We start from the raw sequence: 110521 nt of genomic DNA on the forward strand, positions 1-110521 counted from the left end.
GCCGCCGTGATCCACGCCGTGGGGCACTGCATCACCGAACTGGTGGTGGCCTACGAACCCGTGTGGGCCATCGGCACCGGCAAGACCGCCACGCCCGAAATGGCGCAGGCCGTGCACGCCGTGCTGCGCGCGCAACTGGCTGCTGCCACCACGAACTCCAAGCGGGTGCACATCCTTTACGGCGGCAGCATGAACGCCGCCAATGCCGCCAGCCTGCTGGCGCAGCCCGACATTGATGGTGGCCTGATCGGGGGGGCGTCCCTCAAGGCCGCCGACTTCCTGCAGATCGTTGCCGCCGCTGGCTGATCTCGCGCTTTCTCGAATTTTCGGAGCAGACATGAACGTTTTGATGACCATCCTCCAGGCTGTCCAGATCCTTGCCGCCATTGGCATGATCGGCCTGATCCTGATGCAGCACGGCAAGGGAGCCGATGCGGGTGCGGCCTTCGGTGGTGGTGCCGGTTCCGCCAGCCTGTTCGGCGCCACCGGTGGTGCCAACTTCCTGTCGCGGATGACGTCGATCCTGGCGGGCGTGTTCCTCGCCTGCACCCTGGGGCTGGCGTACTTCGGTCACAGCGTGCCGACGGCCGCCAAGTCGGGCAGCGTGCTGGAGTCTGCGGTGCCCGCAGCTCCGGCCGGCACGGCTCCTGCGGCAGCCGGTACCGTTCCCGCTGCGCCGGCCGGGACCCCTGCGGCCCCTGCCACGGGCGCCGCGCAGATCCCTGGTAAGTAAGTCGGCTGACAGCCGGCTTTCGCGGCGTGATGGCTGTGGTGCCATCACCGCTGCGCCTCTGAAAAAGCCTCCGGTGACTCCAAAACCCGAGGGGTTTCAGGGTAAACTCTATGGGTTGTCGAGAACGCTCACACCAGCCCTCGTGAGCCAGACAACGCAGACCCAGCCGACGTGGTGAAATTGGTAGACACGCTATCTTGAGGGGGTAGTGGCGAAAGCTGTGCGAGTTCGAGTCTCGCCGTCGGCACCAAATACAGGCAGGCACGGCGCCAAAGCCGTGCGCATGGAACCGACCCACGATGAGTCTCGAACAATATCTCCCCGTGCTCTTGTTCATTCTGGTCGGTCTGGCCGTTGGCGTGATCCCCCAGGCCCTCGGCTACATCCTTGGCCCCAACCGCCCGGATGCCGCGAAGAACTCCCCCTACGAATGCGGCTTCGAAGCTTTCGAAGACGCGCGCATGAAGTTCGATGTCCGCTACTACCTGGTGGCCATCCTCTTCATTCTTTTCGACCTTGAAATCGCGTTTCTGGTTCCTTGGGCCGTTGCGCTGACCGACATTGGTTCGTCCGGTTTTTGGACGGGCGTCGTGTTCCTGATCGATCTGCTGGTCGGGTTCATCTACGCATGGAAGATTGGCGCCCTGGACTGGGAATGATGCGCCGACAGGCGCTCTGGAGCACACATGATTGAAGGCGTCCTCAAGGAAGGTTTCATCACCACGAGCTACGACTCGGTGGTGAACTGGGCCAAGACCGGTTCGCTCTGGCCCATGACCTTCGGTCTGGCCTGTTGCGCCGTGGAAATGATGCATGCCGCCACGGCGCGCTACGACATCTCCCGTTTCGGTGCCGAGGTGTTTCGCGCCAGTCCGCGCCAGTCCGATCTGATGATCGTGGCCGGCACGCTGTGCAACAAGATGGCGCCGGCCCTGCGCAAGGTGTACGACCAGATGGCCGAGCCGCGCTGGGTGCTGTCGATGGGCTCATGCGCCAATGGCGGTGGCTACTACCACTACAGCTATTCCGTGGTGCGCGGTTGCGATCGCATCGTGCCAGTGGACGTGTATGTGCCGGGCTGCCCGCCGACGGCCGAGGCGTTGCTGTACGGGATCATCCAGCTGCAGCAGAAGATCCGCCGCACCAACACGATCGCACGCGCCTGACGCCAGGCCACAGTCCGAGAAAGCCGATCCCATGAGCGATACCGCCCAAGCTTTTGCCCTGCGCCCCGAGGAGATCAAGGAGGCGCTGTCTGCGCTTCTTGGTGATCGCGTGAAGTCGATCCAGGTGGTGCGCGACGAAGTCACGGTCACGGTCGATGCCGCGCAGTATGCCGGCGTGATGCAGACGTTGCGCGACGCCCCCGAGGCGCGTTTCGAGCAGTTGATCGACCTCTGCGGTCTCGACTATTCCACCTACGGCGATGGTCGCTGGGAAGGTGCCCGCTTCGGCGTGGTGGTCCACCTGCTGTCGGTCAGCCTGAACCAGCGGGTGCGCGTGCGCGTGTTCGCGCCGCAGGACGACTTCCCTGTGGTCGCTTCGGTTTCGGAGCTGTGGTCGTCGGCCAACTGGTATGAGCGCGAGGCCTTCGACCTGTACGGCATCGTGTTCGAAGGTCACAACGACCTGCGCCGCATCCTGACCGACTACGGCTTCATCGGTCACCCTTTCCGCAAGGACTTCCCGCTGTCCGGGCACGTCGAGATGCGCTACGACGCCGAGCGTCAGCGCGTGGTTTACGAGCCGGTGACGATCGAGCCGCGCGAAATCACGCCGCGCGTGATCCGTGAAGACAACTACGGCGGACTGCACTGATCATGGCTGAAATCAAGAACTACACCCTGAACTTCGGTCCGCAGCACCCGGCCGCGCACGGTGTGCTGCGCTTGGTGCTGGAGCTCGACGGCGAAGTCGTGCAACGCGCCGACCCGCACATCGGCCTGCTGCACCGTGCCACCGAAAAGCTGGCCGAGCACAAGACCTTCATCCAGTCGCTGCCCTACATGGACCGACTGGACTACGTCTCGATGATGTGCAACGAGCACGCCTATTGCCTGGCCATTGAAAAGCTGCTTGGCATTGATGTGCCGATCCGCGCCCAGTACATCCGCGTGATGTTCAGCGAGATCACCCGCATGCTCAACCACCTGATGTGGCTGGGCTCGCACGGCAACGACTGCGGCAGTTCCACCATCCTGATCTACGCGTTCCGCGAGCGCGAAGACCTGTTCGACATGTACGAGGCGGTGTCGGGCGCGCGCATGCACGCGGCCTACTTCCGTCCGGGTGGCGTCTACCGCGACCTGCCGGACACCATGCCGCAGTACAAGCACAGCAAGATCCGCAACGCCAAGGCGATGGCGGAGATGAACACGAACCGCCAGGGTTCGCTGCTGGACTTCATTGACGACTTCACCCAGCGCTTCCCGACCTATCTGGCCGAGTACCACACACTGCTGACCGACAACCGCATCTGGAAGCAGCGCACCGTTGGCATTGGCGTGGTCACGCCCGAGCGTGCGCTCAACCTGGGCATGACCGGCCCGATGCTGCGTGGCTCCGGCATTGCCTGGGACCTGCGCAAGAAGCAGCCCTATGACGTGTATGACCGCGTCGATTTCGATGTCCCGGTCGGCAAGACGGGCGACACCTACGACCGTTATCTCGTCCGCATGGAAGAGCTCAAGCAGTCCAACCGCATCATCAAGCAGTGCGTGGACTGGCTGCGCGCCAACCCCGGCCCGGTCATCACCGACAACCACAAGGTGGCGCCGCCGTCGCGCGAAGCGATGAAGTCGAGCATGGAAGAGCTGATTCACCATTTCAAGCTCTTCACCGAAGGTTTCCACGTGCCCGAAGGCGAGGCCTATGCCGCCGTCGAGCACCCCAAGGGTGAGTTCGGCATCTACCTGGTGAGCGATGGCGCCAACAAGCCGTACCGCCTGAAGATCCGCGCACCCGGTTTCACGCACCTGTCCACGCTGGATGAAATGGCCAAGGGTCACATGCTGGCCGACGCGGTCGCCATCATCGGCACGATGGACATCGTTTTTGGAGAGATTGACCGATGATCTCGACCCCCGCACACAGCGGTCCCGTGACCGCCATGGAGCTGTCCGAGTCCACCAAGGCCCGCTTCGCCCGTGAAGTCGCCAAGTACCCCGCCGAGCAGGCGCAGTCGGCCGTGATGGCCTGCCTGTCGATCGTGCAGCAGGAAAACGGGTACGTCAGCGTCGAAGCCGAACAGGCGATCGCCAACTACCTGGGCATGCCGGTGATGGCTGTTCACGAAGTGACGACCTTCTACAACATGTACAACCAGCGGCCGGTGGGCAAGTTCAAGCTCAACGTCTGCACCAACCTGCCGTGCCAGCTGCGCGACGGCTACACGGCGCTGCACCACCTGGAGAAGAAGCTGGGCATCGCCATGGGCGAGACCACGGCCGACGGCCTGTTCACGCTGCAGCAGAGCGAGTGCCTGGGCGCCTGCGCCGACTCGCCGGTGATGCTGGTCAACGACCGCCACATGTGCAGCTTCATGAGCAACGAGAAGCTGGACCAGCTGATCGACGGCCTGAAGGCCTCGGAGGGCAAACAATGAACGCCCAGCAAGTGTTGTCGCAGTTTGCCGCCACCGGCGTGCAGACCTGCTTCCACGGTCGCCACATCGAACCCCAGATCTACAAGGATCTGAACGGCAGCAACTGGTCGCTCAAGGACTACGAAGCCCGTGGTGGTTACCAGGCCCTGCGCAAGGTGCTGGGCATGGACGGCTCGGCTCCCAATCCCGAGACGGGGTTCGTGGGCATGACCCAGGACCAGGTGATTGCCACCGTCAAGGACTCCGCGCTGCGCGGCCGCGGCGGTGCCGGCTTCCCGTCCGGTCTGAAGTGGAGCTTCATGCCCCGTCAGTTCCCGGGCCAGAAGTACCTCGTCTGCAACTCCGACGAAGGCGAGCCGGGTACCTGCAAGGACCGCGACATCCTGATGTTCAACCCGCACATCGTCATCGAAGGCATGGCGATCGCGGCGTACGCCATGGGCATCAACGTCGGCTACAACTACATCCACGGCGAGATCTTCGAGGTGTACGAACGCTTCGAAGCGGCCCTGGAAGAAGCCCGCGCCGCTGGGTACCTCGGCAACAACATCATGGGCTCGAACTATTCGTTCCAGCTCCATGGTCACCACGGTTTCGGCGCCTACATCTGTGGCGAAGAAACCGCGCTGCTCGAGTCGCTGGAAGGCAAGAAGGGCCAGCCGCGCTTCAAGCCGCCGTTCCCGGCCAGCTTCGGTCTGTATGGCAAGCCGACCACGATCAACAACACCGAGACCTTCGCGGCGGTCCCCTGGATCATCCGCAACGGCGGAGCGGCCTATCTTGAGTGCGGCAAGCCCAACAACGGTGGCACCAAGATCTTCTCGGTCAGCGGTGACGTCAACCTGCCGGGCAACTACGAAGTGCCGATGGGCACGCCGTTTGCCAAGCTGCTGGAGCTCGCTGGCGGTGTCCGCACGGGACGCACGCTCAAGGCCGTGATTCCTGGCGGATCGTCTTCGCCCGTGCTGCCGGCGTCGGTCATCATGGACTGCACCATGGACTACGACTCGATCAGCAAGGCCGGCTCCATGCTCGGTTCTGGTGCCGTGATCGTGATGGACGATTCCCGCTGCATGGTCGAGTCGCTCAAGCGCCTGTCCTACTTCTACATGCACGAATCCTGCGGTCAGTGCACACCCTGCCGCGAAGGCACGGGCTGGCTCTGGCGTCTGGTCGACAAGATCGAGCGCGGCGAAGCCAAGCCGGCCGACATGGACCTGCTGGACAACGTGGCCGAGAACATCATGGGCCGCACCATCTGCGCCCTGGGCGATGCCGCCGCGATGCCGGTGCGCGCCATGCTCAAGCATTTCCGGCCCGAGTTCGCGGCCATGATCAAGGCCGACGCCGCCGCCTGAACACGAGACGAGAAACCATGGTTGAAATCGAACTCGACGGCCAGAAGGTCGAAGTGCCACCGGGCAGCATGGTCATGCATGCGGCCGAGAAGGCGGGCACCTACATCCCGCACTTCTGCTATCACAAGAAGCTCTCCATTGCCGCCAGCTGCCGCATGTGCCTGGTGGAAGTGGAGAAGGCCCCCAAACCCATGCCCGCCTGCGCGACGCCGGTGACCATGGGCATGATCGTGCGCACCAAGTCCGACAAGGCCATCAAGGCCCAGAAGTCGGTGATGGAATTCCTGCTGATCAACCACCCGCTGGACTGCCCGATCTGCGACCAGGGTGGCGAGTGCCAGCTGCAGGATCTGGCCGTGGGTTACGGCGGTGGTGCCTCGCGCTACCAGGAAGAAAAGCGCGTGGTGTTCCACAAGAATGTGGGCCCGCTGATCTCCATGGAGGAGATGAGCCGCTGTATCCACTGCACCCGCTGCGTGCGCTTCGGCCAGGAAATTGCCGGTGTGATGGAGCTGGGCATGTCGCACCGCGGTGAACATGCCGAGATCGAAACCTTTGTCGGCCAGTCGGTGGACTCCGAACTGTCGGGCAACATGATCGACGTCTGCCCGGTGGGCGCGCTGACCAGCAAGCCGTTCCGTTACCACGCCCGCACCTGGGAACTCTCGCGCCGCAAGAGCGTGAGCCCGCACGATTCGACCGGCGCCAACCTGATTGTTCAGGTCAAGAACCACCAGGTCATGCGCGTCGTGCCGCTGGAGAACGATGCCGTCAACGAATGCTGGATCGCCGACCGCGACCGTTTCTCGTACGAAGCGCTCAACGGCGAAGACCGCCTGACCCAGCCCATGCTCAAGCAGGGCGGCGAATGGAAGACGGTCGACTGGCAGACCGCGCTGGAATACGTGGCCAACGGCCTGCAACAGGTCAAGGCTGCCCATGGCGCCGGCGCGATCGGCCTGCTGGCCAGCCCGCACAGCACGGTCGAGGAACTGGCACTGGCCGGGGCTTTGGTCCGTGGCCTGGGCAGCGAGAACATCGACAGCCGCCTGCGTTACGCCGATTTCGGCAACGCGACCTGGGCCAACCAGGCGCGCTGGCTGGGCCGTCCCATCGCCGAACTGTCGCAACTTCAGCGCGTGCTGGTGGTGGGGTCGAACCTGCGCAAGGACCACCCGCTGCTGGCGCAACGCATCCGCCAGGCCGCCCGCAAGGGTGCCCAGGTCAATGTCCTGAACGCGCAGGAGCAGGACTGGGCCATGTCCCTGAAGAATGTCGTGCTGGCCGACAGCAGTGTCTGGGTCAGCGCGCTGGCAGGCATCGCTGCCGCTGTGGCTGCCGAAACCGGTGTCCAGTCGCCCGTTGCCGGCAATGCGACCGACGAGGCCCGCGCCGTGGCCAAGTCTCTGCTGGGTGGCGAACAGAAGGCCATCCTGCTGGGCAATGCTGCCGCACATCATTCCAAGGCGTCCAGCCTGCTGGCCCTGGCCAACTGGATTGGCCAGCAGACCGGTGCCACGGTCGGTTACCTGACCGAAGCCGCCAACACCGTGGGTGCCCAGCTGGTGCGGGCCCTGCCGGGCCAGGGTGGCCTTGATGCCGGACAGATGCTGGGCGGCCAGATCAAGGCGGCCGTGCTGCTCAATACCGAGCCGGCGTTCGACAGCGCCTTTGGCGCCGACGGTCTGAAGAACGCCGACATGGTGGTCACGCTCAGTCCGTTCAAGGCCAACCTGGACATCAGCGACGTGCTGCTGCCCATCGCTCCGTTCACCGAGACCTCCGGTTCGTTCGTCAACGCCGAAGGCCGCCTGCAGAGCTTCCACGCCGTGGTCCGTCCGCTGGGCGATACCCGCCCGGCCTGGAAGGTGCTGCGTGTATTGGGCAACCTGCTGGGTCTGCCAGGCTTTGATGCCGACACCTCGCAGGCCGTGCTGGCTGCAGCCCTGCCGGGCGTGGCATCGGGTGCGGTTGTGGATGCGGCTCGCCTGAACAATGCCGATGCCAGTGTCGGACCGGCCGCCGCCGACCAGTCGCCGGCACAGTCTTCCCCCTGTGTGGCAGCGATTTACCAGCTGGACGGCCTGGTGCGCCGTGCCACCTCGCTGCAACTCACGAGCGATGCCCGAGGAGCCCGCGCATGATCGACGCGATGTACAACGGGGGCCTTGGCCTCATCAACGCGGCCTGGTGGACCACCGCCGCGTGGCCTGTCATCTGGGGCCTGATCAAGATCGTGGCCGTGCTGGCACCGCTGATGGGCGCCGTGGCCTACATGACGCTGTGGGAGCGCAAGCTGCTGGGCTTCATGCAGGTGCGCGTGGGTCCCAACCGCGTGGGTCCCAAGGGGCTGCTGCAGCCGATCGCCGACGCGGTCAAGCTGCTGACCAAGGAGCTGATCAGCCCGACCGCGGCCAGCAACGGCCTGTTTCGCCTGGGGCCGGTGATGGCCATCATGCCGGCGCTTGCGGCCTGGGTGGTCGTGCCGTTTGGCCCTGAAGCCGTGATCGCCAACATCAATGCCGGCCTGCTGGTGATCCTGGCGATCACCTCGATCGAGGTCTATGGCGTGATCATCGCCGGCTGGGCATCGAACTCGAAGTACGCCTTCCTGGGCGCGCTGCGCGCTTCGGCACAGATGGTGAGCTACGAAATTGCCATCGGCTTCTGTTTCCTGATCGTGGTGATGGCTGCCGGCAGCCTGAACCTCGGTGACATCGTGATCGCGCAGTCGACCGGTCGCTGGGCCGAGTTCTGGAAGGGCATCGGCCTGGACTTCATGGGCTGGAACTGGATCCTGATGGCGCCGGTGTTCCTGGTCTACCTGATCTCCGGGGTCGCTGAAACCAACCGCCACCCCTTCGACGTGGTCGAAGGTGAAGCCGAAATCGTGGCCGGTCACATGGTCGAGTACTCGGGAATGGGCTTCGCCATCTTCTTCCTGGCCGAGTACGCCAGCATGTGGCTCGTGTCGATCCTGGCCGTGCTGCTGTTCATGGGTGGCTGGAGTTCGCCGATCGGGTTCCTGTCGTTCATCCCTGGCTGGATCTGGCTGGGCGCGAAGACCTTCTTCGTGATCTCCTGCTTCATCTGGATCCGCGCCACCTTCCCGCGCTACCGCTACGACCAGATCATGCGTCTGGGCTGGAAGATTTTCATTCCCGTGACTCTGGTCTGGCTGCTCGTGGTGGCCGCCCTGATTCAGTCACCCTGGAATCCCTGGAAATAACAGCGGGCGAAAGAAAGATATGTCCACTACCGCCGTCGCTCCCTTCTCGCTGCGCGACTTCTTCAAGAGTTTCATGCTGGTGGAACTCTTCAAGGGTATGGCCCTGACCGGCCGCTACGCCCTGCGTCGCAAGGTCACGGTCCAGTTCCCGGAAGAAAAGACCCCGCTGTCGCCGCGTTTCCGTGGTCTGCACGCGCAGCGCCGTTATGAAAATGGCGAAGAGCGCTGCATTGCTTGCAAGCTGTGTGAGGCCGTGTGTCCCGCGATGGCGATCACCATCGAGGCCGGCGAGCGCGAAGACGGCACACGCCGCACCACGCGCTATGACATCGACCTGACCAAGTGCATCTTCTGCGGTTTCTGCGAAGAGGCCTGCCCGGTGGATGCCATCGTCGAAACGCACATCCTGGAGTACCACGGCGAAAAACGCGGTGACCTGTACTTCACCAAGGAAATGCTGCTGGCCGTCGGTGACCGCTACGAGCCCGAGATCGCCGCCGCCAAGGCCGCGGACGCGAAGTACCGCTGAACAAGCCCGGCGAAAGACAAGACCATGGACTACCAGACCGGCTTCTTCTACCTGTTTTCGGCGGTGATGCTGTTTGCCGCCTACCGCGTCATCACGTCGCGCAATCCCGTGCACGCCGTGCTTTACCTGATGCTGGCGTTTTCCCAGGCTTCCGGCCTGTGGCTGCTGCTCAAGGCCGAATTCCTCGGCCTGACCCTGGTGCTGGTGTACTTGGGCGCCGTGATGGTGCTGTTCCTGTTCGTCGTGATGATGCTGGACATCAAGCTTGACGGTGACCGCTGGGGCTTCTGGCAGAACTTCCCGCTGGCCGCCTCGCTGGGCGCGCTGGTGGCTGCCGAGCTGATCGCCGTGCTGTGGATCGGTTTTCCGAAGCTGGTGGCGCCGGTGGCCGAGCAGGCCCAGGCCGCGAACGTGTCGAACACCAAGCTGCTGGGCCAGCTGATGTACACCAAGTATCTGTACCCGGTCGAAATCGCTGCCGTGATCCTGCTGGTGGCCATGTTTGCCGCGATCGCGCTGACGCTGCGCCAGCGCAAGGACAGCAAGGCCATTGATCCGGGCCTGCAGGTGCGCGTGCGTGCCGCCGACCGCCTGGTGGTCGTGAAGATGGCCGCCACCAAACCATCCGCGCCTGCACAGGCAGTCGCTGCCGAGGAGGGCAAGGCATGAGCCTCACACTGGGACATTTCCTGTCGGTTGGCGCGATCATGTTCGCGTTGTCCGTGATCGGCATCTTCCTGAACCGCAAGAACATCATCGTGCTGCTGATGGCCATCGAACTGATGCTGCTGGCGGTCAACATGAACTTCGTGGCCTTCTCGCACTACCTGAACGACCTCAACGGTCAGGTGTTCGTGTTCTTCATCCTCACCGTGGCCGCCGCCGAGTCGGCCATTGGCCTGGCCATCCTGGTGCTGCTGTTCCGCAGCAAGTCCACCATCAGCGCCGAAGAACTCAACACCCTCAAGGGTTGACGCCCGGGACACGACAGGCAAGCACACCATGAGCACCTCCCTTTCCGCAACGACCTTGCTGGCCGTGCCCCTGGCACCGCTGGTGGGTTCGGCCCTCGCCGGCATTCTGGGCACCACGTTCGGCGGCAACCTGATCGGTCGCCGGGCCTCGCATTCCCTGACGATCCTGGGTGTGCTGGTGGCCTTCGTCATTTCCGCCCTGACGCTCAAGAGCGTCGCGGTCGACGGCGCCCGCTTCAACCAGACCATCTACGAATGGATGACGGTTGGTGGTCTGAAGATGGAAATCGGCTTCCTGATCGACGGCCTGACCGCCATGATGATGTGCGTGGTCACCTTCGTCTCGCTGATGGTCCACCTCTACACCATTGGCTACATGGAAGAGGACGCCGGCTACAACCGCTTCTTCGCCTACATCTCGCTGTTCACCTTCTCCATGCTGATGCTGGTGATGAGCAACAACCTGCTGCAACTGTTCTTCGGCTGGGAAGCCGTGGGCCTGGTCTCCTACCTGCTGATCGGTTTCTGGTTCAACAAGCCAACGGCCATCTTCGCCAACATGAAGGCTTTCCTGGTGAACCGGGTTGGTGACTTCGGTTTCATCCTGGGCATCGGCCTGATCGTGGCCTACGGCGGTTCGCTGAACTATGCCGAGGTCTTCGCTAAGGCCCCCGAGCTGGCCAAGATGGGCTTCCCCGGCACCGACTGGCTGCTGGTGACCGTGATCTGCATCTGCCTGTTCATCGGCGCGATGGGCAAGTCGGCCCAGTTCCCGCTGCACGTCTGGCTGCCGGACTCGATGGAAGGCCCCACCCCGATCTCCGCGCTGATCCACGCCGCCACCATGGTGACGGCCGGCATCTTCATGGTCACGCGCATGAGCCCGCTGTTCGAACTGTCGACCACTGCGCTGAACTTCGTGATGGTGATCGGTGCGATCACGGCGCTGTTCATGGGCTTCCTGGGCATCATCCAGAACGACATCAAGCGTGTGGTGGCCTATTCGACGCTGTCGCAGCTGGGTTACATGACCGTGGCGCTCGGGGCTTCGGCCTATTCGGTCGCGGTGTTCCACCTGATGACGCACGCCTTCTTCAAGGCGCTGCTGTTCCTCGCGGCCGGCTCCGTGATCATGGGCATGCACCACAACCAGGACATCCGCTGGATGGGCGGCGTGCGCAAGTACATGCCGATCACCTGGATCACCTCGCTGCTGGGCACGCTGGCCCTGATCGGCACGCCGCTGTTCTCGGGCTTCTACTCGAAGGATTCGATCATCGAGGCGGCCCACTTCTCGAACCTGCCTGGCGCCCACTTCGCGTACTTCGCGGTGCTGGCCGGCGTGTTCGTGACCTCGTTCTATTCGTTCCGTCTGTACTTCCTCGTGTTCCACGGCAAGGAGCGCTACGACCAGAACCCGGACGCCCACCACGGTCACGACGATCACCACGACGACCATGGTCATCACGGCGACGGCAAGCCCCACGAGTCCCCCTGGGTGGTGACCGTGCCGCTGCTGCTGCTGGCGATCCCCTCCGTGGTGATCGGCTTCATGACCATCCAGCCGATGCTGCTGGGTGACTTCCTGCGCGACGCCATCACCATCAACACCGAACTGCATCCGGCAATGGAGAAGTTCGCCGAGGAATTCCACGGCCCGCTGGCCATGGCGATGCACGCATTCACGACCGCGCCGTTCTGGCTGGCCCTGTCGGGTGCGGTGGTGGCCTGGTACATGTACCTGATCAATCCGGCCGTGCCGGCCGCCATCGGCCGTGCTCTCAAGCCGATCGTCACGGTCCTGGAGAACAAGTACTACCTTGACTGGTTCAACGAGAACGTGTTGGCCCGTGGCGCGCGCGCGCTGGGGACCGGTCTGTGGAAGGGTGGCGACCAGGGCGTGATCGAGACCGGTGTGGTCAACGCCAGCTGGCGTTTCGTGGGCGGCTTCTCGTCGGTGGTGCGTGGTTTCCAGAGTGGTTATCTCTACCACTACGCACTGCTCATGATCGTGGGCGTGTTCCTGTTCATGACGTATTTCGTGTGGCTCGCCAAATAAGGAGAACAAGAAGATGGGTTTGCTGAGCCTTGCGATCTGGACGCCGGTACTCTTCGGTGTCGTGTTGCTGGCCCTGGGTCGCGATGACCAGGCCAGTGTGGTGCGATGGATTGCCCTGGTGGGATCGCTGATCTCGCTGGCGGTGACGGTTCCTCTGTACACCGGCTTCAAGCTGGGAACGGCTGCGATGCAGTTCGTGGAAAAGTCGGTCTGGATCGACCGCTTCCATGTGAATTACCACCTGGGTGTGGATGGCATCTCCCTGTGGCTGATCCTGCTGACCGCCTTCATCACGGTGATCGTGGTGCTGGCCGGCTGGGAAGTGATCACCGAGCGCGTGAACCAGTACATGGGCGCCTTCCTGATCCTGTCGGGTCTGATGATCGGCGTGTTCTCCGCGCAGGACGGTATGCTGTTCTACGTCTTCTTCGAAGCCACCCTGATCCCGATGTACCTGATCATCGGCATCTGGGGCGGTCCGAACAAGATCTATGCGGCGTTCAAGTTCTTCCTCTACACGCTGATGGGCTCGCTGCTGATGCTGGTGGCCCTGATCTATCTGTACAACCAGTCCGGTGGCAGTTTCGATCTGGCGACCTGGTACAAGCTGCCGCTGGGCGGCCAGGCCCAGACCCTGCTGTTCTTCGCCTTCTTCGCTGCGTTTGCGGTGAAGGTGCCGATGTGGCCGGTGCACACCTGGCTGCCCGATGTGCACGTGGAAGCCCCCACCGGCGGTTCCGCCGTGCTGGCGGCCATCATGCTCAAGCTCGGTGCCTACGGTTTCCTGCGCTTCTCGCTGCCCATCCTGCCCGACGCTTCGCACCAGTGGGCCTGGCTGATCATCGGCCTGTCCCTGGTCGCGGTGGTCTACGTCGGCCTGGTGGCGATGGTGCAGAAGGACATGAAGAAGCTGGTGGCCTACTCGTCGGTGGCGCACATGGGCTTCGTGACCCTCGGTTTCTTCGTGTTCAGCGACCTCGGCGTCTCCGGTGCCATCGTGCAGATGATTGCCCACGGTTTCGTGTCGGCGGCGATGTTCCTCTCGATCGGCGTGCTGTACGACCGCGTGCATTCGCGTGAGATCGCCAGCTATGGCGGCGTGGTCAACACCATGCCCAATTTCGCCGCGTTCGCGCTGCTGTTCACCATGGCCAACTGCGGCCTGCCGGGAACGGCCGGTTTCGTCGGCGAATGGATGGTCATCCTGGCAGCGGTGAAGGCCAACTTCTGGGTCGGCATGGCAGCGGCCTCGGCCCTGATCTTTGGCGCCGCCTACTCGCTGTGGATGTACAAGCGTGTGTACCTGGGCGCGGTCGCCAACGACCACGTCAAGGAACTCACCGACATCGGCAGCCGTGAATTCCTCGTGATGGCGCTGCTGGCGATCGCCGTGCTGGTCATGGGCGTCTATCCCAAGCCGTTCACCGACGTGATGGACGCGTCGGTGGCCGAGCTGCTGCGCCACGTCGCCGTGTCCAAGCTGCACTGATCCCTAGCCGAGCCAACGAATAAGCGAGTCTTCTCATGATTGACCAACTCAGCTGGGTGGCGGCCTACCCGGAACTTCTTTTGCTGACCATGGCCTGCGTGATTGCGCTGGTCGACCTCACGGTCAAGTCCCCCAAGCGCAACGCGACCTACGTGCTGACCCTGCTGACCCTGGCCGTGGTGGCCTACCTGCAAGGCAGTGCGGCCGCCACCGGACAGACGATCCTGGGTTTTGGCGGCCTGATCGTGAGCGACCCGATGGGTCAGTGGCTCAAGTGCTTCGCCGCGCTGGCGATGATGGTCACGCTGGTCTACGGTCGTGACTACGCCAGCTCGCGGGACATGCTGCGTGCCGGCGACCTGTTCACACTGTCACTGTTTGCTTTGCTGGGCATGTTCGTGATGATCGCCGGGCACAACTTCCTGGTGATCTACCTGGGCCTGGAGCTGCTCACCCTGTCGAGCTACGCCCTGGTGGCGCTGCGCCGCGACGACGGCAAGGCGATCGAGGCCGCCATGAAGTACTTCGTGCTGGGCGCGCTGGCCAGCGGCTTCCTGCTGTACGGCCTGTCGCTGGTCTATGGTGCCACCGGTTCGCTGGACGTGGCCGGTGTGATGAAGGCCATTGCGGGTGGACCTGCCACGCTCAAGGGTTCCTCGCAGGTGCTGATGCTGGGTCTGGTGTTCGTGGTGTCCGGTCTGGCATTCAAGCTCGGTGTGGTTCCTTTCCACATGTGGGTGCCCGACGTGTACCACGGTGCCCCGACGGCCATCACGCTGATGGTCGGTGGCGCGCCCAAGCTGGCAGCCTTTGCCATCGTGATCCGTCTGCTGGTCGAAGGCATGGCGCCGCTGGCGGTGGACTGGCAGCAGATGCTGACGGTGCTGTCGGTGGCTTCGCTGCTGATCGGTAACCTGGCCGCCATTGCGCAGACCAACCTCAAGCGCATGCTGGCGTTCTCCACCATCTCCCAGATGGGCTTCATGCTGCTGGGCCTGCTGGCCGGCGTCGTGACGACGGCCAAGGGTCTGGACACCGGCAACATGGCCAACGCCTACGGCGCCGCGATGTTCTATGTCGTGACCTATGTGCTGACCACCCTGGCCACGTTCGGCGTGATCCTGCTGCTGTCGCGCGATGGCTTCGAGTCCGAAGAAATCAGCGACCTGGCCGGCCTGAACCAGCGCAGCCCGTTCTACGCCGGTGTGATGGCGGTGTGCATGTTCTCCCTGGCCGGTGTGCCTCCTCTGGTGGGCTTCTACGCCAAACTGTCGGTGCTGCAGGCCCTGCTGGCTTCCTCGCAGCCGCTGTACATCGGTCTGGCGGTGTTTGCCGTCGTGATGTCCCTGATCGGCGCCTTCTACTACCTGCGCCTGGTCAAGGTCATGTATTTCGATGCGCCGACGCAGACGGCCAGCATTTCTGCCGGCATGGACGTCCGCTCCGTGCTGTCGGTCAACGGTGCGCTGGTGCTGATCCTGGGCATCGTGCCTGGTGGCCTGATGGCACTGTGCGCGAAGGCGGTTGCTTCGCTGTTCGCGTGAACGCCTCCGTTTCGGTCTGGCTGGTGCTGGTGGCGGCCATCGTTGGCGCCAACCTGCCATTCCTGAACCAGCGCTGGCTGGGGGTGATCCCCCGGTCGGCGCCCAAATCCCTCGGGCTGCACGTGCTGGAGCTGGTGGTCTGTTATTTCCTGGTGGGTGCTCTCGGGCTGGCACTGGAAAAGGCCGACGGCCAGATCTACCCGCAAGGCTGGGAGTTCTACGCCACCACCGCCGCGCTGTTCCTCACGCTGGCGTTTCCCGGCTTCGTCTACCGCTACCTCTTCAAGCGGCACGCCTGATTCCGTTGCCGCATGAGCCCAGACGCCCATCTGCGTGAAGAGCCGGTGTCCCGTGCCGAGTTGCTGCGTGGACATTTCCTGCATGTGGTCCGTGACACCGTGCGCCTGCCGTCCGGTCGTGAGGCGACGCGCGAATACGTGCTGCACCCCGGCGCCGTGATGGTGATCGGGTTGCTCGACGACGGCAGGCTCATCATGGAGCGCCAGTACCGCCATCCGATGCGCAGCGTCATCGTCGAATTTCCGGCGGGCAAGCTCGATGCGGGCGAGGGCAGTCTGGCCTGCGCCCAGCGCGAGCTTCGGGAAGAGACCGGGTACCGCGCCCGTGAGTGGGCGTTCGCCGGTCGCCTCGCGCCGACGATCGCCTATTCCGACGAAATCATCGACATCTGGTTCGCACGTGGTCTGGTGCAGGGCGAACGCCATCTGGACGAAGGCGAGTTCCTCGACGTCTTCGCCGCCACACCCGATGAAGTGCAGGCCTGGTGCCGCGACGGCAGCATCATCGACTGCAAGACCCTGGTGGGCGCCCTTTGGTTGCAGAACGTGATGTCGGGCGCATGGTCACTGGACTGGTCGGGTGCCATGCCACCCGGGGTCGCACGATAATTTCGTCCATGAAGGTCCTGAACCTGCAGTGTGCGCACCAGCACGACTTCGAGGGCTGGTTTGCCTCCGAAGAAGACTTCCACCAGCAGCTCGAACGGGGGTTGCTGAGTTGCCCCCTGTGCGGCGATGCGCAGGTGCGCAAGATGCTGTCGGCACCCCGCCTGAACCTCGGGCGGACGCGCGAAGAGGCGGCTGCACGTCCTGCCTCGGCCGACGGTCAGGTTGAACTCGGGCGCACGGCCCCGGGGTCGGAGCTGCAGGGCCGGCTGCTGCGTGCCATGCGCGAAGTGATGCAGCACACCGAAGATGTGGGCGAGCGATTCGCCGACGAGGCGCGCGCCATGCACCACGGCGAGATGGAGCAGCGCAACATCCGTGGCCGCACCACGCCCGAGGTCGCGATGGAGCTGATCGAGGAGGGCATCGAGGTGATGCCCTTGCCGGGCTTGCCAGCGCTCAAGGAGACACTTCAATAAAAAGCCCCGCGTCGCGGGGCTTTTTATCTGAGGCTCTCAGGGATACAGACCGCGCAGGTCGCGCGCATGCAGGATGCGCTTGCAGGCCACGATGAAGGTCGCGGTGCGCAGGCTGACCTTGTTGTCCTGCGCCACTTGCCAGACGGCAGCGAAGGCGCCCTTCATGATGCGCACCAGGCGCTCGTTGATCTCGTCCTCGCTCCAGAAGAAGCTGGAGAAATCCTGCACCCACTCGAAGTAGCTCACGGTCACGCCGCCGGCGTTGGCGATCACGTCGGGAAGGACCAGGATGCCGCGGTCGTGCAGGATGTCGTCGGCCTGCGGCGTGGTCGGGCCGTTGGCGCCTTCGATGACCATCTTGGCCTGGATGCGGCCGGCGTTGGTTTCGGTGATCTGCTGTTCCAGCGCGGCGGGAATCAGGATGTCGCAGGGCACGCCCCAGAAGGCGTCGTTATCCATCACCTCGGCGCCGGTGAACCCGGCGACGGAGCCGACACGGGCCACGTGGGCCAGCAGGGCCGGCACGTCCAGGCCCGACTCGCGGTAGATGGTGCCGCCGTGATCCTGCACCGCCACGACCTTGGCACCCGCTTCGGCGAACAGCTTGCCGGCGACGCCGCCGACGTTGCCGAAGCCCTGCACCGCGACGCGGGCCTTGCTGATGTCCATGCCGATGTGCTTGGCGGCTTCGGTGCCGACGGTGAACACGCCGCGGCCGGTGGCTTCGCGGCGGCCGAGCGAGCCGCCCAGGTCCACCGGTTTGCCGGTGACGACGCCGGTGGCGGTCGAGCCCTCGTTCATGGAGTACGTGTCCATCATCCAGGCCATCACCTGTTCGTTGGTGTTCACGTCGGGCGCGGGGATGTCCTTGGTCGGGCCGATGATGATGCCGATCTCGCTGGTGTAGCGGCGCGTGATGCGCTCGAGTTCACCCACCGAGAGCTGGCGCGGGTCGACGCGGATGCCGCCCTTGGCGCCGCCGTAGGGCACGTTGACGGCCGCGTTCTTGATCGACATCCAGGCCGACAGCGCCATCACTTCGGACAGTGTCACGTTCTGGTGGAAACGCACGCCACCCTTGCCAGGGCCGCGGCTGGTGTTGTGCTGCACGCGGTAGCCTTCGAAGTGGGCCACGGTGCCGTCGTCCAGGTGGATCGGCACGTCGACGATCAGGGTGCGCTTGGGGCGCTTGAGGGTGTCGACCCAGCGCGCCAGGTTGCCCAGGTAGGGCGTGACGCGGTCGACCTGCTGCAGGTAGATGCCCCAGGGGCCGAGGTTGGCGGGATCAAGGTAGGAGGGGAGGGCGTTGGTGAAGGCGGCGGGGCTGTTGGCCGCGGCGCCTGCCGGATGCGGTGCTTGTGACATGTGCGAGGGTTCCTTGTGGGTTGTCTCATCGCTTCCAGGTGGAACCGATGGGCGCGACTGTACGGACCTCGCTCATGACCTGTCCAAGGCCGAGTTGCCATCTGGTTATGCGATCAATGCATAACCACGGTCCCGGCCGCTGGCTCAGTCTCCCCAGACCGCGCGCGCGACCCGGGCCATGTTCCCGCCCAGCGCCCCCGCGATCTCCGCACTGTTCATGCCCACGGCACGCAGCGCCTCGGGCATCTGCGTCCAGGCCTCCACCGGGGCGTAGCGCATCTGCCGGATGCCGTTGCCATAACCCTCCGACGCGGGCCACCAGTAGCCCGGGTCGAATGGCGGTGGCGGATCGTCGTCGAGCCCCGGCTGGCCGAAGCCGATGTCAAGCCCGAGGCCGACATGCTCAGCGCCCACCAGCTGCGCCACGTAGGCCATGTGCCGCGCCATGTCGGCCGCGCAGGGCTCCTCCACGCCGAGAAAGCGCGACACCCCGGAGATGCAGACCACCCCCCCGGTCGCGGCGCAGGCACGGATCTGCTCGTCGGTGATGTTGCGGCCGTGTTCGACCAGGGCCAGCGGGTTGGCATGGCTGAACACCACCGGCTGCGCCGAGTGCGCCAGCATGTCCAGCGTGGTCCGGCGCTCGGTGTGCGAGCAGTCGAGGATCACGCCGGCGGCGTTGGCGGCTTCCACCATGCGCCGGCCTAGCGCGGTCAGGCCTTGCGGCACGTCGTGGCAGCCACCCGCGACGCTGTTGTTGCGGTTATAGGCGAAGTGCACCTGTCGCACGCCGAGGTCGCGGTACAGCGCCACCATCTCGGGGCGTTCCAGCAAGGGCAGTGCGCCTTCGAGGTCGAACCCGACCGCGAGTTTTCCCTCGTGACGCGCGCGTTCGATGTCCGCTACCGTGTCGGGCAGCAGATAGCGCCCGGGTTGCGCGGCGATCTGCGCACGAAAGGAGGCGATCACCGGCAGGATCTGCGAGAGCGGGTTCATGTCCATGCCCACATTGATGCTCACGTAGTGCACGCCAGCGGTGCGGTAGCGCTCCAGTGGTGCAAGCAAGGCATCGGGGTGCAGGGGCAGGCAGGTGTGGGCTTCCCAGAGGATCATGTGTGTGCTCGTCGGCGCGTGCTGCGCAGTGGCACCGATTTTGCAACCCTTGACGAGGGTCAAGTGGACCCTTTGTTCTGCGCCAGTGGCACCACCGCTCGTGACAGGGCTGTGTCTGTTTGTATCGATAATGTTTTTCGCACGACGGCCCGGGAATCCGCCCGGGTCGACCAACCTGAGGATGACCTATGTTTGAACTGAAGAAACTGGCCGTGGCACTGGGCCTGACGGCGGTCGCGATGGCCTCGCATGCAGCCGGCACGCTGATCTACTGCTCCGAGGCCAGCCCCGAAGGCTTCGACAATGCGCAGTACAGCGGCGGCAACACCTTCGACGCCTCCGGTCACGCGCTGTTCAACCGCCTGGTCGAGTTCAAGAAGGGCACGACCGAAGTCGAGCCCGGCCTGGCCGAGTCCTGGACCACGTCGGCCGACGGCACCGTCTACACCTTCAAGCTGCGCAAGGGCGTGAAGTTCCACACCACCGACTACTTCAAGCCCACGCGCGAGTTCAACGCCGACGATGTGATCTTCACCTTCGGCCGCATGACCGAGAAGGAGCATCCCTTCAACAAGGCCTACCCGGCCCAGTACCCGTTTGCCTCCGACACCGGTCTGGACGGCAACGTCGAGTCGATCACCAAGACCGACCCGCTGACGGTGATCTTCAAGCTCAAGAAGCCCGACGCCGACATGCTGGCCAAGATCGCTCTGCCGTACGCTTCCGTGCTGTCGGCCGAGTTCGCCAACAAGCTGGTGGCCGAAGGCAAGGCCTCGCAGATCAACCAGCAACCCGTGGGCACCGGCCCGTTCGTGCTGCGCCGCTACGAGAAGGACGCCCAGATCCGCTACGTGAAGAACAAGGAATACTGGAACGCCTCCAACGTGATGGTGGACAACCTGATTTTCGCGATCACCACCGACGCCTCGGTGCGCTTCCAGAAGCTCAAGGCCGGCGAGTGCCACATCATGTCGCAGCCCAAGCCGCAGGACATCGCCGCGATGAAGGCCGACCCCAACCTCAAGGTCGACACGGCGCCGGGCTTCAACATCGGCTACCTGTCCTACAACACCTCCAAGCCGCTGCTGGCCAAGCTGGAAGTGCGTGAGGCGCTGGACATGGCGATCAACCGCAAGGCCATCCTCGACGCCGTCTACCAGGGACAGGGCCAGGAAGCCTCGAACCCGTTCCCGTCGTCGCTGTGGTCCTACAACCCCAAGCTCAAGAATGCGGCCTACAACCCCGAGAAGGCCAAGGAACTGCTGAAGAAGGCCGGCGTGGCCGAAGGCACCGAGATCACCCTCTGGGCCATGCCGGTGCAGCGCCCCTACAACCCCAACGCCAAGCTGATGGCCGAGATGATCCAGGCCGACTGGGCCAAGGTCGGCATCAAGGCCAAGATCACGCAGTACGAATGGGGCGACTACCTCAAGCGCCTGAAGCAGGGTGAACACGACACCGGCCTGATCGGCTGGACCGGCGACTACGCCTCGCCCGACAACTTCCTGGGCGTGCTGCTGACCTGCGAAGCCATCGGGGGTTCCAACTATGCGCGCTACTGCAGCAAGGAGTTCGATGCCCTGGTGCTCAAGGCCCGCAACAGCGTGAACCAGAAGGAGCGCACCGAGCTGTACATGAAGGCGCAGGAGGTCTTCAAGAAGGACCTGCCGTGGTCGACGATTGCCCACTCGATGGTCAACCAGCCGATGCGCAAGGAACTCAGCGGCTTCAAGATCAGCCCGTTCGGTGACTACAACTTCGAAGGCGTCAGTGTGAAGTGACCCCCCGCGCCGCCTGCGGCGTCACCCCCCAGGGGGCAACGCGAGCGGCCCGGCTCAGCCGGTTCCGCCGCGTTCTGGGTGGGACATTTCGCTTCGGAAAGATGGCGGGCGTCATTTTTGACGCCCGTTGTCGTATTCCTTCAAGAACAAGAGGCATCTGCGCATGCTGAGCTACATCTTCCGGCGTCTGCTGGTGCTGATACCCACGTTCCTGGGCGTCACGCTGCTGACCTTTTCCCTCATCCGCCTGATTCCCGGTGACCCGGTGGAGGTCATGGTGGGCGAGCGCACGCTCGACCCCGAGTTGCACGCCGCGGCCCTGAAGCGGCTGGGTCTGGACCAGCCGCTGCATGTGCAGTACGGCCGCTATCTGGGGCAGCTTCTGCAGGGTGACCTGGGCCATTCGCTCAAGACGCAGGCGAGCGTGTGGAGCGAGTTCAAGACCCTGTTCCCGGCCACGCTGGAGCTGGCGCTGTGCGCGCTGATGATCGCGCTGGTGTTCGGCCTGATCGCGGGCGTGATGGCGGCGGTCAAGCGTGGCAGCTGGATGGACCACACGGTGATGACGGCGGCGCTGACCGGCTACTCGATGCCGATCTTCTGGTGGGGCCTGCTGCTGATCCTGATCTTCTCGGTCGGGCTGGGCTGGACGCCGGTGTCCGGCCGGCTGGACCTGATGTTCGACGTGCAGCCGCAGACCGGTTTCATGCTGGTCGATGCCTGGCTGGCCGAACGGGCCGACCCCGAACTGAACCATGGCGCGCTGTGGGATGCAGCACGCCACCTGATCCTCCCGGCCATCGTGCTGGGCACGATCCCGCTGGCGGTGATCGCGCGCATGACACGTTCGTCGATGCTCGAAGTGCTGCGGGAAGACTATGTGCGCACCGCGCGCGCCAAGGGCCTGTCGCCGAGCCGGGTGATCTTCGTGCACACGCTGCGCAATGCGCTGATTCCGGTGCTGACCGTGGTCGGCCTGCAGGTCGGCACGCTGATGGGCGGCGCGGTGCTGACCGAAACGATCTTTTCCTGGCCAGGCATCGGCAAGTGGCTGATCGATGCGATCGGACGGCGCGACTACCCGGTGGTGCAGAACGGCATCCTGCTGGTCGCCACCCTGGTGATCCTGACCAATTTCACCGTGGACCTGCTCTACGGTGTGGCCAATCCTCGCATCCGGGTGCAGTCATGAACTTCGGCGAATTCTGGCGGGCGTTTTCGCTCAACAAGGGGGCGGTCGCGGGGCTGCTGTTCATGGGGGTCGTGGTGCTGCTGGCGCTGCTGGCGCCCTGGGTGGCGCCGTACAGCCCGGTCGAGCAGTACCGCGAACATTTCCTGCAGGCACCGTCGTGGGCCGGTGGCAGCAGCCAGTTCCTGCTGGGCACCGACGAACTCGGCCGTGACCTGCTCTCGCGCCTGATCCACGGGGCCCGGCTGTCGCTGCTGGTCGGTCTGGTGTCGGTGGTGATGGCGCTGATTCCGGGCGTGATCCTGGGCCTGGTGGCGGCGTTCGCCGGCAAGTGGGTCGACGCGGCCATCATGCGGATCATGGACATCGTGATGGCACTGCCTTCGCTGCTGATGGCGATCGCGATCATGGCCATCCTGGGGCCCGGTCTGGTCAACGCGATGATCTCGATCGCGCTGGTGTCGCTGCCGGCCTATGTGCGGCTGGTGCGCGCCTCGGCCCTGAGCGAGCTGCAGCGCGACTACGTGACCGCCGCGCGGCTGTCGGGTGCGCGCACGCTGCGCCTGATGTTCGTGACCGTGCTGCCCAACTGCACGGCGCCGCTGATCGTGCATGCGACCATGAGCTTCTCCGCCGCCATCCTCGAAATCGCGGCGCTGGGTTTCCTCGGTCTGGGCGTGCAACCGCCGCTGCCCGAGTGGGGCACGATGCTGGCCTCGGCGCGCGACTACATCGAACGCGCCTGGTGGGTGGTGACGCTACCCGGCCTGACCATCCTGCTGTCGGTGCTGGCGATCAACCTGGTCGGCGACGGTCTGCGCGATGCGCTGGACCCCAAACTCAAGTCGGCTTCATGAGCACGCAGGACACACACACCATGAGCCTGCTGGACATCCAACAACTGAGCGTCGAATTCGGCGCGAAATCCAAGACATCGGGTCACGCCTTTCGCGCCGTCGACGGGCTGGACCTGCAGCTCGACCAGGGCGAGGTGCTGGGCATCGTCGGCGAGTCCGGTTCGGGCAAGTCGGTCGCGATGATGGCGATGATGGGCCTGCTCGCGGGGCAGGGGCGGGTGGGCGCCACGCGGCTGAACTTCGACGGGCAGGACCTGCTGAAGATCTCGGACCGTCAGCGCCGCAAGATCCTGGGCAAGGACATGGCGATGATCTTCCAGGACCCCATGACCTCGCTCAACCCCTGCTTCACCGTGGGCTACCAGCTCGAAGAGGTGCTGCGTGAACACATGGGCCTGCGTGGCGCGGCGGCGCGCGCGCGCGCGCTGGAGCTGTTGCAGATGGTCGAGATTCCCGGCGCGGCGAGCCGGCTCGACAGCTATCCGCACCAGTTCTCGGGCGGCATGGCGCAGCGCGTGATGATCGCGATGGCGATCGCCTGCAACCCCAAGCTGCTGATCGCCGACGAACCGACGACGGCACTGGACGTGACCATCCAGGCGCAGATCATGGAGCTGCTGGTGCAGCTGCAGCAGGCGCACCACATGGCGCTGATCCTGATCACGCACGACCTGGCGGTGGTGGCCGAGGTGGCGCAGCGCGTGGCCGTGATGTACGCCGGGCAGGTGGTCGAGCAGGGGGCGGTCTCGCGCCTGTTTGCCGCGCCCTCGCACCCCTACACCGCGGCGCTGCTGCAGAGCGTGCCAGAGCACAGCCGTGGCGCACGCCGCCTGCACACGCTGCCGGGCATCGTGCCCGGCCAGCACGATCGGCCGGCCGGCTGCCTGCTGGCGCCGCGTTGCCCGTATGTGCAGGAACGCTGCCAGAACGAACGCCCCACCTTGCGTGCGCACGAAGGCGAACAGGTGCGCTGCTTCTTCCCGTTGATGGCCCAGGAGGCGTCATGAGTTCCGCCCCCGAAACCCTCACCGCCGGCGCGCCCGTGATGGTCGCCGAGTCGCTGACCCGTCACTACGGCGTCTCGCAAGGCGCGTTCAAGCCCAGGCTGACCGTCAAGGCGCTGGTCGACGTGTCGTTCCAACTGGCCGCGGGCCAGACCCTGGCCGTGGTGGGCGAATCCGGCTGTGGCAAGAGCACGCTGGCGCGCCAGCTCACCCTGATCGAACCGCCGACCGAGGGCCGGCTGCAGATCGGTGGCGAGTGGGTCGTGCCGGGCGACCGTGCGCAGTACAAGCGCCTGCGCAGCCAGGTGCAGATGGTGTTCCAGAACCCCTACGCCTCGCTCAATCCGCGCCAGAAGATCGGCACCCAGATCGCCGAGCCGCTGTTGCTCAACACCGCGCTGTCGTCCGACGAACGCCGGCAGAAGGTGCAGGAGATCCTGCAGCGCGTGGGTCTGCGGCCGGAACACGCCGACCGTTATGCCCACATGTTCTCGGGCGGCCAGCGCCAGCGCATCGCGATCGCGCGGGCGATGGTGCTGCAGCCCAAGATCCTGGTGGCCGACGAACCGACCTCGGCGCTGGACGTGTCGATCCAGGCGCAGGTGCTCAACCTGTTCATGGACTTGCAGGAGCAGCTGAACACGGCCTACGTCTTCATCTCGCACAACCTGGCCGTGGTCGAGCACATCGCGGACCATGTGATGGTGATGTACCTGGGACGGGTGGTGGAGTCGGCGCCGAAGAAGACGCTGTTCGCGAACGCGCTGCACCCGTACACGCAGGCGCTGCTGTCCGCCACGCCCTCGATCGATCCGGCGCAGCGGCAGAAGAAGATTCCGATCACGGGGGAATTGCCCAGTCCGCTGAACCCGCCTTCAGGCTGCGCGTTCCACAAGCGGTGTCCTCGGGCGGATGCGCGTTGTTCCGCCGAGTTGCCGCTGTTGCGGCAGGTCGAAGGGCGGCTGGTGGCCTGTCACCACGTGTGATTTCTCTGGTCGTTGGTTCTGCCTTCGGCGCTCGTCGCTTGTGGGTAGGGGCAGGTGGTGCGGGTGTGCGGTCTGCGTCCCACCTCTCGGGTGTCTGCCCGGGTGCTCCGTCATTGCTTCGTCAACGCCCCTGTGGCGCTCAAACGTGTGGGCAACCGCGAATGGGGACTCCGTCCGCACACCCGCACCACCTGCCCCCGAAGTGATGGTCGAGTGCGCCTGCAGGAGTGCTCAGGCGTGTTTCAGTGCGATGGGTGGCAGCCCCGGGGCGCAGGCGCCATTCAGCTCAAGCAAAAAAGTCAGACGTTGAACTGCAACGCCGCCAGCCGCGCATACACCCCGCCCAGCGCCACCAGTTCGGCATGCGTGCCTTGTTCGACCAGACGCCCGTGGTCCAGCACCACGATGCGGTCGGCCTGCTGAACCGTGGCCAACCGGTGCGCGATCACCAGCGTCGTGCGGTCCTTCATTGCCGACTCCAGCGCCGCCTGCACCATGCGTTCGCTCTGCGCGTCCAGCGCACTGGTCGCTTCGTCGAGCAGCAGCAGCGGCGGGTTCTTGAGCATCGCGCGCGCGATCGCGATGCGCTGGCGCTGACCGCCCGAGAGACGCACGCCGCGTTCGCCCAGGAAGGTGTCGTAGCCCTCGGGCAGCCGGGTGATGAATTCTTCGGCGAAGGCAGCCCGCGCGGCGGCCCGCGCCTCGTCGTCGCTCGCGCCGGGCTTGCCGTAGCGGATGTTCTCCAGTGCGCTGCCCGAGAAGATCACCGGGTCCTGCGGCACGATGCCGATGCGCTGGCGCAGGTCGTGCAGTCCCATCTGCTGGACCGGCACACCGTCGAGCGAGATCGTTCCCGACGAGGGGTCGTACCAGCGCAGCAGCAGGCCGAACACCGTGGTCTTGCCGGCGCCGCTGGGGCCCACCAACGCGACGGTCTGGCCGGGCAGCACATCCAGCGACAGGTCGGTCAGCGCGGGCTGCGTGGGGCGCGACGGATAGTGGAAGCCCAGGCGCTCGAAGCGCAGCGCGCTGCCACCCTGAGGCCAGGCCACGGCGACGGGCTGTTCGGGCGACTGCACCGGCGAGGTCATCGCCAGCAGTTCCATCAGGCGTTCGCTCGCACCGGCCGCGCGCAGCAGGTCGCCGTAGACCTCGCCAAGCACCGCGACCGCGCCCGCGAAGATGATGATGTAGACCACGGTCTGGCCGAGGTGGCCGGCGGTGATCTCGCCGGCGATCACCGCCTGCGTGCCCTGGTACAGGCCCCAGAGCAGCAGGGCGGCCGTGCTGATGATGATGAAGGCCACCAGAGCGGAGCGGGCGCGGCTGCGGCGCACGGCGGTGCCGAAGGCGTTTTCGGTGGCGGCCGAGAAGCGGTCGGCTTCACGGTCTTCGCCGTTGTAGCTCTGCACGACCGGGATGGCGTTGAGCACTTCGGCCGCGATGGCGCTGGAGTCGGCCACGCGGTCCTGGCTGGCGCGCGAAAGACGGCGCACGCGGCGGCCGAACCACATGCTCGGCAGCACCACCAGCAGGATGATCAGCGCCACCTGCAGCATCACGTAGGGATTGGTCCAGACCAGCATCACCAGCGCGCCGATGCCGGTGACGGCGTTGCGCAGACCCATCGACATCGACGAGCCGACCACGGTCTGCACCAGGGTCGTGTCGGTGGTCAGGCGCGAGAGCACCTCGCCGGTCTGCGTGGTCTCGAAGAACTGCGGGCTCTGGCGCAGCACGTGGCTGTAGACCGCGTTGCGCAGGTCGGCGGTGACGCGCTCGCCCAGCCAGCTGACAAAGTAGAAGCGCGCCGCCGACGCCAGCCCCAGCACCACCGCCACGCCGAACAGCAGCACGAACTGGCCGCGCAGCGCCATTGCCTGCTCGCCGCGCAGACCGGGCACCAGCCCGCCGTCGATCAGACCGCGCAGGGCCATCGGGAACATCAGGGTCGCGCCCGCGGCCAGCAGCAGGAAGAGCACGGCCGTGGCGACCTGCCAGCGGTAGGGCCGCAGGAACGGCCAGAGGCCACCGAGGGAGGTGGGGCGGGTGCTGCGGGGGCGGTCGCTGCCGGTGGGGACGCTCATGGGGTGGGGGCGGGATAATCGCGGGTTTCTTGCCGTCGTGACAGAGCCGATGAACCTTTTACCACTTCGATCCCGTCTTCTGGGCCAGGCGTTCGCGCTTGCCTGCGTTTTCCTGACGGCCTGCGGCGGCTCGGCGGGCAACGACCACAGCGGTCCGGCACAGGCGCTCAGCCGCCAGGGCGGCCAGGCGCCGGCCGGCTCCAGCGACGGGCAGGCGACCATGGACGCCTGGGCGCGCTTCAACGCATCGGGTGCACCGCTGCCCGAAGCGTCGGAAGAGGAGGTGCTGGAAACCCGGACGGGCCACGCGGCCCGCCTGAACCGCAGCGAGCTCGACACCAAGCGGGCACAGGCGGTGCGGACCGGTGGTAGCCAGTTTTCTGGCCTGACGCGCAAGGCCTACACGGACCAGATACCGGTCTACCGCTTCTACAACGGCAGCACCGGGGCGCATTTCTTCACCGCCTCCGGGGCCGAGCGCGACCAGGTGATCGCCACCCTCCCGCAGTTCCAGTACGAAGGACAGGCCTTCGTGGTCAGCCGCAGCGCCCAGCCGGGGCTGTCGCCGGTGCACCGCTTCTACAACACCGCCCGCGGCGTGCACTTCTTCACCATCAGCGAGAGCGAGAAGGCCTACATCCAGGCCAATCTGCCGGCGTACCAGTACGAGGGCATTGCCTACCACGCCAGCGCCACGCCGGGCGCCGGGCTCAAGCCCCTGTTCCGCTTCTACCGGCTGGGCGCGAAGTCCCACTTCTACAGCGGCGACCTGGGCGAGCGCAACACGGTCGTCGAGAACCACTGCGACTACCGCTACGAGGGCACGGCCTACTACGTGATCGACCCGTCTGCCAGTGGCGTCGAGCCGCCCGCGCCGCACACCAACCGCACCGTGCTGCTGATCGGCGATTCGCTGACCCAGGGTTACGGCTACGGCGTGACCAACGAGTGGTTCTCTTTTGTGTCGCCGGGGCAGGTCTGGTCGCAGACGCTGGCGGCGGCGATCCCGGCGCGCACCGGCCACGGCTGCGACCGGCTGGTCGACGTGAGCCTGGGCGGCATGCAGACGCACCATGGCGTCGAGCGCCTCGGGGGCTGGCTGGACCGCTACTGGCCATCGCACATCATCCTGGCGCAGGGCACGAACGACGCCTGGCAGTCGGTGGACATGGACGAGATCCGCGGCAACCTGAACTGGATGGCGCAGGCCGGGCGCAACGCCGGCGCGCGGCTCTATGTCATGGACTTCCTGTTCTATCCGCGGGGCGACGACTACCAGCGCGAGCTGACGTCGACCTACCAGTGGGTGGCGGCGGCGAACGGGGCGGTGTACTTCAGCGCGACCGGACACCTGCCGCGCAGCGACACCTATTACTTCCCCGACGACGTGCACCTGCGCGACGCGGCGCAGCCGTCGATCATGGAAACGGTGTGGAGTGTGCTGCAGCCGTCGTTCTGAACCGGCGGTTCAGAGCGGGGCCTGGGGGCTGACCACCCGCGAGTGGACTGCCTCCAGATCGTGGATCAGACCGTCGATCTGTTCCATGAACTGGTCGCGGCTGGCGTGGGGATTGCGGGTGATCAGGGCGGTCGAGCGGTCGGCCAGATCGGATTCACCCGCCTGGCGGGCCCAGCGGCGCACTTCGCAATAGGCGAGCAGGGCCAGACGCCCCATGTCGCCGGTGCGGCGGGCGTGGACCATCTCCCCGAGGATGTCCTCAAGGCCGAGCTGCAGTGGAGCGATCAATGTTCCCATGTTGCAATGCAGCATTATCCGGAAAAAGCAACCGATTGCAACGCCGGAAGCGGCGACTTTAGGGTGGTCTCTCTTTTGCAGCGTGACGCAGACCGCATCCGGTGCTCAAAGCACCAGCCGCCGCGCGTAGCCGGTCATCTCCAGATAACCGCGGCCGACCCGCTTGCCGTTGCTGTCGATCAGGTCCGACAGGCCTTCCCAGTAGACCGTTCCGGTGCTGGACTGGCCGTCGAGTTCCTGCGCGTCGATCACCGCCTTGACGGTGTAGAAGTCGCCGGGCGTGCGCACCATCCATTCGACCGGGTAGCGCGCCCGCGTGCGCGGGCTGGTCCAGAAGCGCTGCGGCCGCCAGTCGAGTTCGCCGGGGTGGAAGCGGTAGAGGTCGTTCGGATCCTGCGCCCCGGACGCGGCGCGGAATGAGCCGCCGGCCCAGAGCGCGCTGCCATCTTTGCGGCGCAGCTGGAAGGCGGTGAGGCTGTGGCCGCTGTCCAGGTTCATACCGATCCAGTCCCAGCCCACCGCGTCGGGGTGCATCAGCGATTCGCTCCATTCGTGGTCCAGCCAGGCCGTGCCCTGCACCTCGAAACGCTGCCCCTGCAGGCCCAGCGTGCCGCGCACCGCCAGCTGCGGATGGCTCACGTAGAAGCTGGCCTGCGAGGTTTCGGGTCCCTTGCGCGAGAAGCCCCTGTCGCCCTGCAGCAGCCAGGTCTGCGTGGGTGTCGCGCTCAGGTCGATGTTCAGCGTGTCGCTGTGCGCGGTCGCGCTGTAGGCGCCACCGGTCTCGCGGCGCAGGCGCCAGTCGCGGATCGCGACGTGGGTGTCTTCGGTGCTGGCGAACACGGCGTTGTCGGTCTTGGGTGGCGGCGCGCCGTTCCAGCGGCCGATGCGCTGCTCGTGCCAGAGCCGCTGGCCTTGCACGTCGGTGATGGCGGCGTGCGCGAACACCAGTTGCCGCGCGGCGAGCCGGCTCTGCAATGCCTCGGTGCCGTCGACGCGGCTGCGGAAGAAGGTCAGCTGGAACCCGAATTCGCGGCCTTTCGCATCTTTGGCGTGACCGGTGAGGTACCACCACTCGGTGCGGGTGTCGTTGTGCGAACCATGGTCGCGCGGGAACACGAGGGTGCGCGGCGAAAGGGCTGGCGCATCGGCGGCCAGCGATGGCGCCAGCGGCGCGGCCAGGCCGGCGGCGATCAGCGCGCGGCGGGTCAGTCCATCCATCACCAGTCCTCCTTGACCGCCTGCACCGCGTCGCGGCCGGCGGCGGCGCGCCCGGCCAGCCAGGCCGTCACCGTGCCGGCCGCCACCACGGCGGCGCACAGCGCGAGCAGGCGCCCCCAGGGCAGGGCCAGCTCCATCGTCCAGTGAAAGCTCTGCGGGTTCACCACATGCACCAGCACCACGCTCACCGCCAACCCCAGCGCCAGGCCGGCGATCGCGCCGAGCACCGTCCAGGCCAGGCCTTCGAGCGCGACCACGCCGAGGATCTGCTGCCGCGTCAGCCCCAGGTGCGCCAGCAGGCCGAACTCCTTGCGCCGCGCCAGCACCTGCGCGCTGAAGCTGGCCGCGACGCCGAACAGACCGATGCCGATCGCCACCGCCTGCAGCCAGTAGGTGACCGCGAAGCTGCGGTCGAAGATGCGCAGCGAGATCGCGCGGATCTCGCCGGCCGAGGCGAACTCGATCAGGTCCTGCGCGCCGGCCGCCTGCGCCAGCGCGCGGATCGACGCGCGCACCGGGTCTTCCTCCGCACCCGCCGCCAGATGCAGCGCCAGGTCGTTGACCCGCGTGTCGCCCGAGAGCCGCACATAGTCGGCCAGGTCGATCACCACGCTGCCGTGCTGGCGCGCGTAGTCGCGCCACACGCCGGCGACGAAAAACCGCGTGCCGTCCGGCAGGCGCGCGAAGGCACCGGCCAGCGGGTCGAGCCAAGTGCCGGGACGGGCGCCATACAGATCCACCATGGCTTCGCTCACGTACACCGGCACCGCCTTCGTGCCAGCGGGCGGCAGGACGGCCGGCTCGACCAGCGGCAGATGCTGCCCCGGCACGCCAGCGTCGTCGTGCGCCAGCGGCCGCGCCAGCAGGGTCACCGCAGGCCGGGCCGGGTCGATCAGCACCGTGGTCGCGCGCAGCGGGTCGGCGCGTGCGATGCCCGGCAGGCGGCGCACGGCCGCCACGAAATCGGGCGGCAGGGTCTGGCCATCGCCCAGGCCGTTGCCGCCGCTGCGCACATAGAGCTGCGCAGGCAGCACGCCGTTGAGCCACTGGGTGACCGAGTCGCGGAAGCTCGCGACCATCACCGTCAGCGCGACCGACAGCGCCAGGCTGGCAACCACGCCGCTGGTGGCGACCGCCGCGGTGTCGCGCAGCCGCCGAGAGCGCTCGACCGCCAGCAGGGGCAGGGCATGGCGAGCCACGCGCGGCGCGATGCGGTCCAGCAGCACGCCCACGCCCAGCGGCAGCGCTGCGATGCCACCGACCAGCAGCAGACCCACCGAGACATAGGCCGCCAGCGGAATGCCGGCCACCGGGGGCGCCCAGGCGAGCGCGACCGCCAGCAGCATCAGCCCCAGGGCGATGCGGTGGTTGCGCTGACCATGGGCGCCCACGGGCCCGAGGCCCTTGAGCGCCAGCGCCGGCGCCATCGCCGCCGCCGCGCGTGCCGGCCACCAGCCACCGGCCAGCGCCGCCACCACACCGAGCGCGCCGTACATCAGGGCCGCGGGTGTGCTCCAGTGCAGCGTCGGCGCCACGCCGGAGAAATAGCCGCCGCCCAGATCACCCCCCAGCATCCGCAACGCCAGCGCCGCCAGCCCCGTGCCCAGCGCGATGCCGAGCACGCTGCCCAGCAGGCCCAGCAGCGCCGATTCGGCCAGCACTAGGCGCATGCGCTCGGGAGCGGAGAGGCCGAGCACACCCAGCAGCGCGATCTGCTGCTGGCGCCGCGCGACCGACAGCGAGAGCACCGAGAACACCAGGAAACCGCCGGTGAACAGGGCCACCAGCGCGAGCACGGTGAGGTTGACGCGGTAGGCGCGCGAGAGGTTGTCCGCGCGCTCGCCGTCCTGTCCGGGGCGCTGCGCGACCACCTGGGACGGCAGCGCGAGCGAGGCCAGCAGCGTGGCGGGATCGGTGCCGGGCCGCAGCCGCAGGTCGATGCGGCTGACCGTGCCCACCCGCTCCATCAGCTGCTGCGCCGCGGCCACGTCCATCACCAGCATCGGCGCGCCGGGCGCATTCACCGATCCGGCCACCCGCAGGTCCGTGAAACCCAGGCCCCGCTGCACCCGCAAGGTGTCGGGCGCCGCGGCGCCGCCCGACAGCGCCTCCCGCGCGGTGGCGTTCAGGTACACGGCGTCGGGCGCGAACAGGTCGAAGCGGTTGCGGTCGGCTTCACCGGCCGGCGCGGGCACCGGCATCAGCGCCGGTGAGACGGGCGCGACCGAGAGCGCATCGACCCCGACCAGGCGCACCGCGATCCGTTTTGCGCTTGCCGCTCCGGTGCTGGCCGAGGTGTTCAGCTCCAGCACCGGACTGGCCGCCGCGACGCCCGGCGCCTGCGCCACGCGCTCGACCAGCGCATCGTCCAGCCCGCCCTGGCGCGCGCGCAGCGACAGGTCCGGCTGCCCGTTGACCGCGCTGACCGCACCGGAAAACTCGGCCAGCGCCGAGGCATTGATCAGCTGCACCGACAGCGCCAGCGCCACGCCGAGCATCACCGCCGCCACCGCCGCGGCCGTCCGCCAGGGGTGGTGCCGCAGTTCCTGCCAGGAGAAGGTGCGTAGCAGCGCAAACATGGCGCGAGCTTAGCCCTTCCGTCCGAAGCCCATGTCTTTGCCATGGTAATAAGTGCCAGGGCTTTATTTGCCTAGGCATGTATAATTCACCGACCTCACCGGAATCCAGCATGTCTCCACCCGTCGAACCCGCCCGTTTCTACAGCGCCAAGACCTTCACCGCGGAAGAGAGCGTCGGCTTTCTCATCAAGCGCGTGATGCTCTCGATGAGCCAGCAGATCGACCGTCGCCTGGCCTCGCACGACCTGACCACGGCCCAGTGGAGCCCGCTGATGCGCCTGAAGAAGGATGGGCCGTCGACCGTGGCCGAGCTGGCGCGCTGCCAGGCGATGGACGCCGGCGCCATGACCCGGCTGCTGGACCGGCTGGAGAAGAAGGGCCTGTGCAAACGCACCCGCTCGGTCGAAGACCGCCGCGTGGTGCAGGTCGACCTCACCCCCGAAGGCCACGCCGCGCTGCGCAACGTGCCCGCGATGTTGTCCGAGGTGCTCAACCTGCACCTGGCCGGCTTCAGCGAAGACGAATGGAACACGCTGCGCCACCTGCTGCGCCGCATGGCCGAGAACGGCGAGAAGCTGCGCGAACCCAACTGAATGACCGAACCCACCATGAAGCTCCCTGTCCTGTTCCAACGACCCGCCACCGTGCTGTTGCCGGTGGCCGCTGCGGCGCTGATGGCCGCCTGTGCCAGCAGCAGCGGCATCGACGCCAAGGCGACCCGCCTCGACCCAGCCACCCTCGGCCTGGCGCCCGGCGCCGCCGATGCCGCCCCGGCGGTGCGTGCCCAGTGGTGGACCGGCCTTGGCGACGCAGCACTCGATGCGCTGGTTGACCGCGCCCTGACCGGCAACCCGAACCTGGGCGTGGCGCAGGCGCGGCTGGACCGCGCGGGCGCCGCGATCGCGGGGCAGGAAGCCGACGGCGGCGTGAAGCTTGGCTTCTCGGCCGACACCACCCGCCAGCACTTCAGCGCCAACAGCATCTACCCCGCGCCGCTGGGCGGCTCGACCCGCACGCTGGCCAATGCGCAGTTCGCGGGATCGTGGGAGTTCGATTTCTTCGGCCGCCACCGAGCGTCCATCGACGCCGCCGTCGGCGGCGCCCGTGCCGCCGAGGCCGAGCTGGCCGCGGCACGGCAACTGCTGGCCACGCAGGTGGTGCAGGCCTATGTGCAGCTCGCGCTGCTGCGCGACCAGCGCGTGGTCGCCGAGCGCGCGCTGCAGCAGCGCCAGGAGCTGCTGGGTCTGGTGCGCCAGCGCGTTTCGGCCGGGCTGGACACCAGGATCGAGCTGCGCCAGGGCGAAGGTGCCTTGCCCGACACGCGCCAGCAGATCGAACAGATCGACGAGAAGATCATCGCCACGCGCCTGGCGCTGGCCGCGCTGACCGCGCAGCCGCCCGCCGCGGTGTCCGGCCTCGCGCCCTCGCTGGCCGCACTCAAGCCGATCGCCCTGCCGCAGGCCGTGCCGGCCGATCTGCTGGGTCGCCGCGCCGACATCGCCGCCGCCCGCTGGCGCATCGAGTCGGCCACCCAGGGCGTGCGGGCCGCGAAGGCGCAGTTCTATCCCAACGTCAACCTCAACATCTTTGCCGGCCTGGCCAGCATCGGGCTGGACGAGCTGGTGAAGTCCGGCAGCCGGCAGTACGGCATCGGCCCGGCGATCCACCTGCCGATCTTCGACTCGGGCGCGCTGCGCGCCAACCTGGGCGTGCGCACGGCCGATCTCGACACCGCGGTGCAGACCTACAACGTCGCCGTGGTCGACGCGGTGCGCGAAACCGCCGACCAGCTCAACACGCTGCAGTCGGTCGCGCGCCAGCAGGCCGAACAGGTGCAGGCGCAGTCCGCCGCGGAGTCGGCCTACGACATCGCCCGCCAGCGTTACCGCGCCGGTCTCACCAGCCAGCTGGTGCTGATCCAGGCCGAGACGGCCGTGCTGGCCCAGCGCCGCCAGGCCCTCGAGCTGCAGGCCCGCGCACTGGCCGCGCAGGCCGCGCTGGCCCGCGCCCTCGGCGGCGGCTACGCGCCGCAGGCCTGAGACGCTCCGACTTTTCACGCACACACCGATCACCGATTTCCCTGGAGTCCGACATGACATCCCCCGCACAGAACAACAACCCCGCACCCTCCAGCGCCAACCCGGCGCGCAAGAAGGCCCTGGCCGCCGTGGCCGGCATCGTCGTCCTGGGCGGTGCCGCCTACGGCGCCTACTGGGCCCTGGTGCTCAACCACTTCGAGACCACCGACAACGCCTACGTGCAGGCCAACGTGGTGCAGGTGACGCCGCAGATCGGCGGCACCGTGCTGGCGATCCAGGCCGACGACACCGACCACGTCAAGGCCGGTCAGCCGCTGGTGCGCCTGGACCCCGCCGACACCAAGGTCGCGCTGGAGCAGGCCGAGGCGCAGCTGGCGCAGACCGTGCGTGAAGTGCGCACGCTGTACGCCAACAACCGCGTCTCGCAGGCACAGGTCGCGCTGCGCAGCGCCGACCTGACGCGCGCCAAGGCCGATCTGTCGCGCCTGCAGGAAGACGTCGACCGCCGCCAGCCGCTGGTGGCCACCGGCGCCGTGGGCCGCGAAGAATTCCAGCACGTCGCGTCGCAGCTGGTCGCCGCGCGCAGCACCGTGGCCGCGGCCGAATCGGCGCTGCAGGCGGCGCGCGAGCAGCAGCTCTCGGGCCAGTCGCTGACCGAAGGCACGACGCCCGAAGAACACCCCAACGTGCTGCGCGCCGCCGCCCGCGTGCGCGAGACCGCGCTCGCGATGCAGCGCACCGACCTGGTCTCGCCGGTGGACGGCTATGTGGCCCGCCGCAACGTGCAGCTGGGTCAGCGCGTGCAGGCCGGCGCACCGCTGATGTCGGTGATCTCGCTGGACCAGGTCTGGGTCGAGGCGAACTTCAAGGAAAGCCAGCTCGCCCGCCTGCGCCTGGAGCAGCCGGTCGAGCTGACCGCCGACGTCTATGGCAAGAAGGTGGTCTACCACGGTGTGATCGAAGGCCTGGGCGCCGGCACCGGTGCGGCGTTCGCGCTGCTGCCGGCGCAGAACGCCACCGGCAACTGGATCAAGGTGGTGCAACGCGTGCCGGTGCGTGTCAGGCTGGACGCCAAGGAGCTGGCCGAACACCCGCTGCGCGTGGGCCTGTCGATGGAAGCCAAGGTCGATGTCAGCCGCACCGAAGGCCGTGTGCTGTCGGACGCCTCGCGCCCGGCCGCTGCCATGCAGACCGCCGTGTTCGACCAGGACGCCGCGGCGGCCGATGCGCGCGTGAGCGGCATCATCGCCCGCAACCTGGGCATCAGCCCGGCCAAGGCCGCCGCGGCCCTGGCCCATGCGACCCAGGCACCGCGCACGGTGAGCGCGGCGCAACCTGCCGCCGCCACCCTGGCGCTGGCCCACTGACCGCGCTGAAAGCTCTCTGAGATGAACACCGACGCGATCAACGCCGCCGGGCCGGCGCGGCACACGCCCGCCCCGGCGGCACCGCCACCGCCGCCACCCGGCCGGGCGCCTGCCTTTGCGCCGCTGCAGGGCGGCCAGCTGGTGCTGGGCACCGTGGCCCTGTCGCTGGCCACCTTCATGAACGTGCTCGACACCTCGATCGCCAACGTGTCGATCCCGGCGATCGCGGGCGACATGGGCGTGAGCCCGTCGCAGGGCACCTGGGTCATCACCTCGTTCGCGGTCGCCAACGCGATCTCGGTGCCGCTGACCGGCTGGCTGACGCAGCGCTTCGGGCAGGTGCGCCTGTTCGTGATGAGCGTGCTGCTGTTCGTGGTGGCGTCCTGGCTGTGTGGTCTGGCGCCCAACATCGAGCTGCTGATCGCCTTCCGGGTGCTGCAGGGCCTGGTCGCCGGGCCGATGATCCCGCTGTCGCAGACCCTGCTGCTGGCCAGCTATCCACCCGCCAAGGCCGGAATGGCGATGGCGATGTGGGGCATGACGGTGCTGGTGGCGCCGGTGGCCGGTCCGTTGCTGGGCGGCTGGATCACCGACAACATCTCCTGGCCCTGGATCTTCTACATCAACATCCCGGTCGGCATCTTCGCCGCCGCGCTGACCTGGTCGATCTACCACAAGCGCGACCCGGGGCCGCGCCGCGTGCCGCTGGACGTGACCGGGCTGGTGCTGCTGGTGCTGTTCGTCGGCACGATGCAGATCATGATCGACAAGGGCAAGGAGCTCGACTGGTTCGAGTCGGGCGAGATCATCGCGCTCACGGTCGTGTCTGCAGTGAGCTTCCTGTTCTTCCTGGCCTGGGAGCTGACCGACAAGCACCCGATCGTCGACCTGCGCCTGTTCGCGCGCCGCAACTTCGTGACCGGCACGCTGTCGCTGTCGGTGGCCTACGGTCTGTTCTTCGGCAACGTGGTGCTGCTGCCGCTGTGGCTGCAGCAGTTCATGGGCTACACGGCGACCTGGGCCGGGCTGGCGACCGCGCCGGTCGGCCTGCTGGCCATCGTGCTCTCGCCCTGGGTGGGCAAGAACGTCAGCCGCATCGACCCGCGCAAGCTGGGCACGGTGGCCTTCGTGGGGTTTGGTCTGGTGCTCTGGATGCGCTCGCACTTCAACACCCAGGCCGACTTCATGACCATCCTGATCCCGACCCTGCTGCAGGGCGCGGCCATGGCCTTCTTCTTCATTCCGCTGCAGGCCATCGTGTTCTCGGGCCTGCCGCCGGAGCAGATGCCGTCGGCCGCCGGCCTGTCGAACTTCGTGCGCATCACGGCCGGCGCGGTGGGCACCTCGCTGTTCACCACCCTGTGGGAGAGCCGTGCGGCGATGCACCACGCGCACCTGGTCGAGGCCATCCACCCGGGCAGCCCGACCGCCATGGCGACGATCAGCCAGCTCATGGCGGGCGGCATGACGCGCGAGCAGGCACTCGCCAACATCGACCGGCTGGTGAACCAGCAGGCCTTCACGCTGGCGGTGACCGACCTGTTCTACCTGTCGTCGGCCTTGTTCTTCGTGCTGGTGCTGGTGATCTGGACCTCGCGGCCGGTGCGCGGGGCCGGTGGCGGCGGGGGCGGAGCCCACTGAAACGTGGACCCCCACGCTCCGCCGCTGCGCGGGTCGCTGCCCCCCGAGGGGGCGCGATTCGGCTTGGGGCGGCCCGGCATCGAATCCTCGCGCTGTCACCCCGTGCGAGCGGCCGGTTCTTCCTGTGGTCCAATAGGGGGTTTTCAACCAATCTCCCCCTGGAACCGACATGGGCAACAAACTCGTCACCGAAGCCGATCGCCGTGCAACCCCCCGTCCCACCGCCGCCAATGGCGTCGTGCTGCCGACCCCCGGTCGTGGTCAGCGCGTGAGCCTGGAGCGTGGTGTCGCCACCCGCACCAAGAAGAACCCCGGCAAGCGTTCGAAGAAGGGCGGCTGATCGCCGCGGGCCGGCCCACCGCCGGTCCTGAAAGATCCCTGCAAAGGCCCCGTTCCGGGGCCTTTTGCTTTGGGGGGCTGGCTCAGTGGCGGCGCAGGTGCAGGAAGCGGCCCTTGAAGGCGTCACCGTTTTCCAGCAGCCGCTCGGCCGATGCCATCGTCAGCCCGAAACCCAGCAGCGCCATCTCGCGCCCGAAGGCGCTGCGGTTGCCGCGGTCCGGGTCGACGATCAGCACCTCGGCCCCCAGCGCGGCGTGCTGGTCGATGAAGCGCGCGAGCTGGGCCGGCTGCTGGCGTTCGTAGAGTACGTCGCTGCCGATGATCAGGTCGAAGCGCCCCAGGCCGCTGGCGCCGTCGGCGTCGTCGACCGACCAGTTGCCGGCGTGCACTGGCAGCGGGCTCAGGCCGTTGGCCTGCAGGTTCTGCTGCAGAAAGTCGGCGGTCAGCGGGTGCCAGTCGCTGACCGTGATGTCGCCGCCGCGCCGGTGGATCACCAGGCTCGCCAGCGCCAGCCCGGCGCCGATCTCCAGGATGCGCTTGCCGGCGATGTCGTGGCTGTCCATCGCCAGCGCGAGCACGCGCGCCGACGGCCAGACCTGGCCGAACAGCGGCCAGCCCGAGGCGCCCATGCCGGTGTCTTCGGCCTCACCCTGCGGGTCGGCGTATTGCTGGTTGTCCAGAAGGGATCGGATGGCGTAGTCCCGGCCACCAATGGTGACGGTCTGGTGCCTGACCTGGTAACCGGGCATGGGCGAGGGCTCTCATGGTGAGCGTGGTGCAAATGGTTCTGATCGAACGGGCACACATCGCCACCGGGCGGACCGGGCAGGGCACATGCAGGGTCGAGGAGTTCCTCGGAGTCACCCGTGGGGTGACCCGACGACCATAACACGCGCCCTGACAGGGCGCGCTCTACAATTCAGCCCTTCACCGGGGGTGCCGGTCCCGCAAGGGCCGGCTGAGAAATACCCCTCTCACCTGATCTGGGTTGTGCCAGCGTAGGGAGCGTGACAAGCCGGTCCGCCGTTTGCCGTGGCCCGTCCTTCTCAGCCCCGAAGCGGGCGTTCTGACAAGGCGGCTTCACATGCAACGGCGTTTTTTTCTTTCGGCGCTTTTCTCCTTCTCTTCCCTGTCGGTCGCGGGCCTGGCCCAGGCGCAGTCGCCCATGCCGCTGCGGGTGCTGACCCACGCCTCGTTCGACCTGCCCAAGGACCTGCTGGCGCAGTTCGAGAAAGAAGCGGCGGTCACGCTGCAGATCGTCAAGGCCGGCGACGCGGGCGAGATGGTCAACAAGCTGATCCTCACCAAGTCCGCCCCCATCGCCGATGTGGCCTTCGGCATCGACAACACCCTGTTGCCGCGCGCGCTGTCGGCCGGCCTGGTCGACCCCTACACCGGCCCGGCCGCGCAGCGCAAGGCCGAGGTCGCGATGTCGGGCGGCGTGGTGCCGGTGGACTTCGGCTACGTCAACCTCAACATCGACAAGGCCTGGTTCGCCAAGGCGGGCCTGGCCCTGCCGGCTTCGCTGGACGATCTCGCCAAGCCGGCCTACGCCAAGCTGCTGGTGGTCGAAAACCCCGCGACCTCCAGCCCCGGCCAGGCCTTCCTGTTCGCCACCATCGCCGGCCTGGGCGAAGAGGGTGCGTTCACCTGGTGGGCCAAGGCCCGCGCGGGCGGCGTCAAGGTGGTCAAGGGCTGGAGCGAGGCCTACTACACCGAGTTCACCCGCAACGGCGGCACCCGCCCCATCGTGGTGAGCTACGCCAGCAGCCCGGCGGCCGAGGTGTTCTACAGCAAGGAAAAGATCACCGAGTCGCCGACCGCCAACCTGTTCCTCAAGGGCGGCGTGTTCCGCCAGGTCGAGGGCGTGGCCCTGGTCAAGGGCGGAAACCCCGCGGCGCGCGAGGCCGCCGGCCGCTTCATCGAATTCCTGCGCTCGGCGCCGGTGCAGCAGGCGCTGCAGACCTCGATGTGGATGTTCCCGGTCGAGGCCGGCGCGACGCGCGTCGACGTGATGAAGGCCCACGCCACCGAGCCGGCGAAGTTCGACAACCCGACGGCCGGGCGCATGGACGCGAATGCCAAGGCTTGGCAGCAGCGCTGGACGCAGACGGTCCTGAAGTGACCCCTGAATTCGGATGACCCCCCTGCGCCGCTTTGCGGCTTCTCCCCTGAAGGGGGGGCGCACCTGGTGGCCCGGCGAAGCCGGTTCCACGGGTGCCCTGGCCAAGGCCCTTCCGGCTCTGCCGCTCCTGTTTCTGTTGGTGATGCTGGTGGCGCCGGTGCTGCGGCTGCTGGCCGAGGGGCTGACGTCCGACGCCGAGGTGCGCTGGCTGGCGGTGTGGACCGATCCCTATCTGCGCTGGCGGGTGCTGTGGTCGCTGGCGCAGGCGGCGATCACCTGCGTGCTGGCGCTGCTGCTGGGGGTGCCCTGCGCCTGGGTGCTGGCGCGGCGCGTGTTTCCGGGCCGGACGCTGGCGTTGCGCCTGCTGATGCTGCCCTTCGTGGTGCCGACGCTGGTCGCGGCCATGGGTGTGCTGGCGCTCTGGGGGCCGCGTGGCCTGTTCGGGGCGCCGCTGGCGGCGGCGGGCATCGACCTGAGCGAGACGCCCTGGCTGCTGCTCTACGGCAACCTGTTCTTCAACCTCTGCCTCGTGGTGCGCGCGGGTGTCGACGCGCTGGGGCAGGTGAGCGCGCAGCGGCTCGCGGCAGCGCGCACGCTGGGCGCCACGCCCTGGCGCGCCTTCTGGCGCATCGAATGGCCGGCGATCGCGCCCTGGCTGGCGTCGGCGCTGTGCCTCGTGTTTCTCTACTGCTTCGCGGGCTTCGGCCTGGCCCTGATCCTGGGTGGGCAGCGCTACGCGACCGCCGAGGTCGAGATCTACACGCTCGTTGCCCACGAACTGGAACTGGGTCAGGCGGGTGTGCTCGCGGTCTGGACCATGGCGCTGACCGGTGCGGTGGCGCTGGCCTACGCCGGGCTGGAGCAGCGGCTGGCCACGCCCGCGCGCGTGACGCCGGTGCTGCCTCGCCCGCCGCAAGGTGCCGCGCAGTGGCTGGGCGTGGCCGGAGCGATGGCCTTGCTGGCGCTGGTGTGCGCGGCGCCGCTGGTGGCCATCGTGTGGCGCGCGGCCGTGTCGCTGTTGACCGGGCAGGGCTGGTCGGTGCTGCTGGAGGCCGACACGTTGGCCGCGCTGGGCAATACGCTGCGTTTCTCTCTGATGGCGTTGTTGCTGGCGACGGCGCTGGGTCTGGCGCATGCGCTGTCGGTGTCGGCGCGTGGGCATCTGTCGCTGGCCTGGCGGGCGGCGGCGTTTCTGCCTTTCGTGGTGTCGCCAGTCAGCGTGGCCTTTGGTCTGCTGCTGCGCTACCCGGGCTGGAGCGCGAGCCTGGCCATGCTGCTGGGTGCCTACGCGCTGCTGGCCTGGCCCTTCGTGTCCAAGTCGCTCACTGCCGCGCTCGACAGCCTGCCCGCGCACTACGCGCAGGCCGCGGCCTCGCTGGGTGCGCGACCCTGGCGCGTGTTCTGGCGCGTCACGCTGCCGCTGGTGGCGCCCGCGCTGCGGCGCGGCATGGCCTTTGCCGCCGCCACCGCGCTGGGCGAATTCGCCGTCACCCTGTTCCTCTCGCGCCCCGAGTGGTCCACGCTCACCACCCTGATCCACCAGCACCTGGGCCGGCCCGGCGCCGCCAACCTTGACGCCGCCTTCGTGCTGGCCGCGCTGCTGATGGCGCTGGCGCTGCTGGCCTTTGCGCTGATCGAAGGCCCTGCCTCGAAGGACAATGCCCGCCATGCTTGAACTGCGCGACATCCACAAACACTGGGAAGCCTCGCCCGAGTGGTCGCTGCTGGCCGGCGTGAGCCTGCGCGTCGGCGCGGGAGAAACGGTCGCGCTGCTCGGCGCCTCCGGCAGCGGCAAGAGCACCCTGCTCAAGATCGTGGCCGGGCTCGAAGCGCCCGAACGCGGCAGCGTCTGGTTCGACGGCGCCGACATCACCGCTCTGCCGCCCGAGCGGCGCGGCTTCGCGCTGATGTTCCAGGACTTCGCGCTGTTCCCGCACCTCAACGTGCGCGACAACGTCGCCTTCGGACCGATCGAGCAGGGCGTGCGCAAGGCCGAGGCCCGCGAACGCGCGCAGGCCATGCTTTCGCGCTTCGGCCTTGGCAATCATGGCGACGCCCGCGTCTGGACGCTGTCGGGCGGTGAACAGCAGCGCGTGGCGCTGGCACGCGCCCTCATCACGCAGCCGCGCGCGCTGCTGCTGGACGAGCCGTTTTCCGCGCTCGACGCCGCCCTGCGCGAACAGTTGCGTGCCGAGTTCCGCGAACGCATCACCGAAGCCGGCATGACCGCGATCCTGGTCACGCACGACGAGCAGGAAGCGCGCGCCATGGCGCAACACGCCTGGGCCTTGCGCGACGGAACGCTGGCCGCGCTGTGGTGAACCGCCTTGGGTGAGAATGGCTGTTCGTCATTCACACCACGGGAGTTCTTCATGGGCTGGTTTTCCAAAAGCACCGACGGCTTTTTTCTCTCCACCACCACGCCGCCCGACATCGCGCGCAACCAGTACGTGGGCGTGGTCAACGGCGAAGCCATCATCGGCGCCAACATCTTCCGCGACATGTTTTCCTCGGTCCGTGATGTGGTCGGCGGCCGGGCCGGCGGCTATGAGCGTGCGCTGTCGGGCGCGCGCGATGCGGCGCTCGAAGGCCTGGTCGAAGCGGCGAAAGAACTGGGCGCCAACGGCGTCATCGGCATCGACTTCGATTACGAAGTCATGGGCGAGGCCAACGGAATGATGATGGTGGCCGTGAGTGGGACGGCGGTGAAGCTGGGCTGAGGCGCTGGGCGATGAACCCGAGCAAAGTCTCGCGCGACCGGCTGGTCCACCTGACCGATCTGCCCAATGTCGGCAAGGCCTGTGCGCGGGACCTTGAGCGCTTGGGTGTTCACAAACCGACCGATCTGGTCGGCCGTGACCCTCATGCAATGTACGAGCGCTTGTGCTTGCTCACGGGCACACGCCAAGATCCTTGTGTGCTGGACACGCTGGTCTCCGTGGTCCGCTTCATGCAGGGCGACGACGCACGACCGTGGTGGCACTACAGCGCGGAGCGGAAGAGGGCCTCAGCCCCCACGCAATGCCCTTAGCAGCTTCATTCCTCCCCGCCCATTGACCTCCTGCCCCAGCCGCGCCTGCTCGATGCGGATGGCGGCGCGGCTCTTGTCGCCGAGCATGCCGTCGACTTCACCGATCTCGTGACCGCGCAGCACCAGCAGGCCCTGCAGTTCGCGGCGTTCGACGCGAGAGAGACCGGGGTCGTCGGTGGGCCAGGGAGTGACGAACGGGCCGGCGCCGCGCAGGCGGTCGCTCAGGTGGGCGATCGCCAGGCCGTAGCTTTCGGCGGCGTTGTAGCTGTAGATCGCGTCGAAGTTCCTGAACACCAGGAAGGCCGGGCCTTGCGGGCCTGACGGCGTCATCAGGCCGGCGCTGCCGAGGCTGGCGGGCAGCGCCGAGCCGTCGGCCTTGCGCACACCGCGCGCGGTCCATTCGCTGATCGGGCGCTTGCTGCGCCGCCCTTCGTCGGCCGTGCTGAACCCGGCGGGAAGTTTCACTTCGAAGCCCCAGGGCTGGCCGCTTTGCCAGCCGGCCTTCGAGAGGAAGTTGGCGGTGGAGGCGAGCGCGTCGGCGGTGTTGTCCATCAGGTCGCGCCTGCCGTCGCCGTCGCCGTCGACCGCGAGGCGCTCGAAGGTGGTGGGCATGAACTGGGTGTGGCCGAAGGCGCCGGCCCAGGAGCCGACCAGGCGCTCGGGCGCGATGTGGCCGGCCTGCAGGATGCGCATGGCCGAGTACAGCTCGCCGCGGAAAAAGGCCTGGCGCCGGCCGATGCACGAGAGCGTGCCCAGTGCCTGCACCAGCGGGTACTTGCCCAGGCTCTGGCCGAAGTTGCTTTCCACGCCCCAGACGGCGACCACGGTCGCGGGCTCGACGCCGAAGCGCTGCTGCATGCGTTCGAGCACGGCCGCGTGCTGCTGCAGCATGGCCTGGCCCTGCTGCACGCGCTCGTCGTCGACCAGGCCGCTGAGGTAGTCCCAGATCGGCATCTGGAACTCGGGCTGGTAGTTGAGCTTGTCGATCACGCTCATGTCGGGCACCAGGCCGCGCGTGAGCGTGCGGAAGGTGGTTTCGGAGACGCCGGCCGCGCGGGCCTCGCCCTGCAGGCTGTCGATGCAGCGGCCGAAGTCGGGTGGGGCGGTTTGCGCAACCACGGGCAGTGAGATCGCCAGAGCGGCGGCACAGAGGATGGGTTTCAGGTGATGCATGGGGAAAAGGCTTGACCGTTCGGAGCGCGTGACCATTCAAGCAGCAGCCGCAGAACCGGCTTTGCCGGGCTGCTGGCTGCGCCCCCTCGGGGGGTGACGCGAAGCGGCGCGGGGGGAGTTCATTTCAGGCGGCCCATGTGCTGCCGTGCTCTGGCACAAGCGCACGCCAGCCCAGCTCGTGTTCGATGCGCTGACGCAGCGCGTCGGAGGCGGCCATGTCGCCGTGCGTGACGAACACGCGGTGCGGCGCCGAGGGTGAGGCGCGCAGCCAGTCCATCAGCTGGCTGGCGTCGGCGTGGGCCGAGGCGGAGGCCAGTTGCACGACCTCGGCGCGGATGGGGATGTCCTGGCCGTGGATGCGGACCGATGGGCTGCCGCTGGCCATGGTGGCGCCGCGGGTGCCGGGCGACTGGTAGCCGGTGAGCAGCACCATGTTGCGGTGGTTGCCCAGGTGCAGGGCGAGGTGGTGCAGCACGCGGCCGCCGGTGGCCATGCCGCTGGCCGACAGGATGATCTTGGGACCGTGCTGCTGGGCGATGGCCTTGGACTGTTCGACCGAGGTCACCATCTGCGCGGCGTGCTCCATGTCGCGGCATTGCGCGGCATTCAGCCGGTGCTCGCCGAGGTGGCGCGAGAACAGGCCGGTGGTGTGCACGGCCATCGGGCTGTCGAGGTAGATGGGCAGTGAGTGCGGCAGGTCGCCATGTGCCTTGAGCTGCGCAATCGCGTGCAGCAGGGCCTGCGCGCGGCCGACGGCGAACACGGGGACCACGGCGGTGCCACCGCGCGCCGCGACGCGCTGCAGCGCGGGCGCCAGCTCGGCCAGCACGTCTTCTTCCGGATGCTCGCGGTCGCCGTAGGTCGACTCGATCACCACCACGTCGGCGGCCGGGGGGCTTTCGGGCGGCTTCATCAGCAGGTCGTCGGGCCGGCCGAGGTCGCCCGAGAACAGGATGCGCTTGCCGCCCACTTCCAGCAGCAGGCTGGCCGCGCCGAGGATGTGGCCCGCGCCGGTGAAGCGCGCGGTCCAGCCGTGCAGAGGCTCGAAGGCCTTGCCCATCGGCACGGTGTGCATCAGCTTCAGGCAGCGCAGCGCGTCTTCTTCGGTGTAGAGCGGCAGCGCCGGCGCATGTTTGGAAAAACCCTTGCGGTTGGCGAAGTTGGCGTCTTCTTCCTGGATGTGGCCGCTGTCGGGCAACAGGATCTGCGCGAGGTCGCGCGTGGCCGCCGTGGACCAGACCTTGCCATGAAAGCCTTCCTTGGCCAGCAACGGCAGGTAGCCGCTGTGGTCGAGGTGGGCGTGCGTCAGCAGCACGGCGCCGATGTGGTTGGGCAGCACCGGCAGCGGGTCGCGGTTGCGCAGGCGCAGCTGCTTGAAGCCCTGGAACAGGCCGCAGTCGACCAGCAGGCTCTGGCCCTCGTGCTCGACCAGGTACTTGGAGCCGGTGACGGTGCCGGCGCCGCCGAGGAAGCGGATGTGGACGTTCATGCGGGTCATGTTACCCGCGCCCACCCGGAGAACCTCCGCCAAGGTCCATGGGGCATGGACCAGATTGCTAAGTTGATTTGGTAATAAACAAGTGAAAACGTATTCGTTCCGGTTTTGACGACCGGCTTTCATGATCCGCTCCGTTGTTCCCTTTCCCCGGAGAAATTCATGCAAACCCGCCGCCGCTTCCAACTCGCCCTGCTCGCCGCCAGCCTCGTGACCGCCGCCGGCGCTGCCCTGGCCCAGACCGCACCGGTCACCCTGCTTAACGTGTCCTACGACCCGACGCGCGAGCTCTACGTCGAATACAACGCCGCCTTCGCCAAGTACTGGAAGGCCAAGTCCGGCCAGGACGTGACCATCAAGCAGAGCCACGGCGGCTCGGGCAAGCAGGCCCGCTCCATCATCGACGGCCTGGACGCCGACGTCGCCACCCTGGCCCTGGCCGGTGACACCGACGCCCTGAACGCCAACGGCGGCTGGATTCCCAAGGACTGGCAGAAGCGCCTGCCGCACAACAGCACGCCCTACGCCTCGACCATCATCCTGGCCGTGCGCGAAGGCAACCCCAAGGGCATCAAGGACTGGGACGACCTGATCCGCCCCGACGTCAAGGTCATCACGCCCAACCCCAAGACCTCGGGCGGCGCCCGCTGGAACTACCTGGCCGCCTGGGAATTCGCCAAGCGCAAGTACGGTGGCGACGCCAAGGCCAAGGAATTCGTGGCCAAGCTGTTCGGCAACGTGCCCGTGCTCGACACCGGCGCCCGCGGCTCGACCATCACCTTCGCCCAGCGCAACCAGGGTGACGTGCTGGTCGCCTGGGAGAACGAGGCCTACCTGCTGGAGAAGGAGTTCAACGCCAAGTTCGACGTGGTCTACCCCTCGATCTCCATCCTGGCCGAGCCGGCTGTGACCGTGGTCGACAAGAACGTCGACAAGAAGGGCACGCGCGCCGTCGCCACCGCCTACCTCGAATACCTGTATTCCGAAGAAGGCCAGGACATCATCGGCAAGAACTTCTACCGCCCGGTCATCTCGGCCAAGGCCCAGGCCAAGTACGCCAAGCAGTTCCCCAAGCTGAACCTGTTCAAGATCGACGAAGCCTTCGGCGGCTGGGACAAGGCGGCCAAGGACCACTTCGCCGACGGCGCCTCGTTCGACCAGATCTACACCAAGAAATAAGCCGGCGCGGGTCCGGCCGGACCCGCCTGCGACCATTCATCTCAAGGAATTTTCATGTCCATCCAGGCCATCAATGTGCGCAACCAGTTCCGCGGCAAGGTTCGAGAAATCATCCGCGGAGACGTCGTCTCCGAGATCGATGTCGAGACGCCCTGGGGCATCGTGACCTCGGTCATCACCACCCGTTCGGTCGATTCGCTGGAGCTGAAGATCGGCTCCGATGTCGTCGCGCTGGTGAAGTCCACCGAGGTCTCGATCGCCAAGCTCTGAAGATGAACTTTCAACAATTGCGCTCGGTCCGGGAGGCAGAGCGCTGCGGATTCAACCTGACCGAGGTGGCAGCCACGCTGCACACCTCGCAGCCCGGCGTGAGCCGGCAGGTCAGGGAGCTGGAGGAAGAGCTCGGCGTCGAGCTGTTCGTGCGTTCGGGCAAGCGCCTGCTGGGCATGACCTCGGCCGGCCGCGCGCTGATGCCGATCATCCAGCGCGTGCTGCTGGACGCCGAGAGCCTGCGCCGCGCGGGGCAGGAACTGCAAGGCCGCGAAGAGGGCCGCCTGTCCATCGCCGCGACCCACTCGCAGGCGCGTTACGCGCTGCCCCATGTGGTGCGCGACTTCCGCCAGCGTTATCCGCGCGTCACGCTGCACCTGCACCAGGGCTCGCCCAAGCAGGTGGCCGAGATGCTGCTCGCGGGCGACGCCGACATCGGCGTGGCGACCGAGGCGCTGGCCGGCTACGACCAGCTGGTCACGCTGCCCTGCTACCGCTGGAGCCACAGCATCGTGGTGCCGCCGGGGCATCCGCTGCTGTCGCTGGGCCGCCCGGTGACGCTGCTGGACCTGGTGGCGCATCCGATCATCACCTATGAGGTCGGCTACACCGGCCGCTCGCACATCGACGACGCGTTTGCCGCGGCGGGACTGCATCCCGACGTGGTGCTCACCGCCATGGACGCGGACGTGATCAAGACCTATGTCGAGCTGGAGATGGGCGTGGGCATTGTGGCCTCGATCGCCGTCGACGAAGAGCGCGACACGCACCTGCACGCGATCGACGCCGGCCACCTGTTCCAGATCAACCTGACCCGCCTGGGCCTGCGCCGCAACCACTGGTTGCCGGGCTTCGCCTACGGTTTCATCGAGACCTTCGTGCCGACGCTGACGCGCGAAGCGGTGATGCAGGTGCAGGAAGCGCACTGAGGCGATGCGATGCGGCCTTGCGCCGAAACCTCACAAAGTTATGCGCATTGATTCGTTCCCCGAATGAAGGGCCTTGAATAACCTGAGGTCTGGCGCTGCGAAAAGCGCAGCGCCGACATCCAAAACCGTTCAAGTTCTCGGAGAAAAAACATGCGACTCTCTTCCATCGTCAAGGCCGCCACGGCCACCGTACTGGCCGTGGCCAGCCTGGCGGCCCAGGCCGACCAGCTCGCCGACATCAAGAAAAAAGGCGAGATCGTCATCGGGGTGCTCGGCATCGACGAGCCCAACAGCTTCATCGATCCCAAGACCCGCGAATTCATCGGCTACGAGATCGATCTGGCCAAGGCGATTGCCGCCAAGATCGGCGTCAAGCCGGTGTTCAAGCAGATCGCCGTCGCCGCCCGCATCCCCGAGCTGCAACAGGGCGGCGTCGACCTGCTGGCCGCCTCGCTGACCCACAACAAGGAACGCGAAGCCCAGGTGGACTTCTCGCTGACCACCGTGGTCACCGGCCAGAAGGCCCTGGTCAAGGTGGCCAGCGGCATCAAGAACGTGCCCGAGCTGGCCGGCAAGAAGGTGCTGACCGTCAAGGGCGGCACGCAGGAACCCAACACCAGGAAGGCCGTGCCGACCGCCGAGGTGGTGACCTTCGAGAGCACGCAGCAGGCCTTCCAGGCGCTGCAGCAGGGCAAGGGCGCAGCCTTCGTGAACGACGAGGCCAGCCTGATCGCCGAACACGCCAAGCTGGGCGACAAGTCCAAGGACTACGTCATCCTGCCGCAGAACCTGAGTGTGGAACCGCTGGCCTTCGGCATCAAGAAGGGCGAAGCCGGCATCAAGGCGGTGGTGGACGACACCCTGCGCGGCCTGGAAAAGAGCGGCGACGCCGAGAAGATCTTCCTGAAGTGGTACGGCCCGAACAGCTCGCTGAGGTTCCCGTCGCGCAGCTTCAAGATCGAGACCGACAAGATCTGACGCACCCGCGTTCGCGGTCAACCTGAGCCGGTGTCCTGCAGGGCGGGGCACCGGCTCCTTTTGTTGCCGAACGGGTTCTTTGCATGAGCGCTTTTGACGCCTCCCTCCTGATTTCCGGCCCCTACCACGACATGCTGGTCAAGGGGCTGTCGCTGTCATTCACCCTGCTGGGCATCACGCTGGTGCTGTCGCTGCCGCTGGGTCTGCTGATCGCCTTGCTGCGGTTGTCGCCGCTGGCGCCACTGCGCGCGCTGGCCTGGACCTATGTCGAGGCCATCCGCAATGTGCCGCTGCTGGCGCACATGCTGTTCTGGTATTTCGGCGCGCCCGAGCTGCTGCCCGAGTCCACACGCGAATGGCTGTACGGCCAGAACTTCGAGGCCATCGCCGCCGTGTTCGCGCTCACGCTCTACACCGCCGCCTACATGTCCGAAGACATGCGCAGCGGCATCCGCGCCGTGCCGCGCGTGCAGTTCGAGGCCGGCCGCGCCCTGGGCCTGGGCTTTCTGTCCGCCATGCGCCTGGTGGTGTTGCCGCAGGCGCTGCGCGTGACCGTGCCACCCCTGGTCTCGCAGACCCTGAACCTCTGGAAGAACACCAGCATCGCCACCGTGATCGGCACCGCCGAGCTGATGTACCAGGCCGCCAAGGTCGAGACCGCGACCTTCCGCAGCTTCGAGCCCTTCGTCTTTGCCACGGTCGCCTACCTCTCGCTGTCGCTGCTGATCACGGTGCTCGGGGTCTGGTACCAGCGTTCCTATCCGGCGAGGGCGATCTGATGAGCTTCCTTGAAATGGTGGACACCTACTGGGTGTTCTTCCTGATCGGGCGTTACCCGCACGGGCCGCTGGGCGGCCTGGCGCTGACGCTGCTGCTGGCCAGTGCGGCCCTGCTGCTCGCGTTGCCGCTGGGCCTGCTGCTGGGCATCGGGCGCGTGAGCCCCTGGCGCGTGGTGCGCTGGCCGGTGACGGCGCTGGTGTTCGTGGTGCGCGGCACGCCGCTGCTGATGGTGGTGTTCTGGGCCTACTTCTTCCTGCCCAGCCTCACCGGCGTCAAGACCGGGCAGTTCCCGACCATGCTGATGGCGCTGGTGGTGTTCGACGCTGCCTACCTGGCCGAGATCGTGCGCGCCGGCATCCAGTCGCTGCCCAAGGGACAGACCGAGGCCGCGCGTTCGCTGGGCCTGCCATACCTGAGCACGCTGCGCCTGGTGCTGTTGCCGCAGGCCCTGCGCCACATGCTGCCGTCGCTGGTGAACCAGTTCGTCTCCACCATCAAGGAGACCTCGCTGGGCTACATCATCGGCCTGACCGAGGTCTCGTTCATCGCGACCCAGATCAACACCCAGGTCTTCACCCTGCCGACGCAGGTTTACCTGGTCCTGGCCCTGACCTACTTCGTGCTGTGTTTCGGACTCTCGCGGCTGGCCTACCGGCTGGAGCGGCGCCTGTCCGAGCGCGCCACCCGGCCGGTGTGGAATGCCGTCCCGGTGCCACAGACCCTGACATCGCGAGCCCCTGCATGATCGAATTCCATCAAGTCAACAAGTGGTACGGCGCGTACCAGTCCCTGGTGAATGTGACCGAGCGCGTCGGGCAGGGCGAGATCGTCGTGATCTGCGGGCCTTCGGGTTCCGGCAAGTCCACGCTGATCCGCACCCTGAACCGCCTCGAACCCATCCAGTCGGGTCGCATCGTGCTCGACGGGCAGGACATCCACGCGCGCGGGCTGGACGTCAACAGCCTGCGTTCGCGCATCGGCTTCGTGTTCCAGCAGTTCAACCTGTTCCCGCACCTCACCGCGCTGCAGAACTGCACGCTGGCGCCGCTGCGCCTGCGCGGCCTGAGCCAGCCAGAGGCCGAGACCGAATCGCTGGCGCTGCTCGAACGCGTGGGTCTGGCGCACAAGGCGCACGCCTTCGCGTCCGAACTCTCGGGCGGGCAGCAGCAGCGCGTGGCGATCGCCCGCGCGCTGGCGATGAAGCCGCCGGTGCTGCTGTTCGATGAACCGACCTCGGCCCTCGATCCGGAAATGGTGGGCGAGGTGCTCGCGGTCATCAAGGACCTCGCGCGCGACGGCCTGACCATGCTGGTGGTGACGCACGAGATGGGCTTTGCCCGCGACGTCGCCGATCGCGTGCTGTTCATGGACCAGGGCCGCATCCTGGAACGCGCCACGCCGGACGACTTCTTCAACCGGCCCCAGCACCCGCGCGCGCAGCAGTTCCTCTCCGACATCCGCTCGCCGTTTGCCACCGCCTGACCACATGACCACCGCCGCTTCGCTGCCCATCCTGGACCTGTCCGACTTCACCGACGGTGCGCCGGTGCAACGCGAGGCCTTTGTGGCCCGCCTGCGCGAGACGGCCCACCACATCGGTTTCTTCTACCTCACCGGCCTGGGCGTTCCGCCCGGGCAGGTGCAGGAACTGGTGCAGACCGCGCGCGCCTTCTTCGCGCTGCCGGACGCCGACAAGCAGGCCATCCACATGGCGAACTCGCCGCACTTCCGCGGCTACACCCGCGCGGGCGACGAGATCACGCGCGGCGAACGCGACTGGCGCGAGCAGCTGGACATTGGCGCCGAACGCGGTTTGTGGGAAGCCGCATCGGCGACCGATCCCTGGCAGCGCCTGCAAGGCCCCAACCAGTGGCCGGCCAGCCTGCCGGCGTTGCGCACCGTGACCCTGGCCTGGCAGGACCGGCTGACCGGCGCGGCGCGCCAGCTGCTGCGCGCACTCGCCCTGGCCCTGGGCCAGCCCGAAGGCCACTTCGACGAGGCCTTCGCCGGCACGCCCATGCTGCACACCAAGGTGATCCACTACCCTGGCCGTGCGCCCGGCGAGTCGACCCAGGGCGTGGGCGCCCACAAGGACTCGGGCTGCCTGACCCTGCTGCTGCAGGACACCGAGGCCGGGCTGCAGGTGCTCGAACGCGAAGGCCCGGGTGAGCCGCGCTGGATCGACGTGCCACCGCTGCCAGGCACGGTCGTGATCAACCTCGGCGAGGTGCTGGAGATCCTGACGCAGGGCTACCTGCGCGCGACCACGCACCGCGTGGTCAGCCCGGCCTCGGGTGTGAGCCGCCTCTCGGTGGCCTACTTCATCAGCCCGCGGCTGGAGGTCTCGCTGGACCCGATCGCTTTGCCGCCGGCGCTGGCCGCGCGGGCGCGCGGGGTGGACGCCGACCCGCTCAACCCGATGGTGCCGCACACCGGCCGCAACCTGCTCAAGGGCCGGTTGCGTTCCCACCCCGAGGTCACCCGGCGCTTCTACGCCGACCTCGCCTGAGGCCGGCGCGGGGCTTCAGAGCCCGGCGCTCTGCAGCGCCTGCCGCACCGCCGGGCGCTGGCGCATGCGTTCGCGGTGCGCCAGCAGGCGGGGCAGGCGCTGCACGTCCACCCCGTCGATCTCCAGCCAGCTGCCGATGACGAACAGGTAGGCGTCGGCCACGCTGTAGCGCTCGCCCAGCACCCAGGGCCCGCTCGCCAGCCATTCGGTCTCGATGTGTTCGAAGGCCTCGGTCATGTTCTGCGTCACCTTGCGCTGCATCGCCGCAATCGCCTCGGGCTCGTCGGCCCAGCGGCTGCCGCGGCGCTTGTGCGCATGGGCCACGTGCACGGTCGAGGCCAGGTAGCTGTGGAACGACTGCAGGCGGGCGAGGGCGAAGGGATCGTCCAGCGGCGCCAGGCCCGCCTGCGGGAAGGACTGCGCGACGAACACCAGCAGCGCGGGCGTTTCGGTCAGCACGCCCTGCGGTGTGACCAGGGCCGGCACGCGGCCGCGCGGGTTGATGCGCAGGTAGTCCGGCTGGCTCTGTTCGGTCTTTTCGAAGTTGAGCCAGACCGTGTCGAAGGCCGCGCCGGCGTCGAGCAGGGCGATCTGCACCGCATGGGCGCAGGTGCCTTTGGCGTGATAGAGGGTCCAGGTGTTCGTGGTGGTCATGGGTGTGTTTTCCGCAAAGAGGGCCGCAGCATGAAGCGCCGCGCGGAAGCCGCCGACCCGCTAAGTTGGTTTCGTCATAACCAACTACGAAGCCCTTCGTTCCAGTTTGTTGGATGCGCCGACATGATCCGTTTCGACCTCAGACCGCTGTGTTGTCCGAGCCTGTTTCCTGAAGGGAGAAACCCCGTGTCTGTTTTGTTGATCGCCGGCAGTCCGACCGAGCACTCGCGTTCCGCCGCCCTGCTCGATGGGGTCGAGGAGCGTGTCCACGGTCTGGTCGAGGACCGTCGCCTGCATGTGGACCGGTTGCGCATCCGCGACCTGTCGCCGCAGGCGCTGCTGCTGGCCGACTGGGGGCATCCGAGCGTGGTGCGCGCCATCGAGCAGGTGGCCAATGCGCGGGCGCTGGTGATCGCGACGCCGGTCTACAAGGCCGCCTACAGCGGCGTGCTCAAGGTGTTCCTCGATCTGCTGCCGCAGTCCGCGCTCAAGGGCAAGGCCGTGCTGCCGATCGCCACCGGCGGCAGCCCGCACCACATGCTGGCGCTGGACTACGCGCTGCGGCCGGTGCTGCAGTCGCTGGGTGCGCGCCACATCCTGCCGGGGGTGTACGCGTCCGACAGCCAGATCCCGAAGGACGAGAACGGCGATTACCTGATCGAAGGCGAGATCGCCCAGCGCCTGGACGACGCGACCCACATCCTGCTGCACGAAGGCCTGCGCCTGTCGCTGGCGCCGGTGTTTCCGTCGGTGCCGTTTTCGCAAGTGCAGTGCAGCGTCTGAGCGCCATGTCGACCCAGGAAGAAATCCGGCCGCCAGACAACGGGACACCCGAGGCCGAGCCGCGCTGGCAACGCTGGCTGCAGTGGCTGGTGGCGGCGGTGATCGCCGCGCTGGGACTGGTGTCGCTGCTCCAGCCCGTGCCCCAGTTCCCCGGCAATTCCACCACCGGGACCACCCGATGAACTCCAACCATTTCAAGGACTCTGTCATGACCCGCATCCACCGTCGCCAGTTTGCGATCACCGCGTTCGCCGCCGCCACCGCGGCTGCATGGCCCGCGCTTTCCGCGCACGCCCAGTCGGGGCGTGTGCTGCGCATCGGCAACCAGAAGGGCCTGCTGTCGGTGCTCAAGGGCCGCGGCACGCTGGAGCAGCGCCTGGCGCCGCTGGGGGTGAAGGTCACCTGGACCGAATTCACCGCGGGCCCGGTGCAGCTTGAAGCGCTCAACGTTGGTTCGATCGACTTCGGCGACGTGGGCGAGGCGCCGCCGATCTTTGCCCAGGCCGCCGGAGCGCCGCTGGCCTATGTCGGCGCCACGGTGCCCCGTCCCGCCTCCGAGGCGGTGATCGTTCCCAAGGACTCCGCGATCCGTTCGGTCGCCGATCTCAAGGGAAAGAAGGTGGCCTACAACAAGGGCTCCAACGTGCAGTACTTCCTGGCGAAGCTGCTGGAGAAACACGGCCTGAAGTACGGCGACGTGCAGTCGGTGTTCCTGCCGCCGGCCGACGCCCGTGCGGCGTTCGAAAAGGGTTCGGTCGACGCCTGGGTGATCTGGGACCCGTTCCTGGCGTCCGCCGAGGTGTCGCTGGGCGCGCGGCTGCTGGCCGACGCCAAGGGCGTGGTGAACAACCGCGGCTACTTCTTCTCGTCGCTCGACTACGCCGCGAAGAACCCGGACGTGATCAAGCTGCTGATCGAAGAGATCGACAAGGTGGACCAGTGGTCCAACAACAACCGCGACGCACTCGCCGCCGAGCTGGCGCCGCTGTGGGGCATTCCCAAGCCGGTGGTGGACAAGGCCGTGGCCCGCACGGTCTACGGCACCACCCACATCAACCGCGCCATCCTGCAGGAGCAGCAGGTCATCGCCGACACCTTCTTCGAGCTCAAGCTGATCCCGAAGAAGATCAACGTGATCGAGGCCGCCGTCGGCCAGCCGGGTTGAGGCGCCGGCCATGAGCGTGAACATCTTCTGGTTCATTCCGACCCACGGCGACAGCCGTTACCTGGGCACGTCCGAGGGCGCGCGCCAGCTCGACCACCACTACCTCAAGCAGGTGGCGCAGGCGGCCGACAGCCTGGGCTATGAGGGCGTGCTGATTCCCACCGGCCGGTCCTGCGAAGACCCCTGGGTCGTGGCTGCCAGCCTGCTGCCGGTGACGCAGCGCCTGAAGTTCCTGGTCGCCGTGCGGCCCGGCCTGCACCAGCCGGCGCTGGCCGCGCGCATGGCCGCCACCTTCGACCGGCTCTCGGGTGGGCGGCTGCTGATCAACCTCGTGACCGGCGGCGACCAGGCCGAGCTCGAAGGCGATGGCGTGTTCCTGGACCACGCCGCGCGCTACGAACAGTCGGCCGAGTTCATCCACATCTGGCGCGAGATCCTCGCGCGGAGCCACAGCGGCGAGGCCTTTGACTTCGAGGGCCGGCACCTGCAGGTCAGGGGCGCGAAGCTGCTGTTCCCGCCGCTGCAGCAACCGCACCCGCCGGTGTACTTCGGCGGTTCGTCGGAGGCGGCGCACGAGCTGGCCGCCGAACAGGTGGAGACCTACCTGACCTGGGGCGAGCCGCCGGCCGAGGTGGCGCGCAAGGTGGCCGACGTGCGTGCGCGCGCCGCGCGCCACGGCCGCACGGTGCGCTTCGGCATCCGCCTGCACGTGATCGTGCGCGAGACCGACACCGAGGCCTGGGCCGCCGCCGAGTCGCTCATCAGCCGGGTCGACGACGACACCGTGGTGCGTGCGCAGGCCGCCTTCTCGCGCATGGATTCCGAAGGCCAGCGCCGCATGGCGGCCCTGCACGCTGGCGGCAGGAAACGCAGCCGCGCCGACCTCGAAATCAGCCCCAACCTGTGGGCCGGCGTCGGCCTGGTGCGGGGTGGTGCCGGCACCGCCCTGGTGGGCGACCCGCAGACCGTGGCGGCCCGCATCCGCGAATACGCCGACCTCGGGCTGGACACCTTCGTGCTCTCGGGCTACCCGCACCTCGAAGAGGCCTACCGCTTTGCCGAGCTGGTGTTTCCGCTGCTGCCGCGTGCGGTGCAGGAGAAGCTGCCTGGCGCCACGCCGCTGGGGCCGTTCGGCGAGGCCGTGGCGAATGTCTACGTTCCCCGCGCGTCGGCCAGCTGATGCCGCGCACACCACACAACCCATTGCCAACCGAGAAACAGGTGTGACATGACCGAATCCGTGCGAGAGCTTCCGGTGACCCCGGTGCCCGACATCATTGAAGCCCCCGAGCTGCGCTGGCCCGGACTGAGCTTTCTCAAAGGCCCGGTGGTGAGCCGGTTGCTGCAGGGGGCGTGGCAGCGCTTTCTTCCGTGGCTGGTGCCGCTGGTGCTGATCACCGGCTGGCAGCTGGCCTCGGTGCAGGGCTGGCTGTCCACGCGGGTGCTGCCCGCGCCGTCCGAGGTGCTGGTCGCGTTCTGGAACCTGGCCGCTTCGGGCGAGCTGTGGACGCATGTGAAGGTCAGCGCCGGCCGCGCGCTGGCGGGGCTGGCCATCGGCGGCGGGCTCGGGCTCGCGCTCGGGCTGCTGACCGGATCGATCCGCTTCTTCGAGACCCTGCTCGACTCGACGGTGCAGATGGTGCGCAACATCCCGGCGCTGGCACTGATTCCGCTGGTGATCCTGTGGTTCGGCATCGACGAAGCGGCCAAGCTGTTCCTGATCTCGGTCGCGGTGTTCTTCCCGATCTACCTCAACACCTTCCACGGCATCCGCAACGTCGACCCCGGCCTGATCGAGATGGGGCGCAGCTACGGCCTCAGCCGCTGGGGTCTGTACACCCAGATCATCCTGCCCGGCGCGCTGTCGTCCATCCTGGTCGGCCTGCGCTTCTCGCTCGGCCTGATGTGGGTGATCCTGATCGTGGCCGAGACGATCTCGGCGCAGGCCGGCATCGGCTACCTGACGATGAACGCCCGCGAGTTCCTGCAGACCGACATCGTGCTGGTCGGCATCCTGCTCTACGCGCTGCTGGGCAAGCTGGCCGACGTGTTCGCCCGCGGGCTGGAGCGCTACTGGCTGCGCTGGCACCCCGGCTACCAGAACCCGCAGTGACCTTTCTTCCCGTCTCCTTTTTCCCCGTCCCATCCCCATGAGCCGTCCTTACCACCCCGACCGCCGTGCCGCGCTCTGGTCGCTGACCGCGCTGGCCGCCACAGCCACCGGCCTGGCCCGTGCCCAGGCGGCCAAACCAGAGACCCTGCGCATCGGTCTGCAGAAGTCGTCGACCCTGACCACGGTGCTGCGCACCCGCGGCACCCTGGAGACCTTGCTCGCGCCGCTGAACGTGAAGGTGAGCTGGAACGAATTCAGCAGCGGCCTGCCGCTGCTCGAAGCGCTCAACCTCGGCAACATCGACGTCAGCGCCGACGTGGCCGACACCGTGCCGGTGTTCGCCCAGGCGGCCGGTGCCAACCTGACCTACGTTGCTCAGGAGGCGCCGTCGCCGTCGCCGCAGGCCATCGTGGTCAAGGCCGATTCACCGGTCCGTTCGGTGGCCGACCTCAAGGGCAAACGCGTCGGCTTCGCCAAGGCGGCCGGCGTGCACTTCCTGCTGATCGCGGCGCTGGAAAAAGCCGGCCTGGCGTTCAAGGACATCGAGCCCGCCTACCTGGCCCCGGCCGATGGCCGCGCGGCGTTCGAGCGCGGTGCGATCGACGCCTGGGTGGTGTGGGACCCGTTCCTGGCGGCGGTGCAGAAGCAGGCCGCCGTGCGCGTGATCGCCGACGGCAGGGACATCGCCTCCTACCAGCGCTACTACCTGGCCAGCACCAGCTACGCACAGGCCCGCCCCGACGTGCTGCGCGTGTACTTCAACGAGTTGCGCAAGGCAGGGCAGTGGGTCAAGCAGAACCCCAAAGAGGCGGCGCAGCTGCTGTCGCCGGTGTGGGGGCTGGACGCCGACATCGTCGAACAGGCCAACCTGCGCCGCAGCTACGAGGTGCGCCCGGTGCTGGCGGCCGCGCTGACCGAACAGCAGCGCATCGCCGACACCTTCCTGAACGAAAAGCTGTTGCCCAGGCGGGTGAACGCGCAGGACCTGCCCCTGTTCAAACCCGGAGCCTGACACCATGACCACCCCCCAAGAAGCGGCCCGCCAGGGCGTGCGCGTCGACCTGCAGGGCCTGACCAAGCGCTACGGCCAGCGCGAGGTGCTCCGGCAGAACAACCTCGTGATCGAGCCCGGCGAATTCGTCGCCATCGTTGGCCGCAGCGGCTGCGGCAAGAGCACGCTGCTGCGCCTGGTGGCCGGGCTGGAAGAGGCCTCGGGCGGCGCGCTCAAGCTCGACGGCCGGCCCGTCGACGGCCTCAACCCCGACACCCGGATCATGTTCCAGGACGCGCGCCTGCTGCCCTGGAAACGCGTGATCGACAACGTGGCGCTGGGCCTGCCGGCCGAGCGCAAGCGCGATGCCGAGGCGGTGCTGGGCCAGGTGGGCCTGGGCGACCGTCTCACCGACTGGCCGGCGCGTCTCTCCGGCGGCCAGCGCCAGCGCGTGTCATTGGCGCGCGCACTGGTGCACCAGCCGCACCTGCTGTTGCTGGACGAGCCGCTGGGCGCGCTGGACGCACTGACCCGCATCGAGATGCACGAGCTGATCGAAGGCCTGTGGAAACGCCACGGCTTCACTGCCTTGCTGGTGACCCACGACGTGCAGGAAGCGGTGGCACTGGCCGACCGCGTGATCCTGATCGAAAACGGCGAGATCGCACTGGACGAGCCCATCCCCCTGGCGCGTCCGCGTTCGCGCGGCGACGCCCGTTTCGCCGCGCTCGAAAAACGCATCCTCGACCGCGTGCTGCAGCAGCCCGATGCCGAACCCACCCCGCACGACCTGGGCTGGACCGGCGTGCCCGCGCACGGCCTGCGCTGGGCGGTCTGATCCTTTCAACCTTTGTTCCAGGAGAACATGCCATGACGATCCAAGCCATCAACGTCCGCAACCAGTTCCGCGGCAAGGTCCGGGAGATCATCCGGGGCGACGTGCTGTCCGAGGTCGACGTCGAGACGCCTTGGGGTGTCGTGACCTCGACCATCACCACCCGCTCGGTCAACGACCTGGGCCTGACCGTGGGCTCCGAGGTGGTGGCCCTGGTCAAGTCGACCGAAGTGTCGATTGCCCGGCTCTGATGCCATGACGCCGGAAACGCGAGACAGGTGGTGCCCATGATCGAGCTGAGTGGTGTGCACCAGACCTATCCCGGTCCGGCCGGGCCGGTGCATGCGCTGGACGGCGTCGACCTGCGCATCCGCCGGGGCGAGGTGTTCGGGGTCATCGGCCGCAGCGGCGCCGGCAAGAGCTCGCTGGTCCGGACCATCAACCTGCTCAACCGGCCCACGCAGGGCCGCGTGCTGGTCGACGGACAGGACCTGACCAGCCTTCCCGATGCCGCACTGCGCGAGGCGCGCCGTGGCATCGGCATGATCTTCCAGCACTTCAACCTGCTGTCGTCGCGCACGGTCTACCAGAACGTCGCCCTGCCGCTGGAGCTGGTGCAGGAGCGGCCCGCCCTGATCAAGGCGCGGGTCGACGAGCTGCTGGACCTGGTGGGGCTGTGGGACCTGCGCGACCGCTATCCCGCGCAGATCAGTGGCGGTCAGAAGCAGCGTGTGGGCATCGCCCGTGCGCTGGCCAGCCGGCCCCAGGTGCTGCTCTCCGACGAGGCCACCTCCGCGCTCGACCCGGAGACCAACCGGGCCATCCTGGCGCTGCTGCGCCAGATCAACCGCGATTTCGGCCTGACCATCGTGCTGATCACGCACCAGATGCAGGTGATCAAGCAGGTGGCCGACCGTGTCGCCGTCATCGACGCCGGCCGCATCGTCGAGCAGGGTCCGGTGCTCGACGTGTTCACCCGGCCCGAACACGCGACCACGCGCAGCCTGATCGAAGAGATCCTGCCGCAGGAGCTGCCCGAGAGCGTGGTCGCGCGCATCCGCCAGCTCATGCGCGGGGAGGGCGACCGGGGGCACCTGTGGCGGCTGGGGTTCGCGGGAGTGTCTTCCGACCGCCCGCTGCTGTCGGACGCGATCCGCCAGTTCGGACTGGACCTGAACATCGTGCACGGCCAGGTCGACGACATCCAGGGCCAGCCCTTCGGTTCGCTGGCCGTCCATGTGCGCGGTGCCAGCGGGGCGCTGCAGGCCGCGATCCAGCAGTTGCGCGGCGCCGGCGTGCTGGTGCAGGAGGTGCGCCATGTTTGACACCTTCACGCCGCAGCTGCTGGCGCTGTTCGCGACCTCGCTGTGGGAGACCGTGGCGATGGTCGGGCTGTCCGGCCTGGCCGGTGGGCTCATCGGCCTGCCGCTGGGGGTGTTCCTGCATCTGAGTGCGCCGGGCGGCACCGCCGAGAACGCCGTGCTCCACCGCGCGATCGGCACCGTGGTCAATGCGGTGCGGTCGACACCGTTCATCATCCTGCTGGTCGCCATCATCCCGTTCACCCGCCTGGTGACCGGTTCCTCCATCGGCACCGCGGCCGCGGTGGTTCCGCTGGTGGTGGCGGCCGCGCCCTTCGTGGCGCGCCTGGTCGAGACCGCCCTGCGCGAGGTCGACCGCGGCCTGGTCGAGGCCGCGCAGGCCATGGGCGCCAGCACGCGCCAGATCGTCTTCAAGGTGCTGCTGCCCGAGGCGCTGCCCGGCATCGTCGCGGCGCTGACCATCACCTTCGTCAGCCTGACCGGCTACTCCGCGATGGCCGGAGCCATCGGCGGTGGTGGCCTGGGCGACCTGGGCATCCGCTACGGCTACCAGCGCTTCCTGCCCGAGGTGATGCTGGCCGTGGTGCTGGTGCTCATCCTGTTCGTGCAGGCCGTGCAGAGCGCCGGCGACGCCCTGGTGCGGCGCCTGAGCCACCGCTGACCGACGGCCACCCTCTCCCGCATCTTTCACCACACCAAGGAATTCCAATGATCAGGAAACGGCAACTGCTTCAAACCTCCGCGGCCCTGCTGGTCGCTGCACTGATGACCGGCGGCTCCGCCCTGGCCCAGGACAAGCCGCTGAAGATCGGCGTCACCGCCGGTCCGCACGCGCAGATCTTCGAGCAGGTCAGGAAGGTCGCCGAGAAGGACGGCCTGAAGATCCAGGTCATCGAGTTCAGCGACTACGTGCAGCCCAACGCCGCGCTGTCCGCCGGCGATCTGGACGCCAACAGCTACCAGCACAAGCCCTATCTGGACAACCAGATCAAGGACCGCGGCTACAAGTTCGTGTCGGTGGGCTACACGGTCAACTTCCCGATCGGCATCTACTCGAAGAAGGTCAGGAAGCTGGCGGATCTGCCCGAGGGCGCGAAGTTCGGCATTCCCAACGACCCCACCAACGGCGGTCGCGTGCTGCTGGTGCTGCAGGACCAGGGCCTGATCAAGCTCAAGCCCGAGGCCGGCCTGAAGGCCACGCCGCTGGACGTGGTCGGCAACCCCAAGAAGCTGAAGTTCGTGGAGCTGGACGCGGCCCAGCTGCCGCGCTCGCTGGACGACCTCGATGCGTCCGCGATCAACACCAACTACGCGCTGACGGCCGGCCTGCATCCGGGCAAGGACGCGATCGCGCAGGAAAGCGCCAAGAGCCCCTACGTCAACCTGATCGCGGTGCGCGAGCAGGACAAGGACAAGCCCTGGGTGGCCAAGCTGGTCAAGGCCTACCAGTCGGCCGAGGTCCGGCAGTTCATCCTGACCGAGTTCAAGGGCGCCGTGGTGCCCGGGTTCTGAGACCGTATTCACCCATCTCACCGGAGCACACCATGTCCACCCCAGCCCGCCAACTGCACCTCGGCGCTTTCTTCTTCGGGGTGGGTCACCACCTCGCGGCCTGGCGCCACCCCGACGTGGACGCTGCGTCGGCCACCTCCATCGAGTCCCTGCGCGCATGGGCGCGCATCGCCGAAGCGGCGAAGTTCGATGCCATCTTCTTTGCCGACAACGTGGGCCTGAGCGGCAGCCCGGCCGGGCTGCTGACCAAGAACGCACTGCCGTACCCGTTCGACCCGCTGCTGCTGCAGTCCGCACTGGCCGGCGTGACCGAGCGCATCGGTCTGGTGGCCACGGTCTCCACCACCTACCTGCCGCCCTACCACCTGGCCCGCAAGTTCGCCACGCTGGACCACCTCAGCGGCGGCCGCAGCGGCTGGAACCTGGTGACCTCGGGCTCCGACTTCGAGGCCCAGGCCTTCGGCCTGCCGCACCAGCTGGACCACGCGCACCGCTACGAGAAGGCCCACGAATACGTGAAGGTCGTCAAGGGGCTGTGGGACACCTGGGAAGACGACGCCTTCGTCCAGGACAAGGAGACCAACCAGTTCTTCGACCCGGCCAGGCTGCACCGCATCACCCACGCCGGCAAACACTTCCAGGTGCGCGGCGGCCTGCAGGCGCCGCGCGCGCCGCAGGGCTATCCGGTGTTCGTGCAGGCCGGTTCGTCCGACGACGGGCAGGACCTGGCCGCCGCCACCGCCGAGCTGGTGTTCATCGCGCAGCAGACGGTGGAAGACGCGCGCGCCTTCTACCAGTCGCTCAAGGGCCGGCTCGCGAACTGGGGCCGCACGCCCGACCAGCTCAAGATCCTGCCGGGCATCTCGCCCTTTGTCGGCCGCAGCCACGCCGAGGCGCAGGAGAAGTTCGAGCAGCTGCAGTCGCTGATCGACCCGGTGCTGGGCGTGGGCCTGCTCTCGGCCTTCCTGGGCAACGTCGACCTGTCGAAGTACCCGATCGACGGACCGTTCCCACGCGACCTGCCGGTGACCGAAGGCTGGCAGAGCCGGCAGGACCTGTTCAACAAGCTCGCCGAGCGCGAGAACCTGAGCATCCGCCAGCTCTACGAACGCGTGGCCGGTGCGCGCGGCCACTGGACGCTGGTGGGCACGCCCGAGACCATCGCCGACCAGCTCGAACACTGGTTCACCACCGGCGCCGCCGACGGTTTCAACGTGCTCTCGCCCACGCTGCCGCACGGCCTGAAGGACTTCGCCGAGCTGGTGATTCCCGAGCTGCAGCGCCGCGGCCTGTTCCGCACCGAATACACCGGCCATACACTGCGTGAGCACCTGGGCCTGCCGCGTCCCGCGCACCCGCTGGCTGCCGCGACCCGGGCTGCACCGTCCCTGGCCACCGCCTGATCCCCATCCATCCACAGGAAATCTTCATGTCCGCAGACTGGAAATTCGAGACCCGTTCCGTGCACGCCGGCTACCGGCCCGACCCGACCACCAAGGCGGTGGCGGTGCCGATCTACCAGACCGCCGCCTACGCGTTCGACAGTGCGCAGCACGGCGCCGATCTGTTCGACCTCAAGGTGCCGGGCAACATCTACACCCGCATCATGAACCCGACGCAGGACGTGCTGGAGCAGCGCGTCGCCTCGCTCGAAGGCGGCATCGCGGCGCTGGCCCTGGCCTCGGGCCAGGCGGCCGTGACCTATGCGATCCAGACCATCGCCGAGGCGGGCGACAACATCGTCTCCAGCACCGCGCTGTACGGTGGCACCTACAACCTGCTCGCCCACACGCTGCCGCTGTCGGGCATCACCACGCGCTTTGCCGACCACCGCGACCCGGCCAGCTTCGAGCCGCTGATCGACGGGAAGACCAAGGCGATCTTCGTCGAGTCGCTGGGCAACCCGCAGGGCAACGTGACCGACATCGCGGCGGTGGCGGAGATCGCGCACCGCCACGGCATCCCGCTGATCGTGGACAACACGGTGGCCACGCCCTTCCTGCTGCGTCCGATCGAACACGGCGCCGACATCGTGGTGCAGTCGCTCACCAAGTACCTCGGCGGTCATGGCAACAGCATCGGCGGCGCCATCATCGACAGCGGCAAGTTCCCGTGGGCCGAGCACAAGGCGCGCTTCAAGCGCCTGAACGAGCCCGACGTGAGCTACCACGGCGTGGTCTACACCGAAGCCCTGGGCCCGGCGGCCTACATCGGCCGCGCCCGCGTCGTGCCGCTGCGCAACACCGGCGCCGCGATCTCGCCGTTCAACGCGTTCCTGATCCTGCAAGGCATCGAGACCCTGGGCCTGCGCATGGAGCGCATCGTCGCCAACACGCTGGCGGTGGCGCAGTTCCTGCAGAAGCACCCCAAGGTGGGCTGGGTCAACTACGCGGGCCTGCCCAGCCACCCGGACCACGCACTGGCGCAGAAGTACCTGGGCGGCAAGCCCTCCGGCCTGCTGACCTTCGGTGTCAAGAGCGCCGCGGGCGAGGGCCGGGCGGCGGGCGCGCGCTTCCTCGATGCGCTGAACCTCTTCACCCGCCTGGTGAACATCGGCGACGCCAAGTCGCTGGCCACCCACCCGGCCTCGACCACGCACCGCCAGCTCTCGCCCGAGGAACTGGTCAAGTCCGGTGTGCCCGAAGACGCGGTGCGCCTGTCGGTCGGCATCGAACACATCGACGACCTGCTGGCCGATCTCGACCAGTCCCTGGCCGCCGTCTGAACCTCACCGGAGCACACCATGGACGTTTCCGTTTTCAAATCCCTGCCCGACGCCGCGCTCGACCAGCTGTTCCGCGAGGCCCGCACGGTGCACGGCTTCAAGCCGGTGCCGGTGTCCGACGAGCTGATTCAGCGCCTCTACGAGCTGCTCAAGTGGGGGCCGACGGCCTTCAACGCGCAGCCGGCGCGCTTCGTGTTCGTGCGCAGCCCCGAGGCCAAGGCCAGGCTCAAGCCCGCGCTGTCGGCCGGCAACCAGGCCCAGACCGAAGCCGCCGCCGTCACGGTCATCGTCGCCCACGACAAGCGCTTCCAGGAGCACCTGCCGACGCAGTTCCCGGTCTACGACGCCAAGCCCCTGTTCGACGGCAACCCCGCGCTGGCGCAGGCCACGGCCTTCCGCAACAGCAGCCTGCAGGGTGCCTACCTGATCCTGGCGGCGCGCGCGCTGGGGCTGGACGCCGGTCCGCAGTCGGGCTTCAACCCGCAGGCGGTCAACGAGGCCTTTTTCCCCGATGGCCAGGTCGAGGTGAACTTCATCGTCAACCTCGGCGTGGCCGACCACAGTGCCACGCATCCGCGCGGCCCGCGGCTGGCGTTCGACGAGGTCGCGCAGATCGTCTGATCCGCTGTTCTTCAGAAGGGTGCCGGCGGCGGTCCGGCACCCCACCTGAAGTGGGTCGAGCGCCTGTTCGACCCGCCGATGCTCGACGCACCAGGCGCAGGTGCGATCGACCTCGGCCCGGCCGGCCACCCGCCGCCCGCCGTTTTCCAGGCTGGTCACCCGCGACCACAGGCCTGGGCTCCAACGACATCGTCCCGACACCTTCCCGTCGTTGGGCATCCTCCCGAACACACACGGTCAGGCACATCGTCCGGCGCGATCCGGGCCGGTGAGGTCGACGCTGGCCGCATATCGATATGCGGCTTTGTTCGGGGTGCTTGTTTATCCGCATTTCTTCGTTCGCTTTGGTGCGGCTTCTTCCTACAGTCGTTCGCACATCCCCACACCGACCTTTTTTCGATCCTTCATGAAGCAAGCACCCGAACTCGTCACGGCGAATGCCCTCCGGCGGCGCCACCTTCTGCTCGGCAGCGCAGCCGGTCTGGCCGCCGCACCTCTTGCCAGCGCCTGGGCCCAGACCAGACCGGCGGCCGACCTGAGCAAGACCACGCTGCGCGTGGCCAGCTACAAGGGCGGCTGGGTCACCCTGCTCAAGGCGGCGGGCCTGGACAACACGCCCTACCAGATCGAGTGGAAGGAATTCAACTCCGGCGTGCAGCACATCGAGGCGATCAACGCCGGCGCGCTGGACCTCGGTTCGGGCAGCGAGATCCCGGCCGTGTTCGCCGCGCGCACGCCGGGCCGCGTGCGGGTCATCGCGGTCAGCAAGGGCGACCTCAACAACCAGGCGGTGTTCGCGCAGAAGGACTCGCCGATCAAGACCATCGCCGACCTCAAGGGCAAGCGCGTGGGTTATGTGCGCGCCACCACCACCCACTACTTCCTGCACAAGATGCTGGCCGAGGTGGGCCTGTCGCTCAACGACGTGCAGCTGGTGTCGCTGAGCCCGGCCGACGGCCTCTCGGCCTTTGCGCGTGGCGACCTAGACGCCTGGGCCATCTATGGCTACAACGGCCAGCTCGCCCGCACCAAGTACGGCGCCCGCGCCATCAAGACCTCGAAGGGCTACCTGTCGGGCAACTTCCTGGTCTACGGCAACGCCGAGTCCTGGACCGACGAGGCGCGCAAGGCCGCGCTGGGCGACCTGCTGCAGCGCGTGCAGAAGGCCACGGCCTGGGCGGTGGCCAACGCCGTGCCCTGGGCCAAGGCGCAGAGCGCCGAGACGCGCGTGCCGCTGGACGCGCTGCTGCAGATTTTTGCCAACCGCAGCCACGACGACCGCATCCTGCCCATCGTCGACGCCGACATCGCCAGCCACCAGGCCGTGGCCGACGTCTTCAGCCGCATCGGGGTGCTCGACGCCCCCGTGAAGGTGGCGCCGCTGTGGGACAAGACCTTCAACCGCTTCCTCGTCAACCCCGCCTGAGCTTTCACTTTCCAGGAGCACACATGAGCCTCGAATTCATCGGATTCATCGGACCCAACGAACAGAGCGAATCGCTCGCGCCGCGCGGCCCGCTGGTCGACAACGCCTTCATCAAGGCCTCCATCCGCGCGCAGGAATACGCCGGCTTCGACAAGGCCCTGATCGCAGTCAACAGCGCCTCGCCCGACTCGTTCGCGCTGGGCGCGTACGCCGCCGGCGTGTCCGACAGCCTGGGCCTGCTGATCGCGCAGCGGCCCGGGTTCACCTCGCCCACGCTGGCCGCGCGCCAGCTCGCCACGCTGGACCAGATCAGTGGCGGCCGTGTCGCGATCAACGTGATCACCGGTGGCGACGGCGGCGACCTGCAGAAGGACGGCGACTTCCTGCCGCACGACGAGCGCTACGAACGCACCGACGAATACCTGCAGGTCGCCAAGCAGGTCTGGACCAGCGACGGTCCGTTCGACCACGAAGGCAAACACTACCGCGTCGAGCGCAACCACACGGCGGTCCGTCCGGTGCAGAAGCCCTATATCCCGATCTACTTCTCGGGCGCCTCCGAGGCCGCGATCGCGGTGGCCGCGAAACACGCCGACGTCTACATGATGTGGGGCGAGCCGCTGGAGCAGGTGCGCGAGCGCATCGCCGCCGTGCGCGCCGCAGCGGCCAAGGTCGGCCGCGCCGACCAGATCCGCTTCAGCCTGTCGCTGCGGCCGGTGGTGGCCGACACCGAGGCCGAAGCCTGGGCCCGTGCCGACCGCATCCTGGCGCGCGCCAAGGCCGCCTACCCCGAGTCGGACTTCCTCAAGCGCCGCGGCGCCAACATCAACGTCGGCTCCGACCGCCTGGTGGAGATCGCCAGCCAGCGCCGCGTGCACGACAAGCGCCTGTGGACCGAGATCGCCGGCGTGACCGCGGCGGCCGGCAATTCGACCGGGCTGGTGGGCGATCCCGACCAGGTCGCCGAAGCCGTGCTGGAGTACCACACGCTCGGCGTCACCACCTTCCTGTTCCGCGGCTTCGACCCGCTGCACGACATCGTGTCCTACGGCCAGCACCTGATTCCGCGCGTGCGCGCGCTGGTGGCGGCGCAGGCGCAGAACAACCGCCGCGCCGCCTGAGGAGCCCACCATGAGCCGTCAACTCAAGTTCGGATTCGTGCTCCATGGCGTGGGCGCCGGCTGGGGCGACTGGCGGCACGAAGCCGCCGTCACCGACGCCAGCGTCAACTTCGGTTTCTACCGCGAACAGGCCCAGCTCGCCGAACAGGCGAAGTTCGAGTTCCTGTTCGTGGCCGACAGCGTGCACATCACCGAGCGCTCCAGCCCGCACTACCTCAACCGCTTCGAGCCGCTGACCATCCTGTCGGCGCTGGCCGCCGTGACCTCGCACATCGGCCTGGTCGGCACCGTGACCGCCAGCTACAGCGAGCCCTTCACCGTCGCGCGCCAGTTCGCCTCGCTGGACCACATCAGCGGCGGCCGCGCCGGCTGGAACGTGGTCACCTCGTGGCTGGACGGCAGCGCGCGCAACTACAGCCGGCCCGAGCACTACGCGCACGACGTGCGCTACCAGCTCGCTGCCGAACACCTGGACGTGGTGCAGGGCTTGTGGGACTCGTGGGAAGACGACGCCCTGGTGCGCGACAAGGCCACCGGCCAGTTCTTCGACAAGAGCAAGCTGCACCGCCTGGACCACAAGGGCGACTTCTTCTCGGTCGAAGGGCCGCTGAACATCGCCCGCTCGCGCCAGGGCCAGCCGGTGATCTTCCAGGCCGGTGCCTCCGAAGACGGCAAGAACTTCGCCGCCAGCCGTGCCGATGCCATCTTCTTCCACGCCGACACGCTGGAAGAGGCGCAGACCTACTACCGCGACGTGAAGGCGCGCGTGGTCGCCGCCGGTCGCGATCCGTCGCAGGTCCACCTGCTGCCCGGCATCCGGCCCATCGTCGGCCGCACCGCCGAAGAGGCCGAGGCCAAGTACCGCATCGCCGCCAGCCTGGTGCCGATCGAACACGCGCTGGCCGCGCTGGCGCGCCCGTTCAACGACCACGACTTCTCGGGCTACCCGCTGGACGAGGCCTTCCCGGACCTGGGCGACATCGGTCGCAACAGCCAGCAGAGCAGCAGCGACCACATCAAGCGGGTCGCGCGCGCCAGCGGCTGGACGCTGCGCCAGGTCGCGCAATGGCACGCCAGCCCAAAGCGCACGTTCGTCGGCACGGCCGGGCAGGTGGCCGACGAGATCCAGCGCTGGTTCGAAAACGAGGGCGCCGACGGCTTCAACTTCTTCGAAGCCCTGCCAAACAGTTCGCTCAAGGACTTCGTCGAGTTGGTTGTGCCGATCCTGCAGGCGCGTGGGCTGTGGCGGACCGACTACGACGCACCGACCTTCCGGGGCAACCTCGGCTTGCCGGTGCCGGAGAACCGGAACACGCGCCGCCGCCTGGCGTCGGCGCAGGAGCAGAAAGCACCGCAGCCCCTGGGGGAACATGGGGTGGAAAGCGAGAAGGCTGTGGTGTCGGCCTGACGCGCACGCAGGCCGCTTCTGTGCAACACGGACCGTGTTGACTTTTCAGGGCCCGCGCAAGCGGGCCCTTTTTTTTGCCCGGCGACGGGCACGTGAAGCAGGCTCAGCGTCCCCGGGTCGTCGCCAGCGCGCGGCCGCGCGCGAACACCTCGTCCATGCGCCAGTGTAGGTTGGGGTGCTCGGCATCGTCGCTGCCGTCCGTGCGCCAGCCCGCGTCGCGCCGGTAGACGCCCAGCAGGCCGCTGCTCTGCAGCCACGCCGGGTCGACGGTGCGGGGCAGGAACACGTCCGGGTCGACGTAGAGCGCATCGGCCTCGCAGTGCAGTTCGCAGGCAAAGCAGGTCTGGCAATCCAGCGGGCGGGCGATGCGTGGTGGTGCGTCGGTCTGGTCCGTGTCGAACACCTGTGCCGGACAGATGGCGACGCAGCGCTGGCAGGCGGTGCAGCGGTCGGTGAGCAGGGCGGCGATCATGTTCAGGCGGTCGCGGTCAGGGCAGGGGATGGGGCGGGCGGCTGGTCGGCGAACACCGTGGTGATGCGGTCGATGCCGTGCTGGGTGACGGACCGGGCCAGCGCCGGGTCGGTGTGGGGCGCGTCGGTGCGCAGGTGCATGCCGCGGCTTTCTCGCCGGGCCAGCGCCGCGGACACGTTCCAGCGCGCGCTGGCCAGCAGGGCCGCCACTTCGCGGTGCCGAAGCGTATGTTCGCCGCGGTCTCCGGCGTGGTCGCGCCAGACCGACCAGTCCTGATCGAGCGCGGCCAGCGAGCGGTTGAGCGCCGGGCCCTCGCGGAAGATGTTGAGGTCCAGGCCCAGTGTCGGGCGCTGCAGCCGTTGCACGAAGGGCTGGACCGGCAGTTCGCGCGCGGGCCGTGGCGGGCGCAGGCCCGCCTGGCCGGCGCCCGCCACGGACCGGGTCCGCTGGACGGGGGCGAGCAAGGCACGCTGCGCGGCCGCGGCACCGGCCCAGACGCCCGACGACAGGGCCCAGGCCGAGTTGATGTTGCCGCCGCCCGAGATGGCACCGGTGACGCGTTCGCGCGAGGCCACGTCGCCGGCCACGAACAGGTTGCGTGCCGCGGTCTCGCAGTCGTCGCTGGCCACGCGCAGGCCGCCGATGCTGCGCACCGTGCCCTCGCCGCGCAGCTGGATTTCAAAGTGGTCGCGGAACGGATCGATGCCGCGCCGCGTGAAGGGCAGCATCACGTTGGGCGAGATCGACGGCAGCACCGCGCGCAGGTCGTCCGGCATGTCCTGCAGGCAGCAGTAGACCGGGCCTTGCAGCAGCGCCCGCGCGATCTCTCGGTGGTTGGCCGGCCCGGGTGGAATGTCCAGCTCGCGGCCGGCCGCGTCGTAGTAACGCGCGAACACGTAGGACATGGCGCGCGTCATGCTGGAGAACACCGGGGCCACGGTGTAGGCGTCGGTGAACTCCATGCCGGAGAGCTCGGCGCCCACCTCGGCGCCCATCAGCAGGCCGTCGCCGGTGTTGTGGTCGGCGCCCAGCAGCTTGGACAGGAAGGCGCAGCCGCCCGAGGCCAGCACCACCGCGCCACTGCGGATGGTCCAGCGCGCGCCGTCGCGGCGGCGCAGACCGGCCGCTCCCGCCACGCTGCCGTCGTCGGCGCGCAGCAGTTCCAGCGCCGGGTGGTGGTCCAGCACGGTCACGCCGGCCAGGTCGACCAGGCTGCGCAGCGCGCGCATGTATTCGGGGCCGCGCAGGGCGCGGTAAACGGTGCGCCCCTCGGCGTTGACGCCGAAGCGGTAGTGCGGCGCGATGCCAGGCAGCTCGCGCCAGGTCGTGTCCAGGATGCGGTGCATCCAGCGCGGATCGGCCAGGCCCAGCCCGGCGCGGGCCCGCTGCGCGACCACAGGCTCCCGCTTATCGGGCGGCACCCACCAGTGGCCCGGGCCGCCGGTGGCCGTCACGCCGCTGGTGCCGCAGTAGCCCTTGTCGACCAGCACCACGCGGCGCCCCGAACGCGACGCGCTCAGGGCCGCCCAGGCGCCGGCCATGCCGCCGCCGATCACCAGCACGTCGGTGTCCAGGTCCAGCATGGCCTCAGATCACGCGAAAGCCGTGGGTGCCGTCGCGGCCGAGCTGCTCGACCAGGCCGAACTCCCAGTCGAGGTAGGCCTGCATGGCCTCGCGCGGGTTGTCGGTGCCTTCGTAGGGCCGGCGGTAGCGGTCGGTGCGCGGGCTGGCCAGGCGCTGCTCGCCGGCTTCCACCGGCAGGCCGGCGTCGGCCCAGGCCTGGTTGCCGCCGTCGAGCACCAGCACCTGTGCGCCGGTGGCCTGGGCGATCTCGTCCACCGCGTACTGCGCCAGCAGGCTGCTGCCGCAGGTGAGCACATAACGCCGCGCGCGCGGGATGCGCGCCAGGGCCTGCGGCAGGTCGGTGCGCAGCACGAACCAGGCACCCGGGATGTGGCGCTTGACGTGGTTGGCGCTGGTGGTCAGGTCGATGATCGCGGTGGTGCCGGGCGCTTCGCGCGCGAGGGCGTCGGCCAGTGCCCTGGGCGCGATCCACTGCACCGGGCGGCTCGGGGCCGGCAGGGCCGGCGGAGCGGGCGCGCGCTCGCTGAAGCTGTCGGCCGTGAGCCCGTCGAGCACCCAGACCTCCCAGCCCATCTGGGCCAGCCAGGAGGCGCTCATGTTGGCGCGCACGCCGTCGTCGTCGGCCAGCACGATGCGCGCGCCGCGCACCGGCGCCGACACGTCGGTTTCCTGCACCAGCTGGCCACCCGGCGCATTGCGGAACCCGGGCACATGGCCTTGCAGGTATTCCTCCGGCGAGCGCACGTCGAAGCGGTAGGTGGTGCGGGCGCTCTCGGCCAGGAAGCCGGCGAGCCGGGCGGTGTCGGCGCGGCGCACGTCCGCGCGGTCGGCGACGGCTCGGGCGGCCACCGCGGCTTCGGCGCGTTGCGGGTCGCTCGCGGTGCCGGCGCGGCGGCTGGCGCCGTGCTCGAGCGCGAAGCCGGCCAGCGTCCAGCCGATGGTGCCGTTGCGCAGGGCCGCCACCGGGTTGGGAATGCCGGCGTTGACCAGCGACTGGGTGCCGATGATGCTGCGGGTGCGGCCGGCGCAGTTGACGATGATCTGCGTCGCCGGGTTGGGCGCCTGCGCCCGCGCGCGCAGCACCAGCTCGGCGCCCGGCGTGCTGGTGCCGCCAGGGATGCTCATGGTCTGGTATTCGTCGAAACGCCGCGCGTCGAGCACCACCACGTCGGCAGACGAATCGAGCAGGCGCTTGACCTCTTCCGCCGATAGCGAGGGCGTGTGGCGCTGGCTCTCGACCAGTTCACCGAAGGACTTGCTGGGCACGTTCACATCGATGAACAGCTCGCCGCCGGCCTCGCGCCAGCCGCGCAGGCCGTCCTGCAGCAGGCTGACCTGCGTGTAGCCGATGGCGCGCAGGCGCTCGCCCGCGGTCCGGGCCAGGCCTTCGCCGTTGTCGTAGACCACGATGGGCGTGTCCAGGCGCGGCACGCGCGAGCGGATGTCCAGCTCGATGCGGCCCAGCGGCAGGTTGGCCGCGAACAGCGGATGGCCCTGGCCGAACGGATCTTCTTCGCGGACGTCGAGCAGGGCGATCTCGTGGCGGTCCAGCAGCGACTGGCGGACCTGGGCGGTGGTGGTGATGGGCAAGGTCATGAGCGGTGCGATGTTCAGGCGATGGCGCGTTCGCGCACTTCGGCGGAACGGTCCCAGAGGTTGGGGAGTGTGGTGTTGCTGTAGCCGGACACGAAGGGTTTGCGGGTGCCGTCTTCGAGGAACACCGAGCGCAGCACGGCGCCGATGTTGGCGCCGTAGACGTGGATGCTGACCGAGGCCTGGTCGCTCAGCGCGTTGCTGACCCGGTGCACGTCGCCGATGCGGGGCGAGACGGCGACCACCGTGCCCGGCGCCAGCCGCTCGGCCGGGCCCTCGGCCACCCACCGGCCTTCGGCGGTTCGCACATAGGCTTGCGACAGCTCGGCACCGCGCAGCACGCCGACCAGCCCCCACACGGTGTGGTCGTGGATCGGCGTCTGCTGGCCCGGCCCCCAGACGAAGCTCACCACCGAGAAGCGCTCCAGCGCGTCGGCGTGCAGCAGGTACTGCTGGTAGCGCTCGGGGTCGGGGCGGGCGAAGGCCTCGGGCAGCCAGTCGTCGTGCGACACCAGGTCGCGCAGCAGGGTGGCGCCCTGGTCGAGCAGGGTGGTCTCGCCGGGCTGGGTTTCCAGCAACCGGGCAAGCGACTGGACGAAGTGCCGCAGCCGTTCGGGATGGGGTGGCGAAGCGCTCATGGGCGGGCTCGGTGAAGGGATGGGATGGGATGCAGGCATTGCACCGCAAAGGGTCTGCCGGCGGTGCAACTTCTTTCTCATATCGATCGGTGTTTTTGTTCGTTGGATTCGCGTGGGTGCCGCGCTGCAATACGCATCCCGCAGCCGCCGCTGTCCTGAACACACGGAGTCCTCATGAGCATCGACATTCCATTCACCACGCCGCCCGCCTCCCGGCGCGGTTTTCTCAAGAACACCGCCGCCGCGGCCGGTGTGCTCGGCCTGACCGGCCTGGCCGGCACGCGCGCGCTGGCCGCCGATCCGCTGCGCAAGGTCAAGCTGGCCTGGAACGCCAACGCCATCTGCCTGTCGGCCGCCCCGGTGGCGGTGCAGCGCGGCATCTTTGAAAAGCATGGCCTGGACGTGGAGCTGGTGAACTTCAGCGGCTCGACCGACCAGCTGCTCGAATCCATCGCCACCGGCAAGGCCGATGCCGGCGTCGGCATGATTCACCGCTGGCTCAAGCCGCTGGAGTCGGGCTTTGACGTGAAGCTGGTGGGCAGCAGCCACGGCGGCTGCGTGCGCCTGGTGGGCAGCGAGGCGGCCGGGGTCACCTCGCTCAAGGCACTCAAGGGCAAGACCATCGCGGTCTCCGACCTCAACAGCCCGGGCAAGAACTTCTTCTCGATCCTGCTGGTCAAGGCCGGCCTCGATCCGGAGAAGGACGTGTCGTGGCGCCAGTTCCCCGGCGACATGCTGGGCGTGGCGGTGGAGAAGGGCGAGGCCCACGCGATCGCCGACGGCGACCCCAACCTGTTCATCATCCAGCGCCGCACCAAGGGCCTGGTCGACCTCGCGAGCAACCTGTCGGGTGAGTACGCCAGCAAGACCTGCTGCGTGCTGGGCGTGAGCGGCAACATCGTGCGCAACGAGAAGCGTGTGGCGGCTTCGCTCGCCCGCGCCATCAACGAGGCCTCGGACTTCGTGGCGAACTACCCCGCCGAGACCGCCAAGATCTTCAGCCCGTATTCCAAGGTGTCGCAGGAAGACCTGCGCGCCGTGCTGGGCACGCTGACCCACAACCACCACCCCGACGGCCAGGCCCTGCGCAAGGAGATCGAGTTCTACGCGCGCGACTTCAAGCTGGTGGGCGTGCTCAAACCCACCACCGACCCGGCGCGGTTTGCCGCCTTCGTGCACGGCGACGTGCTCGGCTGAGAGGGCGCGCACCATGAGTGTCGACACCGCTCTGATCGCTGCGGATCTGTCCCTGCGCACGCCGGCCGACGGCGCAGTGGCAGGCCCGCGCTACCGCCCCTGGTGGACCGGGCTGGCCGCTGCCCTGGCCTGGGCGCTGCTCGCGGCGCTGACCCTGGGCTGGGAGAACGCCGCGGTCGGCTTCAGCGACTGGGCCTACACCCGCGAGTTCGGCTGGCTGGCGGCCGGCGTGGCGGCGCTGCTGGGCGTGGCCGGCCTGGTGCCCCGCGTCTGGCCGCCGGTGGGCGCGCGCCTGCGGACCGCCGGTCCCTGGCTGGTGGCCATCGCTGTGGGCCTGGGCGTCTGGGAGCTGGTCACGGCCAAGCTGGCGCTGCTGCCGACGCCGTTCTTCGCGCCGCCGCAAAGCCTGATCGACGTGTTCGTGAGCGACTGGTTCAAGCTGCTGGACAGCGCCGGCAACTCGCTGGTGCTGCTGGCGGCGGGCATCGCCAGCGGCGCATTGATCGGCTTCCTGACCGGGGTCTGGATCGGCTGGTCGCGCAACGCCAACTACTGGATCCACCCGGTGCTGCGCGTGCTGGGGCCGATCCCGACCACGGCGCTGCTGCCGATCTCGTTCTACTTCTTCCCGTCGAGCTGGTCGACCGCGGTGTTCCTGATCGCGCTGGGCACCGGCTTCCCGGTGGCGGTGCTGACCTGGTCCGGCGTGGCCGGCGTGCACAAGACCTACTACGACGTGGCGCGCACGCTGGGCGCCTCGCCCTGGTTCCTGGTCTTGCGCGTCGCCATCCCGGCGGCGCTGCCGCAGGTCTTCGTCGGCCTGTTCATGGGCCTGGGCGCGGCGTTCTCGACCCTGGTGGCGGCCGAGATGCTGGGCGTGAAGTCGGGCCTGGGCTGGTACCTCACCTGGTCGCAGGGCTGGGCGGCGTATCCCAACATGTACGGCGCGCTGATCATCATGGCGCTGCTGTTTTCCGGATTGATCAGCCTGCTGTTCCTGGTGCGTGACCGGGTGCTGTCCTGGCAGAAAGGAACCGTCAAATGGTGAGCATTGCCCAGGCCCTGTCGGCCGCGCCGGCCCGAGCCGAGCAGAAAGCGCAAGGCGCACACATCCAGGTGTCCAACGTCAGCCACTGGTTCGACGGCCCGCAGGGGCGCCTGCAGGTGCTCGACGAGCTGGACCTCGAGATCCAGCCCGGCGAGTTCGTGGCCCTGCTCGGCCCCAGCGGTTGCGGCAAGTCCACGCTGCTGCGGCTGGTGGCCGGGCTCGATGCCGCCACCACCGGCGAGATCGCGCAGGACGGTCGGCCGATCACCGAACCCGATCCCTCGCGCATCGTGGTGTTCCAGGACCCGACGCTGTTTCCCTGGCGCACGGTGCGCGACAACGTGGCGCTGGGCCTGCAGGCGCGTGGCCTGCTGGGTTCGCAGGGCGCGCGGGTGGATGAAGCGCTCAGGCTGGTGGGGCTGCAGGACTTCGGCAAGGTGTTTCCGCACCAGCTCTCGGGCGGCATGGCGCAGCGCGCCGCGCTCGCGCGGGCCCTGGTCAACGACCCGCAGCTGCTGATCCTGGACGAGCCGCTGGGCAAGCTCGACTCGCTCACGCGCCTGACCATGCAGACCGAACTGCTTGAACTCTGGCAGCGCCAGCGCTTCTCGGCCCTGCTGGTGACGCACGACGTCGAAGAGGCGTTCTTCCTCGCGCAGCGGGTGGTCGTGTTCAGCGACAGGCCGGCGCGCATCGAGGCCGTGATCCACAACGACCTGCCGTACCCGCGGCACCGCGGCCATCCGCGGCTGGCCGAGCTGCGGCACGAGGCCTTGCGCCTGCTGGGGCTGGACGGCAGCTGGTGAGCCCGGACGCCGAGACCGTCAAGGCGCTGCTGTGGACCCTGCACCAGGCGCAGCAGACGGTGTGGGCTTGGATTGCTGCGCTGGGCCTGACGCCCTCGCAGCACGGCCAGGCGGTGTGGCCGTTCGGGCAGCGGCTGGCCGCCGAGCAGCTGCTGTTCGACGGCGGGCAGGCCGGGCGCTTGCTGGTGTCCGGGGCCGCGGTGGTGCTCGCCGCAGTGCTGTTGCTGGTGTCGGGGTTCTGGCGCCGGGCCCGCTGGCCGCTGTGGGGTGGGGCGGTGCTGCTGCTGGTGTTCGCGCCCTGGCCGCAGTGGTCGCTGCTGACGGTGCCCACCGTGCCGACCGCGTTCCACCGGTCGCCCACCGGGTTCACGGCGGCCTCGATTCTGGAAGGGCAGCGGCTGTATGGCGCGCATTGCCAACGTTGCCACGGCGACGACGGGAGCGGCGAAGGTCCCGACGCGGCGCGCCTGGCCATGTGGCCGCCGACGCTCAACGGATCGCTGCTCTGGAAACGCACCGAGGGTGAGCTGTTCTGGCACGTGCGGAACGGCCTGCGGGACCGCGCGGGGCGGGTGACCATGCCGCCAGCGAGCGCGGCGCTGGACGATGCGCAGCTCTGGGCGCTGCTGGACTTTCTCAAGGCGCAGGCGGCGGGGCAGACGCTGCGCAAGACCGGCGCCTGGCGCTTCCCGGTGCGCCTGCCCGATGCGCCGCTGCGCTGTCGCGACACCGCGTCGTCGTTGCACGCCTTGCAGGGGCAGCGGGTGCGGCTGGCGCTCACGCGGGGCGATGCGCATGCCCTGAGCGACGACCCGCGCCTGGTCACGGTGGCGGTGGGGCCGGGGACTTCGCCGGTCGATTGCCACAGCGATGACGCGGCGCTGGAAGCCGCGATGGCGGTGCTGGTCGGCGTCGCGCCCAGTGCGTTGCCGGGGCACCGGCTGATCGCCGACCGGCAGGGCTGGCTGCGGGTGCGCGGGCGGCCGGGCGTGGACTGGTCGGCCGACGACCTGGTGTGCCGCGCCAGTACGCCGGCTGCGCAGGCAGCGCCCGTCGCCGCCGCGGCCGATGGTCTGGACGGCCTGATCCGCCGCATGGACAGCGAGCCGGTGCGCCAGGTCAGCGGCGGCTTCCCGCACTGACGCTTCGCATGGACCCCGGCGGTCGCAGCACATGCCGATTCCGCATGTGCAGCAACGATTTCCTTCGTTGGCGGCTTGGCCTGTCCCGCCTATCGTGACGTGAACGCCAACACCGGAAGCCACCATGAGCACCACCTCGATCCAGACCGAACTGCCCGCCAGCCTGCGCGCCCTGCTGAACGCACAACCCTTCCGCAAGGACTGGTTCGACGATCCGCTGCCGCAGCGCTCGATCGAGGACGAGCGCGACCACCGCCGCCAGCAGCTGGCCATCGCGTTCCGCCTGTTTGCGCAGTTTGGTCTCAACGTCGGCCTGGCCGGTCACATCACCGCGCGCGACCCGGAGTGGCACGACCACTTCTGGGTCAACCCGCTGGGCATCAACTTCTCGCAGATCCGCGTCTCCGACCTGCTGCTGGTGAACGCCCAGGGCGAGATCGTGCTGGGCCAGGGGCCGCTGAACCGCGCCGCCTTTGCCATCCACGCGGCGCTGCACGAAGCGCGCCCCGACATCGTGTCGGCCGCGCACACGCACTCGACCTACGGCAAGGCCTGGTCCACGCTGGGCCGCCTGCTGGACCCGCTGACCCAGGACTCCTGCGCCTTCTACCAGGACCATGCGCTGTTCGACGACTTCTCCGGCGTGGTGCTGGAGACCGACGAAGGCCAGCGCATCGGGCAGGCCCTGGGCCAGCGCAAGGCGGTGATCCTGAAGAACCACGGCATCCTCACCGCCGGCCCCACGGTGGAGGCCGCGGCCTGGTGGTACATCGCGCTGGAAAACGCCTGCCACACGCAGCTGCTGGCCGAAGCGGCCGGCACGCCGCAACCGATCCCGCACGACGTCGCGGCGCTCACCCACACCCAGGTCGGCGGCCCCGGCGGCGCGTTCCACACCTTCCGCGGCTACGCGGAGATCCTGGTGCGCGAACAGCCCGAGGTGCTGCAATGAACGCGCCGCTGAACTGGGCCGAGGTCGCGCGCTCCCTGGCGGCCGACTTCGCGCACCGCGCGCCGGCCCACGACCTGGACGGCAGCTTTCCGTTCCAGAACTTTGCCGACCTGCACAGCGCCGGCCTGCTGACGCTGGCCGCGCCGGGGGACCTGGGCGGGCAGGGCGCCAACGTGGCGCAACTGGGCGATGTGATCGGTGCCATCGGGCAGGGCGACCCGGCGACCGGCCTCGTGCTGATCATGCAGTACGTGCAGCACCGCTCCATGGGCCGTGCGGGCCACCACTGGCCGCGCGCGCTGGCGCAGCGGCTGGTGCGCGAAGCGGCCGACGTCGGCTCGCTGATCAATGCCCTGCGCGTCGAACCCGAACTCGGCACGCCGGCGCGCGGCGGCCTACCCGCCACCATCGCCCGCCGCACGCCCGAGGGCTGGCGCCTCTCCGGCCACAAGCTCTATTCCACCGGCGCGCCGCTGCTGCGCTGGTACGCGGTGTGGGTGCGGACCGACGAGGCCGAACCGCGCGTCGGCACGCTGCTGGTGCCCGCCGGCCTGCCGGGCACCCGGATCGAAGCCACCTGGGACCACCTGGGCCTGCGCGCCAGCGGCAGCCACGACATCCTCTTTGACGACGTGCTGGTGCCGCTGGACCACGAGGTCGACCTGCGCCCGCCGCACGAGTGGGGCAAGGGCGACCCGCAGATGCAGGCCGAGCTGGCGGTGTTGATGGGCGCGCTCTACACCGGTGTCGCGCGGGCCGCGCGCGAATGGCTGATCGGCTTCCTGCAGACCCGCAAGCCCTCGGCACTCGGCGCCGCGCTGGCCACCCTGCCGCGGGTGCAGGAAGCGGTGGGCCGCATCGACGGCCTGCTGCTGGCCAACCAGCGCCTGGTCGACGGGCTGGCGCGCGACATCGACGCCGGGCAATGGCCCTCGGGCACCGACAGCAGCCTGATCAAGAGCCTCACCACCAACCACGCGGTGCAGGCGGTCGAGATTGCGCAGTCGCTGACCAGCAACCACGGTCTGGCGCGCAAGAACCCGCTGGAGCGGCACTGGCGCGACGTGCTCTGCGGCCGCATCCACACGCCGCAGGACGACAGCACCTGGATCACCGCCGGGCGCCGTTCGCTCGGCCTCTGACCCACCAAAAGGACCACCATGGGATCGCGCGAACTGCCCCTGCTCACCGTGCTCAACCAGCTGGGCGACGGCGCGCTGCCGCCGGTGGCCGGGGTGCGGGTGATCGACGATGTGCACGCGCCGGCCTGGGACCGCGCGTCGGAGGCCGACATCGTGCTGACCGCGCCGCGCAATGCCTGGCGCGGTGCGCCGGCCGAGCGGCCACCGGGCTGGCCCGGCCGCGTGCGCTGGGTGCACCTGGCCTCGGCCGGCATCGACTACTTCCCGCCCTGGCTGTTCGACGGACCGAAGGTGACCTGCGCACGCGGTGTGGCCGCGGACCCGATCGCCGACTTCGTGTTCGGCACCTTGCTCGACCATGTCCAGCACCTGGGCGAACGGCAGGTGCAGCACCTGCTGGGCTGGCGGCGCGAATTCGACCGCGCCGTGGCCCGGCCCATGGGTCTGCTCAAGGGCCGCACGCTCGGCCTGGTCGGTTACGGCGCCATCGGCCAGGCGGTGGCCCGGCGGGCCCAGGCCTTCGGCATGCAGGTGCTGGCCTTGCGCCGGACACCGCAGCCCGAGACCGGTGATGGTGTGCGGTTCTCGCCCGACATCGAGCACCTGCTCGCGCGCAGCGACCACCTGGTGCTCGCCGCGCCCATCACGCCGCAGACCCGGCACCTGATCAACGCGCGGTCACTGGCCCACGCCAAACCCGGCCTGCACCTGATCAACATCGCCCGCGGCGGTCTGGTCGACCACGACGCCCTGCGCGACGCGCTCGACCTGGGTCTGGTGGGGCATGCCTCGCTGGATGTCACCGAGCCCGAGCCGCCGCCGCTGGACCACTGGCTCTACCGCCACCCGAGGGTGACGCTGACACCGCACATTTCCTGGGCCGCGGGCGACGTGCAGCGCGCGTCGGTCCAGAAGTTCCAGAGCAACCTCGGGCGGTTCCTGACCGCACAACCGCTGCACGACCTGGTCGATCTTTCCCGCGGTTATTGAGTTGCGTCCTTAGTCCTTAGATGTGTTGTCTCCGGCCCCGGTGGGGGACGTTGGCCCTGAAGCCGCAAGGCTTCAGGGCCTCTTTTTTCCACCGCCCACGGATGCGCGCCCGCGTCGTGCGCCCGGGTTTCACGCATATGCATCTGCGAAGTTTGCAGTTGGGTTCTGCCCGCGCCGATGGTCGAATGAAGGCATTCAACCCTCACAGGAACACCGACCATGAAACGACGCGAATTCTCCCGACTTCTCACCACCTCGGTGGCCGCTGCCAGCGTGCTGGCGCCCGCGGTGCTGCGCGCGCAGCCGCGCGTGCTGCTGCGCGCCGGCGACCAGAAGGGTGGCCTGCAGGCGCTGCTGGACGCGGCCGGGGAACTCAAGGACCTGCCCTACGACATCAAGTGGAGCGAGTTCCCTGCGGCCGCGCCGCTGGCCGAGGCGCTCAACGCCGACGCGGTGGACTTCGGCACCATCGGCGACGCTCCGCTGCTGTTCACGCTGGCGGCCGGCAGCGCGGTGAAGGCGTTTGCGGTGTCCCGCTCCGACCCCTATGGCACGGCCATCCTGGTGCGGCCCGATTCGCCGCTGAAGTCCGCCAAGGACCTCAAGGGCAAGAGCATCGCCACCAACCGCGGCTCCATCGGTCACTTCGTCTCGCTCAAGGCGCTGGAATCGGCCGGCCTCGGCTTCGACGAGGCGCAGATCAAGTTCATCCCGCCGGCTGAGGCCAAGCTGGCACTCACGCAGGGATCGGTCGATGCCTGGGCCACCTGGGACCCCTACACCGCGCTGGCCGAAACCGCCCAGCACGCGCGCGTGCTGGTGAGCGGTCGTGGGCTGTGGACCGGCCTGGGTTTTCTGGCCGGCACGGCTTCGGCCCTGAAAGACAAACGCGCCGCGCTCAAGGATTTCAAGGAGCGCGTCGCGCGGGCCCAGGTCTGGTCCTACAAGAACACCGCGGCCTACGGGGATGCGCTCGCCCGCATCATCGGCATCCCGGTCGATGCCGCGCGGCTGCAGTTCGAGCGCCGCGCCACCCGCTGGCAGGACATCGATGCGCAGGTGATTGCCGACCAGCAGCGCACGGCGGACTTCTATCTCAAGGCCGGCCTGATCAAGCAGCGGCTGGACGTGAAGAATACCTTCGACCTGGGCTTCAACAGCAAGGCCTGATGGTGCGTCTCAGGCAGTGGAGGACTTGCGCCGGTGCACCGCCGGCGCCAGCACGCACAGGGCCTCGAACAGGATGTTGGCCGCGTTCTGCGCGGTGAGGCCCGAGGTGTCGAACGGTGGCGAGACCTCCACCACGTCGGCGCCCACGAAGTCCAGCCCGTCGAGCGCGCGGATCAGGCGCTGCGCCTCGACCATGGTGATGCCGCCGGCCTCGGGCGTGCCCGTGCCGGGCGCGTACACCGGGTCCAGCCCGTCGACGTCGAACGACAGGTAGGTCGGGCCGTCGCCCGCGATGCGCCGCGCCTCTTCGGCCACCCAGCGCCAGCCCTGGTCGCTGAACTCTTCCATGGTCACCACGCGCATGCCGGCGTCATGGCTGAAGCGCCACATGTCGGGGTGGTTGACCGAACCGCGGATGCCGATCTGGATCGTGCGCTTCGGGTCGATCAGGCCTTCTTCCACCGCGCGGCGGAACGGCGCGCCATGGTGGAAGCGCGAGCCCAGGTAGTCGTCGCCGGTGTCGCAGTGCGCGTCGATGTGCACCAGGCCGACCGGCCGGTCTTTGGCGATGGCGCGCAGGATGGGCAGGGTCACCGAATGGTCGCCGCCGACCGACAGCGGCGCCACGCCCGCCGCGTGCAGCTTGGCCAGGGTCGCCTGGATCTCGTCGAGCGCGCCCGACAGTTCGCAGGGCTGCTCCAGCCAGGCGTCGCCCACATCGGCCACGCGCAACAGGTCGAACGGCGCGGCGCCGGTGGCCTGGTGGTAACGGCGGATCAGGGTGCTCTGCTCGCGCACCGCGCGCGGGCCGTGGCGCGCGCCGGTGCGGTTGGTCACGCCACCGTCGAAGGGGATGCCGACGACGCCGATGTCGACGCCCTCCAGGCTGTCCACCAACGGTGTGCGGAAGAAGGTGGCGACGCCCGAATAACGCGGGCGCAGCTGCGGGTTGGCCATCTCGGGATAGCGGTGCAGGTCTTTGATCATGGGCAGGGAGCATCGCGCGTGGCCGGGGGTGACCCAAGCGCGTTTTCCGTATGAGCAATGGCGATTTGATTCTTTGTGTGAATGAGGGACGCTGCCTAGCATCCGTTTCGTGGTGAGTCGTTCCATGCCGGTCCGGCCCGCCCCCACTTCATTGCCCACAACAAGGATCGTCAAATGAAATTCCTGAAAAAACTCGCTGCCTTTGCCCTGAGCGCGGTCGCACTCACCAGCACCGCCTACGCCGCCGACAAGAAGGTCGTCGTGGCCTACCAGACCGATGCGCTGCCCTCGTCGGTGGCCATCGCCAACGGCGAGTTCGCCAAGGCCACCGGCTACGAAATCGACTTCCGCAAGTTCAACTCCGGCGCCGACATCTTCGCCGCCATCGCCTCGGGCGACGTGCAGATCGGCTACGTGGGCTCCAGCCCCTACGCCGCCGCGACCTCGCGCGGCCTGGACGTGAAGGCCTTCTACCTGGCCTCGATCTCCGGCATCGACGAAGCGCTGGTGGTGCGCAACGGCTCGGGCATCAACAGCCTGGCCGACCTCAAGGGCAAGAAGCTGGCCGCCGCGCCGGTGTCCACCGACCACTACCAGCTGCTGGCGCTGCTGAAGAAGCAAGGCCTGAGCGAGAAGGATGTGCAGGTCTTCGCCATTCCCCAGCCCGAGATCGTTGCCGGCTACAACCGCGGTGATCTGGATGGTGGCTTCGTGTGGGACCCGGCGCTGACCGAACTCAAGAAGAACGGCAAGGTGCTCATCACCTCCAAGCAGGTGGCCGAGCAGGGTGCACCCACCTTCAGCGCCTGGGTCGCCACCGGCGCCTTCGCCAAGGAGCACCCCGAGTTCCTCAAGAACTTCTCGGGCGTGATCGAGAAGTACTACACCTCCTTCCGCAACGACAAGGCCGCCTGGGGCCCCGAGAGCGACAACGCCAAACAGCTGGCCAAGCTGCTGGGTGGCACGGCCGCAGACCAGGCCGCTGCGCTGGGCAACCTGAACCTGGTGCCGCTGAGCGCGCAGGCCTCGGACGCCTGGCTGGGTGGTGGCGAAAAGTCGGGCGTGGCCAAGATCCTCAAGGACACCGCCGCTTTCCTGAAAGAGCAGAAGAAGATCAACGCCGTGCTGCCCAGCTACGCCGCGTTCGTGACGCCGGCCGCCGTCAACGCGCTGAAGAAGTAACCCAACCGGTCCCGCACCATGCTGTCCGTCCAGAACGCCAGTGTCTTTTTCGCGGCCCGCGACGGCCGGCCGGTGCAGGCCCTGGACCGGGTCTCGCTCGACATTCCGGACCGCGGCTTCGTCGTCGCCTTGGGCACCTCGGGCTGCGGCAAGTCGACCTTGCTCAACGCCATGGCAGGTTTTCTGCCGCTCTCCAGCGGCAGCATCACGCTCAATGGCCGCCCCATCCAGGGGCCAGGCGCCGACCGCGGCGTGGTGTTCCAGAAAGACACCCTGCTGCCCTGGAAAACGGTGGCCGAGAACGTGGCGCTCGGTCTGAAGTTCGCCGGCGCCTCGCGCGCCGAGCGGCGCGACCGCGCGCACGAATTGCTGGAGCTGGTGGGTCTGAAAGACTTCGCCGATTCCGCGCCCTATGAACTCTCGGGCGGCATGCGCCAGCGCGTGGGCCTGGCCCGTGCGCTCGCGCCCGACCCCGACATCCTGCTGATGGACGAGCCCTTCGGCGCGCTCGACAGCATGACCCGCGAACAGATGCAGGAGCTGCTGGTGTCGGTGTGGGCACGCACCGGCAAGCAGGTGTTTTTCATCACGCACTCGATCGAAGAGGCGCTGTTCCTCGGCACCGAACTGATCGTGATGTCGCCGCGGCCCGGTCGCATCGTGGCGCGTTTTGACCTGGACTTTGTCCAGGCCTTCGCGCGCGACGGCAACGCCCGCGCCGTCAAGACCCTGCCGGCCTTCGCGCAATTGCGCGAAGAGGTGCGGGCCATCGTCCACCAGAACGAATCCCTCGAAGGAGTTCACGCATGAACGACTGGGTCCTGGGCACGGTGTTGCCCATTCCTTCTTCCTCTCCACTGCCCGAAGGGCCGGTGGTGCCGGCGCAGCAGCATGCGCCGCGGTCACCACGCCTGGTCAAGCCGCGCAGCTTCGGCATCGGCGAAAAGTCCACGGTGCCGATCAGCCTGGCCGCGGCTGCGGCCATCGGGCTGGCCTGGTGGCTGCTGTCGCTCACGGGCTGGGTCTCGCCGCTGTTCCTGCCGCCGCCGGCCGAGGTCTGGGCCACGGGGGTTTCCATCTTCAACGAGGGCTACGCCAATGCCACGCTGTGGGAACACGTCTCGGCCAGCCTGCTGCGCATCCTGTCGGCGGCGCTGATCGCGGTGTCGCTGGGCATTCCGCTGGGCCTGCTGATGGGCCTGAACCGCTGGGCCAAGGGCGTGCTGGACACGCCCATCGAGTTCTACTGGCCGCTGCCGCCGCTGGCCTACCTGCCGCTGATGATCATCTGGCTGGGCATCGGCGAGACCTCCAAGATCGCGCTGCTCACGCTGGCCATGTTCGCGCCGGTGGTGCTGTCGGCCCAGGCCGGCGTGCGCTCGTTGCCGCTGGAGCGGGTCAACGCCGCGCTCTCGCTCGGCGCCTCCCGCTGGCAACTGTTCCGCGACATCGTGCTGCCCTCGGCCCTGCCCGAAATCCTCACCGGCATCCGCATCGCGCTGGGCATCGGCTGGGCCACGCTGGTGGCGGCCGAGCTGATCGCGTCCACCCGCGGCATCGGTTTCATGATCATGTCGGCCTCGCACTTCCTGGCGACCGACGCGGTGTTCGTCGGCATCGGCGTGATCGCCGTCTGCGCCTTCTCGTTCTCGCTGGCCATGCGCCTGATCGAGGCCTGGCTGGTGCCCTGGAAGGGCAAACACTGAGTCCCCCTCAAAGAAGAAAAGCAACCATGTCCCTGCACATCCGCCCCCTGGGCCCGGCCATCGGCGCCCTGGTCACCGGCATCCGCCTGGCCGATCCCCTGACCCCCGAACACCGCGAAGGCCTGCTGGCCGCGCTGCTGCAGCACCAGGTGCTGTTCTTCGAGGAGCAGCCCATCACACCCGCGCAGCAGCGCGACCTCGCGGCGCACTTCGGTGACCTGCACATCCACCCGATCTACCCCCACGTGGCGGATGTGCCCGAGATCATCGTGCTCGACACCAGCACCGCCAACCTGCCGGACAACGACAACTGGCACACCGACGTCACCTTCCAGCGGCGGCCGCCCATGGGCGCGCTGCTCTCGGCCAAGCTGCTGCCGCCTTCGGGCGGTGACACGCTGTGGGCCAGCGGCGTGGCCGCCTTCGAGGCGCTGTCGCCGCGCTTCCAGGCTTTGCTGGATGGCCTGACCGCCGAGCACGACATGCTGCGGTCCTTCCCGGCGCACCGCTTCGCGCGCACGCCCGAAGAAAAAGTGCGCTGGGACGCGGCGCGCGTGAACAACCCGCCGGTGGTGCACCCGGTGGTCCGCACCCACCCGGTGACCGGTCGCAAGGGCCTGTTCGTCAACGAGGGCTTCACCACCCGCATCCTGGAACTGGGTGCGAAGGAAAGCGATGCGATCCTGAGCTACCTGGTCACCCACATCGCCAAGCCCGAGTTCACCGTGCGCTGGCGCTGGAAGCCCAACGACTTCGCGTTCTGGGACAACCGCCTGACCCAGCACTACGCCACGGCCGACTACCTGCCGCACCGCCGCGTGATGAACCGCGCCACGATCGTTGGCGACATTCCCTTTTGAGGTGATCTAGGGTCACTCGGTTTTCTCATAAGCAAACGCAGAAACCTTCGTTCGTGTTCTGAGGTCGCGCTCCTAGAGTGAGGTTCTCGTTTTCCCGACCACCCACACCGAGACACACCATGAGCACCACCCTGGACACGACACCGGAACTCGAAGCCCTGGCGCAGGCGCGCCAGGCCGCCGCCGCCAGCGGCCTGACCTATGCGGGTGGCGTCACGCCGCAACTGGCTTGGCGCCTGTTCGACACCGGGCAGGCAGTGCTGGTCGATGTGCGCAGCGCCGAAGAACGCAAGTTCGTCGGTCACGTGCCGGGCAGCGTGCACATCGCCTGGGCCACCGGCACCAGCCTGACGCGCAACCCGCGCTTCGTGCGCGAACTCGAAGCCAAGCTGGGCAAGGAACAGCCGGTGCTGCTGCTGTGCCGCAGCGGCAAGCGTTCGGTGGTGGCGGCCGAGGCCGCTGCGGCGGCCGGCCTGCACAACGTGTTCAACGTGCTCGAAGGCTTCGAGGGCGAGATCGACGCGAACCAGCACCGTGGCGGCAGCGACGGCTGGCGCTTTCACGACCTGCCCTGGGTGCAGGACTGACCTCATAAGGAATTCCCATGTCACACATCTACGACGACAACGCCCTCTCCATCGGCCGCACGCCGCTCGTGCGCCTGAACCGCATCACCGACGGTGCCAAGGCCACGGTGCTGGCCAAGATCGAGGGCCGCAACCCCGCCTATTCGGTCAAGTGCCGCATCGGCGCCGCGCTGATCTGGGACGCCGAGCAGCGCGGTCTGCTCGGCCCGGGCAAGGAGCTGGTCGAGCCCACCAGCGGCAACACCGGCATCGCGCTGGCCTTCGTGGCCGCGGCCAAGGGCATTCCGCTGACGCTGACCATGCCCGAGACCATGAGCATCGAACGCCGCAAGCTGCTGCTGGCCTATGGCGCGAAGCTGGTGCTGACCGAAGGCGCCAAGGGCATGAAGGGTGCGGTGGCCAAGGCCGAAGAGATCGCCGCCAGCGACCCGGGCAAGTACGTGTTGCTGCAGCAGTTCAAGAACCCCGCCAACCCGGCGATCCACGAGAAGACCACCGGTCCCGAAATCTGGGAAGACACCGCGGGCGCGATCGACATCCTGATTTCCGGCGTCGGCACCGGCGGCACCATCACCGGCGTCTCGCGCTTCATCAAGCAGGCCAAGGGCAAGGCGATCACCTCGGTCGCGGTCGAACCGACGGCCAGCCCCATCCTCACGCAGCAGCGCAATGGCGAAGAGCTCAAGCCCGCGCCGCACAAGATCCAGGGCATCGGCGCCGGCTTCATTCCCGAGGTGCTGGATCTGTCGCTGGTCGATGCCATCGAACAGGTCAGCAACGAGGACGCGGTGCTGTTCGCCCGCCGGCTGGCGCGCGAGGAGGGCATTCTCTCGGGCATCTCCTGCGGTGCGGCCGCGGCGGCGGCGGTGCGCTGGGCCCACAAGCCCGAGAACGCCGGCAAGACCATCGTGGTGATCCTGCCCGATTCGGGCGAGCGCTACCTCAGCTCGGTGCTGTTCGAAGGCCTCTTCGACGTCAGCGGCCTGCCCGCCTGAGGACACCATGGCTGCATTCGAATCCGAGACCGCGCCGGCGGTCGATGTGGGCGCGATCGTGTCCGAGCTGCGCACCGTGCGCCGCGACTGGCGCCAGGCCCAGGGCCGCTCACTCGAACCTGGCGGGCGTGAGTTGCCCTCGCGCGAAGTGTTGACCGACATCCTGACCGATCTGCGGGGCGTGCTGTTCCCGATGCGGCTGGGACCGCCCGAGCTGCGGCAGGAGGTCGAGGACTTCTATGTCGGCGTGACGCTGGACAAGGCCCTGCACGCGCTGTCGGCGCAGGTGCGGCTGGAGCTGCAGCACTCCGCGCGCCATGCCCATCTGGGTCCGCGCGACGTGCAGGCAGGCACCGACCACATCGTGCGCGAATTCGCGCTGGGCCTGCCGGACATCCGGCGCCTGCTGGACACCGACGTGCTGGCCGCCTACCACGGCGACCCGGCCGCGCACAGCGTGGACGAGGTGCTGCTGTGTTACCCCGGCATCCACGCCATCATCCACCACCGCCTGGCCCACACGCTGTATTCGCTGGGGGCGACCATGCTGGCGCGTCTGATCGCCGAGATCACGCACGGCGAGACCGGCATCGACATCCACCCCGGCGCCTCGATCGGCTCGGGCTTCTTCATCGACCACGGCACCGGTGTCGTGATCGGCGAGACCGCCACCATCGGCGAGCGCGTGCGCATCTACCAGGCGGTGACGCTGGGTGCCAAACGCTTCCCGCTGGACGCCGACGGCCATCTCAAGAAGGGCCTGCCGCGCCACCCGAACATCGAGGACGACGTGGTGATCTACGCCGGTGCCACCGTGCTTGGTCGCGTGACCATCGGCCGCGGCGCCACCATCGGCGGCAACCTGTGGGTGACGCACGACGTGCCCGAAGGCGCCAACCTCTCGCAGGCGCGATCCAACGACAGCAACGCCGTGCCGGCCGCACTGGCCGCCTGAAGCTTTTCTTTTCCTTCCTTCCCCTCAACACGGAGCCTTTCATGTCCACCACACCCCAGGGCCAGCTCGCGCTCGGCGACAACGCCGCGCGGCAACTGGCGAACGCCACCAAGACCGCACCGGTCCTGTCGACCATCAGCCCGCGCTGGCTGACCCACCTGCTGCAGTGGGTGCCGGTCGAGGCCGGCATCTACCGCCTCAACAAGGTCAAGAACCCGGAAGACGTCAAGGTGCTGTGCGCCAAGCGCGACGAGTCCGACCTGCCCACCACCTTCGTCGACTACGAGGCGCCGGCCCGCGAGTACTTCCTGAACGCGGTGTCCACCGTGCTGGACGTGCACACCCGCGTCTCCGACCTCTACAGCAGCCCGCACGACCAGATCAAGGAACAGCTGCGCCTGACGATCGAGACGATCAAGGAGAAGCAGGAAAACGAGCTGATCAACAACGCCGAATACGGCCTGCTCTCGGCGGTGCACCCCGACCAGATCGTGTTCCCGCTGACCGGCGCGCCGACGCCCGACGATCTCGACGAACTGCTGACCAAGGTCTGGAAAGAGCCTGCGTTCTTCCTGACCCACCCGCTGGCGATTGCCGCCTTCGGCCGCGAATGCACGCGCCGCGGTGTGCCGCCGCCGACGGTGAGCCTGTTCGGCTCGCAGTTCCTGACCTGGCGCGGCGTGCCGCTGATCCCCAGCGACAAGGTGCCGGTGGCCGACGGCAAGACCAAGATCATCCTGCTGCGCGTGGGCGACAAGCGCCAGGGCGTGGTCGGCCTGTACCAGCCGGGGCTGCCGGGCGAACAGAGCCCGGGTCTGTCGGTGCGCTTCATGGGCATCAACCGCAACGCCATCTCGTCGTACCTGATCAGCCTGTACTGCTCGCTGGCGGTGCAGTCCGACGATGCGCTGGCCGTGCTGGAGGACGTGGAAGTCGGCAAGTTCCACGACTACCCGGACACGTACAAGTGACACCCCCCTGCGCCGCTGCGCGGCTTCCCCCCTCTCTGGCGCCTTCGGCTGGGAGGGGGGACTGCACCTGCGGCCCGGCGAAGCCGGTTCCGCGGTGCACCTGACTTGTTCCCCCTCTTGTGCCTGCGCCCCCTGGCGACTCGCGTTCTCTTGCTCGCAGCACCTGGATGAATCCCATGTCCGAAACCTTTTCTCCTGGCCGCGCTTCGCCGCCGCCTGGCCTGCCCGACCCGGCCGAACTCGCGCGTCTGGCGAGCCAGCTCTTTGCGGCCTTGCCGGGCTCGCCGGCCACCGGTGGAAACCCCTTGCCCTCGAACCCGCATCCGGCCGGCCTGAGCCTGCCGCCGGGCGTGACCGGGCCATCCAACCCGACCACGGTGCCCTTCGGTGCACTGCCGCCGGGCGCCAACGTGCTGCCCAGTTCGCCGCAGTCGGCGGGCAATGCGGTCGCCTCTGCGCCGGCGCTGGTGCCGCACGCGCAAGCGCCCAATGGCGTGCCCGACAACGCGCTGGCGGCCGCGCCCGGCTATGACGGCCGCTTCGGCAGTCACGTGCTGGGCGTGCCCGAAGCGCTGGGTGTCTCGTTGCCTGTGCCGGCTTCACCACCACACGGTGGCGGTTCGCCGCTGCCGGGTTCCGGGTTCTACTTCCTGAACGAACGGCCCTCGTTGCCCGCGGCGCCGGCCACACCTTCGGTCCCGGCGGTTCCGGCCATCCCGTCGGCCCAGCCGGCGCAGCAGGCTCCATCGGCTCCGGCGGTCGCGCCTGGCGGCTTCTACTTTGTGAATGCGGCGCCCGCGCACAGCGGACACACCGGCCACATCCCGCAAGCCACGCCGTCGGGCCGCCCGCCCTTCGACGTGAACGCGATCCGGCGCGACTTTCCTATCCTGCAGGAGCGGGTCAACGGCCGTCCGCTGGTCTGGTTCGACAACGCCGCCACGACGCACAAGCCCCAGGCGGTGATCGACCGCCTGGCCCATTTCTACGCGCACGAAAACTCCAACATCCACCGCGCGGCCCACGCGCTGGCGGCCCGCGCCACCGACGCCTACGAAAAAGCGCGCGAGACCGTGCGCCGCTTCATCGGCGCCGGTTCGGTGGACGAGGTGATCTTCGTGCGTGGCACCACCGAAGCCATCAACCTGGTGGCCAAGAGCTGGGGTGCGCAGAACATCGGGCCGGGCGACGAGATCATCGTGTCCCACCTGGAGCACCACGCCAACATCGTGCCCTGGCAGCAGCTGGCGGCAGAGAAGGGCGCGAAGATCAAGGTGATCCCGGTGGACGACTCGGGGCAGGTGCTGCTGGAGGAATACCAGCGCCTGCTGAGCGACAAGACGAAGATCGTCTCGGTGACACAGGTCTCCAACGCGCTCGGCACCGTGGTGCCGGTCAAGCAGATCGTGGACCTGGCCCACCGGGCGGGCGCGCTGGCGCTGGTCGACGGTGCGCAATCCGTCTCGCACATGCGGGTGGACGTGCGTGAGCTGGATGCCGACTTCTTCGTGTTCTCGGGACACAAGATCTTCGGCCCCACCGGCATCGGTGTGGTCTACGGCAAGAAGGACGTGCTCGAACGCATGCCGCCGTGGCAAGGGGGCGGCAACATGATCGCCGACGTGACCTTCGAGAAGACCGTCTACCACGGGCCACCCACGCGCTTCGAGGCCGGCACCGGCAACATCGCCGACGCCGTGGGCCTGGGGGCTGCGCTGGAGTACGTGGAGCGCATCGGCATCGAGAACATCGGCCGCTACGAACACGACCTGCTGGCCTACGCCACCCACCACCTCAAGCCCATTCCGGGCGTGCGGCTGGTCGGGACCGCGGCCGACAAGGCCAGCGTGTTGTCCTTCGTGCTCGACGGCTACACGACCGACGAAGTGGGCCAGGCGCTGAACGAAGAGGGCATCGCCGTGCGCACGGGACACCACTGCGCGCAACCCATCCTGCGCCGCTTCGGCCTGGAAGCGACGGTGCGGCCTTCGCTGGCGTTCTACAACACATGCGAAGAGGTGGACCGCTTCATCGCCGTGGTCCGCGGGCTCAGCCAAAGACGGAATCCGAATAAGCAAACTACGACTCAGTCGTTTGTGTAGGGAGACATGCTGCACAGAATCGCAGCATGTCTTCCCCCACCGTCATCATCGTCCCGGGCTGGCGCAACTCCGGTCCCGGCCACTGGCAAAGCCTGTGGACCGCGCGCCTGCCCCATGTCCTGCGGGTCGAGCAGGACGACTGGATCAGCCCGCTCAAGCGCGCCTGGGTCCAGCAACTCTCCGACACCATCGAGAGTGCCCCCGGTCCCGTGGTGATCGCGGCGCACAGCCTGGGCTGCATCGCGACCGTGCACCTGCCCGATGCGGTCAAGACCCGCATCCAGGCCGCGCTGCTGGTGGCGCCGGCCGATCCCGAGCGGCGGGGTGTGCTGGCCGACTTCGCCCCGGTGCCGTACCAGAAGCTGCCATTTCCCAGCATCGTGGTCGCCAGCAGCAACGATCCGTTCTGCCCGGTGCGGCTGGCGGGTGCTTACGCGCGGGCCTGGGGCAGCGAGTTCATGCGCCTGAACGAGGCGGGCCACATCAATGTGGACTCGGGCCATGGCGAATGGCCGCTGGGGCTGGCGCTGTTGCAGGCGCTGGGGGCCGAGATCACGCCGGCCCAGCCGCTGCCGCTGGCGGCCTGACACTTATTCATTTATCGAATAAGAAAACAAGAACAAAGTCGTTTGTTTCAGTTCGGGAGGGTCCCACAATGCCATGCATTCCCTCTATCGGAGACCGGTTTCCATGAAAAACACCCTCAAACTCACCCTTGGCGCCATTGCGTTGGCCGCTGCCTCCGCCGCTTCCGCACAGGCCACGCTGCTCAACGCCTCCTACGACGTCGCGCGCGAGTTCTACAAGGACATCAACACCGCCTTCGTCGCCAGCGTCAAGAAGAGCACGGGCAAGGACATCAAGGTCGACCAGTCGCACGGGGGCTCCAGCGCGCAGGCGCGTGCCGTGGCCGATGGCCTGGACGCCGACGTGGTGACCATGAACACCACCACCGACATCGACTTCCTGGCCGAGAAGGGCGTGGTCGCCAAGGACTGGCGCCAGAAATTCCCCAACGGCGCCGCACCCACCACCTCGACCATGCTGTTCCTGGTGCGCCAGGGCAACCCCAAGGGCATCAAGGACTGGGACGACCTGGTCAAGCCCGGCGTGCAGGTCGTGGTCGTGAACCCCAAGACCGGTGGCAACGGCCGCATGGCCTACCTGGCCGCCTGGGGCCAGGTGCGCGCCAAGGGCGGCACCGACGCGCAGGCCGCCGAGTTCGTCGGCAAGCTCTACAAGAACGTGCCGGTGCTGGCGCGCGGTGGCCGTGACGCCACCGGCATCTTCCTGCAGCGCAACATCGGCGACGTGCTGGTGACGTTTGAATCCGAGGTGGTGTCGGTGGACCAGGAGTTCGGCGCCGGCAAGGTCGACGCGATCCATCCGAGCGCCTCCATCGTGGCCGAGAACCCGGTCGCCATCGTCGAGCGCACCGTGGCCAAGAAGGGCACCGCCGCCGATGCCAAGGCCTACCTCGACTTCCTGTACAGCCCCGAGGGCCAGGAGATCGCGGCCAAGCACAACATCCGCCCGCGCAACGAGGCCGTGCTCAAGAAGTACGCCACCGCCTTCAAGCCGATCAAGCTGTTCACGGTCGAGCAGTATTTCGGTTCGCTGGGTGAAGCGCAAAAGGTGCACTTCAACGACGGCGGCCAGTTCGACAAACTCTATACGGCAGGCAAGTAAGCCATGTCCGGACACGTTGTTTCGCTGCCGGGCACGGCGCCGGTGGCCGGGACCGGCGCGCGCCGCACCAGTGCGCGCGTGCTGCCGGGCTTCAACCTGACGCTGGGGTACACGGTGCTGTACCTGAGCCTGATCGTGCTGATCCCGCTCTCGGCGCTGGTGTTCAAGACCTTCACCATGACCTGGCCGCAGTTCTGGGACGCGGTCACGTCGCCGCGTGTGCTGGCCTCCTACCGTCTGACGTTTGGCGCATCGTTCATCGCGGCGCTGGTCAACGTGGTGTTCGGCCTGCTGGTGGCCTGGGTGCTGGTGCGTTACCCATTCCCGGGCAAGAAGATCGTGGACGCGCTGGTGGACCTGCCGTTTGCATTGCCCACGGCGGTGGCCGGCATCTCGCTCACGGCCCTGCTGGCCGGCAACGGCTGGATCGGCTCGCTGCTGGAGCCGCATGGCATCGTGCTTGCCTTCAACCCCAACGGCGTGGTGATCGCGCTGATCTTCATCGGCCTGCCCTTCGTGGTGCGCACGGTGCAGCCGGTGCTCGAAGACGCCGAGAAGGAACTGGAAGAGGCCGCCACCTGCCTGGGTGCCACGCGCTGGCAGACCTTCAGCCGCGTCATCTTCCCCAGCATCGCGCCCGCGCTGCTGACCGGCTTTGCCATGGCCTTCGCCCGCGCCGTGGGCGAGTACGGCTCGGTCATCTTCATTGCCGGCAACATGCCCATGGTGTCCGAGATCACGCCGCTGATCATCATTGGCAAGCTGGAGCAGTACGACTACGCCGGCGCCACCGCGGTGGCGACCGTGATGCTGGTGATCTCCTTCATCCTGTTGCTCGTCATCAACGGCCTGCAAGGCTGGCAGCGCAAGCGTTCGGCAGGTAACTCCCAATGAGCCAGAACAACGTCCGCACCGCTCAACGCGGCACCACCGAGGCGCCCTGGGTGCGCTACACGCTGACCGGCATCGCGCTGGTGTTCATGTTCCTGTTCCTCGTGTTGCCGCTGGCGGCTGTGTTCACCGAAGCCCTGCGCAAGGGCTGGGACGCCTACTGGGAAGCGCTCAAGGAACCCGACGCCTGGGCGGCCATCCGCCTGACGCTGCTCACCGCCGCCGTGGCCGTGCCGCTGAACCTGGTGTTCGGTGTGGCCGCAGCCTGGTGCATCGCCAAGTACGAGTTCAAGGGCAAGTCCTTCCTGACCACGCTGATCGACCTGCCGTTCTCGGTTTCGCCCGTGGTGGCCGGCCTGATCTACGTGCTGGTGTTCGGCGCGCAGGGCTGGTTCGGCCCCTGGCTGATGGAACACGACATCAAGATCGTGTTCGCCGTGCCCGGCATCATCCTGGCGACCATCTTCGTGACTTTCCCCTTCATCGCGCGCGAGCTGATTCCGCTGATGCAGGCGCAAGGCAATGATGAAGAGCAGGCCGCCATCGTGCTCGGCGCGACCGGCTGGCAGACCTTCTGGTACGTGACCCTGCCCAACATCAAGTGGGGCCTGATCTATGGCGTGATCCTGTGCAACGCGCGCGCCATGGGCGAGTTCGGTGCGGTGAGCGTGGTCTCGGGCCACATCCGCGGCCAGACCAACACCATGCCCCTGCACATCGAGGTGCTCTACAACGAGTACCAGTCGGTGGCGGCCTTCGCCGTCGCCTCGCTGCTGGCGCTGCTGGCCCTGGTCACGCTGGTGATCAAGAGCGTGGTGGAGTGGCGCCACGAGCGCGAGATGAAGGCGATTGCCGAGCTGCCACCCGAGCGCCCCGCGCCCACCGTGGCCGCCACCGCCGCCTGACCCGAACGAGGACAAGACCATGAGCATCCAGATCCGCGACGTCAACAAGCACTTCGGCACGTTCCACGCGCTCAAGAACGTCAACCTCGACATCGACTCCGGCGAGCTGCTGGCGCTGCTGGGCCCTTCGGGCTGCGGCAAGACCACGCTGCTGCGCATCATCGCCGGCCTGGAAACGCCGGACACCGGAAGCATCCACTTCAGCGGCGAAGACACGACCGACGTGCACGTGCGCGAGCGCAACGTGGGCTTCGTGTTCCAGCACTACGCGCTGTTCCGCCACATGACGGTGTTCGAGAACGTGGCCTTCGGCCTGCGCGTCAAGCCGCGCGGCGAGCGCCCCAGCGACGCGCAGATCCGTCAGAAAGTGACCGACCTGCTCAAGCTGGTGCAGCTGGACTGGATCGCCGACCGCTACCCCTCGCAGCTGTCGGGCGGCCAGCGCCAGCGCATCGCGCTCGCCCGCGCGCTCGCGGTCGAACCCAAGGTGCTGCTGCTGGACGAACCCTTCGGTGCGCTCGACGCCAAGGTGCGCAAGGAACTGCGCCGCTGGCTGCGCCGCCTGCACGACGAGCTGCACGTCACCTCCATCTTCGTCACGCACGACCAGGAAGAGGCCCTGGAAGTGGCCGACCGCGTGGTGCTGATGAACCAGGGCGTGGTCGAGCAGGTGGGCTCGCCGCAGGACGTCTGGGACCACCCGGCCAGCCCGTTTGTCTACGGCTTCCTGGGCGACGTGAACCTGTTCCACGGCCGCGCCCACGAAGGGCTGCTGCACCTGGACGGCGTGGCGATCGACACGCCCGAACACGCCAGCGCGCAGAACGCACAGGCCTTTGCCTACGTGCGGCCGCACGACCTCGACGTGCACCGCTACCAGCCCGGCAGCGAAGTGGACGCGGCCGGACGCCCGCAGGGCATCGTGGCCCGGCTGGACCGCGCCATCGTCGTCGGCCCGATCGCCCGCCTGGAGCTGATGCCGGTGGACAGCCAGCCGCGCGAAGGCCACGACCCGCTGATCGAAGCCCAGATCCCCGCGCAACAATTCCGCGAACTCGGGTTCAAGGAAGGCGAGACGCTGGTGGTGTCGCCGCGCAAGGCGCGCGTGTTCCTGCAGCCGGGCTGATCGCGTGCGCGGCTTCAGCCGCGCTGCAGCTCGACCGTGACGTGCACGATCTCTTCGTGCACCGACAGCCAGCGGCGCACTTCGTCGGCGGTCAGCGCTCCGTTGTGTGTGAACAGCGTCAGCGCGCAGGCCCAGGCACCGCGGCCCACGCGCCAGACGTGCAGGTCGGTCAGCCGCAGACCGTCGGCGGCCGCGTGTTGGGCGATGACTTCGCGGATCTCCTCGACCACCGGGTGGTCCATCTCGCGGTCGAGCAGCACCTTGCCGGTTTCCACGATCAGGCCCTTGGCCCAGACGGCCACCAGCACCGCCCCGACCACGCCCATCACCGGGTCCAGCCAGTTCCAGCCGAACCACCAGCCGCCGGCCAGCGCGGCGATCGCCAGCACCGAGGTCGCCGCGTCGGCGATCACGTGCAGGTAGGCCGAGCGCAGGTTCAGGTCGTCGTGGTGGCCGGGGCCGTCGTGGGCCTCATGTTCCGCGTGGAGGTGGTCGTGCCCATGGGTGTGGCCGTGACCGTGGTCGTGGTGCGCATGGCCGAGGATGAAGGCGCTCACCAGGTTCACCACCAGGCCGAGCACGCCGACCGCCATCGCCTCGGCGTAGCGGATCGGCTGCGGGTCCAGCAGGCGCTCGACCGAGCCGGTGACCATCAGCGCCGCGACGCCGAGCAGGAAGAGGGCGCTCGAATAGCCGGCCAGCACCTCGATCTTCCAGGTGCCGAAGGCAAACCGCGGGTCGGCCACCAGGCGCCGTGCCATCGCGTAGGCCAGTGCCGACAGGCCGATGGCGACCGCGTGCGAACTCATGTGCCAGCCGTCGGCCAGCAGCGCCATCGAGTTGAAGCCGATGCCCGCGCCGATCTCCACCACCATGGTCACCAGCGTCAGCCACATCACCAGCCGCGTGCCTCGCTCGGCAGCCGGGTTGCCGCTGTCGAAGGCGTGCTGGTGGGAACAGTGGGGCGGATGGATGCCGATCGGGGGCGAGGTGGTCATGGCGGGCGGGCAGATGGATGCGGGCGATTGTCCCGCATGCCGTGCCGTCACCGCGGCCTCGGACCCTCGGCGCTCAGACCAGCTGGGCGCTCAGCGACTGCACCTGCAGGCGCAGCTCGGCGTTTTCCGCCTCCAGCTGGGCCACGCGCTGCCGCAATGCTGCCACCTCGTCGCTGGCGGGTGCGTCGGTGCCGGTCTCACGGGTTTCGTCGGGTGCCTCGGCTTCGTCGCGCGGCTTGCGGCGCGATTCGCGCACCCGCTTGGCCGCCTGCTTGAGTTCGTCCTTGCCGGCCAGGGCGGCGGCGCGCTGTTCCTCCTCGGGCAGCGTGGCCACGACGGCGGCGGCGTTGAGCGAGAGATCGCCGGCCCGCACGGCCGCCACCACCTCGGGCGCGGCCTGCTTCTGGATCTTCTCGATCATGCCCACCTGGCTGCTGCTCAGGCGGGCGGCGCGCGCAATGTCTTCGCGGCTCTGCAGCGGCTTGGGTTCGAGCACGGCGGCCAGCGCTGCGGCGGGCGTGTCACCTTCCCACGGGGCGTCGCCCGATGGGGCGTCGGTCACCGGCTCCGTGGCCTTGTCCGTCCGGACCTTGGCGCGCGAGCGCCGTTCGGCCACGATCTCGCGCTTGCGCAGCGCCAGCACACCGCGCTGGAAATCGGACAGGCTGCGCCGGCCCAGGTGCTGGTCGATCATCCACAGGTGCACGTCCTCCATCGACGTGAAACGCGGGTTCTGAACCGTCTGGAACGGCAGGCCGTGTTTCTGGCAGATGCCATGGCGGTTGTGGCCGTCGACCAGGATGTCGCCCCACAGCACCAGCGCGTCGCGGCAGCCTTCGGCCAGCAGGCTGCGCTCCAGCGCGTCGTGTTCGTCCGGGGTGAGCGGCTCGATGTAGGCTTTGAGTTCTTCCAGGACGACGATGTTCACGACAAGCTTCCCTCGGGCAAAAGGGCGCGATTGTAGAGAACCTCCGGGGCCGCGCGCTCTGGCATAGTCGCCGCACGGGCCGGCCACCCAGCTGTCGCTGGGTGCACACCGGCTGCCTGCAGAGGAGGACCGTGTCCATGAACGCATTTCTCGTGGTCGGAGGCGCTGCGCTGACCGCGGCGCTGGCCTACTACGGCCGGCGGTACGTCGCGCTGCGCCGCGAAGCCTTCATCCGCCACGCCGAATTTCCGAGGGGCCTGTTCGAGCGGCTTCAGCAGCGCCACCCCGGCCTGAGCACCAAGGACTGCCAGCTGGTCGCACACGGATTGCGGCAGTTCTTTCTGGCGCACCTCAAGAGCGGTCGCCGCTTCGTGTCGATGCCGTCGCAGGTCGTCGACGACCTGTGGCACGAGTTCATTCTCTACACCAAGAACTACGAGCTGTTCTGCCGCCAGGCGTTCGGCCGCTTCCTGCACCACACGCCGGCCGTGGTGCTGGGGCGCGCGCAACAGGGCAATGCGGGGTTGCGGCGCTGCTGGTGGTTTGCCTGCAAGGAGGAGAACATCAACCCGCGCAATGCAACCCGCCTGCCGCTGCTGTTCGCGCTGGACAGCAAGCTGGGGATTGCAGGCGGCTTCCGCTACGTGGCGGATTGCCAGTCGGTGCGGCGAACCGATGATCCCGCATCGAACAGCGTGGTGTTCGCGCCTTACTGCGGCGGCGACTTTTCCGACCCCTCGTTCGACGGCTCGCTCGACGGTTTTGGTGACACCGGCGGCAGCGCGCACTCTTCGCCGGACAGCTCGTCTTCCGAGGCTTCGGGAGACAGTTCGGGCGGTTCCGACGGTTGTGGCGGCGGCGGTTGCGGTGGTGGTGACTGAGTGCCGCCGGTGCCGCTGGACCTTCAGAACCCCACGGCCGCGCCGTCGCGTCGCGGGTCGCTCGCGGCCACATAGCCTTCCGACCCCGGATCGCCCAGGCGCCAGATGAACTGGCCGGCACCGAAGTCCTGGTACGGGTCGTCGATCAGGCGGGTCTGGTGGCCCAGGTCCTTGAGGCCCTGCACCGTGGCCGGTTCCATGGCCGACTCCACATTGATGTGCAGCCCGGCGTCGAAGCGCCAGCGCGGTGCGTCGCAGGCGGCTTGCAGGCCCTGACCGTGGTCGAGCAGGCGCACGAGGGTCTGCACATGGCCCTGCGGCTGCATGTTGGCGCCCATCACGCCATAGCTCATCACCGGCTGGCCGTCTTTCGTGAGGAAGGCGGGGATGATGGTGTGGAAAGGGCGCTTGCCCGGCGCCACGAGGTTGGCGGTGTTGCGGCCTGCGCCGGCGCTCAGGTTGAAACCGTGGCCGCGGTTTTGCAGGCTGATGCCGAAGGTGGGCTCGACCGCGCCCGAGCCGAAGCCCATGTAGTTGCTCTGGATGAAGCTGACCATCATGCCGCGCTCGTCGGCCGCGGTCAGGTAGACCGTGCCGCCTTTGGCCGGGTTGCCGGCGCCGAAGTCCTGTGCGCGGTGCTGGTCGATGAGCCGGGCGCGTTGCTTGAGGTAGGCCGGGTCGAGCATCTGCGCGGGCGTCACGTCCATCGCGCCGGGTTCGGCCACGTAGCGGTAGATGTCTGCAAAAGCCAGCTTCATCGCCTCGATCTGCAGGTGCTGCGCTTCAACGCTGTCCACCTTCATGGCCGCGAGGTCGAAGTTCGAGAGGATGCCCAGCGCGACCAGCGCCGCAATGCCCTGGCCGTTGGGCGGGATCTCGTGAAGCGTGTGGCCCCGGTAGTCCTGGCCGATGGGCGTCACCCATTCGGGCCGGTAGGCCGCGAGGTCGGCTTCGGTCAGGGCGCCTCCGTGCTCCGCCGCGAAGCGGGCCAGCGCCTGCGCGATGGGGCCACGGTAAAAGACCTCGCCCTTCGATTCGGCGATGGCGCGCAGGCCCCTGGCTGCGGCCGGAAACCGGAACAGTTCTCCCACCAGCGGCGCGCGGCCCCGGGGCAGGAAGGCGTCGGCGAAGCCCGGCAGTGATTGCAGCTCCGGCGTGGCCGCGGCCCATTTCTGCTGCACCACGACCGGCACCGCGTAACCGCGTTCGGCCAGCTCGATCGCGGGCTGCATCAGGTCGGCGAACGGCAGTCGGCCGAAGCGCTCGCTCAGCGCCACCCAGCCCGCCACCGCGCCGGGCACGGTCACCGCGTCGAGCCCGCGCTTGGGCGGCGTGAGCGCGTCGGTGCCGTGCTTGCGGTGGAAGTAGTCCGGTGTCCAGGCCATGGGCGCGGGGCCGCTGGCGTTGAGCCCGTGCAGTTGCTGGCCGTCCCAGAGGATGCAGAACGCGTCCGAGCCCAGGCCGTTGCTGACGGGTTCGGTGATGGTCAGCGCGGCGGCGGCGGCAATCGCCGCATCCACCGCGTTGCCGCCCCGCAGCAGCATGCGCAACCCGGCCTGTGCGGCCAGCGGGTGCGAGGTACTGACGATGTTGCGGGCGAACAGCGGCAGGCGGGTGCTGGGGTAGGGGTTGGTGTGCTGGAGGTTCATGGCGGTGTGGTGGCAACGGGCAGCGCCCACACGCGGTGGCCGCCAATGGCGTGAAAACAGCGGCCCGGCGCCGCCGGCAGGGCGTGGCCACCGGTGAAGGCACCAAACGCCGGCAGCACGGCCTGGCCCGGTTCGCTCACAAAGCAGGGCAGGCGCATCGCGTCGCGCGCGGGGCCGCTGAGGCGGCAGACCGGGTGCAGGTGGCCGGCGAGCACGAAGTGGGTGGGGTGCGTTTGGGGGTGGTGGCAGCAGGCGAACGGGCCGAGCAGCCAGGGCTCGTCGACCACGGCGATGCGCGCCTCGGGCGGCGGGTCGCCCGCGCGGTCGTCGTGGTTGCCGCGCACCAGGGTCATGGTGATGTCGCTGTGGCGTTCGCGCCAGTCTTGCAGGGCCTTGAGCACCGGGGGCGTGCGGCCGGTGGCCGCGTGCAGGAAGTCGCCCAGGAACACCAGCCGTTCGGGGCGGTGCAAGGCGATGAGCTCGCTCAGCCGCGCGAGGTTGTCGCGCGTGGTGCCGCCGGGCACGGGCTGGCCGAGTGCCCGGTAGCTGGCGGCCTTGCCCAGGTGCAGGTCGGCGATGAACAGCGCCTGGCCCGCCGGCCACCACAGCGCGTGCGCGGGCAGCAGGTGCAGCGCCTCACCGGCCCAGTGGACGGTGGCGTGTGGGAGCAAGCGATCCGGCGCCGGGCCGCCCCAAGCCGGATCAGCCCCCTTGGGGGGCAGCGGACCGCGCAGCGGTGGAGCGTGGGGGCTCATGCGTAAGCGTACTTGCCGCCTTTTTCGAGTGCTGTCTTGTAGGCGGGGCGGGCGTGGATCTTCTTGAGCCAGGCCATGGTGGCCGGACGGGACGGGCCGAGGCCGGCGCGGGAGACGGCGGCTTCGAGCGGGAAGCTCATCATGATGTCGGCCGCGGTCATCTGCTTGCCGGCGAACCAGGGGCGCGAGGCCAGCACCTGCTCCACGTAGTCCAGGTGCACGTCCACCATCGGCTGCACCTTTTTCACCGCGATCCCGCCGATCAGCGGTACCTTGCTCATGGCCAGCATCAGCAGCAGGTTGGGCATCAGCGAGCCTTCGGCGTAGTGCATGAACTGGCGGTACTGCAGCAGCCCCTCGCCCTGGTTGGTCGGGCCGAGCTTGCCGGTCTTGTCGACCAGGTACTCACAGATGGCGCCGGTCTCCACCAGCTTGAGCTTGCCGTCTTCCAGCACCGGCGACTTGCCCAGCGGGTGCACCTTCTTCAGTTCGGGCGGCGCGAGCATGGTCGCCTTGTCGCGCTCGTAGAAGCGGATCTCGTAGGGCAGCTCCAGCTCTTCGAGCATCCACAGCAGGCGCTGCGAACGGGAGTTGTTCAGGTGGTGGACGATCAGTGTCATGGGGGTTCCCGTGGAAGGCGTGAAGCGATGGATTGTGTTGGTGAATGGTGATTCTGGGCTGGGGCGCACAGCCTAAAGGGGTCTTCGGGGCCGGCGCGGGCGCGGTTCGCGCTTCTCGCGGGGCGCTGACTTGTCCGGCGTACCCTCGCGGCCAAAGGCGAGCGAGCCGCGCACCTGTTCCGGGTCGCCGTCGGCGTGACCGCCTGCCGCCTTCTCCAGCTGCGCCAACATGCGCGCGATGCGGTCGGCCACGCTTTCGTTGCTCAGCTTCTCGCGCAGGCGCTCGACCATCAGCGGGAAGGCAAACGGTGTGGGCCGCGCCAGATCCTTCAGCACCAGCGCCTGCCGCGCCATGCGGTGCAGGGCGCTGCGCAGACGGCCGATCTCCAGCTCTTGCGCCAGCAGCTCGGTCTCGGCCTGTTGCAGCAGGCGGTTGCCGGGGTCGTACTTGCGGAACACCTCCCAGAACAGGCTGCTGGAGGCCTGCAGCTGCCGGCTGCTGCGCTTCTCGCCCGGGTGGCTCTGGAAGATCAGGCCCGAGACGCGGGCGATCTCGCGGAAGCGTCGCTGCGCGAGTTCGCTGGCGTTCAGGCTTTGCAGGATCTCGTTCAGCAAGGCTTCGTCGTCGGTCTGTTCTTTCATCAGTGCGGGCAGCAGCGACGGCCAGTCGATCGCGGTGGCGCTCAACAGCTCGAAGCCGTAGTCGTTGACCGCAATGGAGAAGGTGTTGGGTGCGTGCTGCGCCACGCGCCAGGCGATCAGGCTGGCCAGACCCAGGTGCGCGTGCCGGCCGGCGAAGGGGTAGAGGAAAAGGTGCGTGCCCTCGCGCGAGTGCATCACCTCGGCGAGCAGGGTGTCGGGCGAGGGCAGGGCGGACCATTGCGCCTGCAGCTCCAGCAGCGGCCGTGCGGCCTGCAGTTCGGGGTCGTCGAAGTCGCCGGCCTGCACGCGCGCCAGCTGCACGACCATGGCGTCGGCCAGCGTGGTCGAGAGCGGCATCTTGCCGCCGTTCCAGCGCGGCACGGCGGGCCGGCGGCCGGTCGCGCGCTTGACCCAGGCCGTCATGTCGTGGATGCGCACCAGCTCCAGCAGGCGCCCGCCGAAGGTGAAGCAGTCGCCCGGTTTCAGGCGCGCGGCGAAGCTCTCTTCGACGTTGCCGATCTTGGAGCCGCCCAGGTACTGCACCGCCATGCTGGCGTCGCTGACGATGGTGCCGATGTTCATGCGGTGCCGCCGCGCCAGCCGTGCGTCGGGCACGCGCCAGACGCCGTGTTCGTCCGCCACCACACGGTGGTAGTCCGGGTACGCCGCGAGCGACGGACCGCCCTGCGAGACGAAGTCCAGGCACCAGCGCCAGTGCTCTTCTGACAGCCCGGCGTAGGCCGCGGTGCTGCGCACTTCGGCCAGCAGCGCGTCGGGCGTGAAGCCGCCACCGAGGGCGACGGTCACCAGGTGCTGCACCAGCACGTCCAGCGGCTGGCGCGGCGTCTCGCGTGCCTCGATCTGTCCGGCCCGCACCGCGGCGCGCGCAGCCGCGCCTTCGACCAGCTCCAGGCTGTGCGTGGGCACGATGCTCACGCGCGAGGGCCGGCCCGGCGCGTGGCCCGAGCGGCCCGCGCGCTGCAGCAGGCGCGCGATGCCCTTGGGCGAACCGATTTGCAGCACGCGCTCGACCGGCAGGAAGTCCACGCCCAGGTCCAGGCTGCTGGTGCAGACCACGGCGCGCAGCTCGCCCGCTTTCAGCCCGGCCTCGACCCACTCGCGCACCGAGCGGTCCAGCGAGCCGTGGTGCAAGGCGATCAGGCCTGCCCACTCGGGTTTGGCGTCGAGCAGCGCCTGGTACCAGATCTCGGCCTGCGAGCGCGTGTTGGTGAACACCAGCGTGCTGCCGCTGCCCTCGATCTCGCTCGCCACCGCCGGCAGCATGGCCAGGCCCAGGTGGCCGCCCCAGGGGAAACGGTCCACGCGCGGGGGGAGCAGGGTGTCCACCGTGAGTTGCTTGGGGGTCTGCCCGCGCACCATGCGGCCGGTCTCTGCGGCCTGCGGGCCGAGCAGCGTGTGCATCGCTTCATCCAGGTTGCCCAGCGTGGCCGACATGCCCCAGATGCGCAGCGCCGGGTTCCAGTGCCGCAGCCGCGCGATGGCCAGCTGCGCCTGCACGCCGCGCTTGTTGCCCATCAGCTCGTGCCATTCGTCCACGACCACCAGCGCGGTGCGGCCCAGCGTCTCGGCCGCGTCGGCGCGCGCGATCAGCAGGCTCAGGCTCTCGGGCGTGGTCACCAGCACCGTGGGCAGGCGCTCGGCCTGCTTTGCGCGTTCGCTGCTGCTGGTGTCGCCGCTGCGCGCGCCGGCGGTCCAGGCGGGGGCCAGGTCGGGCAGCGGCGCCTGCAGCGCGCGCAGCGTGTCGGCCGCGAGCGCGCGCATGGGCGTGAGCCAGACCACCGTCAGCGGCGGTGTGCGTTTGGCATCCGGCTGGGCCAGCGCCTGCAGCGCACCCAGCCACACGGCGTAGGTCTTGCCCGCGCCGGTGGTGGCGTGCAGCAGGCCGCTCTCGCCGCGCGCCATCGCGCGCCAGACCTCGCGCTGGAACGGGAAGGGCGCCCAGCCGCGCGCGGCCATCCAGGCGGCGGCATCGGGGCGTTGGGGGACAGGGGCGCGGGCGGGCACGGTGCGGCCATTCTGGCAGCGGGCTCGCTGCCAGAATGGCCAGGGTCAAGCGCGCGGGCGCGTCACCCAGGCGGCCGACGCCACGATCAGCAAGCCGCCGATCCAGCCCTGCAGCGCCATGTGTTCGCCCAGCCAGAGCACGGCGATCAGAGCGCCCCACAGCGGCTCGCTGCCCATGAGCAAGGCCACGCGCGAGGGGCTGGTGCGTGAGGCGGCGTGGTTCTGCACGAAGAAGGCCAGCACCGTGCACAGCAGCACCAGAAAGGCCATCGCGCCCCAGAACGGTCCGCTGGCGGGCAGCGGCGCCCAGCCCGGCCCCGGCGCCACCCACATCAGCAGGGCCGAGCCCAGCGTCATCACCCCCATCTGCACCGCGGTCATGGTCAGCGCCGGCAGGCCGTGGCGCTGGCCGTGGCGCCGCGTCAGGCAGACCATGACGCCGCGCAGGAAGGCGGCCAGCACCATCAGCCCATCGCCCCAGGCCAGTGCCGACAAGCCGCTGCCGTGCTGGAAGGCCAGCAGCCCCGCGCCCAGCAGCGACAGCGCCGCCGCGGCCAGCACGGTGCCGGTGGGCTTGTGCCCCAGCAGCCACCATTCGCACAGCGGCGTGAAGGCCACGCACAGGCTGACCAGGAAGGCCGCGTTCGACGCCGTGGTCAGCGACACGCCGAAGGTTTCGCAGACGAAGATCGCCAGCAGGTTGCTGCCCAGCAGCGCCGCGCCCGCCAGCGCCGACGGCCAGGCCGGCACCGCCAGCCCTCGCAGCGCGGGCAGCAGCAACACGAAGGTCAGGCCGAACCGCAGCACCAGGAACTGCAGCACCGGGATCTGGTCGGTGGCGATCTTGGCGGCGCTGTAGCTGCCGCCCCAGACGGCGGCGACCAGGAGCAGCAGCCATTCGACACGGGGCACAAGGGTGCGGGATGCGGGCAGGGTGGTGGCAACAGACATGCAGCGATTGTTCGGGGCTGTGGCCGGCGCGACTAGACTGGCCGCCAGAACAGGAGCTGTGCGCGGTGAGAACAGATGACGTCCTTGAGGTGATGCACGAGCTGGTGGCCTTCGTCCGCGTGGCGGAGGCCGGCAGTTTTTCGGCCGCGGCGCGGCAGCACGGGCAGACGCCGTCGGCCGTCAGCCGCCAGGTGGCGCGGCTGGAGAAGGTGATGGGCGTGGCCCTGCTGCAGCGGAGCACGCGGCAGCTGCGCCTGACCGAGGCGGGGCTGGAGGTGCTGGAGCGCGGGCGTGAGATGGTGGCCGCCGCCCAGGCCACGGTGCGGGTCGCCGAGGGCCATGTGGGCGAGCCCCGCGGCCGGGTGCGCATCAGCGCCCCCAAGGCGGTGGCGCGCCAGTTGCTGCACCAGCCCCTGCTGGACTTTCTGCAGCGCTACCCCGCGGTGGACCTGCACCTGATGGTGGTGGACCGCCCGGTCGATGCGCTGCGCGAGGGTGTGGACCTGGTGGTCCGCCTGACCGACGACCCGCCGCCGGGCATGGTGGCCCGCGCGCTGAGGCCGGTGCGCCAGTGCGTGCTGGCCAGCCCGGCCTACCTGGCCGGCCGTGCGCCGGTGCACACGCCCGACGACCTGATGGCCCACAGCTGCCTGGCGCTGGGCGAGCAGGAGCGCGACAGCCGCTGGCGTTTCGTGCGGGCGGGCGAGACGGTCGAGGTTGCGGTCGACGGCCGCTACACCGTCAACCACAGCGAGATGCGGCTGGCCGCGGTGGAGGCCGGGCTGGGCGTGGGCTGCGTGCCCGACTTCGTGGCGCGCGAGGCGCTGGCCGCTGGCCGTGTGGTGCGCCTGCTGCCCGACTGGGTGTTCGACAACGCCTACCAGGGCACGGCCTACCTGCTGTTCCCCGCCTCGCGCCACACCGCGCCCAAGGTGCGCGTGCTGATCGACCACCTGGTGGCCGCGCTCGGCGCCGGCGCTCAGTCTGGCTGACCCAGCCTGTCCGGCAGCAGCGCCGCCAGCGTCTGCAGCGTGTCGGCCTCGTCCACCGGCTTGTCCTCGCGCCAGCGCAGCATGCGCGGGAAGCGCACCGCGATGCCGCTCTTGTGGCGCGGGCTGTGCGCGATGCCCTCGAAGCCCAGCTCGAACACCAGCGTGGGCCGCACGCTGCGCACCGGGCCGAAGCTCTCGATGGTGGTGGCGCGGATGATGGCGTCGACCTTGGCCATCTCGGCGTCGGAGAGGCCCGAGTAGGCCTTGGCGAACGGCACCAGCGCGCGGCCTTCGGTGCCGGGCGGCGCGTTCCACACCGCGAAGGTGTAGTCGCTGTACACGCTGGCGCGGCGACCGTGGCCGCGCTGGGCGTAGATCAGCACCGCGTCCACGCTCATCGGGTCGGTCTTCCACTTCCACCAGGTGCCGCTGGCCTTGGTGCGGCCCACGCCGTAGCTGCTCTCGCGCTGCTTGAGCATGAAGCCTTCGGTGCCGCGCTCGCGGGCTTCTTCGCGCAACGCGGCGAGTTGTGTCCAGGTGTCGCCGGTCAGCACCGGGCTGGCGATCAGCAGCGGGTGGTTCAGGTGCTGCACCAGCGCGTCCAGCGCCGCGCGGCGCGCATGCAGCGGCTGTTCGCGCAGGTCCTCTCCGTTGCGTTCGAGCAGGTCGTAGGCCAGCAACGCCACGGGCAGCTCGCGCAGGATCTTGGGGCCCAGGTTCTTGCGGCCGATGCGCTTCTGCAGGTCGGCAAAGGGCTGTGGTTTCCCAAGGCCGTCTGAGGCGGCCCCCTGTGGCGGCCGGTGCCAGACCACGATTTCGCCGTCGAGCACCGTGCCCTCGGGCAGGGCCTCACCCAGCGCGGCGAGTTCGGGAAAGCGTTCGGTCACCAGCTCCTCGCCGCGCGACCACAGCCAGACCTGGCCCGCACGCTTCACCAGTTGGGCGCGGATGCCGTCCCACTTCCATTCCACCTGCCAGTCGGCGGGCGGGCCCAGCAGCTCGTCGAACCGCTCCAGCGCTTCGTTGAACGGGTGCGCGAGGAAGAAGGGGTAGGGCTGGCCGCTGGTCTGCTGGTTCTGTTCGGTGGCGCTCTCCGGTGCCACCAGGGCCGCGTAGTCGACGGCGGTGGGCTGGGCGCCGATGTGCGTGTAGCCCATGAGCCGCTGCGCCACGCGTTTGGCGTCCACGCCCGCCACGGCCGCGAGCGCCTGCGTCACCTGCAGCTTCGACACGCCGACGCGGAAGCCCCCGGTGATGAGTTTGAAGTAGACAAAGCGCTGGTCGTCGGGCAGCGCGTCCCACTGCGCGCGCAACTTGTCGGCCAGCGCCTCGGGCGGCAGGCCGCGCAGCGGCAGCAGGTGTTGCGTGAGCCACTCGGCCAGTCCCCGATCCACCGGCGCGCTGGCCGGCGGCAGCAGCAGCGACACGGTTTCGGCGAGGTCGCCCACGGTCTGGTAGCTCTCTTCAAACAGCCACTCGGGCAGGCCGGTGGCCGCCTGTGCCAGTTCGCGCAGCGCGCGCGTGGGCACGGTCTGGCGCGGCTTGCCACCCGCCAGGAAGTACACCGCCCAGGCCGCATCGGCGGCGGGTGCTTCGCTGAAGTAGCGCTGCAGCGCGGCCTGCTTCTCGCGCGTGGCGGTGCTGACGTCCAGTTCGCGGTAGAGCGCGGCGAAACGCTGCATCAGAAAGCCTCCGTCCAGCGGACTGCGGCGCGAGCCCCTTCGGACGGCCGTGCGGGGCTCATGCTTCCGGCTCCGCTGGCGCCGCTTCAACGGCCTTGTCCGCCGCATCCTCGTCGCCGTACTCCGTTTCAAACGCCTGCGCGTCCAGTCCCTGCTCGGTCAGCCAGCGCACCAGCACCGGCACGCTGCCGTGCGTGACGCGAATGTGCTCCGCCCCCGTGGCTTTGATCGCGCTCATCAGCCCCGGCCAGTCCGCGTGGTCGGACATGACGAAACCGCGGTCCACCCCGCGCCGTCGCCGGGTGCCGCGCACCAGCATCCAGCCGCTGGCAAACGCGTCCACCGCGTCGGCGCCGAAGCGCTTCATCCACGGCGTGCCCTGGGCCGAGGGCGGGGCGAGCACCAGCGCGCGCTGCAGCGCGGCCTTGTCGAGTTCGGTCACGCGGTGCGTGGGCGGCAAGGCCACGCCCGCCGCGCGGTACACCGCGTTCAGCGGCTCCACCGCACCGTGCACGACGATGGGGCCGATGCTCGGATCCACCCCGTGCAGCAGCCGCTGCGCCTTGCCGAAGGCGTAACACAGCAGCACCGAGGCGCGGCCCTCGTCGGCGTTGCGGCGCCACCAGGCGTTGATGTCGTCGAACAGCACCGCCTGCGTGGGCCAGCGGTAGATGGGCAGGCCGAAGGTCGATTCGGTGATGAAGGTGTCGCAGCGCACCGGCTCGAAGGGCGCACAGGTGCCGTCGGCCTCGGTCTTGTAGTCGCCCGAGGCGACCCAGACCCGTCCTCCATGTTCGAGCCGCACCTGGGCCGAGCCCAGCACGTGCCCGGCCGGGTGCAGCGACAGGCGCACGCCATGGTGTTCGATGACCTCGCCGTAGTCCAGCGTCTGCAGCGCGATGTCGGCGCCCAGCCGCTGGCGCAGCGTGCCCGCGCTGTGGGTGTGGGCCAGGTAGTGCGCGTGGCCCCAGCGCGCGTGGTCCGAATGGCCGTGCGTGATGACGGCCCGCTCCACCGGCCGCCAGGGGTCGATGAAGAAGTCGCCCGCCGGGCAGTACAGGCCTTCGGGGCGGGCGACGACGAGGTCGGAGGCGGGCGGGACCATGGTGCGCACAGTGTGCCGCAGAGCGTCTGCGGGTCGTTGGCGCCGCGTCACAATGGCCCCATGGAACCCACCCAGGATCAGCCTGCCTTGCACCCGGCACCGACAGCGTCGCGACCGGCCGCGCTGCTGTCGGTCGGCGCCTACCTGGCGCTGCTCGCCCTGCTCGTGTGGGGCATGGTCTACGGCCTGCGCATCCGCTGCGAAGGCTTTGGCTGCATGGGTGTCGGCCTGTAC

At 68.4% G+C, this 110521-nt stretch carries 109 protein-coding genes, 1 tRNA gene and 1 riboswitch (2 of these 111 only partly in view); of the genes, 86 read left to right on the forward strand and 24 right to left on the reverse strand.

Translation table 11 applies throughout. The features are described from left to right. The 20 genes from tpiA to ACS5NL_RS03265 form a co-directional block, all read left to right on the forward strand. Positions 1–306 carry the end of a triose-phosphate isomerase gene (tpiA, locus tag ACS5NL_RS03170; RefSeq protein ID WP_439352139.1) on the forward strand. It extends 438 nt beyond the left edge of the window, so the window shows 306 of its 744 coding nt (coding positions 439–744); its start codon lies off the left edge, out of view; it ends in the stop codon at positions 304–306. 31 nt (positions 307–337) lie between these two features. Next, positions 338–733, forward strand: a complete 396-nt coding sequence (gene secG, locus ACS5NL_RS03175; protein WP_439352140.1) for a preprotein translocase subunit SecG — start codon at positions 338–340, stop codon at positions 731–733. Between the two features lie 165 nt (positions 734–898). After that, a tRNA-Leu gene (locus ACS5NL_RS03180) sits at positions 899–983 on the forward strand. Positions 984–1032: 49 nt separating this feature from the next. After that, positions 1033–1392: an NADH-quinone oxidoreductase subunit A gene (locus ACS5NL_RS03185; RefSeq protein WP_439352141.1), complete on the forward strand. Its 360-nt coding sequence runs from the start codon at positions 1033–1035 to the stop codon at positions 1390–1392. A gap of 27 nt (positions 1393–1419) precedes the next feature. Next, complete coding sequence (locus ACS5NL_RS03190; RefSeq protein ID WP_411363689.1) at positions 1420–1899, forward strand: NuoB/complex I 20 kDa subunit family protein; 480 nt, start codon at positions 1420–1422, stop codon at positions 1897–1899. Between the two features lie 31 nt (positions 1900–1930). Next, positions 1931–2551, forward strand: a complete 621-nt coding sequence (locus ACS5NL_RS03195) for an NADH-quinone oxidoreductase subunit C (RefSeq protein ID WP_439352142.1) — start codon at positions 1931–1933, stop codon at positions 2549–2551. A gap of 2 nt (positions 2552–2553) precedes the next feature. Further along, complete coding sequence (locus ACS5NL_RS03200; RefSeq protein WP_439352143.1) at positions 2554–3807, forward strand: NADH-quinone oxidoreductase subunit D; 1254 nt, start codon at positions 2554–2556, stop codon at positions 3805–3807. Then, entirely contained in the window at positions 3804–4337 is a 534-nt protein-coding gene (nuoE, locus tag ACS5NL_RS03205; RefSeq protein WP_439352144.1) for an NADH-quinone oxidoreductase subunit NuoE, read from the forward strand. The genes ACS5NL_RS03200 and nuoE overlap by 4 nt, the downstream gene beginning before the upstream one ends. After that, positions 4334–5695, forward strand: a complete 1362-nt coding sequence (gene nuoF, locus ACS5NL_RS03210; protein WP_439352145.1) for an NADH-quinone oxidoreductase subunit NuoF — start codon at positions 4334–4336, stop codon at positions 5693–5695. Before nuoE ends, nuoF begins: the two co-directional genes overlap by 4 nt. A 17-nt stretch (positions 5696–5712) precedes the next feature. Continuing rightward, positions 5713–7839, forward strand: a complete 2127-nt coding sequence (gene nuoG, locus ACS5NL_RS03215; protein WP_439352146.1) for an NADH-quinone oxidoreductase subunit NuoG — start codon at positions 5713–5715, stop codon at positions 7837–7839. Beyond that, the gene (nuoH, locus tag ACS5NL_RS03220) at positions 7836–8924 is read left to right on the forward strand and encodes an NADH-quinone oxidoreductase subunit NuoH (protein ID WP_439352147.1); all 1089 of its coding nucleotides are present in this window, start codon (positions 7836–7838) and stop codon (positions 8922–8924) included. Before nuoG ends, nuoH begins: the two co-directional genes overlap by 4 nt. Positions 8925–8943: 19 nt before the next feature. Then, positions 8944–9453 (forward strand): NADH-quinone oxidoreductase subunit NuoI, encoded by a 510-nt coding sequence (gene nuoI, locus ACS5NL_RS03225; RefSeq protein ID WP_411363696.1) that lies wholly within the window; start codon positions 8944–8946, stop codon positions 9451–9453. 24 nt (positions 9454–9477) lie between these two features. Then, positions 9478–10122, forward strand: a complete 645-nt coding sequence (locus ACS5NL_RS03230; RefSeq protein WP_439352148.1) for an NADH-quinone oxidoreductase subunit J — start codon at positions 9478–9480, stop codon at positions 10120–10122. Then, the gene (gene nuoK, locus ACS5NL_RS03235) at positions 10119–10427 is read left to right on the forward strand and encodes an NADH-quinone oxidoreductase subunit NuoK (RefSeq protein WP_439352149.1); all 309 of its coding nucleotides are present in this window, start codon (positions 10119–10121) and stop codon (positions 10425–10427) included. The genes ACS5NL_RS03230 and nuoK overlap by 4 nt, the downstream gene beginning before the upstream one ends. A gap of 28 nt (positions 10428–10455) precedes the next feature. Beyond that, positions 10456–12486: an NADH-quinone oxidoreductase subunit L gene (gene nuoL / locus ACS5NL_RS03240; protein WP_439352150.1), complete on the forward strand. Its 2031-nt coding sequence runs from the start codon at positions 10456–10458 to the stop codon at positions 12484–12486. 13 nt (positions 12487–12499) lie between these two features. After that, positions 12500–13975 (forward strand): NADH-quinone oxidoreductase subunit M, encoded by a 1476-nt coding sequence (locus ACS5NL_RS03245; RefSeq protein ID WP_439352151.1) that lies wholly within the window; start codon positions 12500–12502, stop codon positions 13973–13975. A gap of 35 nt (positions 13976–14010) precedes the next feature. Continuing rightward, positions 14011–15519, forward strand: a complete 1509-nt coding sequence (gene nuoN, locus ACS5NL_RS03250; RefSeq protein ID WP_439352152.1) for an NADH-quinone oxidoreductase subunit NuoN — start codon at positions 14011–14013, stop codon at positions 15517–15519. Then, complete coding sequence (locus ACS5NL_RS03255; protein ID WP_439352153.1) at positions 15516–15818, forward strand: DUF2818 family protein; 303 nt, start codon at positions 15516–15518, stop codon at positions 15816–15818. The genes nuoN and ACS5NL_RS03255 overlap by 4 nt, the downstream gene beginning before the upstream one ends. Before the next feature lie 12 nt (positions 15819–15830). Continuing rightward, positions 15831–16427, forward strand: coding sequence for an NUDIX domain-containing protein (locus tag ACS5NL_RS03260; protein WP_439352154.1), 597 nt, complete (start codon positions 15831–15833; stop codon positions 16425–16427). Between the two features lie 8 nt (positions 16428–16435). Then, positions 16436–16903, forward strand: a complete 468-nt coding sequence (locus ACS5NL_RS03265) for a DUF1178 family protein (RefSeq protein ID WP_439352155.1) — start codon at positions 16436–16438, stop codon at positions 16901–16903. Positions 16904–16939: 36 nt separating this feature from the next. Here the strand turns inward: ACS5NL_RS03265 and ACS5NL_RS03270 are convergent, their stop codons facing one another. Together ACS5NL_RS03270 and ACS5NL_RS03275 are read right to left on the reverse strand one after the other, a co-directional pair. After that, positions 16940–18268 carry a Glu/Leu/Phe/Val family dehydrogenase gene (locus ACS5NL_RS03270; protein WP_439352156.1) on the reverse strand — a complete coding sequence of 443 codons (1329 nt, stop codon included), beginning with the start codon at positions 18266–18268 and terminating at the stop codon, positions 16940–16942. Between the two features lie 144 nt (positions 18269–18412). Next, positions 18413–19381, reverse strand: a complete 969-nt coding sequence (locus tag ACS5NL_RS03275) for a dipeptidase (protein ID WP_439352157.1) — start codon at positions 19379–19381, stop codon at positions 18413–18415. 188 nt (positions 19382–19569) lie between these two features. On the opposite strand from ACS5NL_RS03275, the gene ACS5NL_RS03280 reads away from it, so the two are divergent. The 5 genes from ACS5NL_RS03280 to ACS5NL_RS03300 all read left to right on the forward strand — a co-directional run bounded on the left by ACS5NL_RS03280 (position 19570) and on the right by ACS5NL_RS03300 (position 25198). After that, positions 19570–21162, forward strand: a complete 1593-nt coding sequence (locus ACS5NL_RS03280) for an ABC transporter substrate-binding protein (protein ID WP_439352158.1) — start codon at positions 19570–19572, stop codon at positions 21160–21162. A 163-nt stretch (positions 21163–21325) separates the two neighbouring features. Then, positions 21326–22354 carry an ABC transporter permease gene (locus ACS5NL_RS03285; protein WP_439352159.1) on the forward strand — a complete coding sequence of 343 codons (1029 nt, stop codon included), beginning with the start codon at positions 21326–21328 and terminating at the stop codon, positions 22352–22354. Beyond that, positions 22351–23208, forward strand: coding sequence for an ABC transporter permease subunit (locus tag ACS5NL_RS03290; protein ID WP_439352160.1), 858 nt, complete (start codon positions 22351–22353; stop codon positions 23206–23208). Before ACS5NL_RS03285 ends, ACS5NL_RS03290 begins: the two co-directional genes overlap by 4 nt. 20 nt (positions 23209–23228) lie before the next feature. Next, positions 23229–24215, forward strand: a complete 987-nt coding sequence (locus ACS5NL_RS03295) for an ABC transporter ATP-binding protein (protein WP_439352546.1) — start codon at positions 23229–23231, stop codon at positions 24213–24215. Continuing rightward, a complete protein-coding gene (locus ACS5NL_RS03300) occupies positions 24212–25198 on the forward strand; it encodes a dipeptide ABC transporter ATP-binding protein (RefSeq protein WP_439352161.1) in 987 nt (328 codons plus the stop codon). The genes ACS5NL_RS03295 and ACS5NL_RS03300 overlap by 4 nt, the downstream gene beginning before the upstream one ends. Before the next feature lie 299 nt (positions 25199–25497). Here the strand turns inward: ACS5NL_RS03300 and ACS5NL_RS03305 are convergent, their stop codons facing one another. Continuing rightward, complete coding sequence (locus ACS5NL_RS03305) at positions 25498–27285, reverse strand: ABC transporter transmembrane domain-containing protein (RefSeq protein WP_439352162.1); 1788 nt, start codon at positions 27283–27285, stop codon at positions 25498–25500. Between the two features lie 49 nt (positions 27286–27334). Between ACS5NL_RS03305 and ACS5NL_RS03310 the strand changes: the two genes are divergently transcribed. Then, complete coding sequence (locus tag ACS5NL_RS03310) at positions 27335–28744, forward strand: GDSL-type esterase/lipase family protein (RefSeq protein WP_439352163.1); 1410 nt, start codon at positions 27335–27337, stop codon at positions 28742–28744. Positions 28745–28753: 9 nt separating this feature from the next. Here ACS5NL_RS03310 and ACS5NL_RS03315 read toward each other — a convergent pair whose 3' ends face one another. From ACS5NL_RS03315 to ACS5NL_RS03325, 3 genes are all read right to left on the reverse strand, one after another. After that, positions 28754–29041 carry a hypothetical protein gene (locus tag ACS5NL_RS03315; RefSeq protein WP_439352164.1) on the reverse strand — a complete coding sequence of 96 codons (288 nt, stop codon included), beginning with the start codon at positions 29039–29041 and terminating at the stop codon, positions 28754–28756. Between the two features lie 105 nt (positions 29042–29146). Beyond that, positions 29147–30259, reverse strand: a complete 1113-nt coding sequence (locus ACS5NL_RS03320) for a lipocalin-like domain-containing protein (RefSeq protein WP_439352165.1) — start codon at positions 30257–30259, stop codon at positions 29147–29149. Continuing rightward, positions 30259–32838 carry an FtsX-like permease family protein gene (locus tag ACS5NL_RS03325; RefSeq protein ID WP_439352166.1) on the reverse strand — a complete coding sequence of 860 codons (2580 nt, stop codon included), beginning with the start codon at positions 32836–32838 and terminating at the stop codon, positions 30259–30261. Before ACS5NL_RS03325 ends, ACS5NL_RS03320 begins: the two co-directional genes overlap by 1 nt. A 110-nt stretch (positions 32839–32948) precedes the next feature. Here ACS5NL_RS03325 and ACS5NL_RS03330 point away from each other — a divergent pair, with 110 nt between their 5' ends. From ACS5NL_RS03330 to ACS5NL_RS03350, 5 genes are all read left to right on the forward strand, one after another. Then, on the forward strand, positions 32949–33431 hold the full coding sequence (locus tag ACS5NL_RS03330; RefSeq protein ID WP_439352167.1) for a MarR family winged helix-turn-helix transcriptional regulator: 483 nt from the start codon (positions 32949–32951) through the stop codon (positions 33429–33431). A 15-nt stretch (positions 33432–33446) separates the two neighbouring features. After that, positions 33447–34877: an efflux transporter outer membrane subunit gene (locus tag ACS5NL_RS03335; RefSeq protein WP_439352168.1), complete on the forward strand. Its 1431-nt coding sequence runs from the start codon at positions 33447–33449 to the stop codon at positions 34875–34877. Positions 34878–34930: 53 nt separating this feature from the next. Next, a complete protein-coding gene (locus tag ACS5NL_RS03340; protein WP_439352169.1) occupies positions 34931–36244 on the forward strand; it encodes an HlyD family secretion protein in 1314 nt (437 codons plus the stop codon). 21 nt (positions 36245–36265) lie between these two features. Next, on the forward strand, positions 36266–37885 hold the full coding sequence (locus ACS5NL_RS03345; protein ID WP_439352170.1) for a DHA2 family efflux MFS transporter permease subunit: 1620 nt from the start codon (positions 36266–36268) through the stop codon (positions 37883–37885). Positions 37886–38054: 169 nt separating this feature from the next. Further along, positions 38055–38225, forward strand: coding sequence for a hypothetical protein (locus tag ACS5NL_RS03350; protein ID WP_439352171.1), 171 nt, complete (start codon positions 38055–38057; stop codon positions 38223–38225). Positions 38226–38307: 82 nt separating this feature from the next. Here the strand turns inward: ACS5NL_RS03350 and ACS5NL_RS03355 are convergent, their stop codons facing one another. Beyond that, positions 38308–38973 carry a class I SAM-dependent methyltransferase gene (locus ACS5NL_RS03355; RefSeq protein ID WP_439352172.1) on the reverse strand — a complete coding sequence of 222 codons (666 nt, stop codon included), beginning with the start codon at positions 38971–38973 and terminating at the stop codon, positions 38308–38310. A 173-nt stretch (positions 38974–39146) separates the two neighbouring features. Next, positions 39147–39247: riboswitch (TPP riboswitch) on the forward strand. Positions 39248–39308: 61 nt separating this feature from the next. Here ACS5NL_RS03355 and ACS5NL_RS03360 point away from each other — a divergent pair. Genes ACS5NL_RS03360 through ACS5NL_RS03380 form a run of 5 tightly spaced genes read left to right on the forward strand, consistent with a single transcriptional unit; the run spans position 39309 to position 43380 of the window. Then, a complete protein-coding gene (locus ACS5NL_RS03360; RefSeq protein ID WP_439352173.1) occupies positions 39309–40349 on the forward strand; it encodes a thiamine ABC transporter substrate-binding protein in 1041 nt (346 codons plus the stop codon). 13 nt (positions 40350–40362) lie between these two features. Then, entirely contained in the window at positions 40363–42024 is a 1662-nt protein-coding gene (locus ACS5NL_RS03365; RefSeq protein WP_439352174.1) for an ABC transporter permease, read from the forward strand. Then, complete coding sequence (locus tag ACS5NL_RS03370) at positions 42017–42670, forward strand: ABC transporter ATP-binding protein (protein WP_439352175.1); 654 nt, start codon at positions 42017–42019, stop codon at positions 42668–42670. Before ACS5NL_RS03365 ends, ACS5NL_RS03370 begins: the two co-directional genes overlap by 8 nt. A 51-nt stretch (positions 42671–42721) precedes the next feature. After that, positions 42722–43069 (forward strand): heavy metal-binding domain-containing protein, encoded by a 348-nt coding sequence (locus tag ACS5NL_RS03375; RefSeq protein WP_439352176.1) that lies wholly within the window; start codon positions 42722–42724, stop codon positions 43067–43069. Positions 43070–43080: 11 nt separating this feature from the next. Then, positions 43081–43380, forward strand: coding sequence for a helix-hairpin-helix domain-containing protein (locus ACS5NL_RS03380; RefSeq protein ID WP_439352177.1), 300 nt, complete (start codon positions 43081–43083; stop codon positions 43378–43380). On the opposite strand, the gene ACS5NL_RS03385 is transcribed toward ACS5NL_RS03380, so the two are convergent. Further along, entirely contained in the window at positions 43357–44553 is a 1197-nt protein-coding gene (locus ACS5NL_RS03385) for a lytic murein transglycosylase (RefSeq protein ID WP_439352178.1), read from the reverse strand. The genes ACS5NL_RS03380 and ACS5NL_RS03385 overlap by 24 nt on opposite strands. Positions 44554–44677: 124 nt before the next feature. Further along, complete coding sequence (locus tag ACS5NL_RS03390; protein ID WP_439352179.1) at positions 44678–46042, reverse strand: MBL fold metallo-hydrolase RNA specificity domain-containing protein; 1365 nt, start codon at positions 46040–46042, stop codon at positions 44678–44680. 168 nt (positions 46043–46210) lie between these two features. Here ACS5NL_RS03390 and ACS5NL_RS03395 point away from each other — a divergent pair, with 168 nt between their 5' ends. The 8 genes from ACS5NL_RS03395 to ACS5NL_RS03430 all read left to right on the forward strand — a co-directional run bounded on the left by ACS5NL_RS03395 (position 46211) and on the right by ACS5NL_RS03430 (position 52693). After that, positions 46211–47227: a sulfate ABC transporter substrate-binding protein gene (locus ACS5NL_RS03395; RefSeq protein ID WP_439352180.1), complete on the forward strand. Its 1017-nt coding sequence runs from the start codon at positions 46211–46213 to the stop codon at positions 47225–47227. Positions 47228–47281: 54 nt separating this feature from the next. After that, positions 47282–47497 carry a TOBE domain-containing protein gene (locus tag ACS5NL_RS03400; RefSeq protein ID WP_439352181.1) on the forward strand — a complete coding sequence of 72 codons (216 nt, stop codon included), beginning with the start codon at positions 47282–47284 and terminating at the stop codon, positions 47495–47497. Positions 47498–47499: 2 nt separating this feature from the next. Beyond that, positions 47500–48426 carry a CysB family HTH-type transcriptional regulator gene (locus ACS5NL_RS03405; RefSeq protein WP_439352182.1) on the forward strand — a complete coding sequence of 309 codons (927 nt, stop codon included), beginning with the start codon at positions 47500–47502 and terminating at the stop codon, positions 48424–48426. 150 nt (positions 48427–48576) lie between these two features. After that, positions 48577–49404 (forward strand): transporter substrate-binding domain-containing protein, encoded by an 828-nt coding sequence (locus ACS5NL_RS03410; protein WP_439352183.1) that lies wholly within the window; start codon positions 48577–48579, stop codon positions 49402–49404. An 83-nt stretch (positions 49405–49487) separates the two neighbouring features. Next, complete coding sequence (locus tag ACS5NL_RS03415; RefSeq protein ID WP_439352184.1) at positions 49488–50183, forward strand: amino acid ABC transporter permease; 696 nt, start codon at positions 49488–49490, stop codon at positions 50181–50183. After that, complete coding sequence (locus ACS5NL_RS03420) at positions 50183–50929, forward strand: amino acid ABC transporter permease (RefSeq protein ID WP_439352185.1); 747 nt, start codon at positions 50183–50185, stop codon at positions 50927–50929. The genes ACS5NL_RS03415 and ACS5NL_RS03420 overlap by 1 nt, the downstream gene beginning before the upstream one ends. Continuing rightward, positions 50926–51666 (forward strand): amino acid ABC transporter ATP-binding protein, encoded by a 741-nt coding sequence (locus ACS5NL_RS03425; RefSeq protein ID WP_439352186.1) that lies wholly within the window; start codon positions 50926–50928, stop codon positions 51664–51666. The genes ACS5NL_RS03420 and ACS5NL_RS03425 overlap by 4 nt, the downstream gene beginning before the upstream one ends. A 4-nt stretch (positions 51667–51670) precedes the next feature. Beyond that, positions 51671–52693, forward strand: a complete 1023-nt coding sequence (locus tag ACS5NL_RS03430; RefSeq protein ID WP_439352187.1) for an isopenicillin N synthase family dioxygenase — start codon at positions 51671–51673, stop codon at positions 52691–52693. 15 nt (positions 52694–52708) lie between these two features. On the opposite strand, the gene ACS5NL_RS03435 is transcribed toward ACS5NL_RS03430, so the two are convergent. Further along, positions 52709–53347, reverse strand: a complete 639-nt coding sequence (locus ACS5NL_RS03435) for a glutathione S-transferase family protein (RefSeq protein ID WP_439352188.1) — start codon at positions 53345–53347, stop codon at positions 52709–52711. Positions 53348–53533: 186 nt separating this feature from the next. Here ACS5NL_RS03435 and ssuE point away from each other — a divergent pair, with 186 nt between their 5' ends. The 17 genes from ssuE to ACS5NL_RS03520 all read left to right on the forward strand — a co-directional run bounded on the left by ssuE (position 53534) and on the right by ACS5NL_RS03520 (position 69369). Beyond that, positions 53534–54130, forward strand: coding sequence for an NADPH-dependent FMN reductase (ssuE, locus tag ACS5NL_RS03440; protein WP_439352189.1), 597 nt, complete (start codon positions 53534–53536; stop codon positions 54128–54130). Positions 54131–54135: 5 nt separating this feature from the next. Further along, complete coding sequence (locus ACS5NL_RS03445; protein ID WP_439352190.1) at positions 54136–54312, forward strand: hypothetical protein; 177 nt, start codon at positions 54136–54138, stop codon at positions 54310–54312. A gap of 26 nt (positions 54313–54338) precedes the next feature. Further along, the gene (locus ACS5NL_RS03450) at positions 54339–55295 is read left to right on the forward strand and encodes a sulfonate ABC transporter substrate-binding protein (RefSeq protein ID WP_439352191.1); all 957 of its coding nucleotides are present in this window, start codon (positions 54339–54341) and stop codon (positions 55293–55295) included. 16 nt (positions 55296–55311) lie between these two features. Beyond that, entirely contained in the window at positions 55312–56475 is a 1164-nt protein-coding gene (gene ssuD / locus ACS5NL_RS03455) for an FMNH2-dependent alkanesulfonate monooxygenase (RefSeq protein ID WP_439352547.1), read from the forward strand. A 48-nt stretch (positions 56476–56523) separates the two neighbouring features. Continuing rightward, entirely contained in the window at positions 56524–57408 is an 885-nt protein-coding gene (gene ssuC, locus ACS5NL_RS03460; RefSeq protein WP_439352192.1) for an aliphatic sulfonate ABC transporter permease SsuC, read from the forward strand. A gap of 37 nt (positions 57409–57445) precedes the next feature. After that, positions 57446–58420, forward strand: a complete 975-nt coding sequence (locus ACS5NL_RS03465) for an aliphatic sulfonate ABC transporter substrate-binding protein (protein ID WP_439352193.1) — start codon at positions 57446–57448, stop codon at positions 58418–58420. A gap of 4 nt (positions 58421–58424) precedes the next feature. Further along, a complete protein-coding gene (locus tag ACS5NL_RS03470) occupies positions 58425–59237 on the forward strand; it encodes an ATP-binding cassette domain-containing protein (RefSeq protein ID WP_439352194.1) in 813 nt (270 codons plus the stop codon). Positions 59238–59269: 32 nt separating this feature from the next. Next, positions 59270–59485 (forward strand): TOBE domain-containing protein, encoded by a 216-nt coding sequence (locus tag ACS5NL_RS03475; protein ID WP_439352195.1) that lies wholly within the window; start codon positions 59270–59272, stop codon positions 59483–59485. Between the two features lie 36 nt (positions 59486–59521). Further along, a complete protein-coding gene (locus tag ACS5NL_RS03480; RefSeq protein WP_439352196.1) occupies positions 59522–60559 on the forward strand; it encodes a methionine ABC transporter ATP-binding protein in 1038 nt (345 codons plus the stop codon). Further along, a complete protein-coding gene (locus tag ACS5NL_RS03485; RefSeq protein WP_439352197.1) occupies positions 60552–61217 on the forward strand; it encodes a methionine ABC transporter permease in 666 nt (221 codons plus the stop codon). The genes ACS5NL_RS03480 and ACS5NL_RS03485 overlap by 8 nt, the downstream gene beginning before the upstream one ends. Before the next feature lie 47 nt (positions 61218–61264). Beyond that, positions 61265–62068, forward strand: a complete 804-nt coding sequence (locus ACS5NL_RS03490) for a MetQ/NlpA family ABC transporter substrate-binding protein (protein WP_439352198.1) — start codon at positions 61265–61267, stop codon at positions 62066–62068. A gap of 32 nt (positions 62069–62100) precedes the next feature. Beyond that, positions 62101–63471 carry an LLM class flavin-dependent oxidoreductase gene (locus ACS5NL_RS03495; protein ID WP_439352199.1) on the forward strand — a complete coding sequence of 457 codons (1371 nt, stop codon included), beginning with the start codon at positions 62101–62103 and terminating at the stop codon, positions 63469–63471. Positions 63472–63497: 26 nt separating this feature from the next. After that, positions 63498–64793: an O-acetylhomoserine aminocarboxypropyltransferase/cysteine synthase family protein gene (locus ACS5NL_RS03500; protein ID WP_439352200.1), complete on the forward strand. Its 1296-nt coding sequence runs from the start codon at positions 63498–63500 to the stop codon at positions 64791–64793. 18 nt (positions 64794–64811) lie between these two features. Next, positions 64812–65414 carry a malonic semialdehyde reductase gene (locus ACS5NL_RS03505; RefSeq protein ID WP_439352201.1) on the forward strand — a complete coding sequence of 201 codons (603 nt, stop codon included), beginning with the start codon at positions 64812–64814 and terminating at the stop codon, positions 65412–65414. A gap of 406 nt (positions 65415–65820) precedes the next feature. After that, entirely contained in the window at positions 65821–66840 is a 1020-nt protein-coding gene (locus tag ACS5NL_RS03510; protein WP_439352202.1) for an ABC transporter substrate-binding protein, read from the forward strand. A gap of 23 nt (positions 66841–66863) precedes the next feature. Further along, a complete protein-coding gene (locus ACS5NL_RS03515; protein WP_439352203.1) occupies positions 66864–67961 on the forward strand; it encodes an LLM class flavin-dependent oxidoreductase in 1098 nt (365 codons plus the stop codon). Between the two features lie 10 nt (positions 67962–67971). Beyond that, a complete protein-coding gene (locus tag ACS5NL_RS03520; RefSeq protein ID WP_439352204.1) occupies positions 67972–69369 on the forward strand; it encodes an LLM class flavin-dependent oxidoreductase in 1398 nt (465 codons plus the stop codon). 103 nt (positions 69370–69472) lie between these two features. On the opposite strand, the gene ACS5NL_RS03525 is transcribed toward ACS5NL_RS03520, so the two are convergent. Genes ACS5NL_RS03525 through ACS5NL_RS03540 form a run of 4 tightly spaced genes read right to left on the reverse strand, consistent with a single transcriptional unit; the run spans position 69473 to position 73656 of the window. Then, complete coding sequence (locus tag ACS5NL_RS03525; protein WP_439352205.1) at positions 69473–69841, reverse strand: 4Fe-4S dicluster domain-containing protein; 369 nt, start codon at positions 69839–69841, stop codon at positions 69473–69475. 2 nt (positions 69842–69843) lie between these two features. After that, entirely contained in the window at positions 69844–71424 is a 1581-nt protein-coding gene (locus ACS5NL_RS03530) for an FAD-dependent oxidoreductase (protein ID WP_439352206.1), read from the reverse strand. A gap of 4 nt (positions 71425–71428) precedes the next feature. Next, positions 71429–73021 carry a rhodanese homology domain-containing protein gene (locus ACS5NL_RS03535; protein ID WP_439352207.1) on the reverse strand — a complete coding sequence of 531 codons (1593 nt, stop codon included), beginning with the start codon at positions 73019–73021 and terminating at the stop codon, positions 71429–71431. Positions 73022–73035: 14 nt separating this feature from the next. Further along, entirely contained in the window at positions 73036–73656 is a 621-nt protein-coding gene (locus ACS5NL_RS03540) for a cysteine dioxygenase family protein (protein ID WP_439352208.1), read from the reverse strand. 174 nt (positions 73657–73830) lie between these two features. Here ACS5NL_RS03540 and ACS5NL_RS03545 point away from each other — a divergent pair, with 174 nt between their 5' ends. The 8 genes from ACS5NL_RS03545 (at position 73831) to ACS5NL_RS03580 (ending at position 82103) form a co-directional block, all read left to right on the forward strand. Next, the gene (locus ACS5NL_RS03545; RefSeq protein WP_439352209.1) at positions 73831–74853 is read left to right on the forward strand and encodes an ABC transporter substrate-binding protein; all 1023 of its coding nucleotides are present in this window, start codon (positions 73831–73833) and stop codon (positions 74851–74853) included. A 13-nt stretch (positions 74854–74866) separates the two neighbouring features. After that, positions 74867–75901: an ABC transporter permease gene (locus ACS5NL_RS03550; protein WP_439352210.1), complete on the forward strand. Its 1035-nt coding sequence runs from the start codon at positions 74867–74869 to the stop codon at positions 75899–75901. Further along, entirely contained in the window at positions 75895–76707 is an 813-nt protein-coding gene (locus ACS5NL_RS03555; RefSeq protein ID WP_439352211.1) for an ABC transporter ATP-binding protein, read from the forward strand. The genes ACS5NL_RS03550 and ACS5NL_RS03555 overlap by 7 nt, the downstream gene beginning before the upstream one ends. After that, entirely contained in the window at positions 76704–77849 is a 1146-nt protein-coding gene (locus ACS5NL_RS03560; RefSeq protein WP_439352212.1) for a c-type cytochrome, read from the forward strand. The genes ACS5NL_RS03555 and ACS5NL_RS03560 overlap by 4 nt, the downstream gene beginning before the upstream one ends. Before the next feature lie 124 nt (positions 77850–77973). Continuing rightward, positions 77974–78801, forward strand: coding sequence for a class II aldolase/adducin family protein (locus ACS5NL_RS03565; RefSeq protein WP_439352213.1), 828 nt, complete (start codon positions 77974–77976; stop codon positions 78799–78801). Continuing rightward, positions 78798–79943, forward strand: a complete 1146-nt coding sequence (locus ACS5NL_RS03570) for an acyl-CoA dehydrogenase family protein (protein WP_439352214.1) — start codon at positions 78798–78800, stop codon at positions 79941–79943. The genes ACS5NL_RS03565 and ACS5NL_RS03570 overlap by 4 nt, the downstream gene beginning before the upstream one ends. Positions 79944–79961: 18 nt before the next feature. Next, entirely contained in the window at positions 79962–80933 is a 972-nt protein-coding gene (locus ACS5NL_RS03575) for an NAD(P)-dependent oxidoreductase (RefSeq protein ID WP_439352215.1), read from the forward strand. A gap of 219 nt (positions 80934–81152) precedes the next feature. Then, positions 81153–82103 (forward strand): ABC transporter substrate-binding protein, encoded by a 951-nt coding sequence (locus ACS5NL_RS03580; RefSeq protein ID WP_439352216.1) that lies wholly within the window; start codon positions 81153–81155, stop codon positions 82101–82103. A 9-nt stretch (positions 82104–82112) separates the two neighbouring features. Here the strand turns inward: ACS5NL_RS03580 and speB are convergent, their stop codons facing one another. After that, positions 82113–83090: an agmatinase gene (gene speB, locus ACS5NL_RS03585; RefSeq protein WP_439352217.1), complete on the reverse strand. Its 978-nt coding sequence runs from the start codon at positions 83088–83090 to the stop codon at positions 82113–82115. A 174-nt stretch (positions 83091–83264) separates the two neighbouring features. On the opposite strand from speB, the gene tauA reads away from it, so the two are divergent. From tauA to ACS5NL_RS03655, 14 genes are all read left to right on the forward strand, one after another. Beyond that, entirely contained in the window at positions 83265–84272 is a 1008-nt protein-coding gene (gene tauA / locus ACS5NL_RS03590; protein WP_439352218.1) for a taurine ABC transporter substrate-binding protein, read from the forward strand. An 18-nt stretch (positions 84273–84290) separates the two neighbouring features. Then, positions 84291–85082 carry a taurine ABC transporter ATP-binding protein gene (locus tag ACS5NL_RS03595; protein ID WP_439352219.1) on the forward strand — a complete coding sequence of 264 codons (792 nt, stop codon included), beginning with the start codon at positions 84291–84293 and terminating at the stop codon, positions 85080–85082. After that, complete coding sequence (locus ACS5NL_RS03600) at positions 85079–85978, forward strand: ABC transporter permease subunit (protein ID WP_439352220.1); 900 nt, start codon at positions 85079–85081, stop codon at positions 85976–85978. The genes ACS5NL_RS03595 and ACS5NL_RS03600 overlap by 4 nt, the downstream gene beginning before the upstream one ends. A 26-nt stretch (positions 85979–86004) precedes the next feature. After that, on the forward strand, positions 86005–86838 hold the full coding sequence (gene tauD / locus ACS5NL_RS03605; RefSeq protein WP_439352221.1) for a taurine dioxygenase: 834 nt from the start codon (positions 86005–86007) through the stop codon (positions 86836–86838). A gap of 119 nt (positions 86839–86957) precedes the next feature. Then, entirely contained in the window at positions 86958–87425 is a 468-nt protein-coding gene (locus ACS5NL_RS03610) for a rhodanese-like domain-containing protein (RefSeq protein WP_439352222.1), read from the forward strand. A gap of 17 nt (positions 87426–87442) precedes the next feature. Beyond that, positions 87443–88420 (forward strand): cysteine synthase A, encoded by a 978-nt coding sequence (gene cysK / locus ACS5NL_RS03615; RefSeq protein ID WP_439352223.1) that lies wholly within the window; start codon positions 87443–87445, stop codon positions 88418–88420. Positions 88421–88427: 7 nt separating this feature from the next. Then, positions 88428–89375, forward strand: a complete 948-nt coding sequence (gene epsC / locus ACS5NL_RS03620) for a serine O-acetyltransferase EpsC (RefSeq protein ID WP_439352224.1) — start codon at positions 88428–88430, stop codon at positions 89373–89375. Between the two features lie 41 nt (positions 89376–89416). Then, on the forward strand, positions 89417–90346 hold the full coding sequence (locus tag ACS5NL_RS03625) for a family 2A encapsulin nanocompartment shell protein (protein ID WP_439352225.1): 930 nt from the start codon (positions 89417–89419) through the stop codon (positions 90344–90346). Positions 90347–90522: 176 nt separating this feature from the next. After that, positions 90523–92448, forward strand: a complete 1926-nt coding sequence (locus tag ACS5NL_RS03630; protein ID WP_439352226.1) for a family 2A encapsulin nanocompartment cargo protein cysteine desulfurase — start codon at positions 90523–90525, stop codon at positions 92446–92448. 26 nt (positions 92449–92474) lie between these two features. Further along, entirely contained in the window at positions 92475–93035 is a 561-nt protein-coding gene (locus tag ACS5NL_RS03635; RefSeq protein WP_439352227.1) for an RBBP9/YdeN family alpha/beta hydrolase, read from the forward strand. A gap of 103 nt (positions 93036–93138) precedes the next feature. Beyond that, complete coding sequence (locus ACS5NL_RS03640; RefSeq protein ID WP_439352228.1) at positions 93139–94137, forward strand: sulfate ABC transporter substrate-binding protein; 999 nt, start codon at positions 93139–93141, stop codon at positions 94135–94137. 3 nt (positions 94138–94140) lie between these two features. Next, a complete protein-coding gene (gene cysT / locus ACS5NL_RS03645; RefSeq protein ID WP_439352229.1) occupies positions 94141–95031 on the forward strand; it encodes a sulfate ABC transporter permease subunit CysT in 891 nt (296 codons plus the stop codon). Then, positions 95028–95933, forward strand: a complete 906-nt coding sequence (cysW, locus tag ACS5NL_RS03650) for a sulfate ABC transporter permease subunit CysW (RefSeq protein ID WP_439352230.1) — start codon at positions 95028–95030, stop codon at positions 95931–95933. Before cysT ends, cysW begins: the two co-directional genes overlap by 4 nt. Positions 95934–95952: 19 nt before the next feature. Then, the gene (locus ACS5NL_RS03655; RefSeq protein ID WP_439352231.1) at positions 95953–97059 is read left to right on the forward strand and encodes a sulfate/molybdate ABC transporter ATP-binding protein; all 1107 of its coding nucleotides are present in this window, start codon (positions 95953–95955) and stop codon (positions 97057–97059) included. A gap of 14 nt (positions 97060–97073) precedes the next feature. Here the strand turns inward: ACS5NL_RS03655 and dmeF are convergent, their stop codons facing one another. Further along, a complete protein-coding gene (dmeF, locus tag ACS5NL_RS03660) occupies positions 97074–98057 on the reverse strand; it encodes a CDF family Co(II)/Ni(II) efflux transporter DmeF (RefSeq protein WP_439352232.1) in 984 nt (327 codons plus the stop codon). Between the two features lie 73 nt (positions 98058–98130). After that, positions 98131–98985, reverse strand: coding sequence for a plasmid replication/partition related protein (locus tag ACS5NL_RS03665; protein ID WP_439352233.1), 855 nt, complete (start codon positions 98983–98985; stop codon positions 98131–98133). A gap of 137 nt (positions 98986–99122) precedes the next feature. On the opposite strand from ACS5NL_RS03665, the gene ACS5NL_RS03670 reads away from it, so the two are divergent. Next, positions 99123–99866: a glycine-rich domain-containing protein gene (locus ACS5NL_RS03670; RefSeq protein ID WP_439352234.1), complete on the forward strand. Its 744-nt coding sequence runs from the start codon at positions 99123–99125 to the stop codon at positions 99864–99866. A 23-nt stretch (positions 99867–99889) separates the two neighbouring features. Here the strand turns inward: ACS5NL_RS03670 and ACS5NL_RS03675 are convergent, their stop codons facing one another. From ACS5NL_RS03675 to ACS5NL_RS03695, 5 genes are all read right to left on the reverse strand, one after another. Continuing rightward, positions 99890–101515, reverse strand: coding sequence for a gamma-glutamyltransferase family protein (locus tag ACS5NL_RS03675; RefSeq protein ID WP_439352235.1), 1626 nt, complete (start codon positions 101513–101515; stop codon positions 99890–99892). Further along, on the reverse strand, positions 101512–102270 hold the full coding sequence (gene pdeM, locus ACS5NL_RS03680; RefSeq protein ID WP_439352236.1) for a ligase-associated DNA damage response endonuclease PdeM: 759 nt from the start codon (positions 102268–102270) through the stop codon (positions 101512–101514). The genes ACS5NL_RS03675 and pdeM overlap by 4 nt, the downstream gene beginning before the upstream one ends. Continuing rightward, positions 102267–102890 (reverse strand): glutathione S-transferase family protein, encoded by a 624-nt coding sequence (locus tag ACS5NL_RS03685; RefSeq protein WP_439352237.1) that lies wholly within the window; start codon positions 102888–102890, stop codon positions 102267–102269. Before ACS5NL_RS03685 ends, pdeM begins: the two co-directional genes overlap by 4 nt. Positions 102891–102962: 72 nt before the next feature. Beyond that, on the reverse strand, positions 102963–105509 hold the full coding sequence (locus ACS5NL_RS03690; protein WP_439352548.1) for a ligase-associated DNA damage response DEXH box helicase: 2547 nt from the start codon (positions 105507–105509) through the stop codon (positions 102963–102965). Positions 105510–105602: 93 nt separating this feature from the next. After that, entirely contained in the window at positions 105603–106508 is a 906-nt protein-coding gene (locus ACS5NL_RS03695) for a DMT family transporter (protein WP_439352238.1), read from the reverse strand. A gap of 65 nt (positions 106509–106573) precedes the next feature. On the opposite strand from ACS5NL_RS03695, the gene ACS5NL_RS03700 reads away from it, so the two are divergent. Beyond that, on the forward strand, positions 106574–107500 hold the full coding sequence (locus ACS5NL_RS03700) for a LysR family transcriptional regulator (protein WP_439352239.1): 927 nt from the start codon (positions 106574–106576) through the stop codon (positions 107498–107500). Here ACS5NL_RS03700 and ACS5NL_RS03705 read toward each other — a convergent pair. Both ACS5NL_RS03705 and ACS5NL_RS03710 read right to left on the reverse strand, forming a co-directional pair. Continuing rightward, positions 107488–109182: an ATP-dependent DNA ligase gene (locus ACS5NL_RS03705; RefSeq protein ID WP_439352240.1), complete on the reverse strand. Its 1695-nt coding sequence runs from the start codon at positions 109180–109182 to the stop codon at positions 107488–107490. The two genes, ACS5NL_RS03700 and ACS5NL_RS03705, sit on opposite strands and share 13 nt — an antisense overlap. 58 nt (positions 109183–109240) lie before the next feature. Beyond that, complete coding sequence (locus ACS5NL_RS03710; protein WP_439352241.1) at positions 109241–110287, reverse strand: ligase-associated DNA damage response exonuclease; 1047 nt, start codon at positions 110285–110287, stop codon at positions 109241–109243. A 60-nt stretch (positions 110288–110347) separates the two neighbouring features. Between ACS5NL_RS03710 and ACS5NL_RS03715 the strand changes: the two genes are divergently transcribed. After that, on the forward strand, positions 110348–110521 hold the 5' portion of the coding sequence (locus tag ACS5NL_RS03715; RefSeq protein ID WP_439352242.1) for a hypothetical protein. Its footprint extends 162 nt past the window's final position; the window shows 174 of its 336 coding nt (coding positions 1–174); its start codon is at positions 110348–110350; its stop codon lies off the right edge, out of view.

Origin of the sequence: Hydrogenophaga sedimenti (genome assembly GCF_051857515.1) — a bacterium.
Lineage (GTDB): Bacteria > Pseudomonadota > Gammaproteobacteria > Burkholderiales > Burkholderiaceae_C > Hydrogenophaga.

Bases quoted from the DNA above. Each gene is read 5' to 3' on its own strand.
- secG (WP_439352140.1), top strand. From the start codon at position 338: ATGAACGTTTTGATGACCATCCTCCAGGCTGTCCAGATCCTTGCCGCC.
- ACS5NL_RS03185 (WP_439352141.1), top strand. From the start codon at position 1,033: ATGAGTCTCGAACAATATCTCCCCGTGCTCTTGTTCATTCTGGTCGGT.
- ACS5NL_RS03190 (WP_411363689.1), top strand. From the start codon at position 1,420: ATGATTGAAGGCGTCCTCAAGGAAGGTTTCATCACCACGAGCTACGAC.
- ACS5NL_RS03195 (WP_439352142.1), top strand. From the start codon at position 1,931: ATGAGCGATACCGCCCAAGCTTTTGCCCTGCGCCCCGAGGAGATCAAG.
- ACS5NL_RS03200 (WP_439352143.1), top strand. From the start codon at position 2,554: ATGGCTGAAATCAAGAACTACACCCTGAACTTCGGTCCGCAGCACCCG.
- nuoE (WP_439352144.1), top strand. From the start codon at position 3,804: ATGATCTCGACCCCCGCACACAGCGGTCCCGTGACCGCCATGGAGCTG.
- nuoF (WP_439352145.1), top strand. From the start codon at position 4,334: ATGAACGCCCAGCAAGTGTTGTCGCAGTTTGCCGCCACCGGCGTGCAG.
- nuoG (WP_439352146.1), top strand. From the start codon at position 5,713: ATGGTTGAAATCGAACTCGACGGCCAGAAGGTCGAAGTGCCACCGGGC.
- nuoH (WP_439352147.1), top strand. From the start codon at position 7,836: ATGATCGACGCGATGTACAACGGGGGCCTTGGCCTCATCAACGCGGCC.
- nuoI (WP_411363696.1), top strand. From the start codon at position 8,944: ATGTCCACTACCGCCGTCGCTCCCTTCTCGCTGCGCGACTTCTTCAAG.
- ACS5NL_RS03230 (WP_439352148.1), top strand. From the start codon at position 9,478: ATGGACTACCAGACCGGCTTCTTCTACCTGTTTTCGGCGGTGATGCTG.
- nuoK (WP_439352149.1), top strand. From the start codon at position 10,119: ATGAGCCTCACACTGGGACATTTCCTGTCGGTTGGCGCGATCATGTTC.
- nuoL (WP_439352150.1), top strand. From the start codon at position 10,456: ATGAGCACCTCCCTTTCCGCAACGACCTTGCTGGCCGTGCCCCTGGCA.
- ACS5NL_RS03245 (WP_439352151.1), top strand. From the start codon at position 12,500: ATGGGTTTGCTGAGCCTTGCGATCTGGACGCCGGTACTCTTCGGTGTC.
- nuoN (WP_439352152.1), top strand. From the start codon at position 14,011: ATGATTGACCAACTCAGCTGGGTGGCGGCCTACCCGGAACTTCTTTTG.
- ACS5NL_RS03260 (WP_439352154.1), top strand. From the start codon at position 15,831: ATGAGCCCAGACGCCCATCTGCGTGAAGAGCCGGTGTCCCGTGCCGAG.
- ACS5NL_RS03265 (WP_439352155.1), top strand. From the start codon at position 16,436: ATGAAGGTCCTGAACCTGCAGTGTGCGCACCAGCACGACTTCGAGGGC.
- ACS5NL_RS03270 (WP_439352156.1), bottom strand. From the start codon at position 18,268: ATGTCACAAGCACCGCATCCGGCAGGCGCCGCGGCCAACAGCCCCGCC.
- ACS5NL_RS03275 (WP_439352157.1), bottom strand. From the start codon at position 19,381: ATGATCCTCTGGGAAGCCCACACCTGCCTGCCCCTGCACCCCGATGCC.
- ACS5NL_RS03280 (WP_439352158.1), top strand. From the start codon at position 19,570: ATGTTTGAACTGAAGAAACTGGCCGTGGCACTGGGCCTGACGGCGGTC.
- ACS5NL_RS03285 (WP_439352159.1), top strand. From the start codon at position 21,326: ATGCTGAGCTACATCTTCCGGCGTCTGCTGGTGCTGATACCCACGTTC.
- ACS5NL_RS03290 (WP_439352160.1), top strand. From the start codon at position 22,351: ATGAACTTCGGCGAATTCTGGCGGGCGTTTTCGCTCAACAAGGGGGCG.
- ACS5NL_RS03295 (WP_439352546.1), top strand. From the start codon at position 23,229: ATGAGCCTGCTGGACATCCAACAACTGAGCGTCGAATTCGGCGCGAAA.
- ACS5NL_RS03300 (WP_439352161.1), top strand. From the start codon at position 24,212: ATGAGTTCCGCCCCCGAAACCCTCACCGCCGGCGCGCCCGTGATGGTC.
- ACS5NL_RS03305 (WP_439352162.1), bottom strand. From the start codon at position 27,285: ATGAGCGTCCCCACCGGCAGCGACCGCCCCCGCAGCACCCGCCCCACC.
- ACS5NL_RS03310 (WP_439352163.1), top strand. From the start codon at position 27,335: ATGAACCTTTTACCACTTCGATCCCGTCTTCTGGGCCAGGCGTTCGCG.
- ACS5NL_RS03315 (WP_439352164.1), bottom strand. From the start codon at position 29,041: ATGGGAACATTGATCGCTCCACTGCAGCTCGGCCTTGAGGACATCCTC.
- ACS5NL_RS03320 (WP_439352165.1), bottom strand. From the start codon at position 30,259: ATGGATGGACTGACCCGCCGCGCGCTGATCGCCGCCGGCCTGGCCGCG.
- ACS5NL_RS03325 (WP_439352166.1), bottom strand. From the start codon at position 32,838: ATGTTTGCGCTGCTACGCACCTTCTCCTGGCAGGAACTGCGGCACCAC.
- ACS5NL_RS03330 (WP_439352167.1), top strand. From the start codon at position 32,949: ATGTCTCCACCCGTCGAACCCGCCCGTTTCTACAGCGCCAAGACCTTC.
- ACS5NL_RS03335 (WP_439352168.1), top strand. From the start codon at position 33,447: ATGAAGCTCCCTGTCCTGTTCCAACGACCCGCCACCGTGCTGTTGCCG.
- ACS5NL_RS03340 (WP_439352169.1), top strand. From the start codon at position 34,931: ATGACATCCCCCGCACAGAACAACAACCCCGCACCCTCCAGCGCCAAC.
- ACS5NL_RS03345 (WP_439352170.1), top strand. From the start codon at position 36,266: ATGAACACCGACGCGATCAACGCCGCCGGGCCGGCGCGGCACACGCCC.
- ACS5NL_RS03350 (WP_439352171.1), top strand. From the start codon at position 38,055: ATGGGCAACAAACTCGTCACCGAAGCCGATCGCCGTGCAACCCCCCGT.
- ACS5NL_RS03355 (WP_439352172.1), bottom strand. From the start codon at position 38,973: ATGCCCGGTTACCAGGTCAGGCACCAGACCGTCACCATTGGTGGCCGG.
- ACS5NL_RS03360 (WP_439352173.1), top strand. From the start codon at position 39,309: ATGCAACGGCGTTTTTTTCTTTCGGCGCTTTTCTCCTTCTCTTCCCTG.
- ACS5NL_RS03365 (WP_439352174.1), top strand. From the start codon at position 40,363: ATGACCCCCCTGCGCCGCTTTGCGGCTTCTCCCCTGAAGGGGGGGCGC.
- ACS5NL_RS03370 (WP_439352175.1), top strand. From the start codon at position 42,017: ATGCTTGAACTGCGCGACATCCACAAACACTGGGAAGCCTCGCCCGAG.
- ACS5NL_RS03375 (WP_439352176.1), top strand. From the start codon at position 42,722: ATGGGCTGGTTTTCCAAAAGCACCGACGGCTTTTTTCTCTCCACCACC.
- ACS5NL_RS03380 (WP_439352177.1), top strand. From the start codon at position 43,081: ATGAACCCGAGCAAAGTCTCGCGCGACCGGCTGGTCCACCTGACCGAT.
- ACS5NL_RS03385 (WP_439352178.1), bottom strand. From the start codon at position 44,553: ATGCATCACCTGAAACCCATCCTCTGTGCCGCCGCTCTGGCGATCTCA.
- ACS5NL_RS03390 (WP_439352179.1), bottom strand. From the start codon at position 46,042: ATGAACGTCCACATCCGCTTCCTCGGCGGCGCCGGCACCGTCACCGGC.
- ACS5NL_RS03395 (WP_439352180.1), top strand. From the start codon at position 46,211: ATGCAAACCCGCCGCCGCTTCCAACTCGCCCTGCTCGCCGCCAGCCTC.
- ACS5NL_RS03400 (WP_439352181.1), top strand. From the start codon at position 47,282: ATGTCCATCCAGGCCATCAATGTGCGCAACCAGTTCCGCGGCAAGGTT.
- ACS5NL_RS03405 (WP_439352182.1), top strand. From the start codon at position 47,500: ATGAACTTTCAACAATTGCGCTCGGTCCGGGAGGCAGAGCGCTGCGGA.
- ACS5NL_RS03410 (WP_439352183.1), top strand. From the start codon at position 48,577: ATGCGACTCTCTTCCATCGTCAAGGCCGCCACGGCCACCGTACTGGCC.
- ACS5NL_RS03415 (WP_439352184.1), top strand. From the start codon at position 49,488: ATGAGCGCTTTTGACGCCTCCCTCCTGATTTCCGGCCCCTACCACGAC.
- ACS5NL_RS03420 (WP_439352185.1), top strand. From the start codon at position 50,183: ATGAGCTTCCTTGAAATGGTGGACACCTACTGGGTGTTCTTCCTGATC.
- ACS5NL_RS03425 (WP_439352186.1), top strand. From the start codon at position 50,926: ATGATCGAATTCCATCAAGTCAACAAGTGGTACGGCGCGTACCAGTCC.
- ACS5NL_RS03430 (WP_439352187.1), top strand. From the start codon at position 51,671: ATGACCACCGCCGCTTCGCTGCCCATCCTGGACCTGTCCGACTTCACC.
- ACS5NL_RS03435 (WP_439352188.1), bottom strand. From the start codon at position 53,347: ATGACCACCACGAACACCTGGACCCTCTATCACGCCAAAGGCACCTGC.
- ACS5NL_RS03445 (WP_439352190.1), top strand. From the start codon at position 54,136: ATGTCGACCCAGGAAGAAATCCGGCCGCCAGACAACGGGACACCCGAG.
- ACS5NL_RS03450 (WP_439352191.1), top strand. From the start codon at position 54,339: ATGACCCGCATCCACCGTCGCCAGTTTGCGATCACCGCGTTCGCCGCC.
- ssuC (WP_439352192.1), top strand. From the start codon at position 56,524: ATGACCGAATCCGTGCGAGAGCTTCCGGTGACCCCGGTGCCCGACATC.
- ACS5NL_RS03465 (WP_439352193.1), top strand. From the start codon at position 57,446: ATGAGCCGTCCTTACCACCCCGACCGCCGTGCCGCGCTCTGGTCGCTG.
- ACS5NL_RS03470 (WP_439352194.1), top strand. From the start codon at position 58,425: ATGACCACCCCCCAAGAAGCGGCCCGCCAGGGCGTGCGCGTCGACCTG.
- ACS5NL_RS03475 (WP_439352195.1), top strand. From the start codon at position 59,270: ATGACGATCCAAGCCATCAACGTCCGCAACCAGTTCCGCGGCAAGGTC.
- ACS5NL_RS03480 (WP_439352196.1), top strand. From the start codon at position 59,522: ATGATCGAGCTGAGTGGTGTGCACCAGACCTATCCCGGTCCGGCCGGG.
- ACS5NL_RS03485 (WP_439352197.1), top strand. From the start codon at position 60,552: ATGTTTGACACCTTCACGCCGCAGCTGCTGGCGCTGTTCGCGACCTCG.
- ACS5NL_RS03490 (WP_439352198.1), top strand. From the start codon at position 61,265: ATGATCAGGAAACGGCAACTGCTTCAAACCTCCGCGGCCCTGCTGGTC.
- ACS5NL_RS03495 (WP_439352199.1), top strand. From the start codon at position 62,101: ATGTCCACCCCAGCCCGCCAACTGCACCTCGGCGCTTTCTTCTTCGGG.
- ACS5NL_RS03500 (WP_439352200.1), top strand. From the start codon at position 63,498: ATGTCCGCAGACTGGAAATTCGAGACCCGTTCCGTGCACGCCGGCTAC.
- ACS5NL_RS03505 (WP_439352201.1), top strand. From the start codon at position 64,812: ATGGACGTTTCCGTTTTCAAATCCCTGCCCGACGCCGCGCTCGACCAG.
- ACS5NL_RS03510 (WP_439352202.1), top strand. From the start codon at position 65,821: ATGAAGCAAGCACCCGAACTCGTCACGGCGAATGCCCTCCGGCGGCGC.
- ACS5NL_RS03515 (WP_439352203.1), top strand. From the start codon at position 66,864: ATGAGCCTCGAATTCATCGGATTCATCGGACCCAACGAACAGAGCGAA.
- ACS5NL_RS03520 (WP_439352204.1), top strand. From the start codon at position 67,972: ATGAGCCGTCAACTCAAGTTCGGATTCGTGCTCCATGGCGTGGGCGCC.
- ACS5NL_RS03525 (WP_439352205.1), bottom strand. From the start codon at position 69,841: ATGATCGCCGCCCTGCTCACCGACCGCTGCACCGCCTGCCAGCGCTGC.
- ACS5NL_RS03530 (WP_439352206.1), bottom strand. From the start codon at position 71,424: ATGCTGGACCTGGACACCGACGTGCTGGTGATCGGCGGCGGCATGGCC.
- ACS5NL_RS03535 (WP_439352207.1), bottom strand. From the start codon at position 73,021: ATGACCTTGCCCATCACCACCACCGCCCAGGTCCGCCAGTCGCTGCTG.
- ACS5NL_RS03540 (WP_439352208.1), bottom strand. From the start codon at position 73,656: ATGAGCGCTTCGCCACCCCATCCCGAACGGCTGCGGCACTTCGTCCAG.
- ACS5NL_RS03545 (WP_439352209.1), top strand. From the start codon at position 73,831: ATGAGCATCGACATTCCATTCACCACGCCGCCCGCCTCCCGGCGCGGT.
- ACS5NL_RS03550 (WP_439352210.1), top strand. From the start codon at position 74,867: ATGAGTGTCGACACCGCTCTGATCGCTGCGGATCTGTCCCTGCGCACG.
- ACS5NL_RS03555 (WP_439352211.1), top strand. From the start codon at position 75,895: ATGGTGAGCATTGCCCAGGCCCTGTCGGCCGCGCCGGCCCGAGCCGAG.
- ACS5NL_RS03565 (WP_439352213.1), top strand. From the start codon at position 77,974: ATGAGCACCACCTCGATCCAGACCGAACTGCCCGCCAGCCTGCGCGCC.
- ACS5NL_RS03570 (WP_439352214.1), top strand. From the start codon at position 78,798: ATGAACGCGCCGCTGAACTGGGCCGAGGTCGCGCGCTCCCTGGCGGCC.
- ACS5NL_RS03575 (WP_439352215.1), top strand. From the start codon at position 79,962: ATGGGATCGCGCGAACTGCCCCTGCTCACCGTGCTCAACCAGCTGGGC.
- ACS5NL_RS03580 (WP_439352216.1), top strand. From the start codon at position 81,153: ATGAAACGACGCGAATTCTCCCGACTTCTCACCACCTCGGTGGCCGCT.
- speB (WP_439352217.1), bottom strand. From the start codon at position 83,090: ATGATCAAAGACCTGCACCGCTATCCCGAGATGGCCAACCCGCAGCTG.
- tauA (WP_439352218.1), top strand. From the start codon at position 83,265: ATGAAATTCCTGAAAAAACTCGCTGCCTTTGCCCTGAGCGCGGTCGCA.
- ACS5NL_RS03595 (WP_439352219.1), top strand. From the start codon at position 84,291: ATGCTGTCCGTCCAGAACGCCAGTGTCTTTTTCGCGGCCCGCGACGGC.
- ACS5NL_RS03600 (WP_439352220.1), top strand. From the start codon at position 85,079: ATGAACGACTGGGTCCTGGGCACGGTGTTGCCCATTCCTTCTTCCTCT.
- tauD (WP_439352221.1), top strand. From the start codon at position 86,005: ATGTCCCTGCACATCCGCCCCCTGGGCCCGGCCATCGGCGCCCTGGTC.
- ACS5NL_RS03610 (WP_439352222.1), top strand. From the start codon at position 86,958: ATGAGCACCACCCTGGACACGACACCGGAACTCGAAGCCCTGGCGCAG.
- cysK (WP_439352223.1), top strand. From the start codon at position 87,443: ATGTCACACATCTACGACGACAACGCCCTCTCCATCGGCCGCACGCCG.
- epsC (WP_439352224.1), top strand. From the start codon at position 88,428: ATGGCTGCATTCGAATCCGAGACCGCGCCGGCGGTCGATGTGGGCGCG.
- ACS5NL_RS03625 (WP_439352225.1), top strand. From the start codon at position 89,417: ATGTCCACCACACCCCAGGGCCAGCTCGCGCTCGGCGACAACGCCGCG.
- ACS5NL_RS03630 (WP_439352226.1), top strand. From the start codon at position 90,523: ATGTCCGAAACCTTTTCTCCTGGCCGCGCTTCGCCGCCGCCTGGCCTG.
- ACS5NL_RS03635 (WP_439352227.1), top strand. From the start codon at position 92,475: ATGTCTTCCCCCACCGTCATCATCGTCCCGGGCTGGCGCAACTCCGGT.
- ACS5NL_RS03640 (WP_439352228.1), top strand. From the start codon at position 93,139: ATGAAAAACACCCTCAAACTCACCCTTGGCGCCATTGCGTTGGCCGCT.
- cysT (WP_439352229.1), top strand. From the start codon at position 94,141: ATGTCCGGACACGTTGTTTCGCTGCCGGGCACGGCGCCGGTGGCCGGG.
- cysW (WP_439352230.1), top strand. From the start codon at position 95,028: ATGAGCCAGAACAACGTCCGCACCGCTCAACGCGGCACCACCGAGGCG.
- ACS5NL_RS03655 (WP_439352231.1), top strand. From the start codon at position 95,953: ATGAGCATCCAGATCCGCGACGTCAACAAGCACTTCGGCACGTTCCAC.
- dmeF (WP_439352232.1), bottom strand. From the start codon at position 98,057: ATGACCACCTCGCCCCCGATCGGCATCCATCCGCCCCACTGTTCCCAC.
- ACS5NL_RS03670 (WP_439352234.1), top strand. From the start codon at position 99,123: ATGAACGCATTTCTCGTGGTCGGAGGCGCTGCGCTGACCGCGGCGCTG.
- ACS5NL_RS03675 (WP_439352235.1), bottom strand. From the start codon at position 101,515: ATGAACCTCCAGCACACCAACCCCTACCCCAGCACCCGCCTGCCGCTG.
- pdeM (WP_439352236.1), bottom strand. From the start codon at position 102,270: ATGAGCCCCCACGCTCCACCGCTGCGCGGTCCGCTGCCCCCCAAGGGG.
- ACS5NL_RS03685 (WP_439352237.1), bottom strand. From the start codon at position 102,890: ATGACACTGATCGTCCACCACCTGAACAACTCCCGTTCGCAGCGCCTG.
- ACS5NL_RS03690 (WP_439352548.1), bottom strand. From the start codon at position 105,509: ATGGCCGCGCGCGGCTGGGCGCCCTTCCCGTTCCAGCGCGAGGTCTGG.
- ACS5NL_RS03695 (WP_439352238.1), bottom strand. From the start codon at position 106,508: ATGTCTGTTGCCACCACCCTGCCCGCATCCCGCACCCTTGTGCCCCGT.
- ACS5NL_RS03705 (WP_439352240.1), bottom strand. From the start codon at position 109,182: ATGCAGCGTTTCGCCGCGCTCTACCGCGAACTGGACGTCAGCACCGCC.
- ACS5NL_RS03710 (WP_439352241.1), bottom strand. From the start codon at position 110,287: ATGGTCCCGCCCGCCTCCGACCTCGTCGTCGCCCGCCCCGAAGGCCTG.